This window comes from Vibrio parahaemolyticus, assembly GCF_900460535.1.
GTDB lineage: Bacteria > Pseudomonadota > Gammaproteobacteria > Enterobacterales > Vibrionaceae > Vibrio > Vibrio parahaemolyticus.
On the sequence record NZ_UHIL01000001.1, the window covers coordinates 692057 to 807399 of the forward strand.

At 45.5% G+C, this 115343-nt stretch carries 95 protein-coding genes, 4 tRNA genes, 3 rRNA genes and 2 other annotated features (1 of these 104 cut by a window edge); of the genes, 68 read left to right on the forward strand and 34 right to left on the reverse strand.

The genetic code is table 11. From position 1 onward, the window contains the following. The 4 genes from mnmL to DYB02_RS03580 form a co-directional block, all read left to right on the forward strand. Nucleotides 1-581, forward strand: the 3' portion of a protein-coding gene (mnmL, locus tag DYB02_RS03565) for a tRNA modification radical SAM protein MnmL/YtqA (RefSeq protein WP_005480839.1). It extends 379 nt beyond the left edge of the window; only the last 581 of its 960 coding nucleotides appear in the window; the start codon falls outside the window, past its left edge; it ends in the stop codon at nucleotides 579-581. Nucleotides 582-615: 34 nt separating this feature from the next. Further along, nucleotides 616-2361, forward strand: a complete 1746-nt coding sequence (locus tag DYB02_RS03570; protein WP_005455892.1) for a sensor domain-containing diguanylate cyclase — start codon at nucleotides 616-618, stop codon at nucleotides 2359-2361. 226 nt (nucleotides 2362-2587) lie between these two features. Continuing rightward, on the forward strand, nucleotides 2588-4939 hold the full coding sequence (gene arcB / locus DYB02_RS03575) for an aerobic respiration two-component sensor histidine kinase ArcB (protein WP_017449171.1): 2352 nt from the start codon (nucleotides 2588-2590) through the stop codon (nucleotides 4937-4939). A 1-nt stretch (nucleotide 4940) separates the two neighbouring features. Beyond that, the gene (locus tag DYB02_RS03580; protein WP_015296247.1) at nucleotides 4941-5405 is read left to right on the forward strand and encodes a hypothetical protein; all 465 of its coding nucleotides are present in this window, start codon (nucleotides 4941-4943) and stop codon (nucleotides 5403-5405) included. Nucleotides 5406-5472: 67 nt separating this feature from the next. Here DYB02_RS03580 and arcA read toward each other — a convergent pair whose 3' ends face one another. Beyond that, a complete protein-coding gene (gene arcA, locus DYB02_RS03585; protein WP_005479585.1) occupies nucleotides 5473-6189 on the reverse strand; it encodes a two-component system response regulator ArcA in 717 nt (238 codons plus the stop codon). Between the two features lie 360 nt (nucleotides 6190-6549). Between arcA and DYB02_RS03595 the strand changes: the two genes are divergently transcribed. Both DYB02_RS03595 and DYB02_RS03600 read left to right on the forward strand, forming a co-directional pair. Continuing rightward, on the forward strand, nucleotides 6550-6957 hold the full coding sequence (locus DYB02_RS03595) for a DUF3293 domain-containing protein (protein WP_025630098.1): 408 nt from the start codon (nucleotides 6550-6552) through the stop codon (nucleotides 6955-6957). A 53-nt stretch (nucleotides 6958-7010) separates the two neighbouring features. After that, entirely contained in the window at nucleotides 7011-7493 is a 483-nt protein-coding gene (locus DYB02_RS03600) for a putative 4-hydroxy-4-methyl-2-oxoglutarate aldolase (protein WP_005460676.1), read from the forward strand. Here DYB02_RS03600 and DYB02_RS03605 read toward each other — a convergent pair. Further along, nucleotides 7490-7960 (reverse strand): hypothetical protein, encoded by a 471-nt coding sequence (locus tag DYB02_RS03605; RefSeq protein ID WP_029806019.1) that lies wholly within the window; start codon nucleotides 7958-7960, stop codon nucleotides 7490-7492. The genes DYB02_RS03600 and DYB02_RS03605 overlap by 4 nt on opposite strands. A 439-nt stretch (nucleotides 7961-8399) precedes the next feature. Next, nucleotides 8400-8519, forward strand: a sequence feature (Thr leader region). Nucleotides 8520-8573: 54 nt separating this feature from the next. Here DYB02_RS03605 and thrA point away from each other — a divergent pair. Genes thrA through thrC form a run of 3 tightly spaced genes read left to right on the forward strand, consistent with a single transcriptional unit; the run spans nucleotide 8574 to nucleotide 13287 of the window. Next, nucleotides 8574-11033 carry a bifunctional aspartate kinase/homoserine dehydrogenase I gene (gene thrA, locus DYB02_RS03610; protein WP_029806017.1) on the forward strand — a complete coding sequence of 820 codons (2460 nt, stop codon included), beginning with the start codon at nucleotides 8574-8576 and terminating at the stop codon, nucleotides 11031-11033. A 20-nt stretch (nucleotides 11034-11053) separates the two neighbouring features. After that, nucleotides 11054-12010 carry a homoserine kinase gene (gene thrB / locus DYB02_RS03615; RefSeq protein ID WP_005479586.1) on the forward strand — a complete coding sequence of 319 codons (957 nt, stop codon included), beginning with the start codon at nucleotides 11054-11056 and terminating at the stop codon, nucleotides 12008-12010. Continuing rightward, nucleotides 12007-13287, forward strand: coding sequence for a threonine synthase (gene thrC, locus DYB02_RS03620; protein ID WP_029806016.1), 1281 nt, complete (start codon nucleotides 12007-12009; stop codon nucleotides 13285-13287). Before thrB ends, thrC begins: the two co-directional genes overlap by 4 nt. Nucleotides 13288-13425: 138 nt before the next feature. Here the strand turns inward: thrC and grcA are convergent, their stop codons facing one another. Next, on the reverse strand, nucleotides 13426-13803 hold the full coding sequence (grcA, locus tag DYB02_RS03625; protein ID WP_005459053.1) for an autonomous glycyl radical cofactor GrcA: 378 nt from the start codon (nucleotides 13801-13803) through the stop codon (nucleotides 13426-13428). A 326-nt stretch (nucleotides 13804-14129) separates the two neighbouring features. Here grcA and nfo point away from each other — a divergent pair, with 326 nt between their 5' ends. The 3 genes from nfo (at nucleotide 14130) to DYB02_RS03645 (ending at nucleotide 16661) form a co-directional block, all read left to right on the forward strand. Continuing rightward, the gene (nfo, locus tag DYB02_RS03630; protein WP_029846976.1) at nucleotides 14130-15017 is read left to right on the forward strand and encodes a deoxyribonuclease IV; all 888 of its coding nucleotides are present in this window, start codon (nucleotides 14130-14132) and stop codon (nucleotides 15015-15017) included. Nucleotides 15018-15316: 299 nt separating this feature from the next. Beyond that, nucleotides 15317-15997 (forward strand): uracil-DNA glycosylase, encoded by a 681-nt coding sequence (ung, locus tag DYB02_RS03640; RefSeq protein ID WP_025638635.1) that lies wholly within the window; start codon nucleotides 15317-15319, stop codon nucleotides 15995-15997. A 112-nt stretch (nucleotides 15998-16109) separates the two neighbouring features. Further along, nucleotides 16110-16661, forward strand: a complete 552-nt coding sequence (locus DYB02_RS03645) for a hemerythrin domain-containing protein (protein ID WP_005459058.1) — start codon at nucleotides 16110-16112, stop codon at nucleotides 16659-16661. A gap of 230 nt (nucleotides 16662-16891) precedes the next feature. Here DYB02_RS03645 and DYB02_RS03650 read toward each other — a convergent pair whose 3' ends face one another. Next, nucleotides 16892-17077 (reverse strand): DUF3545 family protein, encoded by a 186-nt coding sequence (locus tag DYB02_RS03650; protein ID WP_005459060.1) that lies wholly within the window; start codon nucleotides 17075-17077, stop codon nucleotides 16892-16894. A 721-nt stretch (nucleotides 17078-17798) separates the two neighbouring features. Between DYB02_RS03650 and DYB02_RS03655 the strand changes: the two genes are divergently transcribed. Together DYB02_RS03655 and yaaA are read left to right on the forward strand one after the other, a co-directional pair. Then, nucleotides 17799-19232 (forward strand): alanine/glycine:cation symporter family protein, encoded by a 1434-nt coding sequence (locus DYB02_RS03655; protein ID WP_005459389.1) that lies wholly within the window; start codon nucleotides 17799-17801, stop codon nucleotides 19230-19232. A gap of 107 nt (nucleotides 19233-19339) precedes the next feature. Beyond that, a complete protein-coding gene (gene yaaA / locus DYB02_RS03660; protein WP_025505368.1) occupies nucleotides 19340-20116 on the forward strand; it encodes a peroxide stress protein YaaA in 777 nt (258 codons plus the stop codon). 105 nt (nucleotides 20117-20221) lie between these two features. Here the strand turns inward: yaaA and srmB are convergent, their stop codons facing one another. Next, nucleotides 20222-21445: an ATP-dependent RNA helicase SrmB gene (srmB, locus tag DYB02_RS03665; protein WP_005479730.1), complete on the reverse strand. Its 1224-nt coding sequence runs from the start codon at nucleotides 21443-21445 to the stop codon at nucleotides 20222-20224. Nucleotides 21446-21552: 107 nt separating this feature from the next. Next, the gene (locus DYB02_RS03670; RefSeq protein WP_029805748.1) at nucleotides 21553-22272 is read right to left on the reverse strand and encodes a tRNA1(Val) (adenine(37)-N6)-methyltransferase; all 720 of its coding nucleotides are present in this window, start codon (nucleotides 22270-22272) and stop codon (nucleotides 21553-21555) included. Between the two features lie 331 nt (nucleotides 22273-22603). Here DYB02_RS03670 and brnQ point away from each other — a divergent pair, with 331 nt between their 5' ends. Continuing rightward, nucleotides 22604-23917, forward strand: coding sequence for a branched-chain amino acid transport system II carrier protein (brnQ, locus tag DYB02_RS03675; RefSeq protein ID WP_005459396.1), 1314 nt, complete (start codon nucleotides 22604-22606; stop codon nucleotides 23915-23917). A gap of 90 nt (nucleotides 23918-24007) precedes the next feature. Here the strand turns inward: brnQ and fldB are convergent, their stop codons facing one another. Beyond that, complete coding sequence (gene fldB, locus DYB02_RS03680) at nucleotides 24008-24526, reverse strand: flavodoxin FldB (RefSeq protein WP_005479739.1); 519 nt, start codon at nucleotides 24524-24526, stop codon at nucleotides 24008-24010. Nucleotides 24527-24693: 167 nt separating this feature from the next. On the opposite strand from fldB, the gene xerD reads away from it, so the two are divergent. The 7 genes from xerD to DYB02_RS03715 all read left to right on the forward strand — a co-directional run bounded on the left by xerD (nucleotide 24694) and on the right by DYB02_RS03715 (nucleotide 33413). Beyond that, the gene (gene xerD / locus DYB02_RS03685) at nucleotides 24694-25611 is read left to right on the forward strand and encodes a site-specific tyrosine recombinase XerD (RefSeq protein ID WP_029805707.1); all 918 of its coding nucleotides are present in this window, start codon (nucleotides 24694-24696) and stop codon (nucleotides 25609-25611) included. A gap of 59 nt (nucleotides 25612-25670) precedes the next feature. Further along, nucleotides 25671-26459, forward strand: a complete 789-nt coding sequence (gene dsbC, locus DYB02_RS03690; RefSeq protein ID WP_005497149.1) for a bifunctional protein-disulfide isomerase/oxidoreductase DsbC — start codon at nucleotides 25671-25673, stop codon at nucleotides 26457-26459. 45 nt (nucleotides 26460-26504) lie between these two features. Next, nucleotides 26505-28244, forward strand: a complete 1740-nt coding sequence (recJ, locus tag DYB02_RS03695; protein ID WP_025534797.1) for a single-stranded-DNA-specific exonuclease RecJ — start codon at nucleotides 26505-26507, stop codon at nucleotides 28242-28244. 173 nt (nucleotides 28245-28417) lie between these two features. After that, a protein-coding gene (gene prfB / locus DYB02_RS03700) for a peptide chain release factor 2 (protein ID WP_097371395.1) occupies nucleotides 28418-29516 on the forward strand; the annotation gives its coding sequence in 2 pieces (ribosomal slippage) (nucleotides 28418-28492 and nucleotides 28494-29516; 1098 coding nt in all). A 34-nt stretch (nucleotides 29517-29550) separates the two neighbouring features. After that, on the forward strand, nucleotides 29551-31068 hold the full coding sequence (gene lysS / locus DYB02_RS03705) for a lysine--tRNA ligase (protein ID WP_005459407.1): 1518 nt from the start codon (nucleotides 29551-29553) through the stop codon (nucleotides 31066-31068). 249 nt (nucleotides 31069-31317) lie between these two features. Beyond that, nucleotides 31318-32652 (forward strand): cyclic-di-GMP-binding transcriptional regulator VpsR, encoded by a 1335-nt coding sequence (vpsR, locus tag DYB02_RS03710; protein WP_005487664.1) that lies wholly within the window; start codon nucleotides 31318-31320, stop codon nucleotides 32650-32652. 509 nt (nucleotides 32653-33161) lie between these two features. Continuing rightward, nucleotides 33162-33413, forward strand: a complete 252-nt coding sequence (locus tag DYB02_RS03715) for a hypothetical protein (protein ID WP_005459410.1) — start codon at nucleotides 33162-33164, stop codon at nucleotides 33411-33413. Between the two features lie 133 nt (nucleotides 33414-33546). Here DYB02_RS03715 and DYB02_RS03720 read toward each other — a convergent pair whose 3' ends face one another. After that, nucleotides 33547-34581 carry an NADP(H)-dependent aldo-keto reductase gene (locus DYB02_RS03720; RefSeq protein WP_025516586.1) on the reverse strand — a complete coding sequence of 345 codons (1035 nt, stop codon included), beginning with the start codon at nucleotides 34579-34581 and terminating at the stop codon, nucleotides 33547-33549. Between the two features lie 156 nt (nucleotides 34582-34737). Here DYB02_RS03720 and DYB02_RS03725 point away from each other — a divergent pair, with 156 nt between their 5' ends. Next, complete coding sequence (locus DYB02_RS03725; protein WP_029806894.1) at nucleotides 34738-35049, forward strand: DUF6482 family protein; 312 nt, start codon at nucleotides 34738-34740, stop codon at nucleotides 35047-35049. A gap of 14 nt (nucleotides 35050-35063) precedes the next feature. Here the strand turns inward: DYB02_RS03725 and mutH are convergent, their stop codons facing one another. Beyond that, complete coding sequence (gene mutH, locus DYB02_RS03730; RefSeq protein WP_005481789.1) at nucleotides 35064-35744, reverse strand: DNA mismatch repair endonuclease MutH; 681 nt, start codon at nucleotides 35742-35744, stop codon at nucleotides 35064-35066. A 618-nt stretch (nucleotides 35745-36362) separates the two neighbouring features. On the opposite strand from mutH, the gene rppH reads away from it, so the two are divergent. From rppH to DYB02_RS03760, 5 genes are all read left to right on the forward strand, one after another. After that, complete coding sequence (gene rppH, locus DYB02_RS03740; RefSeq protein WP_005457789.1) at nucleotides 36363-36887, forward strand: RNA pyrophosphohydrolase; 525 nt, start codon at nucleotides 36363-36365, stop codon at nucleotides 36885-36887. Between the two features lie 2 nt (nucleotides 36888-36889). After that, a complete protein-coding gene (gene ptsP / locus DYB02_RS03745) occupies nucleotides 36890-39136 on the forward strand; it encodes a phosphoenolpyruvate--protein phosphotransferase (protein WP_029853117.1) in 2247 nt (748 codons plus the stop codon). 6 nt (nucleotides 39137-39142) lie between these two features. Beyond that, complete coding sequence (locus tag DYB02_RS03750; RefSeq protein ID WP_024702565.1) at nucleotides 39143-39934, forward strand: sulfite exporter TauE/SafE family protein; 792 nt, start codon at nucleotides 39143-39145, stop codon at nucleotides 39932-39934. An 88-nt stretch (nucleotides 39935-40022) separates the two neighbouring features. After that, complete coding sequence (lgt, locus tag DYB02_RS03755; protein ID WP_025441314.1) at nucleotides 40023-40844, forward strand: prolipoprotein diacylglyceryl transferase; 822 nt, start codon at nucleotides 40023-40025, stop codon at nucleotides 40842-40844. A 9-nt stretch (nucleotides 40845-40853) separates the two neighbouring features. Beyond that, nucleotides 40854-41705: a thymidylate synthase gene (locus DYB02_RS03760; RefSeq protein ID WP_029804729.1), complete on the forward strand. Its 852-nt coding sequence runs from the start codon at nucleotides 40854-40856 to the stop codon at nucleotides 41703-41705. Between the two features lie 72 nt (nucleotides 41706-41777). On the opposite strand, the gene DYB02_RS03765 is transcribed toward DYB02_RS03760, so the two are convergent. Both DYB02_RS03765 and DYB02_RS03770 read right to left on the reverse strand, forming a co-directional pair. After that, nucleotides 41778-42920, reverse strand: a complete 1143-nt coding sequence (locus tag DYB02_RS03765) for a flavohemoglobin expression-modulating QEGLA motif protein (RefSeq protein ID WP_021487239.1) — start codon at nucleotides 42918-42920, stop codon at nucleotides 41778-41780. Nucleotides 42921-43226: 306 nt separating this feature from the next. Then, a complete protein-coding gene (locus DYB02_RS03770; RefSeq protein WP_005497177.1) occupies nucleotides 43227-44375 on the reverse strand; it encodes a Na/Pi symporter in 1149 nt (382 codons plus the stop codon). 384 nt (nucleotides 44376-44759) lie between these two features. Between DYB02_RS03770 and nhaR the strand changes: the two genes are divergently transcribed. Beyond that, nucleotides 44760-45650: a transcriptional activator NhaR gene (nhaR, locus tag DYB02_RS03775; protein ID WP_005457134.1), complete on the forward strand. Its 891-nt coding sequence runs from the start codon at nucleotides 44760-44762 to the stop codon at nucleotides 45648-45650. Nucleotides 45651-45942: 292 nt separating this feature from the next. Next, complete coding sequence (locus DYB02_RS03785; protein ID WP_005461077.1) at nucleotides 45943-46239, forward strand: ArsR/SmtB family transcription factor; 297 nt, start codon at nucleotides 45943-45945, stop codon at nucleotides 46237-46239. A gap of 198 nt (nucleotides 46240-46437) precedes the next feature. Here the strand turns inward: DYB02_RS03785 and rpsT are convergent, their stop codons facing one another. Further along, nucleotides 46438-46698: a 30S ribosomal protein S20 gene (gene rpsT / locus DYB02_RS03795; protein WP_005381938.1), complete on the reverse strand. Its 261-nt coding sequence runs from the start codon at nucleotides 46696-46698 to the stop codon at nucleotides 46438-46440. 294 nt (nucleotides 46699-46992) lie between these two features. Between rpsT and murJ the strand changes: the two genes are divergently transcribed. The 6 genes from murJ (at nucleotide 46993) to ispH (ending at nucleotide 54615) form a co-directional block, all read left to right on the forward strand. Then, on the forward strand, nucleotides 46993-48555 hold the full coding sequence (murJ, locus tag DYB02_RS03800) for a murein biosynthesis integral membrane protein MurJ (RefSeq protein WP_025532833.1): 1563 nt from the start codon (nucleotides 46993-46995) through the stop codon (nucleotides 48553-48555). 70 nt (nucleotides 48556-48625) lie between these two features. Further along, entirely contained in the window at nucleotides 48626-49561 is a 936-nt protein-coding gene (ribF, locus tag DYB02_RS03805) for a bifunctional riboflavin kinase/FAD synthetase (RefSeq protein WP_005477935.1), read from the forward strand. A gap of 64 nt (nucleotides 49562-49625) precedes the next feature. Beyond that, nucleotides 49626-52454 (forward strand): isoleucine--tRNA ligase, encoded by a 2829-nt coding sequence (ileS, locus tag DYB02_RS03810; RefSeq protein WP_005488293.1) that lies wholly within the window; start codon nucleotides 49626-49628, stop codon nucleotides 52452-52454. A gap of 73 nt (nucleotides 52455-52527) precedes the next feature. After that, on the forward strand, nucleotides 52528-53037 hold the full coding sequence (gene lspA / locus DYB02_RS03815) for a signal peptidase II (protein WP_005460289.1): 510 nt from the start codon (nucleotides 52528-52530) through the stop codon (nucleotides 53035-53037). A gap of 156 nt (nucleotides 53038-53193) precedes the next feature. After that, nucleotides 53194-53625 (forward strand): FKBP-type peptidyl-prolyl cis-trans isomerase, encoded by a 432-nt coding sequence (gene fkpB / locus DYB02_RS03820; RefSeq protein ID WP_011105680.1) that lies wholly within the window; start codon nucleotides 53194-53196, stop codon nucleotides 53623-53625. Nucleotides 53626-53649: 24 nt separating this feature from the next. Further along, complete coding sequence (gene ispH, locus DYB02_RS03825) at nucleotides 53650-54615, forward strand: 4-hydroxy-3-methylbut-2-enyl diphosphate reductase (protein ID WP_005460282.1); 966 nt, start codon at nucleotides 53650-53652, stop codon at nucleotides 54613-54615. A gap of 76 nt (nucleotides 54616-54691) precedes the next feature. Here the strand turns inward: ispH and btsR are convergent, their stop codons facing one another. The 3 genes from btsR to DYB02_RS03840 form a co-directional block, all read right to left on the reverse strand. Next, nucleotides 54692-55420, reverse strand: a complete 729-nt coding sequence (gene btsR, locus DYB02_RS03830; protein WP_005460295.1) for a two-component system response regulator BtsR — start codon at nucleotides 55418-55420, stop codon at nucleotides 54692-54694. Nucleotides 55421-55451: 31 nt separating this feature from the next. Beyond that, on the reverse strand, nucleotides 55452-57122 hold the full coding sequence (locus tag DYB02_RS03835) for a sensor histidine kinase (protein WP_005460269.1): 1671 nt from the start codon (nucleotides 57120-57122) through the stop codon (nucleotides 55452-55454). A gap of 145 nt (nucleotides 57123-57267) precedes the next feature. Then, the gene (locus DYB02_RS03840; protein ID WP_005477897.1) at nucleotides 57268-58752 is read right to left on the reverse strand and encodes a carbon starvation CstA family protein; all 1485 of its coding nucleotides are present in this window, start codon (nucleotides 58750-58752) and stop codon (nucleotides 57268-57270) included. Between the two features lie 273 nt (nucleotides 58753-59025). Between DYB02_RS03840 and DYB02_RS03845 the strand changes: the two genes are divergently transcribed. Together DYB02_RS03845 and DYB02_RS03850 are read left to right on the forward strand one after the other, a co-directional pair. After that, entirely contained in the window at nucleotides 59026-59367 is a 342-nt protein-coding gene (locus DYB02_RS03845; protein WP_005460271.1) for a DUF2799 domain-containing protein, read from the forward strand. Between the two features lie 139 nt (nucleotides 59368-59506). After that, complete coding sequence (locus DYB02_RS03850; RefSeq protein WP_029805361.1) at nucleotides 59507-59839, forward strand: hypothetical protein; 333 nt, start codon at nucleotides 59507-59509, stop codon at nucleotides 59837-59839. A 79-nt stretch (nucleotides 59840-59918) separates the two neighbouring features. On the opposite strand, the gene murQ is transcribed toward DYB02_RS03850, so the two are convergent. Further along, entirely contained in the window at nucleotides 59919-60845 is a 927-nt protein-coding gene (gene murQ, locus DYB02_RS03855; RefSeq protein ID WP_029805359.1) for an N-acetylmuramic acid 6-phosphate etherase, read from the reverse strand. Nucleotides 60846-60881: 36 nt separating this feature from the next. Then, nucleotides 60882-61994, reverse strand: coding sequence for an anhydro-N-acetylmuramic acid kinase (locus tag DYB02_RS03860; RefSeq protein WP_029805358.1), 1113 nt, complete (start codon nucleotides 61992-61994; stop codon nucleotides 60882-60884). Nucleotides 61995-62093: 99 nt separating this feature from the next. On the opposite strand from DYB02_RS03860, the gene nagZ reads away from it, so the two are divergent. The 3 genes from nagZ (at nucleotide 62094) to tyrA (ending at nucleotide 65511) form a co-directional block, all read left to right on the forward strand. Beyond that, on the forward strand, nucleotides 62094-63077 hold the full coding sequence (nagZ, locus tag DYB02_RS03865; protein ID WP_005497202.1) for a beta-N-acetylhexosaminidase: 984 nt from the start codon (nucleotides 62094-62096) through the stop codon (nucleotides 63075-63077). A 207-nt stretch (nucleotides 63078-63284) separates the two neighbouring features. Beyond that, nucleotides 63285-64358, forward strand: coding sequence for a 3-deoxy-7-phosphoheptulonate synthase (locus tag DYB02_RS03870; protein ID WP_005488320.1), 1074 nt, complete (start codon nucleotides 63285-63287; stop codon nucleotides 64356-64358). Nucleotides 64359-64383: 25 nt separating this feature from the next. Beyond that, nucleotides 64384-65511 (forward strand): bifunctional chorismate mutase/prephenate dehydrogenase, encoded by a 1128-nt coding sequence (gene tyrA, locus DYB02_RS03875; protein ID WP_020904200.1) that lies wholly within the window; start codon nucleotides 64384-64386, stop codon nucleotides 65509-65511. A 61-nt stretch (nucleotides 65512-65572) separates the two neighbouring features. Here the strand turns inward: tyrA and DYB02_RS03880 are convergent, their stop codons facing one another. The 3 genes from DYB02_RS03880 to ettA all read right to left on the reverse strand — a co-directional run bounded on the left by DYB02_RS03880 (nucleotide 65573) and on the right by ettA (nucleotide 68942). Then, nucleotides 65573-66574 carry a M23 family metallopeptidase gene (locus tag DYB02_RS03880; protein WP_005460275.1) on the reverse strand — a complete coding sequence of 334 codons (1002 nt, stop codon included), beginning with the start codon at nucleotides 66572-66574 and terminating at the stop codon, nucleotides 65573-65575. A 28-nt stretch (nucleotides 66575-66602) separates the two neighbouring features. Then, nucleotides 66603-66971, reverse strand: a complete 369-nt coding sequence (locus DYB02_RS03885; RefSeq protein ID WP_029806411.1) for a PilZ domain-containing protein — start codon at nucleotides 66969-66971, stop codon at nucleotides 66603-66605. A gap of 303 nt (nucleotides 66972-67274) precedes the next feature. Further along, nucleotides 67275-68942, reverse strand: a complete 1668-nt coding sequence (ettA, locus tag DYB02_RS03895; protein ID WP_005460278.1) for an energy-dependent translational throttle protein EttA — start codon at nucleotides 68940-68942, stop codon at nucleotides 67275-67277. 363 nt (nucleotides 68943-69305) lie between these two features. Between ettA and sltY the strand changes: the two genes are divergently transcribed. Together sltY and trpR are read left to right on the forward strand one after the other, a co-directional pair. Further along, nucleotides 69306-71252, forward strand: coding sequence for a murein transglycosylase (gene sltY / locus DYB02_RS03900; RefSeq protein ID WP_029806413.1), 1947 nt, complete (start codon nucleotides 69306-69308; stop codon nucleotides 71250-71252). Between the two features lie 13 nt (nucleotides 71253-71265). Beyond that, entirely contained in the window at nucleotides 71266-71577 is a 312-nt protein-coding gene (trpR, locus tag DYB02_RS03905) for a trp operon repressor (protein ID WP_005497218.1), read from the forward strand. Nucleotides 71578-71625: 48 nt separating this feature from the next. On the opposite strand, the gene yjjX is transcribed toward trpR, so the two are convergent. From yjjX to DYB02_RS03930, 5 genes are all read right to left on the reverse strand, one after another. After that, nucleotides 71626-72159, reverse strand: coding sequence for an inosine/xanthosine triphosphatase (yjjX, locus tag DYB02_RS03910; RefSeq protein ID WP_021450232.1), 534 nt, complete (start codon nucleotides 72157-72159; stop codon nucleotides 71626-71628). A gap of 24 nt (nucleotides 72160-72183) precedes the next feature. Continuing rightward, nucleotides 72184-73362, reverse strand: a complete 1179-nt coding sequence (pheA, locus tag DYB02_RS03915; protein ID WP_005468591.1) for a prephenate dehydratase — start codon at nucleotides 73360-73362, stop codon at nucleotides 72184-72186. A gap of 13 nt (nucleotides 73363-73375) precedes the next feature. Next, nucleotides 73376-73497 (reverse strand) — a sequence feature (Phe leader region). A 108-nt stretch (nucleotides 73498-73605) separates the two neighbouring features. Beyond that, on the reverse strand, nucleotides 73606-73932 hold the full coding sequence (hpf, locus tag DYB02_RS03920) for a ribosome hibernation-promoting factor, HPF/YfiA family (RefSeq protein ID WP_005468590.1): 327 nt from the start codon (nucleotides 73930-73932) through the stop codon (nucleotides 73606-73608). Nucleotides 73933-74262: 330 nt separating this feature from the next. Continuing rightward, on the reverse strand, nucleotides 74263-75744 hold the full coding sequence (locus DYB02_RS03925; protein WP_029806541.1) for an MltF family protein: 1482 nt from the start codon (nucleotides 75742-75744) through the stop codon (nucleotides 74263-74265). A 134-nt stretch (nucleotides 75745-75878) separates the two neighbouring features. After that, nucleotides 75879-76607 (reverse strand): outer membrane protein assembly factor BamD, encoded by a 729-nt coding sequence (locus DYB02_RS03930; RefSeq protein ID WP_005460312.1) that lies wholly within the window; start codon nucleotides 76605-76607, stop codon nucleotides 75879-75881. A 136-nt stretch (nucleotides 76608-76743) separates the two neighbouring features. On the opposite strand from DYB02_RS03930, the gene rluD reads away from it, so the two are divergent. The 13 genes from rluD (at nucleotide 76744) to DYB02_RS04000 (ending at nucleotide 89256) form a co-directional block, all read left to right on the forward strand. Continuing rightward, complete coding sequence (rluD, locus tag DYB02_RS03935; RefSeq protein ID WP_005460300.1) at nucleotides 76744-77721, forward strand: 23S rRNA pseudouridine(1911/1915/1917) synthase RluD; 978 nt, start codon at nucleotides 76744-76746, stop codon at nucleotides 77719-77721. 1 nt (nucleotide 77722) lies between these two features. Further along, nucleotides 77723-78451, forward strand: a complete 729-nt coding sequence (pgeF, locus tag DYB02_RS03940) for a peptidoglycan editing factor PgeF (protein WP_029806341.1) — start codon at nucleotides 77723-77725, stop codon at nucleotides 78449-78451. A gap of 147 nt (nucleotides 78452-78598) precedes the next feature. Further along, entirely contained in the window at nucleotides 78599-81172 is a 2574-nt protein-coding gene (gene clpB, locus DYB02_RS03945; protein WP_029806340.1) for an ATP-dependent chaperone ClpB, read from the forward strand. A gap of 504 nt (nucleotides 81173-81676) precedes the next feature. Further along, nucleotides 81677-83229: ribosomal RNA gene (locus DYB02_RS03955) — 16S ribosomal RNA — on the forward strand. A gap of 97 nt (nucleotides 83230-83326) precedes the next feature. Beyond that, nucleotides 83327-83402, forward strand: a tRNA-Ala gene (locus DYB02_RS03960). A gap of 12 nt (nucleotides 83403-83414) precedes the next feature. Further along, nucleotides 83415-83490: transfer RNA gene (locus DYB02_RS03965), tRNA-Glu, on the forward strand. A gap of 280 nt (nucleotides 83491-83770) precedes the next feature. Then, nucleotides 83771-86661 (forward strand): 23S ribosomal RNA (locus DYB02_RS03970). 91 nt (nucleotides 86662-86752) lie between these two features. Then, nucleotides 86753-86868 (forward strand): 5S ribosomal RNA (gene rrf, locus DYB02_RS03975). Together the 16S, 23S and 5S rRNA genes with 4 tRNA genes alongside form the textbook arrangement of a ribosomal RNA operon. A 30-nt stretch (nucleotides 86869-86898) precedes the next feature. Further along, nucleotides 86899-86975: transfer RNA gene (locus DYB02_RS03980), tRNA-Asp, on the forward strand. A gap of 35 nt (nucleotides 86976-87010) precedes the next feature. Then, a tRNA-Trp gene (locus DYB02_RS03985) sits at nucleotides 87011-87087 on the forward strand. 358 nt (nucleotides 87088-87445) lie between these two features. Then, nucleotides 87446-87778, forward strand: a complete 333-nt coding sequence (locus DYB02_RS03990; protein WP_005483015.1) for a DUF1904 domain-containing protein — start codon at nucleotides 87446-87448, stop codon at nucleotides 87776-87778. A 12-nt stretch (nucleotides 87779-87790) separates the two neighbouring features. Further along, complete coding sequence (mepA, locus tag DYB02_RS03995; protein WP_029806919.1) at nucleotides 87791-88627, forward strand: penicillin-insensitive murein endopeptidase; 837 nt, start codon at nucleotides 87791-87793, stop codon at nucleotides 88625-88627. Between the two features lie 320 nt (nucleotides 88628-88947). Then, the gene (locus DYB02_RS04000) at nucleotides 88948-89256 is read left to right on the forward strand and encodes a hypothetical protein (RefSeq protein WP_005496359.1); all 309 of its coding nucleotides are present in this window, start codon (nucleotides 88948-88950) and stop codon (nucleotides 89254-89256) included. Nucleotides 89257-89298: 42 nt separating this feature from the next. Here the strand turns inward: DYB02_RS04000 and DYB02_RS04005 are convergent, their stop codons facing one another. The 3 genes from DYB02_RS04005 to rdgC form a co-directional block, all read right to left on the reverse strand. Next, entirely contained in the window at nucleotides 89299-89553 is a 255-nt protein-coding gene (locus tag DYB02_RS04005) for a YfhL family 4Fe-4S dicluster ferredoxin (RefSeq protein ID WP_005460170.1), read from the reverse strand. A 2-nt stretch (nucleotides 89554-89555) separates the two neighbouring features. After that, a complete protein-coding gene (gene trhP, locus DYB02_RS04010) occupies nucleotides 89556-90956 on the reverse strand; it encodes a prephenate-dependent tRNA uridine(34) hydroxylase TrhP (RefSeq protein ID WP_005496358.1) in 1401 nt (466 codons plus the stop codon). Between the two features lie 165 nt (nucleotides 90957-91121). Next, nucleotides 91122-92036: a recombination-associated protein RdgC gene (gene rdgC, locus DYB02_RS04015; RefSeq protein WP_029806295.1), complete on the reverse strand. Its 915-nt coding sequence runs from the start codon at nucleotides 92034-92036 to the stop codon at nucleotides 91122-91124. A 226-nt stretch (nucleotides 92037-92262) separates the two neighbouring features. Between rdgC and phoB the strand changes: the two genes are divergently transcribed. The 3 genes from phoB to DYB02_RS04035 are packed head-to-tail and all read left to right on the forward strand — an operon-like array spanning nucleotide 92263 to nucleotide 95250. Further along, nucleotides 92263-92952: a phosphate regulon transcriptional regulator PhoB gene (gene phoB / locus DYB02_RS04025; RefSeq protein ID WP_005460184.1), complete on the forward strand. Its 690-nt coding sequence runs from the start codon at nucleotides 92263-92265 to the stop codon at nucleotides 92950-92952. A gap of 40 nt (nucleotides 92953-92992) precedes the next feature. Beyond that, a complete protein-coding gene (gene phoR / locus DYB02_RS04030) occupies nucleotides 92993-94291 on the forward strand; it encodes a phosphate regulon sensor histidine kinase PhoR (protein WP_025542575.1) in 1299 nt (432 codons plus the stop codon). Beyond that, nucleotides 94291-95250, forward strand: coding sequence for a PstS family phosphate ABC transporter substrate-binding protein (locus DYB02_RS04035; RefSeq protein WP_015296276.1), 960 nt, complete (start codon nucleotides 94291-94293; stop codon nucleotides 95248-95250). The genes phoR and DYB02_RS04035 overlap by 1 nt, the downstream gene beginning before the upstream one ends. Nucleotides 95251-95276: 26 nt before the next feature. Here DYB02_RS04035 and ppx read toward each other — a convergent pair whose 3' ends face one another. Then, entirely contained in the window at nucleotides 95277-96782 is a 1506-nt protein-coding gene (ppx, locus tag DYB02_RS04040; RefSeq protein ID WP_020904189.1) for an exopolyphosphatase, read from the reverse strand. Further along, nucleotides 96766-98856 carry a polyphosphate kinase 1 gene (gene ppk1 / locus DYB02_RS04045; protein WP_005460183.1) on the reverse strand — a complete coding sequence of 697 codons (2091 nt, stop codon included), beginning with the start codon at nucleotides 98854-98856 and terminating at the stop codon, nucleotides 96766-96768. The genes ppx and ppk1 overlap by 17 nt, the downstream gene beginning before the upstream one ends. A 208-nt stretch (nucleotides 98857-99064) precedes the next feature. Here ppk1 and DYB02_RS04050 point away from each other — a divergent pair, with 208 nt between their 5' ends. Genes DYB02_RS04050 through phoU form a run of 4 tightly spaced genes read left to right on the forward strand, consistent with a single transcriptional unit; the run spans nucleotide 99065 to nucleotide 104523 of the window. Continuing rightward, nucleotides 99065-101269 (forward strand): ABC transporter permease subunit, encoded by a 2205-nt coding sequence (locus tag DYB02_RS04050; protein ID WP_029804680.1) that lies wholly within the window; start codon nucleotides 99065-99067, stop codon nucleotides 101267-101269. Nucleotides 101270-101299: 30 nt separating this feature from the next. Then, entirely contained in the window at nucleotides 101300-102973 is a 1674-nt protein-coding gene (pstA, locus tag DYB02_RS04055; protein WP_017448855.1) for a phosphate ABC transporter permease PstA, read from the forward strand. Nucleotides 102974-102975: 2 nt separating this feature from the next. Continuing rightward, nucleotides 102976-103794: a phosphate ABC transporter ATP-binding protein PstB gene (gene pstB, locus DYB02_RS04060; RefSeq protein ID WP_005460191.1), complete on the forward strand. Its 819-nt coding sequence runs from the start codon at nucleotides 102976-102978 to the stop codon at nucleotides 103792-103794. Nucleotides 103795-103824: 30 nt separating this feature from the next. Further along, nucleotides 103825-104523, forward strand: coding sequence for a phosphate signaling complex protein PhoU (phoU, locus tag DYB02_RS04065; RefSeq protein ID WP_005440349.1), 699 nt, complete (start codon nucleotides 103825-103827; stop codon nucleotides 104521-104523). Between the two features lie 60 nt (nucleotides 104524-104583). On the opposite strand, the gene ppk2 is transcribed toward phoU, so the two are convergent. The 3 genes from ppk2 to DYB02_RS04085 all read right to left on the reverse strand — a co-directional run bounded on the left by ppk2 (nucleotide 104584) and on the right by DYB02_RS04085 (nucleotide 107070). Beyond that, entirely contained in the window at nucleotides 104584-105360 is a 777-nt protein-coding gene (gene ppk2 / locus DYB02_RS04070) for a polyphosphate kinase 2 (protein ID WP_005460167.1), read from the reverse strand. A 69-nt stretch (nucleotides 105361-105429) separates the two neighbouring features. Further along, the gene (locus DYB02_RS04075) at nucleotides 105430-106173 is read right to left on the reverse strand and encodes a copper homeostasis protein CutC (RefSeq protein WP_029804681.1); all 744 of its coding nucleotides are present in this window, start codon (nucleotides 106171-106173) and stop codon (nucleotides 105430-105432) included. Nucleotides 106174-106458: 285 nt separating this feature from the next. Further along, nucleotides 106459-107070, reverse strand: a complete 612-nt coding sequence (locus DYB02_RS04085) for a peroxiredoxin C (RefSeq protein WP_005381738.1) — start codon at nucleotides 107068-107070, stop codon at nucleotides 106459-106461. Between the two features lie 199 nt (nucleotides 107071-107269). Here DYB02_RS04085 and DYB02_RS04090 point away from each other — a divergent pair, with 199 nt between their 5' ends. From DYB02_RS04090 to aceA, 3 genes are all read left to right on the forward strand, one after another. Further along, nucleotides 107270-108175, forward strand: coding sequence for a hydrogen peroxide-inducible genes activator (locus DYB02_RS04090; protein WP_005460156.1), 906 nt, complete (start codon nucleotides 107270-107272; stop codon nucleotides 108173-108175). Between the two features lie 606 nt (nucleotides 108176-108781). Further along, entirely contained in the window at nucleotides 108782-110410 is a 1629-nt protein-coding gene (gene aceB, locus DYB02_RS04100; protein WP_029804682.1) for a malate synthase A, read from the forward strand. Nucleotides 110411-110528: 118 nt separating this feature from the next. Continuing rightward, complete coding sequence (gene aceA / locus DYB02_RS04105) at nucleotides 110529-111839, forward strand: isocitrate lyase (protein ID WP_005460165.1); 1311 nt, start codon at nucleotides 110529-110531, stop codon at nucleotides 111837-111839. Between the two features lie 78 nt (nucleotides 111840-111917). On the opposite strand, the gene DYB02_RS04110 is transcribed toward aceA, so the two are convergent. Continuing rightward, nucleotides 111918-112376, reverse strand: a complete 459-nt coding sequence (locus DYB02_RS04110; protein WP_029804683.1) for a CBS domain-containing protein — start codon at nucleotides 112374-112376, stop codon at nucleotides 111918-111920. 317 nt (nucleotides 112377-112693) lie between these two features. Here DYB02_RS04110 and DYB02_RS04120 point away from each other — a divergent pair, with 317 nt between their 5' ends. After that, on the forward strand, nucleotides 112694-113842 hold the full coding sequence (locus tag DYB02_RS04120; protein ID WP_029804684.1) for a S1 family peptidase: 1149 nt from the start codon (nucleotides 112694-112696) through the stop codon (nucleotides 113840-113842). A 305-nt stretch (nucleotides 113843-114147) separates the two neighbouring features. Then, a complete protein-coding gene (gene queA / locus DYB02_RS04125; RefSeq protein ID WP_005460177.1) occupies nucleotides 114148-115200 on the forward strand; it encodes a tRNA preQ1(34) S-adenosylmethionine ribosyltransferase-isomerase QueA in 1053 nt (350 codons plus the stop codon). The last annotated feature ends 143 nt before the right edge of the window (nucleotides 115201-115343 follow it).

The following is a 115343-nucleotide window of genomic DNA, read 5'->3' on the forward strand; positions in this document are numbered from 1 at the left end:
TGGATTTGCTGTCAGATTATGTAAACCAAGGTTATGAAATTTGGCTCGAGCTAGGTCTTCAAACTGCAAATAACGATACGCTCAAACGCATCAACCGCGGACATGATTTTGAATGTTATGCGGAGATCACTCAGCGAGCTCGAGCCTTAGGGATCAAAGTTTGTACTCATTTGATTGTTGGATTACCGAAAGAAACCCGCGACGATAATATTGAAACGCTGCAAAAAGTGTTGGCCGTGGGCACTGATGGCATCAAGTTACATGGCCTGCATATTGTGGAAGGCAGTACGATGGCGAAAGCTTGGAGAGCTGGTAGATTAGAAGCTCCTGGATTGGAAGAATATGTTGCGATTGCCAGTGAAATGATTCGTATGACGCCCGCTGATGTTGTGTTTCATCGTGTCTCTTCCGCAGCTCGTCGTCCAACGTTGTTGTCCCCGCTTTGGTGTGAAAACCGTTGGTTAGCCATGACTGAAATTGGTCGCGCATTAAATAAAGATGGCGCTCAAGGCAGTTTAATAGGAAAGCCTTTTATCTACACGAAGCCGGAATTAAAAGCAGATTGCTCAATAAATAACTGATATATTTTTAGCAGTTTGCTTTATAGGTGGAAAAATGGATCAGTTACTTAATTGGCTTTGGAATGGGCAGGAGAGTTATGGATATATTGTCCTGCTATCGATAGTCAGTGCGATTGCGATAGCACTTATCTACTTTCGTTTCCAAAACGCACTTAAGCAGCTTATTACTGATTCGCCTTATCCAGTGCTGGTGCTAGATGCCAGCCATGGACAAATCCTACTTTCGAATCAAGCAGCGATGCAGTTGCTTGGCATTCGCTCACTGGGTACAGGCTTTTTGTACCCAGCTTTGTTTGAGCTTCACAAACTTTCTTCGTTGCTAGATAGTTTTTCCAGTCGCTATTTCCGTCACCAAGTCTTTGATTGGCGTTTATCTGAAAACGAATCTATTAAGGTTGAATTGTCCGGCCGAAAGAGTTTGCTACGTGGTCATCGTGTTTGGATCATGTACGCGCAACCTTATCAAGTCACTTTACAAGAGCAGCAGCAAGAGTTGGCGCAGTTAGAGATGGCTCGCTCAGCGCTAGATTCGCTGTCCGAGTTGATCTGCTTGCAAGATTGCCAAGGTAACTTATTGACGACGAATCGTGCCTTTGACCAGTTTTGGGAGGGGCGACGAGAAGAAGCCATCACTGCAACGGCGAGCCGAGTCGCTACCCGTAAAAGTGAACGAAAATGGACGACGGACACGCAAGGTCGCAGCTGCTTGCTTGAAGTGAATTTAAGCTCATTAGTATCGCCAAGTGGTGAGCTACTCGGAACGTTGTCTATTAGTCACGATGTGACGGAGTGGCATAAGATTCAGCAAAACTTACGTGATGAAATGGAACGTCGTAAAGACACTGAAGTCGCCTTGGCTCAACGTGACACCATTCTTCAAACAATCTTAGATGCAAGCCCTGACTCTATCGGTATTTTTAATGAGAATATGGTGTACCAAGCGTGCAATAAGCCATTTGTAAACGCTTTAGGTATATCTGAAGTTTCTGATTTGATTGGTAAGCGTCTTCAAGATGTCATTCCCGTTGAAATGTACACGCGGTTGGAAACGAGCGACCTACATGCTCTACGACAAGCGGAACCGGTAAGGTATATCGATAAGGTCGTGAGTAGTGATGGCCATATTACGTGGTTTGATGTGGTGAAATCGCCGTTTAAAGACAAGGCATCGGGTACGAATGGCGTTCTTATCATGGCGCGTGATATTTCAGAGCGTTATCTCGCCGAGCAAAAACTTGAACAAGCGAACCTTGAACTTGAGAAATTGAGTTTTATGGACAGCTTGACGCAAGTGGCGAATAGACGCCGATTTGATGAACGTCTTCATGTACTTTGGTATCACCACATTCGTGAAAAATTGCCTTTGACTATCATGTTGTGCGACATCGACTTCTTTAAAGATTACAACGACTGTTACGGACACCAACAAGGCGACGAGGCGTTGATTCGTGTCGCGGCGGTCTTCAAGCAAGTGGTCAACCGTTCTTCAGACTGCGTGGCTCGATACGGTGGTGAAGAATTTGGTTTTATCTTACCAAACACGACAACAGAAGGCGCAGAGCAAGTCGCTCAACGCATTCATCAACAAATTAGACAGCTTGATATGGAGCACGGTAGTTCGGAAGCTTCAGAGCACCTCAGTGTGAGTATCGGCTTTGTTTCTTACGTTCCTCAGCATGGTGATGAACCTGAAATGGGCATCGCTATGGCCGACAGTGCGCTATACCAGGCCAAAGCTGATGGCCGTAATCGCACCTGCATCCACCCTAGCTCCTTCTAGCGCTTTGTGACCGCTTGCTCTAAGTTGATAGCAAGCGGTTTAAATCACCGTATTAAACACGTTAAACTGCTTATACCTTGTGTTCTCGTCTGTGATCTCATGGTTCTCGCCAGTTCATCAAGGTGAATGCCTCAAAATCAAACAGACCTAAATTGCGTTAGGCCTTGTACATCTGCCCGTTTTCAATATGTCGGGTTGATAGTTTGCTTGTGCCATGGAGTAGTGAATGAAGCCCATGAAAAATCTCGCCCAGTACTATGTAGACTTACTGGTGAAACTAGGGATTGTCCGTTTTTCAATTTTGTTAGCCCTAGCGCTGGTGGCACTTGCTGTCGTCGTACAAGTTGGTATCACTTTGGCTCTCAAAGGGCGCGTCGATGATATCGACATCGTACGTTCCGTTTTCTTTGGTTTGTTAATCACGCCTTGGGCCGTTTACTTCCTATCTGTGGTGGTTGATCAGTTAGAAGAGTCTCGTCAACGATTGACTAAGCTGGTTTCTAAATTGAAAGACATGCGTTCACGCGACCAAGAACTGAACTTCCAACTACAGCAGAATATCGAAAAGCTCAATCTAGAGATTGAAGAGCGGATTAAAGCGGAAGAAGCGCGTGAAGAGGCGATGCAGGATCTAGAGAATGAGGTTTTCCAGCGTGAGCGAACGCAATTAGAGTTAGCAGAGCGTACCGCTTTGTTACGTTCATTCATCGATGCGTCACCTGATTTGATTTATTACCGTAATGCCGATGGCGTCTTCTCTGGTTGTAACCGAGCGATGGAAGAGTTAACGGGCAAGAAAGAGCATCAACTTGTCGGTTTGAGCCCGTGGGATGTCTACAGTAAAGAAATTGCGCAACCAATCGTAGATACCGACCAAAAAGTCTTTAGCGACAACCAAGCGATCACTTACGAGCAATGGTTGGAATACCCTGATGGGCGAAAACACTATTTTGAATTGCGCAAAGTACCATTTTATAGCAAAGACGGTCGCCACTTAGGATTGGTTGGTTTTGGGCGAGATATTACTGAGCGTAAGCGTCATGAAGAATCTCTAGAAAAAGCCAGCCGAGATAAAACGACGTTTATCTCCACAATTAGCCATGAACTTCGCACACCGTTAAACGGTATTGTTGGCCTGAGTCGAATGTTGCTTGATAGCCCGCTGACGGAAGAGCAGCGTAAGCACATGCAGACGATCAACGTGAGTGCGATTACGTTGGGGAATATCTTCAATGACATCATCGATATGGACAAATTCGACCGTCGCAAGCTTGAGCTGTTACCTGCGCCATTGAACTTTGAAGACTTTGTCGCCGAGATAGAGAGTATTTCGGCGCTCATGGCGGAACAAAAAGGACTGCGTTTCGACTTAGAACGTTTGAGTGACCTACCAAAAGCGATCGAGGTGGATGCGACCCGTTTACGTCAGGTGATTTGGAACCTAGTCAGCAACGCGATGAAGTTCACCAAAGAAGGTGGCGTTGTGATGACAGTCAGCGCTGATGTCGAAGAAGACTTCGCGACTATCATTATGGAAGTCGAAGACACTGGCATCGGTATTCCTGAAGCTGAACTGGATAAGATTTTTGCTATGTATTATCAAGTTAAGTCGGGCAAAGACAACTTGCATGCAGTAGGTACAGGTATTGGGTTAGCGGTTTCGAAACAGCTGATCAATATGATGGATGGGGACATTACGGTCACAAGTGAAGAAGGCTTTGGTAGTACTTTTACTGTGTCGATTCACGTTCCTATTGTTGAACTCGAAGAGCCGGTAATCGATGCGAAGCGCGACAATGTGCATCTCAACATCTTTATGGTTGAAGACATTGAACTTAACGTGACGGTGGCTAAGTCGCTGCTAGAAAGTTTGGGGCATTCCGTGACGGTCGCGATGACTGGGGAAGAAGCGTTAGTCAACTTTGTGCCGGATCAATACGACCTTGCGCTGTTGGACATTCAACTGCCAGACATGACAGGGTTTGATGTGGCGAAGTACTACCGTGAGCATTATGACCACTTGCCTCCGTTGGTGGCGTTAACGGCGAACGTGATGAAAGATCGTCGAGAGTACTTAGAAAATGGAATGGATGACGCAATCAGTAAACCATTAGCTGTGCATGCTATTCAGTCAGTGATAGATAAGTTCTTTGTTGATCGAGTCGATAAACCCGCGGTGATTGTTAAGCCTGAAGTCAAGGAAGAAGCGGCGCCTTCTCCTGTGATTGAGACACATCTACTGGATCTAGATATGCTAGAGTCTTATGTGGATATTGTCGGCGTTAAACCCGTGTACGACAGCATCAAGATGTTTGAAGACATGATGCCAGATTACATTGAGGTATTAGACTCAAACATGACCGCAAAAGATCAGGATGGCATTGTTTCTGAAGCGCATAAAATCAAAGGTGCGGCGGGCTCTATTGGTCTTAAACGTATCCAAAGCGTTGCTCAAAAAGCGCAATCCCCGGATATGCCGGCATGGTGGGAAAATATTTCTGACTGGGTCGAAGAGATAAAGAATGAATACCAAAACGATATTCAGGTACTCAAAAGTTGGTTAGATCAAAGGAAATAACATGAAGAAACTTGCACCCGTAGCCTTACTTATTGCATCGCTCGTAGGTTGTAGTTCTGTTCCTCAAGTGAACTGGCAACAAGGCAGCCAAATTACGATGAATCAGGTGAATGTTGAACTAAAGAGCAATCTTTGGGTGAACTTAATGCCTGCGATTGAGGAAGAACCTGTGCAAGACGTTCAAGAGTTGAGTATTCAAGGTGCTTTGTATCTGGAAGGCGACAAACAGCTGCCTGCGAATTTGACTGCTGAGGCTCTGATTATAAAGCAGGGTACTACCGAGTGGATGATTGATGGTGGGGACTTGGAAACTCGCACTCACAGCGAAAATCAGTGGGAAGTGACGTTTACTTGGCAAGTTGAAGCCGATACAGATAAATCCGTCGATTTGGCGTTGCTGCTTGATGATGCGGGTAAACAACGTTGGCTTGTTGAAAAGCACGTGAAGATAAACAAGGTTTATTAGTTTCTTTCCCGCATAGAAAAAGGGCTTGCTCCAATGAGCAAGCCCTTCGTATTTCTAGCAGACTGAATTAGTCTTCTAAGTCACCACAGAAGCGGTAGCCTTCACCGTGGATAGTCGCGATGATTTCTGGCGTACCAGATACTGATTCGAAGTGTTTACGAATACGGCGAATCGTTACGTCGACAGTACGGTCATGTGGTTTAAGCTCACGTCCAGTCATCTTCTTAAGAAGATCTGCACGTGTTTGGATCTTACCTGGGTTCTCACAGAAGTGCAGAAGTGCACGGAATTCAGAACGAGGCAGCTTGTAGCTATCGCCAGCTGGGCTCACTAGTGAGCGGCTGTTAATATCTAGCACCCAACCGTTGAATTCGTATTTTTCTACTGAGCGCTTTTCTTCTTGAACTGCGTTAGTGCTCATTGAGCGGCTTAGCAGGTTGCGCGCACGAATAGTCAATTCACGTGGGTTGAATGGTTTTGTGATGTAGTCATCAGCACCAATTTCAAGACCTAGGATCTTGTCTACTTCATTGTCGCGGCCTGTTAGGAACATCAGAGCGATGTTCGCTTGCTCACGTAGTTCACGTGCTAACAGTAAACCATTCTTGCCTGGAAGATTAATGTCCATAATGACCAAGTTGATAGAGTTGTCAGACAACACTTGGTGCATCTCTTCACCGTCACTGGCTTCAAAAACAGCGTATCCCTCTGCTTCAAAAATACTCTTAAGAGTGTTACGAGTTACTTGCTCATCTTCTACGATAAGAATCTGCGGGGTTTGCATTGGCGGTACCTAAATTTGTGACAAAATTGTGCTAATAGAATAAATTCTAGGCAAAAATATAACATACAGGTAATGTGATTTTGATAATAAATCAAGTTGATCAAAAAAACACTTCTTTCAGCTATCCGCCTTCCTTGGAATTTTGCCAACTCACCAGTATCCAATGGCGACGTTTATTCTATAGGGCTTGTTTACCTTTCAGTTCCTTGCTTTGCAGGGCGTGAAACGTAAACACCCTAAGATATGGAGCGGATTTTATATTGTTAACAGCATGCTAACAATGCTCAAATGTTAATTCCATTCAGTTTGTTGATTTACATCAATTGATGAAATGTAACTGTTATTAATCGTTTAAGAGTTATGATAGAAAAAAGTAATACGAACATAGATGTATCGTTATGGAATGCTTATTCAGAATCTTTTTTTCATTTTGAGGCTGAATGGCATACGTCAAATTATGCGGTGATAACTGCTTGGAACCCCTACAGTAATTTGCGGTCAAAGAAAGAGAACTGCATAAGTAATCAAGAGTTAGAAAAACAACTTAAACACGCGAATTACGTGCTCGTTAACGTAGGTGATCGCAGTTTTGAATGGTGTGAAGAGAGTTTTGCGGCGGATATATCATTAGAAGAGGCTGTGCGATTGGCAAAAGTGTTTCAACAAAATGCCATTTACTATGTGATAGATGGTGATCTTTACTTAGTTGCGTGCGCGGCACCGAGCAAAAAACATTGGCTAGGAAAAATTAACGACAGGCTCGTATAACAGGATATCTCTCGTTGGGGTTGTGCCCGAGCGAGCAAATTCACGGAGGAAATATGAGAGACATAACACCAGATATTTGTGACCAATTTGAAGACCAAGTGACGTTGCTAAATTTACCACTACAGAACTTTGGTCAACGTACCGCCTTTCATGGCGAAATTGTCACAGTGCGTTGCTATCACGATAATTCTAAAGTACGTGAAGTTCTAGAACAGGATGGCACTGGCAAAGTCTTGATTGTTGATGGACACGGTTCCTGCCAAAAAGCGCTGCTTGGTGATCAGCTGGCGATACTCGGTATCGAAAATGGTTGGGAAGGTATCATCGTGTACGGAGCGGTGCGTGATGTGGCACAAATGTCGCAAATGGACATAGGAGTGCAAGCGCTGGGTACATGTCCGTTTAAAACGGAAAAGCGTGGTGTGGGTGAAGTCAACGTGACGTTAACGATGCTGAACCAAATTGTTCAACCAAAGCATCATGTTTATGCCGATTGGAATGGGGTGTTGATTTCAAAAGAAGCACTCGATTTTTAGAATCGGAAACCTAAACCTACCTCAAAGCCTTGTTGCCAATCTTGGTAATCTAACGTCGCGTGAATGTCTAACTTATCGGTAATTTTCACGCGGCTAGAAAGTTCAGCAGCGAGGCTACTGTCTTCGGTTTGAATGCCGTTGCTATTCTCAGATTTGTAAGATCTTACGGTACTTTTTACGGTGACACGATCATTTAAGTGGTAGCTGATCCCGCTGAGAAAGCCGCTTTGGTTTTGAGTCGGAGAGTTATTGACTCGCGCACCTACATAAAGGTCAACAGAATCAAAAAGTTCATAGGCGTAGCCACCATCAATATTCCATACATCAAAGCTGTCGGTTTGGTAACTTTCGCTTGAGATAAACAGTTTGTGAGGAGACGCGCTTGTTTTCCCTGGAAGGGGAGGGAGATCGTTAGCAAAAGAAACGCCAGACACTAAAAACAGTAACAGAAAAAGCCATTTTTTCATGTCCACCACTCCTTGTGTCTAACTTTTTTATTAGTATTTGCTAAAAGCTTCTCACTATTAAAGCATAGAATATGAAAGCCAACACATCTATTTTCTAAATAATTCGATCCTAGGAACATTGATCACAGTTAAGTTGTTGTTAACTAGAAACAACACCGTCCAAATGTTTGATCTTGCGCTTTATGAGAAAGATCCGCTTACCTATAGCTCCTAATCACCCTTCGTTTAATGGCATTAACTCCTGAAGTTAGAAAACAAGGATGTTTTTCTTAAAATCAAGCGTAAGTAATTACACTTATATATCAATGACATTACGCAGAATAAACCTCTGGAAGACTGGAAAATAAACAATTTTTTGTTGACTCTGAATAGGAAACTCGGTAAACGTAGATATAAGCAAACACGATTAACGTTGAATATTTATTTATGCCATCTAACAGCCTAGTAGTAATGACCACGACCATTATTATTACCGACACGACAAATGTTGGGGCAGGCTGCTGAGCGAAAGAAATTCACAAAAAAGGCCTGTATCCAACAAGATACAGGCCTTTTTTTATGCGTTTTTAGACAGAATTTAGACAAAAATTAAGAAAATACATCGGAGGAAGGGATGCGAGTATTGAAGTTTGGCGGTTCATCACTAGCGGATGCAGATCGCTTTTTAAGAGCGGCAGATATCATTGCCAATAACGCTCAACAAGAAGAAGTGGCCGTTGTACTTTCGGCTCCGGGTAAAACGACGAACAAGTTAGTAGCAGTCATTGAAGGTGCACTTCGTAATGGTGAAGCTGAGCTGCAAATCAATGAGTTGGAAGAGTCGTTTAAAACGCTTTTTGCTGATATCCAAGCGGTATTGCCTAACCTAGAAGGTGCGGCGTTCGATAACCAAGTTAAAACCTCTCTTTCTCAACTGCGTCAGTTTGTGCACGGCATTAACTTACTTGGTATGTGTCCAAACAACGTCAATGCTCGCATCATCAGTAAAGGTGAGCGAGTTTCGATTCAATTGATGAAGGCGGTACTGGAAGCCAAAGGGCAAAAAGCGAACCTCATTGATCCTGTTGAATATCTGTATGCGAAAGGCGATCACCTAGAAGCCATGGTGGATGTTGATGTATCGACACAGAACATCCGTCAAAATCCTCTTCCTAAAGATCATGTGAACATCATGCCGGGCTTTACTGCGGGTAATGAAAAAGGCGAATTGGTGACGCTGGGTCGTAACGGTTCTGACTATTCAGCGGCAGTATTAGCGGCTTGTTTACGTGCTGATTGTTGTGAAATCTGGACGGACGTGGATGGCGTTTACAACTGCGATCCTCGATTGGTTGAAGATGCACGACTGCTTAAGTCACTCAGCTATCAAGAAGCAATGGAGCTTTCTTACTTCGGTGCATCCGTTCTGCATCCGAAGACCATTGCTCCTATCGCGCAATTCCACATTCCATGTCTGATCAAAAACAGCTTTAACCCTCAAGGCGCGGGTACGCTTATCGGCCAAGATACTGGAGAAGATAATCTTGCGATCAAAGGTATTACAACGCTTAACGACCTAACCATGGTTAACGTATCAGGCCCAGGTATGAAGGGGATGGTAGGCATGGCGAGCCGAGTATTTGGTGCGATGTCTTCTGCTGGTGTCTCTATTGTATTAATTACTCAATCATCGTCTGAGTACAGCATCAGCTTCTGTATCGAGGCCGATGATAAGCTGAAAGCTCAACAAGTTTTGGCGGATGCGTTTGAGCTTGAACTAAAAGACGGTCTATTGGAACCGGTTGATTTTATCGATGATGTTTCTATCGTTACCTTGGTTGGTGACGGCATGCGTACATCTCGTGGTGTTGCTTCACGTTTCTTCTCTTCTCTTGCGGAAGTGAACGTCAATATCGTCGCGATTGCGCAGGGTTCTTCAGAGCGTGCTATCTCTGCGGTAATTCCGGAAGACAAAATTTCTGAGGCGATCAAAGCGTGTCACGAAAACCTATTTAACTCGAAATACTTCCTCGATGTGTTTGTTGTTGGTGTTGGCGGTGTTGGCGGTGAGCTGGTGGATCAGATCCAACGTCAACAATCCAAACTGGCGGAAAAAGGTATCGTGATTCGAGTGTGTGGTTTAGCAAATAGCAAAGGCTTGCTACTCGACAGTGAAGGCTTACCACTAGAGCACTGGCGCGACCGCATGTCAGCGGCAACAGAAGAATTCAGTTTAGCTCGTTTAATCGCGTTGGTTCAGCGCAATCACATCATCAACCCTGTACTTGTGGATTGTACGTCTAGTGAAGACATTGCAAATCAATATGCAGACTTTCTAGCAGCAGGTTTTCACGTGGTCACACCAAACAAAAAAGCAAACACAGCAAGCATGGCGTACTACCATCAGCTTCGAGATGTCGCTCGTAGCTCGCGTCGCAAGTTGATGTACGAAACAACCGTAGGGGCAGGCCTACCGGTTATCGAAAACTTACAAAACCTGATTGCAGCAGGCGATGAACTTGAACGATTTAGTGGCATTTTGTCAGGTTCACTGTCTTACATCTTCGGTAAACTTGACGAGGGTATGAGCCTGAGCGAAGCGACGAATATTGCGAAAGAAAATGGCTTCACTGAGCCAGATCCTCGTGATGACCTTTCTGGTATGGATGTTGCGCGTAAGCTGCTCATCCTAGCTCGCGAAGCAGGTATGTCATTAGAGCTTGAAGATGTGGTCGTTGACCAAGCGCTACCACCAGGCTTTGATGATTCAGGCAGTGTTGATGAATTTATGGCTCGTTTGCCAGAAGCGGACGCGTACTTCAAAGAGTTATCTGCGAAAGCGGCAGAAGAAGGCAAAGTGCTACGTTATGTTGGTGAAATTAATGATGGCAAGTGCACAGTGAGCATGGCCGCTGTCGATGAAAATGATCCAATGTTCAAAATTAAAGACGGTGAAAACGCGTTGGCGTTTTATAGTCGCTACTACCAGCCAATTCCTTTGGTGCTGCGTGGTTACGGTGCCGGTACAGAAGTGACGGCAGCAGGCGTATTCTCGGATGTAATGCGTACTTTAGGTTGGAAACTAGGGGTATAACAAGAATGAGTTCAAGTGATATGGGCGTGGTGGTTTATGCCCCAGCTTCAATTGGTAATGTTAGCGTAGGTTTTGACGTGCTGGGGGCGGCAGTGTCCCCAGTTGACGGCACTTTGTTGGGTGACCGAGTTCAAGTAAAAGCAGGGACTGAGCCGTTCAGTCTAAACACTGCTGGGCACTTTGTTTCGAAGTTACCAACCGATCCAAAAGAGAACATCGTTTACGATTGTTGGGTGGTGTTTGCTCGTGAACTGGACAAAAAAGGCATTGAGCTAAAACCACTTGAAATGACGCTAGAGAAAAACATGCCTATTGGTTCTGGTTTGGGCTCAAGTGCTTGTTCTATTGTGGCAGCGTTAGACGCGCTAAACCGATTCCACGACCAGCCTTTGAATGAAACGGAATTGCTGGCTTTAATGGGTGAAATGGAAGGTAAAATTTCGGGTGGTATTCACTACGACAATGTTGCTCCATGTTACCTTGGTGGTGTCCAGTTGATGCTTGAAGAGCTAGGCATCATCAGCCAAGAAGTCCCTTGCTTTGACGAGTGGTATTGGGTGATGGCGTATCCGGGCATTAAAGTGTCGACGGCTGAAGCGCGTGAAATCCTACCATCTCAATATCGTCGACAAGATATCATTGCCCATGGCCGTCACCTTGCGGGCTTTATTCATGCATGTCACTCTGGTCAGCCAGAGCTTGCTGCAAAAATGATCAAAGACGTGATCGCAGAACCGTATCGTGAGAAACTGCTTCCGGGCTTTGCGAATGCGCGTCAGTACGCAGCATCAGCAGGCGCGTTAGCAACTGGTATTTCTGGCAGTGGTCCGACACTGTTCAGTATTTGCAAACAGAAAGATGTCGCTGAGCGAGTTGCTCGCTGGCTAGAACAAAATTACGTACAAAACGAAGAAGGATTCGTCCATGTTTGTCGTTTAGATAAGCAGGGTTCGAAAGTAACAGGAAGTGAGCTATGAAGCTTTACAATATAAAAGAAAATGATGAACAAGTTTCCTTTGGCCAAGCCGTTCGCCAAGGATTAGGTCGTAATCAAGGCCTATTTTTCCCATCGGAATTACCAAAACTTGAAGACGTTGATGCGTTGCTAGCAGAAGATTTTGTTTCTCGTAGCACCAAGATTCTATCAGCACTGATTGGTGATGAACTGGCGGAAGAGCAAGTTAACGCAATGGTTGATGCTGCATTCCAATTCCCAGCACCAATCAACCAAGTAAAAGAAGGCGTTTACGCGCTAGAACTTTTCCATGGCCCGACGTTAGCATTTAAAGATTTCGGTGGCCGCTTCATGGCGCAATCCCTTGCGGCAGTTTCTAATGGCGGCAAGATCACCATTTTGACCGCAACGTCAGGCGATACTGGCGCAGCTGTTGCGCATGCTTTCTACGGAATGGAAGACATTAATGTTGTGATTCTTTACCCGAAAGGCAAGATCAGCCCGCTCCAAGAGAAGCTGTTTTGTACACTAGGTAAAAACATCCACACTGTAGCAATCAATGGTGATTTCGATTCATGTCAAGCATTGGTGAAACAAGCGTTTGATGATGCGGAGCTGCGTGAAGAGATCGGTCTGAACTCTGCAAACTCAATCAACATCAGCCGCTTGATGGCACAAATCTGTTACTACTTTGAAGCTGCGGCGCAAATGAGTAAGCAAGAGCGTGAAAACCTCGTGGTTTCTGTACCAAGCGGTAACTTTGGTAACCTAACAGCAGGTCTATTAGCAAAAGCGCTAGGTTTACCTATCAAACGTTTTATTGCTGCTACCAACGCGAATGACACGGTGCCTCGTTACCTCGAAACGGGCAAATGGGAGCCAAAACCAACGGTTGCAACCACTTCAAATGCGATGGACGTGAGCCAACCGAACAACTGGCCGCGTATCGAAGAGCTGTGCCGTGTGAAAGAGTGGGGCCTAGAGATACTAGGTAAAGGCGCAGTTTCTGATGAACAAAGCGCACAATCAGTAAAAGACTTGTACGCATTAGGCTACCTATGTGAGCCACACGGTGCGATTGCTTACCGCGTATTGGAAGAGCAACTGCAAGAAGGTGAAACGGGTCTGTTCTTGTGTACTGCGCACCCAGCGAAGTTCAAAGAGGTTGTAGATGATATTCTTCAGACGGATATCGAATTGCCTGCACCACTAGCTAAACATGCTGCGATGGAGTTGTTGTCTGAAGATCTTGATGCGGATTTTGATGCACTAAAAACAGTATTACGCCGCGTTCAGTAACCAAAACTGAATATGCGATAAAAGGTGGGGCATTGTCTCCGCCTTTTTGTTTTTATAGGGCTGGTCTCGGGCAGAAATCGAATATAAAAAACGGCGCTCATTGAGCGCCGTTTTTAAAACTTACTTGAGCGTACTCTATTATAGAGTCTCAGTGAATGTACGAGCGATAACATCACGTTGTTGTTCTGGCGTTAGCGAGTTGAAGCGTACTGCGTAACCAGAAACACGGATTGTTAGCTGTGGGTATTTTTCTGGGTGAGCAACTGCATCTTCTAGCGTTTCACGTTTAAGAACGTTCACGTTTAGGTGTTGACCACCTTCGATGCGAGGTGCAGTTTCGATAGCTACTTCGCGGCTTTCGTATTCACCTAGGTCGCTGATTGCGATAACTTGGTCTGCTTCGTAACCAGTTGCTGCAGCAACACAACGTGCTTCATTCTTCTCGCTATCTAGTAGCCAGATTGAGTTTAGTAGTTCGTCGTTTGCTGCTTTAGTAATTTGGATACCTTGGATCATCACTATCTCCTAGACCACTTACGTGGTGATTATTGGTGTTAATTTTCGAATTTTTGTTGAGCTGAGTATTATATAGCTAATATCCACTATTTTAATATTGATTTAAGTCAAAAAACAACCAAAAACATTATTTTTATTAAGGTGATTTTGTTGAGATAAATCAATAAAACCTTTGAAAACATACTAATTACAATTTATTTGATAATATAAAAAATATTTAATAAATCAATTTGTTGTAAATTTACTACAAATTGAGGTTAAAATTTAAACTGATTAACGCAACTATCTGTATTTGGGTAGCGATACTGAAAGTCTAAAGTGATTAAATGACAAACATGAAAAACAAGTTTGGTAATAAACTCATTGGTGCACATGTCTCTGCTGCTGGTGGGGTCGATCAAGCGCCGTTGAGAGCTCGCGAAATTGGCGCGAATGCATTCGCACTATTTACAAAAAACCAACGGCAGTGGGTGGCGAAGCCTTTAGAAGTAAAAACCATCAGTGCATTTAAAGCGAACTGTAAAATGCTGGGTTTCAGCGCAGAACATATTCTCCCGCACGACTCATACCTGATTAACTTAGGTGCTCCAGAAGTGGACAAGTTGGATAAGTCACGCGCTGCGTTCATCGATGAAATGGAGCGTTGTAATCAGTTGGGACTGACTTTGCTTAACTTCCACCCGGGTAGTCACCTAAAGAAAGTCTCTGAACAGGAATGCTTGGCAACGATTGCTGAGTCGATCAACTTAGCACACAAAACTGTACCGGATGTGGTAGCGGTGATTGAGAATACTGCTGGACAGGGCACAAATCTTGGCTGGAAGTTTGAGCACTTAGCTGAAATCATCGAGCAAGTGGAAGATAAAGATCGTGTTGGTGTTTGTATTGATACCTGCCACACCTTTACGGCTGGTTATGACTTGCGTACAAAAGAAGATTGCGAACGCACTTTTGCTGAATTTGACCGTATTGTGGGTATGCACTATTTGCGAGCAATGCATCTAAATGATTCAAAAGTAGAGTTTGCTAGCAAAGTGGATCGTCACCATTCTTTAGGTAAAGGAGAGATCGGGTGGGATTGTTTCGAGTACATTGCGAAAGACTCTCGTTTTGATGGTATCCCTCTGATTTTAGAAACAATTGATCCGGACATCTGGCAGCAAGAGATCAACATACTGCGCCAGTTTCATTTAGCCGCTATTAACAACCAATAATGTAATCGCAAAGTTGGCACCTTTCTTTCTTAGTCGCTTAAGTCAATTTGAATTAAGAAAGAAGGATGCCACTATGTCTCGACCACTCTCTTTTGCTCCCTATGCTTACAGTCGCCGCGTACTGCGTCTGCCGATGCCTAATCGCCACATTACTGGGCAAGGTCATTTTAGAACGCCGCAGAAGCATTAGCCTTTTATTACTGTCCTCAAGTATTGCTGCTCTCAAGTTCGTGGTAAGTTTTTGTTTGTTTGGGTTTCGCTCGTTAGAATAGAAGCAAAATTTAGGACAGGAACTTTCCATGAATCAGTCACCCACTTGGCACGATGTGATCGGCGAAGAGAAAAAGCAGAGCTACTTTGTAGACACGTTGAATTTTGTTGAAGCAGAACGAGCAGCAGGCAAAGCGATTTATCCGCCAGCAAAAGATGTTTTTAACGCATTTCGTTTCACGGAGTTTAACGATGTGAAAGTGGTGATCTTAGGACAAGACCCATACCACGGTCCAAATCAGGCGCATGGTTTGTGCTTCTCAGTGCTTCCTGGAATCAAAACGCCACCGTCGCTCGTGAACATGTATAAAGAATTGGCTCAAGATATCGAAGGATTCCAGATCCCTCAGCACGGATTCTTGCAAAGCTGGGCAGAGCAAGGCGTATTGTTGCTCAATACGGTTTTGACGGTTGAGCAAGGCAAAGCGCACTCACACTCTAAAACAGGGTGGGAAGCATTCACAGACCGAGTGATTGAAGCGATAAACCAGCATCAGCATGGGGTCGTGTTCCTTTTATGGGGTTCTCACGCTCAGAAGAAAGGACGTTTCATCGACCGCTCGAAGCACCATGTATTAGCCGCGCCGCATCCATCGCCATTGTCTGCTCATCGAGGATTCTTGGGTTGTAAGCATTTCTCCCAAGCAAACCAATTACTTGCCTCGCAAGGAAAAGAGCCAATCAACTGGCATTTACCGTTAACGGTATAAAAGAAGAGACAGCGATCATGGTGCTATGATCGCTGTTTTTTTGAGCACGCTCGAAGCTGGTAGCGAATTTCTCATGTACACTTATTGAAAGTAGGTGTTAAGGAGAGACGCTATGATGATCGAAAGAATTCGACGCGAACACGGCTACATGGTTCGCCTGCTGGCTATATTGCGCCATAAACTCAACGAAATTAAAGAAGAAAACGCCATTAATTACTCGCTAGTAAGCGAGATTGTTGATTACCTCTCAAACCATTCGGAAAAAATTCATCATCCGAAAGAAGATATTCTCTACCATCATTTCCTCAAGCATTACGGTAAGCAACAAACCATGGAAAACTTGGAGAAAGAGCACCAAGAGCTTGCCGAGAAGACCAAAGAGTTTTCGATGCTCATTGAGATGATTTTGCAAGATGCGGTTGTTCCTCAAGATATCTTTATTGCTCAGCTAGAAGATTTCATTGAGTCGCAAAAGCGTCACCTTGAGCTCGAAGAGAGAAAAATCCTGCCATTAATTGAAGAGCTTTTTACTACTGAAGACTGGCAACACGTTGAAAGTCTGTGGACCGAGAGCGAAGACGACCCTGTATTTGGTGACACGATTGCGGATCGCTACAAACAGCTTGCCGAGCGCGTTCGTCAAAGCGATATGGAGTTTGTTTAACTCACTCAAAGCCCGAGTATCTATAAATCTTGCTCGGGTTTATTTGTGGTAATTCTTATTCTTTGAGAATTGAATGGAAATTCAACATAACCAATTCTCGATAAAAAGAACGGCTAATTCTCATTGACTAAGAATTCCGTCCACGTAAACATTTAGATGTAGAGAATCAGAACATGTAACCCTACTCTATACAAAAACAAAAGGCACCGTTAGGGTGCCTTTTGTTCAAATTAGAGTTTGATGTCGTCTAAGCTGTAGTCGTTGCAAACATCAAGTTCACGTAGTTCTTTAAGTAAGTTACGTCTGTCGTTCATCTCTTCTATTTCACGCCACTTTCTTTTTACTGGTTTAGCGCGAGATCTTGTTGTTGAGGTAGTATCCAGATTGAAAATCTCATCTAGTTGAAAGCCTTCCATAAGCCACCTTTACCCTTCTTTATCTAAACTGTTGTAACCAGTCCTTGTGGAGTTTTTTAAGTACCACAATAGGTGTGAGAATAACCATGATATATTTCGCATTTGTGTCGGTAACATGACAGTTTCGTGCAAAAGTTCTCTCAAAATCACATTTTGCTTCGTGAATAATTGAATAAAAAGTGTACAAACGAGAAAGGGGAAACGATTAAATGAAGAGATTTTCAATGTTAATTTGATGCGTTCAATTAGAGTACTAAGCAAAGGTTGAAGTTGCATAAAATGTGTTTGATGAAATAGTGTTCGATTACCTCTCTGGCGGCAAAGATAAATTTATGTAACACCTTGTGAATACTAGCTTGGTTCGTTTTTTATGGAGTGCTGTTCTATTAATTTCGGTGTAATTATTTATGTTGGATGTTGGTAATTGAAATGTTGCGCATTTGGGGTGTTAAGTCCTCTTTTTATGTTATTTTTTGGTGACTTTATAGTGAAAAATAACAATATTATTGTAATGGTTGCATATTGATTTTTGCGTTCCTAGGTTGCATTATCCGCCCGTCAAAAAATACGCTGGTACGTAAAATGGATGCATGAAGCGACGTTTACGATTCTAGATTGCGCATAAACATTACTCAAAAAGCTAAGCACACTTTGACACTTAGCAGGCAATCTGGTGGATGGCTCGGACGCACAGACTGGCGCAACTCACTTTGAGGTACACATGACAGACTTAATCAATTTGATGAACGACCTCCTTTGGGGTTCGATTCTGGTTTATCTTCTTGTAGGTGTAGGAATCTACTTCACCGTTCGATTGGGATTCATCCAATTCCGCCACTTCGGCCACATGTTCTCTGTTCTTAAGAACAGCCGTAAAGCAGACAAAGCTGGTATTTCTTCTTTCCAAGCGCTTTGTACTAGTCTTGCTGCACGTGTAGGTACTGGTAACATGGCGGGTGTTGCAGTTGCATTGACTGCGGGTGGCCCTGGCGCGATCTTCTGGATGTGGCTGATCGCAATGCTTGGTATGGCAACGTCGTTTGCAGAGAGTACTCTGGCGCAGCTATACAAAACCAAAGATGATGATGGCAACTACCGTGGTGGTCCTGCTTACTACATGGAAAAAGGCTTGGGCATGCGTTGGATGGGCGTGTTGTTCTCTGTTTTCCTAATTATCGCTTTTGGTTTGGTATTCAACGCCGTACAAGCGAACTCAATTGCAAACGCAATGAGCAACGCATTTGGTTGGAATGACCTATACGTTGGTATTGCTGTTGTTGCACTTTCAGCTGTAGTTATCTTCGGTGGTATCAAGCGTATCGCGAAAGTAGCTGAGCTGATCGTTCCTATCATGGCACTGCTATACCTAGTACTAGCATTGTTCGTTGTATTCTCAAACCTAGAGAAACTACCAGATGTATTGATGCTGATCTTCAAGAGCGCATTCGGTCTGCAAGAAGCTGCAGCGGGTGGTCTTGGTTATGCGATTGCACAAGCAATGATCAACGGTATCAAACGTGGTCTATTCTCGAACGAAGCGGGTATGGGTTCTGCGCCTAACGCGGCAGCGTCGGCAACGCCTTACCCACCGCACCCAGCATCTCAAGGTTACGTTCAGATGCTAGGCGTGTTCATGGATACGATTGTTATCTGTTCTGCAACAGTAGCGATTATCCTGATGTCGGGCGAGTATGTAGGTCAAGCAACGGAAGTTACTGGTATTGAGCTAACTCAGCGTGCATTGAGCTCGCAAGTGGGTGATTGGGGCGGCATCTTTGTTGCGGTTGCAATCTTCTTCTTCGCGTTTACTTCAATCATCGCGAACTACTCTTACGCAGAAACGAACCTGATCTTCTTGGAGCACAACCATAAAGCTGGTCTAAGCATCTTCCGCGTTGTGGTTCTGGGCATGGTAATGTTTGGTGCGCTAGCGTCTCTTCCTGTGGTTTGGTCGTTGGCTGACGTTTCGATGGGTCTGATGGCGATTGTTAACTTGGTAGCGATTCTGTTGCTATCGGGCATCGTGATCAAACTGGCGAAAGACTACAACCGCCAGCTAGGCGAAGGTAAAGTACCAACGTTCGATGCGAACGATTTCCCTGAGCTTAAGTCTCAGCTAGAAGACGGTATTTGGGACAACACTAAGAAAGACTAAGTGTTCTCCTATCGTTAAAAGCTATTAAGACGATTCGTAAAGCCATGCAGACAATGCATGGCTTTTTTTGTACCCTAATAAAAAACAAAATTAGGGAAGTGAAAGTCATGCTTATCGTAGTTTCTCCAGCGAAGACCCTCGATTACGAGTCTCCGCTCGCGACAGAAAAATTTACTCAACCAGAGTTAATTGAATATTCAAAAGAATTGATCGACGTTTGCCGCAAACTGACGCCTGCTGATGTTGCCTCTTTAATGAAAGTGAGTGACAAAATAGCCGATCTGAACGTCGGGCGATTCCAAGAGTGGAGCGAAACGTTCACAACGGAAAACTCGCGTCAGGCCATTTTTGCGTTTAAAGGTGATGTGTACACGGGCTTGGAAGCTGAAACACTATCAGATGCGGACTTCGAATACGCGCAAAAACACTTACGCATGCTATCTGGTCTGTACGGTCTGCTCAAACCGCTCGACTTAATGCAACCATACCGTCTGGAGATGGGGACAAAACTGGCGAACGAGAAAGGTAGCAACCTGTACCAGTTCTGGGGCAATGTGATTACCGACAAGCTCAATGAAGCGATTGCTGAGCAAGGCGACAATGTTTTGATCAATCTTGCGTCGAATGAGTATTTTAAAGCGGTGAAGCCAAAGAACTTGGATGCACAAGTGATTACGCCAATTTTCAAAGACTGTAAGAATGGCCAATACAAGGTGATCAGTTTTTATGCGAAGAAAGCGCGTGGCATGATGGCGCGTTACATCATCGAAAATCGCATTGAGAGCGTGGCGGATTTAACGAAGTTTGATACCGCTGGCTACTACTTTGTTGAGGAAGAGTCGACACCAACAGACTTGGTATTTAAACGTGAAGAGCAAAACTGATTGAAGCGCAATACGCGTTATTAATTGAAAGCTACACAAACGAAAAAGGGTTGGCACTGCCAACCCTTTGTTATTTCTATTTGGGCTTTGTAAGCCTCAACAAGATTACTTCTTCTTAGCGGTTTTCTTTTTCGCTGTTTTCTTCTTGTCTTCTTTTTTCTTTTTCTTCTTAAACACAGGTTTCTTGTGCTTAGGGCGCATCTCTTTAATGAAACGCTCTTTGATGTCTTCTTTCACGTAACGTGCTACGCGATCCATCATTGGCTGGTCGTGCGCTTCTACGATTGAGATTGCGTTACCTTTCTTACCTGCACGAGCTGTACGGCCGATACGGTGAAGGTATACGTCAGCCGTGCGCGGCATGTCGTAGTTGATAACGTGAGAAACATCAGGAAGGTCGATACCACGCGCCGCAACGTCAGTTGCTAGTAGCACGTTCACAGTGCCGTCACGGAAACGTGCAATGGCATTATTACGACGATCTTGAGGCATTTCACCTTGAATCCACGAACACGGGATTTGTGCGCTCTCAAGTTGTGCACGTAGCTCTGCCAAGCGTTCACGAGTTTTTAAGAACACGATAGTGCGCTCAGCTTGCTCTGTGATGATATGTTTCAGCAGAGCCAGTTTGTGTTCTGCGCTATCAGCACGGTGATACCATTGAGCAATCTTCTTACGCTCACGCAGTGGCGATTTTGCGTCGATCTCTGCTGGCTCGTTCAGTAGGTCAGCTGTGAAGCCTTCTACGCCTTTACCTTCCAATGTTGCTGAGAACAGAAGGGTTTGCTTACGCCAGCGACATTCATTCGACAGGCGGTCAACCGTTGGAGCAAAGCCCATGTCCAGCATGCGGTCTGCTTCATCGAGAACCAGCCATTCGATAGCACGACAATCAAAACGTTCTGCATCAATGTACTCACGTAGACGGCCTGGTGTTGCAACTACGATGTCTTGCGTAGTTGCTAGGATGTCTGCGTGTTCTTGGTATTGAACGCCGCCTGTGATCGTGAAGATGTTCAGCTTAGTGTTCTTTGCCAAAGCACGAGCTTGGTCGGCAACCTGCATAGCTAGTTCGCGAGTTGGCGTAAGGATCAAAATACGCGCTGGCCCAGGTTTACGACGAGGGAAATCTTGCAAGTATTGCAATGCTGGCAGAACGAAGGCTGCCGTTTTACCAGTACCCGTTGGCGCTGACGCTAGAATGTCACGACCATCCAACGCTTGTGGAATCGCTTCTGCCTGAATTTTAGTTGGGCGTTCGTAGCCCATCTCTTCAATGGCTTCAAGTAGGTTTTGGTCTAGATCAAGTTCAGCAAAGGTTCTGATCACAATGAGTTCTCCACAAGCAAAGCTTGGTTAATGGTTCGCCAAAGCAGCATAGAATATAAAAAGGTCGCACATTATAAAGTGATTGGTGATAAGGATCACATGTTATTTCACATCTTAAGATAAAACTCGTGGGTTAAGCGGACAAAATCATCGCTGTAACCGTCTGATGAGTGAATGATCAAATGTGACTCTTGAGTATCGCAAGGTTGCTTTGCCAGTTCAAACAGCAAACGGTGCACGGGTTTCTTTTCCGATGGTTGCACGCGGCACAGTCGAGATAGAGCCCAACCCTGGGTTAATGCTAGTTCAATAAATAGCTCCCCTTCGGTGATTGGCAGCGCAAAGCTGGCTTTTCCTTCTGTATCTAGCAACTGATAACAACACTTAAGCAACGCATCATGGCGTAGGGAGTCGGTATGCCTTGCGGTTGCTCGCTGGCTTTGTTTAGCTTGCTCACCAGTGTTGAAATAGGGTGGGTTGCAAACAATGCGTTGAAAGCGTTGCGGCGGCGAAAAACTCAAAACATCGGTATGCTGAACTGAGAGTCGGTCGTGCCACGGCGAGTGCGAAAAATTGTGGCTTGCGGCTTCAACCGCTGTGGTTTCGATGTCAACGGCGGTAATTTTTGCGTCAGGAAAGCGTTGAGCACACATCAAAGCGAGTAACCCTGTTCCTGTCCCGATATCCAAGATATGGGCAGGGCTCGGACTTTCCATCCACGCGCCAAGCATCACGCCGTCGGTACTCACCGGCATGCCACTTTCGCCTCCTTCGATACAAAACTGCTTAAACTTGAAGCCTTTAGTTTGAAATTTTCCGCTCTTCATGATTGTTTTTTATCTGCTCAATATTTAAGTGAAATTCTCTATTGTTTCTTATTTGTATAGATTGTTGTTTTGTTGGTTATTAAATTGTATGGTTAATTGATCGAGATAAAGAACTGTACGGTTCTTTTGATCTAGTTAGATACACTGCTTTTAAGTTTAAAAACTAAATTAATATGGTGTTTTTTTCTTAAAGGTTGCCAAATGATGAGTCTTTCGTCATTATGCGGCGAAAATTTTATAGATTGAACCACAGATACTCATTAACTTTTGGGTATACAAAAAAGTGGTCGATGCATACACAACATTCATTAAATAAAGAAAAGGGTTATCTGTGAAGCAGACGTTAAAACTAACAGATATTGTCGCAGTAGGCTTTATGCTATTTGCGTTCTTTTTAGGTGCAGGCAACATCATCTTTCCACCTCTAGCGGGTCAGCTCGCGGGTGAAAACCTATTGCCAGCGATGTTCGGTTTCTTGCTAACAGCGGTAGGTCTACCTCTTATTACTATCGTTGCTATTGCTGTAGCAGGTGGATCATGGGATCACTTGACTCAAGATCTTCCGAAAAAAGCAGCAGTATTGATGGCAGCACTTATCTTCATCATTATTGGTCCTGCGTTTGCAGCGCCTCGTACAGGTCTAGTAGCTTACGAGATGGCCGTGAAGCCATTCTTTGTTGAAGCTTCTCAAGCGCACCTTACCGCGTTCTCTGTGATCTTTTTTGCGGTTGCAATGTTGTTCTCTTGGTTCCAAGGCCGTCTTATCGACTTGATCGGTAAAGTGCTGACTCCAGCGCTGTTTGTCGGTTTGATCATTCTTGCTGTTGCAGTATTCCTAGATCCTCAAGGCGATATGATTGGTGCACGCGGTGAGTACCTAACTCAGCCACTAACCAAAGGCTTCCTTGAAGGCTACAACACCATGGATACTTTCGCATCGCTGATGTTTGGTATGTTGATGGTGGATGCACTGCGCGGCAAAGGTATTACGGAGCGTTCTGCGACGACTAAGTACCTGATTTTTGCAGGTTGTATCGCTGCGGCTGGTCTAGCATTTGTTTACATTTCGCTATTCTACCTAGGCGCTACCAGTGCAACAGTTGCTGCGGGCGCAGACAACGGTGGTCTGATTCTAAGCCAGTACGTTCAAGCATTGTTTGGCCCTTACGGTCAAATCGTTCTTTCTGTGATTGTATTGTTAGCGTGTCTGACAACGGCTATCGGTCTGATTTCAGCATGTTCTGATTTCTTCAGCTCGAAGACATCACTGTCATACAAGCAGTGGGTTCTAATCAACGGTGCCGTATGTGCGCTAGTTGCTAACGTTGGTCTAGCGCAATTGATTTCGCTCTCTGTACCTGTACTGTTTGCCCTTTACCCAGTGGCGATTGCTTTGGTTGCTCTTACCTTTGTTCGTAGCAAGCTGCCAAATCCTCGCTTTGCATACCGTGCGGTACTGCTAGTATCACTATTATTCGCACTTGTTGATGCAGCGAAAGTTGCTGGTTTGGATGTATCTGCGTTCAACGTACTACCGCTGTTTGAAGTGGGCATGGGTTGGGTTCTTCCTACTCTGGCAGCTATCATCTGCATGTTCTTCATCTCTAAATCTGTTCAACCAGAACTACGAGAAGAAGCGGCGTAAAGACGCTAGAAATTGAATAATGAAAAAGCCCGATGAAGTGATTCATCGGGCTTTTTTGTATCTGGTTCGCATCAACGTAAGCGTCGGTGCTTAAAGCGTATCGTGGAACTCCACAAGTACTTGTTCACACCACTTTTCAATTCGCTCGTCACTCAAATCGTATTGAGAGTCTTCATCTAGTGCTAGGCCAACAAATTGGCTGCCATCTTCCGTTAGCGCTTTAGAGGCTTCAAACTCATAGCCTTCGTTTGGCCAATAACCGATAAACTGGGCGCCGGTTGCTTTTAACTCGTCGTGCAGTAGGCCCATGGCATCAAGGTACCATTCACCGTAGCCTTCTTGGTCGCCAAGACCAAATAGTGCCACAACTTTGCCTTTCAACGGCGTAGACGCGATGTCTTGCCAAATAGCGCTCCAATCTTCTTGGATCTCACCAAAGTCCCAAGTCGAGATGCCTAGAAGCAATAAATCATACTCAGCCATCAGCGATAGCGGCGTCTCTTTCACATTGTGAATATCGACAAGGTCTGCACCAATAATGTTGCGAATTTTCTCTGCTGCCATCTCGGTGTAGCAGGTTGTTGAGCCGTAAAAGAGTCCGATTTTCATTATATTCGTCGTTTTTTGTGTTGCTGTTGCAGAGGATTTTAACCTTAAACTGCCTAGGAATGCAGCGAATATCGTGAGATTCCCCACCTGAGCCAATTTTTTATAGCATTCACACTGGCGCTGTCTTACTCTCACAGGGTATAGATGAACAATAAAAGGAAGCGTGAATGACGGCACAACAGCCTGTCAATCAACAAGATTTTGCGCTTGTTGAGCAATTCTTAGATGCAATGTGGATGGAGCGCGGTCTGTCAGAGAATACGCTGGCTTCGTACCGAAATGACTTAATGAAGCTTCTCACTTGGATGGAGCATCATCGTTACCGCCTCGATTTCATCAGTTTGTCTGGACTTCAAGAATACCAAACGTATCTGGTGGATTTGGATTACAAGCAGACGTCACGTGCTCGTATGCTGTCAGCCATTCGCCGTTTGTTTCAGTATCTTCACCGCGAAAAAGTGCGTGCCGATGACCCAAGTGCCTTGTTGGTCAGCCCGAAATTGCCACAACGCTTACCGAAAGACATCAGCGAAGAGCAAGTGGACGCACTTTTGGACGCGCCAGATCCGAATGATCCGGTAGAACTGCGCGATAAAGCCATGCTTGAGTTGTTGTACGCGACTGGGTTGCGTGTGACAGAACTCGTCAGCCTGACGATGGAAAACATCAGTTTACGTCAGGGCGTCGTGCGTGTGACGGGTAAAGGTGGCAAGGAACGTTTAGTGCCGATGGGGGAAAATGCGGTCGATTGGATTGAAACATTCATCCAGCAAGGTCGCCCTGCATTATTGGGAGAAACGTCTTCCGATGTGGTATTCCCAAGTAAACGAGCACGCCAAATGACTCGTCAGACGTTTTGGCATCGTATCAAATACTATGCTGTCATTGCTGGCATCGATACCGACCTGCTGTCGCCGCACGTTTTACGCCACGCGTTTGCAACGCATTTATTGAACTATGGCGCAGATCTCAGGGTCGTACAGATGCTGCTAGGGCATAGTGACTTATCGACCACGCAAATTTATACTCACGTGGCGACTGAACGATTGAAGCAGATCCACAGTCAACACCACCCAAGAGCATAATGATGGCTTGCTTCATCCTTCTTGATTGGATGAAAAGAATTTATTTAAAGGTGACTTTAATGAGCGTATTACGCCGACTAACTCTGCTGACTTTACCATTCTTTATTACCGCGTGTGGTGCGGAAGAAAGTCAGGCAAAAACCGAAACTCCTGCACAACAGGCTGCGCCAACTGCGCAACAACACTTTGATGAAGCGGCGCTAAAAGCGAAGTTCTCGAAACTAGGTCTGTCTATTATTGATATTCAACCTTCAGATGTGGCGGGCCTGCTAGAAATTCAAACCAACGGCGGCATATTGTTTGCGTCAAACAATGGCGATCACTTTATTGCAGGTACGCTATACGCGATTGATGACAACGGCGGTTACAAAGACGTACTTGCAGAACGCCAAGCGCCTTTGAATGCTGAGAAAATTGCTAAGTTTGCAGACAGCATGATCGAATACAAAGCGGACAACGAAAAGTACGTGGTGACGGTATTTACTGACATCACTTGTGGCTACTGTGTTCGTCTGCATAACCAAATGCAGGGCTACAATGATCTAGGTATTACTGTGCGTTACATGGCCTACCCTCGCCAAGGTGCGACAGGGCCTGTTGCTGAGCAAATGGCAACGATTTGGTGTGCAGAAGATCCAAAAGCGGCGATGCATAACGCGAAAGTGAGCCGCACTTTCGACAATCCAGCGAAAGATCTTGAACAATGTAAAGAGACCATCCAAGCGCACTACAACGTTGGTCGTCAGTTAGGTATTTCAGGTACACCTGCAATCTTCCTTCCAAACGGTGAGATGGTTGGTGGTTACTTACCGCCAGCTGAACTACTGAAACGTTTAGAGCAACTGTAATCCTTTAAGGAGCAGAGCCGACGCAATAGTCGGCTCTTTTCAAGCATGATAGAAATTCAACGACGTCCCGAACCGGATCTTTCCCTTCTCCCAGATTCCATTCCTCCGATCTTAAAACGCATTTACATCAATCGCGGTATTACTGACATCGCGCAGCTAGAAACCTCTGCTCGTGGATTGCATTCGTACCAAAAGCTTGGCGGCATTGAGCAGGCGGTTGAGTTATTGTTCCAAGCGATTCAAGAGCAAAAACGCATCATCGTGGTGGGTGATTTTGACGCAGATGGCGCAACGAGTTCTGCTCTTTCTGTATTGGCATTGCGTATGCTTGGCAGCAATAACGTCGATTACTTGGTGCCGAACCGCTTTGAAGATGGCTACGGTTTGAGCCCAGAGGTGGTCGATCAAGCATTGGAACTTGGCGCAGAAATGATCATGACGGTCGACAATGGCGTATCGTCGATTGAAGGTGTGCGCTACGCCAAAGAAAATGGCATTACCGTATTGGTGACAGACCACCATTTGCCAGGACAAGTTCTGCCAGAAGTGGATGCGATGGTGAACCCAAACCTCGACAGTTGTGCGTTTCCTTCTAAAGCGTTGGCTGGCGTTGGTGTGGCGTTCTATCTGATGATGGCGTTGTGTGTCCACATGCGCAAACACAACTGGTTTACTCAGCAAGGCATGCAAGAGCCGAAACTGATGGAGCTGATCGACCTTGTCGCACTGGGCACTGTCGCTGATGTTGTGCCGCTTGATGAGAACAACCGAATTCTGGTGCATCAAGGTTTGCAGCGTATTCGTGCGGGGAAAGCGCGCCCAGGTATTCAGGCTTTGATTGAAGTGGCGAAACGCGATGCGCGACGTTTGGTGGCATCGGACTTCGGTTTTGCATTGGGGCCGCGTATTAATGCCGCTGGCCGTTTAGACGACATGTCTTTTGGTGTTGAGCTACTGATGTGTAACAACATCCACGCCGCACGTCGCATGGCCAGTGAGCTTGATGGGCTCAATCAGACTCGTAAAGAGATTGAAGAAGGCATGAAGCAAGAAGCGATGGCGTTTTGTGAACGTTTGCAGTTTGGCGAAAACAGCGAGCTGCCATACGGCTTATCGCTGTTCCAACGCGATTGGCACCAAGGTGTGATTGGTATTCTCGCTTCGCGTATCAAAGAGAAATTCCATCGTCCAGTCATTGCCTTTGCTGACGGTGGTGAAGGGACGATCAAGGGTTCCTGTCGTTCGATTCCCGGATTACACATGCGTGATGCGTTGGACTTCATCGATACGCAAAATCCAGGTTTGATCATCAAGTTTGGCGGTCACGCGATGGCGGCAGGATTAACCATCAAAGAGCAAGATTTTGAGCGTTTCAGTCGTTTATTCGATGAAGTGGTGAAAAAAGAGCTCGACGAAGCGGCTCTAAAAGGCGTGATTCTTACTGATGGCGAGTTAAAACCGGAAGAGTTTTCTATGCACATTGCGGAGCAGTTGCGCGCTGGTGGGCCATTCGGACAAGCTTTTCCTGAGCCAATCTTTGATGGTGAGTTTAAGGTGTTGCACCAAAAATTGGTGGGAGAAAAACATCTTAAACTGATGTTGGAGCCTTTATACAAAGGGCATCCGACCAATGTGATGATTGATGGAATTGCATTTAACGTCGATTTACGCCGTTGGCCTGACGCATCGGTCAAAACTGTACGTTTGGCTTACAAGCTGGATGTGAATGAATTTCGTGGTAACCAATCATTGCAACTGATGATTGATCACATCGAAGCCAAGTAATACCTAAGCTTTTCTTAAATATAGAGTACGGTTGCCCTTAAGCGGGTGTAAAATTTTATGACCGTGCTCTCTCTAATCGTAATCTGATTTCTCAGCCGAAATTTTCCTGTATCTCCGTCACATTTTTCAGTAGAATTTCTCGGTTAAATTCTATTCTAAAATGTTGAGCAAACATGTTTGAAATCAATCCCATTAAAAACCGTCTTCAGGACGTGTCTGAGCGCACGAATGTCCTGAGGGGGTATCTTTGACTATGACGCGAAGAAAGAGCGTCTAGAAGAAGTCAACGCAGAACTTGAACAGCCAGATGTATGGAACGAGCCTGAACGTGCACAAGCACTAGGTAAAGAACGTGCATCACTTGAAGCCGTAGTTGAAACTATTGATCAACTAGAGCAAGGTGTAGAAGATGTTGATGGTCTTCTTGAACTGGCTGTTGAAGAACAAGACCAAGAAACGTTTGATGAAATCGAACCAGAACTTGCAGAGTTGGAAGAGAAGCTTGCGCAGCTAGAATTCCGCCGCATGTTCTCTGGTGACCACGATAGCTCTGATTGCTACATTGACTTGCAAGCAGGTTCAGGTGGTACTGAGGCGCAAGACTGGACCAACATGATGTTACGCATGTACTTACGCTGGGCAGAAGCGAAAGGCTTCAAGGCGGAAGTAATCGAAGTATCTGAAGGTGAGGTTGCGGGTCTTAAATCTGCAACGGTTCGTATCTCTGGTGATTACGCTTACGGTTGGCTACGTACAGAAACTGGTGTTCACCGTTTAGTACGTAAATCGCCATTCGATTCAGGCGGCCGTCGTCATACGTCTTTTGCGTCTGCGTTCATCTACCCAGAGATTGATGAAAACATTGCTATCGACATTAACCCTGCTGATCTACGTATCGACGTTTACCGTGCGTCAGGTGCGGGTGGCCAGCACGTCAACACCACTGAATCTGCGGTACGTATTACGCACGTACCAACGAATACTGTGGTGCAGTGTCAAAACGACCGTTCTCAACATAAGAACAAAGATCAGGCAATGAAACAGCTTCGAGCGAAGCTATTTGAGCTTGAATTGCAAAAGCAAAACGCGGAAAAACAAGCTAATGAAGACGCTAAGTCTGACATTGGCTGGGGTAGCCAGATCCGTTCTTACGTATTGGATGATTCACGCATTAAAGACCTCCGTACGGGCGTTGAAAACCGTAACACTCAAGCGGTTCTTGATGGCGATCTGGACAAATTTATTGAAGCTAGCCTGAAATCAGGCCTATAAAGCTTTTCACCGACAAAAACAGGATACATCGAAAATGACTGATGCTGTTCAAAACGAAACTGTACAAGAAGAAAACAAGCTGATTGCTGAGCGCCGCGCTAAACTGGACGAAATCCGAAAGAGCTGCAAAGCAAACGGCCACCCAAACGACTTCCGTCGTGACGCACTAGCGGGCGACCTTCAAAAAGAGTTCGGTGAAAAGACTAAGGAAGAGCTAGAAGAGCTTAACCACGTAGTAGCGATCGCTGGTCGTATTATGGCAAAACGTGGTCCATTCCTAGTAATTCAAGAAACATCTGGCCGTATCCAAGCTTACGCAGACAAAGAAGTTCAAAAAGAACTGAAAGAGAAATACCAAGGTCTTGATATCGGCGACATCATCGGTGTTAAAGGTGCGCTACACAAATCTGGTAAAGGCGACCTATACGTGAACATGGAAGAGTACGAGTTGCTAACAAAAGCACTTCGTCCACTTCCTGAGAAGTTCCACGGTCTAACTGACCAAGAAATGCGTTACCGTCAGCGTTACGTAGACCTAATCGTTAACGAAGATTCTCGTAATGCATTCGTTGTACGTTCTAAAGTTATGTCTGCAATTCGTAACTTCATGATCTCTAAACAGTTCATGGAAGTTGAAACGCCAATGATGCACGTGATCCCTGGTGGTGCAAGTGCTCGCCCATTCATCACGCATCACAACGCGCTAGACATGCCAATGTACCTGCGTATTGCGCCTGAGCTATACCTGAAGCGTCTAGTTGTTGGTGGCTTTGATCGCGTATTCGAAATCAACCGTAACTTCCGTAACGAAGGTCTTTCTCCACGTCACAACCCAGAATTCACAATGATGGAATTCTACATGGCGTACGCGGATTACAAAGATCTAATGGACTTCACTGAGGAACTACTAAGCTCTGTAGCACTAGAAGTTCTAGGTTCAACATCAATGCCTTACGGTGAAGATACTGTTGAGTTTGGCGGTAAGTACGCTCGCATGAGCATGTTTGAAGCAATCAAACACTACAACCCAGACCACGCTCAAATCCAAGCGCTAACGGAAGAAGATCTACAAAACCGCGAACTAATGGTTTCTATCGCGAAATCTGTTCACGTTGAAGTAGAACCTTTCTGGACTTGTGGTCAGCTTCTTGAAGAGATCTTCGGTGAAACTGCAGAACCTAAACTAATGCAGCCTACGTTCATCACTGGCTACCCAGCGGATATTTCTCCACTGGCACGTCGTAGCGATGACAACCCATTCTTCACAGACCGCTTTGAGTTCTTCATCGGTGGCCGTGAAGTAGCAAACGGCTTCTCAGAGCTTAACGATGCAGAAGACCAAGACGCGCGCTTTAAAGCACAGGTTGAAGCAAAAGAATCTGGTGATGACGAAGCGATGTTCTACGATGCAGACTACATCACTGCACTAGAGCACGGTCTACCACCAACAGCAGGTCAAGGTATCGGTATCGACCGCCTAGTTATGCTGCTAACTAACACGCACACTATCCGTGACGTGATCTTGTTCCCTGCAATGCGCCCACAAGCGTAATTCTTTGCTGAACAATGACAAAAAAACCACCTTCGGGTGGTTTTTTTGTATCTTTAATTTCCTAAAATTCAATAGGTTGCATTTTGATTTTGATGGCATATGCAAATAAGTATTCGCCAAATCTCAATCTATTGCATAGTCTTAATATTGAGACAGACTTCGAGCGTCGTAGTCTCGATAATGTTACCCGTTCGCAAAGATGGGTTTGTGGCGCGAAATTTCTATCAACAAAAGAATAAGGGTTAGAGAATGGCTGGGCAGTTTAAGATGGATTCCATCCCGGGATCGCTTGTGGTAGTTGGCGGTACTTATGAGCCTTGGTTATCAGTACTGGAACAAGTTGGCTGGAAGTGTCACCAAGTAGGCGACTTACGCAAAGCTAACACGTTATTGGAAGATATTGGGCCTTGTATCGGTATCGTTGACCTGAGCCATGACGAGTTTAGCTTGAATGGTCTGGCAAACTTAGTGAGTTCTCATAAGCACGTGCGTTGGCTGGCGTTTATTCGTGAGTCTCAGCTCGGCACAGACACCATCTGCCAGTTCATCGTTAACTTCTGTATCGACTTTTTTACTGCCCCAATCCCAGATGCCCAACTGTTGAGTACCATCGGCCACCAACTTGGTATGCTCAAGCTAGAGAAAAAAGTTTGGCCAAGCTTTGGCAATAGCCTCGATATGGGGCTGATTGGCGAATCTATCCCGATGAAGCGCCTACGCGATCAAGTTAAGCGAATTGGTCCTACGGACGTGAGTATTCTGATCTCTGGCGAGAGCGGTACTGGTAAAGAAGCGGTTGCTCGTGCAATTCACAAAGTATCTTCCCGTTCTCATAAGCCCTTTATGTCGATTAACTGCCGCGCTTTGAATGAGCAACGTTTCCAAGCGGAAGTCTTTGGTATTGCTGCGGATGCTGAGATGGGCCCAAGTCTGTTGGAACAAGCAGATGGCGGTACTGTGTTGTTTAATGACATTCTGACCATTTCGAAAGACCAGCAAATGAACCTGTTAAGGTTTTTGCAAGAGGGCACGATTGAAACGCGCGAAGGTGTGAAGAATGTGAATGTGCGTATTCTTGCTGCTAACTCGTCAGACGTAGAAAAAGCTTTGATTGATGGCGACTTCAACGAAGAGTTGTACCATTACATCAATGTACTTCGTATCAACGTACCAAGCTTGAAAGAGCGCGCGAGTGACATTGCACTACTAGCTCGCTTCTATCTGCAAGAGTTCTCTAAAGAGTACAACTCTCAAGCAAAAAGTTTCTCTGAGGACGCTTTGAAAGCTCTGACTCGTTACTTCTGGCCTGGTAATGTTCGCGAGTTGATGAACCAAGTTAAGCGTGCGGTGTTGATGTCTGACAGCGTGATGATTGAAGAACATCATCTCGATTTGCCGCAACGTAATGATTCAAAACGCAGTTTGAAATCAATTCGAGAAAAGAGTGAGCGTGATGCGTTATTGGTCGTGTTGGAATCGCACTCTGGTCAAGTTTCCAATGCGGCGAAAGAACTTGGTGTGTCGCGTGCAACCATGTATCGACTACTGAACAAGCACAACTTGATTTCCGATCAAGCGATATAAGTCAATGAGTGAATCGAATTGAAAGAGCGACCTTGCTGGTCGCTCTTTTTCGTTGTATACGTTCTGATTTATAAAACTCGAAGTTTTATATATTCCCTAGATGAATATGTTATATGAAAAAACATATGCAACTTATCTTCAGGGTATTGATTTGTTTTTTATCGAAAGCATAGAAATTGTTTGATATATATTCATCAACGCTTACAATTTAGCCATAACTCGTTGAGTTATATCACTTCACACACGGATTATTTTTTTAGCTAGGAGGCGCAAGATGAAACATTACGTTGTTAACACCACTGCTTGCGCTGATCGTATGTCTAAATCTCCGATAGCTTTTAAATCGGATATTAACGATACCACTGGCTCACAAGATAAAAATTAATCCGTAACCTAATTTATGTTTACTAGGCTGCGGAAAAGTAGCGGCTTAGTCTCAACAGATCTCTCTGTGTCTCTGCGTACTATTTTTCCCAGTCGATCATTTATCGTTTAATTGGAGAAAAATTATGCGTCACTCAATTTACTTAACATTGGCGACTTTGCTTATTAAAGCGGATTTAAAACGTGAAGAGAGAGAATGGCAACGTACCGTGCGCCGCAGTTCTCATGATGTTCCATGGACCAATGTTCATTTATTAAGGGATATTGGTTTAGATCGTGAAGGGCGAGTTACTCAAACCAGCGTGCCTGAAGCGGTTAAAGTTGAACGTCGAGTTCGTCATCTTCGTCGAGTGCTAACTGCGCGAATACCGACGTAATCTATAGCGTGTTGAGCTTCCAACATTACGCTTTAGTTAACCCTAAAAGCTCAACACGCTGTAAACGCATATCGAAATAGATTTGTTCTAAGTGCTATTAACAGGCTGACCTATGTGGTCAGCCTGTTTGCTTTTATGGACATGGGTTAGAGTAGGTAGTACCGATCGCTTGAATGTCTGTTAACAGCTCATCACTAAGCTTGATATCGATGCTGTCAATGTTGGCTTTAAGTTGATCAAGGTTGGTCGCACCGATGATATTGGAAGCGACAAATGGACGTTGATTGACGAACGCCAATGCCATTTGCGCAGGATCTAGGCCATGCTCACGTGCCAAGTTCACGTATGCTTCTGTCGCTTTGACGCCTTGAGGTGTGAAGTAACGAGCGAAACGCTCCCACTTAGTACAGCGTGCACCTTCTGGTTTTGCGCCATTTAAGTATTTACCACTCAAACAACCAAACGCCAGAGGTGAATACGCTAACAGTTGGACACCTTCATAATGGCTGATTTCAGACAAACCCACTTCGAAGCTGCGGTTGAGTAGATTGTATGGATTTTGAATTGAAACGATACGCGGTAAATCATGCTTCTCCGCTAAACGAAGCAAAGACATCACCCCCCAAGGTGTTTCGTTAGATACGCCGATGTAACGCACTTTACCCATCTTAACCAGTTCAGTTAATGCTTCTAGGGTTTCAATTAACGTCACTTCTTCTTGCTTGTCTGGGTAAGGGTAGTTGAGTTGGCCAAAGCAGTTAGTTTGACGCTGTGGCCAGTGAAGTTGGTACAAATCTACGTAATCGGTTTGGAGTCGTTGAAGGCTAGAGTCGATGGCATCATGGATATTGCGACGATTTAAACTCATGTTTTCACGGATGTGAGGCACATTGCGCGGCCCTGCCACTTTTGTCGCTAGAACGACTTTTTCTCGCTTGCCGGATTTTGTCAGCCAGTTGCCGATGTATTGTTCTGTTAGGCCTTGTGTTTCTGCTTTTGGCGGAACAGGGTACATCTCTGCGGTATCAATGAAGTTCACCCCATGATCGACAGCAAAGTCGAGCTGCTCAAAAGCTTCCTGTTCGATATTTTGCTCACCAAAAGTCATAGTGCCGAGGCAGATTTTACTGATCTCGAGTGATGAGTGCGGTAGTTTGGTGTATTGCATTTCACTTCCTTGAAAAATAGCCAACTGAATAGGTTATCCATCAATATATGGGATTTTTGGTCGCTATCGCAAATCATTTACGTATAAGCGCAAGTGTGGCTCGAAAGGTATTCATCCCCCAACTACACTAAAAAGATCTTGTGAAGGAGGTGCACTATGCAGAAGCATCAACTGGACATGTGGCTACATGGTCAACATAAAGACACCTATACGTTACCCAAAGTATTTGTCATTGGGTGTTCCGATGTCTCTGACTATTTGCTAGCTGTGGAATATAAGCACCAGCTAGAGCCGATTAAAGATGGAGAGGAACCGATTCATTTTGGTTCCTTAGATTTGGTGAAAGAAGAGCTGCTCAGGTTAGGTATCGACAAAGCTTATTTGCGGTTACACAACGCTTACGATGAGTGCGGTAGTGAGGGTACTGCCTCTTACTGCGATATCGAATTATCGTTGGTTACCCATTAGAGTGAAAAGATGAATTACTCAGATTGCACATTGATATAGTGCTTCAGTAAGATCTGTTCGGTGAATTGTGTTCGCAGGTAAAAGCCTCGTGGTAGCGTCTTCATTGGTTTCCCGTTGGAGCTATAGGCTTCAGTTAGTGCTTTGGCATTAGCGGCCTTTGGGCGCAAGTGAAGCGCTTCGCCATGTCTGGCTGAAATTTGATCAAATTTGCCAAAGACGATCATTTCCATCAGTTCTTCCCAGTCATTTCGTAAGATCTGCTCTTCTTCTTTATCTGGCGACCAAATAAGAGGTGTCCCTACACGACGCTCGGCAAGGGGGATTTCTCGTTCACCTTCTACAGGAACCCACAATACACGCGAGAGCTTATTGCGCACATGGCTGGTTTCCCATGTCAGTCCTTGAACACCAGTTAAGGGTGCAACGCATACAAATGTGGTTTCTAACGGTCGTCCGTTGTAGCCAATTGGAATGCTCTTTAACTCGATACCAAGTTTGGAAAAGTCTTGTTGAGGTTTGCTACCCGCAGGAGCGCCCAAATGCCATTCCAGCAATTGTCCCACCCAGCCTTTATCGCGTTTGAGGTTTTCTGGAACGGTCATCCCTGCTTCGTCCGCTAATTCCGCAAAACTGAGTCCGGCAATATCGTGAGCGCGTTCCATTAACTCCGCTTCTGATTGTGGTTCTGGTTTCATAATAACTGCATGACAATGGAAAAATCCTAGTCTAACAAATTTCAACAAAATCTACTGTCCAAGATTTCATCGAGATGGATTAAGAATGATCAATTCATAACTTATCCACAGATATAGGTGCATATAAGTGGATCTACTGATGGGCTGGATGAATAAACAGGGGTTTTGAAACGTTTTTAGGCTTGATTTTATGTAGATGTCATGAAGTTAGAGGATGAATGTGTGGATAAATAACCGATCGGTTGATCTTTGACCGATCTAGGTTTGGTGAAAAGATCATCAGAATTGACAAGATCGTTTTATCACCAGGTTTGTTTTTAAGTTTATATTTATCATTGAGTTATGGTGGTTCGTTATTTTTATTGATGAGTAAGAGAATAATGCTTTTGATTGAAAATCGGAGTTGATATGGAATTCTTCACAAAGTTATTCACAGAAAAGGTGAATAAATGTGGGCAATGTCTCACTCTTGTGTTGATAAACTTTAATTTGATTAAAAGATATCCAATAACGGTGAAAAGGTAATAAATCTTGCTCATATCACATCAGTAAGTTTGCTAGTAATGGGGATATGTGGAAAAATCACGGTAATAAAAAATTATTCATAGAGGTTAGCCAGTGATAGATGGCGATGGTTACCGACTGAATGTTGGTATTGTGATATGTAATAACCATGGTCAGGTCTTCTGGGCTAAACGATACGGGCAACACTCATGGCAATTTCCACAAGGTGGGATTGACGAAGGTGAAACACCTGAACAGGCGATGTTCAGGGAGTTGTATGAAGAAGTCGGATTAACGAAAAAAGACGTTAAGATCATTGCAACAAGTCGTCATTGGTTAAGATATAAACTACCAAAGCGATTGGTGCGTTGGGACTCCAAGCCTGTTTGTATCGGCCAAAAACAGAAATGGTTTCTGCTGCGATTGGAATGCGATGAATCGCGCATCAATATGCAGCGCGGGAAATCCCCTGAATTTGATGGTTGGCGCTGGGTGAGCTATTGGTATCCAGTTAGGCAAGTTGTTTCTTTCAAGCGTGATGTTTATCGTCGAGCGATGAAAGAGTTTGCATCTTTAGCCATGCCTTTTCGAGAGAGAAAAGCGAAAGGGAAAAGAAAAAAGCAACAACGTAGAGGATAGTCATGCTCAGCCAGCTAAGGGAAATAGTTGAGAAAGTCTCCAGAGTCGATGATGTGCATCTGGCTCTCGATATATTGGTAAAAGAGACTTGTGCCGCCCTTCGCACTGAGTGTTGTACTATCTATCTCGCCAATGAAGAAATGCAGCGCCTTGAGTTGATGGCAACTCAAGGCCTTATTTTTGAAGGCGATAGCATCCACATTAATTTCAATGAAGGTTTAGTTGGTCTCGTTAAACGCAGCGCAGAACCTCTTAATCTCGCAGAAGCTTCAAAACACCCTGAATTTAAATTTTTCCCGCAGCTTGGTGAACAGGTTTATCACTCTTTCCTCGCCACTCCAATCATCCATCGCAAACAAGTATTAGGTGTATTAGTCATTCAGCAAAAGACGCCACGATTGTTTAGTGAGATGGAAGAATCTTTCTTAGTGACCTTATCTGCGCAGTTAGCCGTGATCATCGCTCACGCGCAAAGTTTCGGTCATTGGCAATTAGCCTCAAAACCGACGGTTCTTAAAGGCTTGCCTGCATCAACGGGTGTCGCCATCGGAGAGTTTTGGTTTGACAACACGCAGCCGAGTTTGTCGGACGTATTCCCGTCTTCCACGCTGGATAAAGAGCGAGAGCAAGAGCTGCTGCTGGTAGCGATTGAGCGTGCGCTGAATGATTTCCGCCGGATGCGGAAAAAGTTCGACAGCGAAATCAATAAAGATGCGTTAGCGATATTCGATTTGTTTACCCACTTGCTCAATGATCCAATGTTGCGCGGCGATCTTAAGAAACAGATTGAAAAAGGCGATCGAGCGGATTGGGCGCTGCGTCAGGTAGTCGAAACTTATTCAAACCGCTTTGCTCGTATGTCAGATGTCTATTTGCGTGAACGAGCACAAGATATCCGAGAGTTGGGGCAAAGGTTGCTGTATTTTCTGCACAACAGTGAGCAAGAGAATGCGGCCATCGATCGTCCTATCATCTTAGTGGCCAATGAGCTTACTGCGACTTTGTTAGCATCGGTGCCGAAAGAACATTTATTAGCGGTCGTTTCGCTTGAAGGGGGCGCAAACTCACACGCTGCAATTCTTTCGCGCGCATTGGGTGTGCCGGCCGTTATGGGCGCTAACATCAATACGGATGTGGTTAACGGCAAATTAGGCATCGTTGATGGCTATACGGGCGAGATTTTTCTAGAGCCCAACCGTCAGCTGTTGCGTGAGTATCGCAGTTTGGTTAGTGAAGAGTCAGAGCTCTTCGCGATGGTCAATAAAGATCTCGCGTTACCTGCCGTAACGTTAGATAACCAGCACATTGAAGTGATGCTGAATGCGGGTCTCAGTGCCGATAGCAACATTGCCATTAATACGGGCGTCGATGGTGTCGGTTTATATCGAACTGAAATTGCATTTTTACTTCAACATCACTTTCCATCGGAAGATGAGCAGTATCATCAATATCGAGCAATATTAAACAGCTACTCGAACCAACGCGTGGTGATGCGTACTCTGGACATCGGTGGTGATAAACCATTGCCATACCTGCCAATCGAAGAGGACAATCCGTTTTTAGGTTGGCGCGGGATTCGCTTTACGTTAGATCATCCTGATATCTTTTTGATTCAATTGCGTGCGATGCTAAGAGCCAGTGCTGAAAGTGGTAATTTAAGTATCTTGTTACCCATGGTATCTGGTATTAAAGAGCTGGATGATGCGATGACGCTGATCAACCAAGCCTACAGCGAAGTTGTCTTGCTTGATGAGTGTATCCAGGCTCCAAAGGTCGGGGTGATGATCGAAGTACCATCGATGGTATATCTGCTTCCTGCCATCGCGCATCGAGTGGATTTTGTCTCTGTTGGTACTAACGACTTAACTCAGTATTTACTGGCGGTGGATCGGAACAATTCCCGCGTCGCTGATGTCTATGAATCCATGCATCCGGCAGTGCTGTTAGCACTCAAACAGATTCATGACGTGTGCGATAAATATCATGTGCCAGTGTGCATCTGCGGTGAATTAGCCGGTGATCCATTTGGTGCGCTCTTATTACTTGGGTTGGGATACACCAGCTTAAGTATGAACACATCTAACGTGGCTAAGGTGAAGTATTTGATTCGTCATAGCCAACAACAGGAACTAGAAAAACTAGCAGAACAGGCGATGACAAAATCGTACGGAGAGGAGATTCATCAAATGATGCATGATTTCTTTATCCAACAAGGTTTTGCAGGCTTCGTTCGTGCAGGGAAAAAGTAGGTAATCGTGACCGTCTCTTTATTTTTGTTATTGCTGGCGCTGGGCGCTTTTGTTGGTGTGATGGCGGGGCTACTCGGCATTGGGGGCGGATTAATCGTCGTACCTGCGTTGTTATTTTTGCTGCCTTGGGCGGGCATTTCTCCAGAAATGAGCATGCACATGGCGCTTGCGACATCTCTGGCAAGCATCATCGTTACATCAGGTTCTTCTGCTCTCAACCATCTTAAACTTGGCAACGTAGATATGTTTGTTGTGAAGTGGCTAATGCCCGGAGTGGTGATTGGCGGCTTTGTTGGTGCCAACATTGCCGAATGGATCCCAACTCATTACTTGCCGAAAGTATTTGGTGTCATTGTACTGTGTCTAGCTGTACAGATGTTCCGATCCATTAAAGTAAAAAGTGAGAAGCCAATGCCGAGTAGTCCGGTCACTATGATGTACGGAACGGGAATTGGTGTGGTTTCGAGCTTAGCTGGTATTGGTGGTGGTTCTTTATCTGTGCCTTTTCTCAACAAGCACGGCGTAGAAATGCGTAAAGCGGTCGGCTCATCGTCAGTTTGTGGCTGCATCATCGCCATCTCTGGCATGATCGGCTTTATTTTGCACGGCTATAAGGTTGAAGGTTTACCTGCGTACAGTGTTGGTTATGTTTACCTTCCTGCGTTACTTGCGATTGCGATGACTTCGATGTTGACCACGAAAGTGGGGGCGAAGCTCGCGACCAATCTTCCTACTGCGGTATTAAAGAAAATATTCGCAATATTCTTAATGTTTGTTGCAGCAACAATGCTGCTGTAAGTTTATTCCCAAGTTATTCACGCTGAACCGAGCATTTGAGGTGACTTGGGTATATTGGTTTTATTTGTAAATAAGAAGAGAATGATTTATGTCTCAGGGATACCTTCAATTTCCCAATATTGATCCGGTTTTAGTCTCTATTGGTCCTGTTTCAATTCGTTGGTACGGTTTGATGTACCTCGTCGGTTTCATGTTTGCATTGTGGTTGGCGAACCGTCGTGCTGACAAACCTGGCAGCGGCTGGACTCGAGAGCAAGTCTCTGATCTACTTTTCGCGGGCTTCTTAGGGGTCGTCATCGGTGGTCGCGTCGGTTACGTTATCTTCTATAACTTTGAACTGTTTTTAGATGATCCTTTGTATCTCTTCAAAGTTTGGACTGGCGGTATGTCGTTCCACGGTGGTTTGTTGGGTGTGATTACGGCAATGTTCTGGTATGCACACAAGAACGGTCGAACTTTCTTTGGTGTAGCGGACTTTGTTGCGCCTCTTGTGCCATTTGGCTTGGGTATGGGCCGTATGGGTAACTTCATGAACAGCGAGCTTTGGGGGCGTGTAACAGATGTGCCTTGGGCTATCATTTTCCCAAATGGCGGGCCTTTACCACGTCACCCATCGCAACTGTATGAAATGCTGTTAGAAGGCGTAGTGCTGTTTTTCATCTTGAACTGGTTCATCAAAAAGCCTCGCCCATTGGGTTCGGTATCAGGGCTATTTTTAGCTGGATATGGTACATTCCGCTTCTTAGTCGAGTTCGTTCGCGAACCGGATGCTCAGCTTGGTCTATTTGGTGGTTATATTTCGATGGGACAAATTCTATCAACGCCAATGATCGTGTTGGGTATTCTGATGATGGTTTGGGCTTACAAACGTGGTCTTTACCAAGACAAAGCTCAAGTTAAAACGAAGTAAGGTATTGGTGTGAAACAGTATTTAGATTTGTGTCAACGCATCGTTGATCAAGGTGTTTGGGTTGAAAATGAACGTACAGGTAAGCGTTGCCTGACGGTAATCAACGCGGATTTAACCTACGATGTTGCGAACAATCAATTCCCATTGGTAACGACGCGTAAAAGTTTTTGGAAAGCAGCAGTGGCTGAGCTACTTGGCTACATTCGTGGTTATGATAATGCTGAAGATTTCCGTAAATTAGGCACCAAAACGTGGGATGCGAACGCCAACCTAAACGACGCTTGGTTGAATAACCCATACCGTAAGGGTGAAGACGACATGGGCCGTGTGTACGGCGTTCAAGGTCGTGCATGGGCAAAGCCTGATGGTGGTCATATCGACCAGCTACGCAAGATTGTGGATGATTTGACTCGCGGTGTTGATGACCGTGGTGAAATCTTGAACTTCTACAACCCTGGTGAGTTCCATATGGGGTGCTTGCGACCTTGTATGTACAGTCATCATTTCTCGCTACTGGATGACACTTTGTATCTCAACAGTACACAGCGTTCGTGCGATGTGCCGCTTGGATTGAACTTCAACATGGTTCAAGTTTATGTGTTCTTAGCGATCATGGCGCAAATTACGGGCAAGAAGCCAGGCCAGGCATTCCATAAAATCGTTAACGCGCACATTTATGAAGATCAGCTTGAGTTGATGCGTGATGTTCAGTTGAAGCGTGAACCGTTACAAGCCCCAATATTCCATATCAATCCGGAGATTAAATCTCTAGAAGATTTGGAAACTTGGGTGACACTGGATGACTTTTGGGTAGAAGGGTACGAACACCACGATCCAATTCGTTATCCATTCTCAGTGTAATCACGCTGGTTCTTGATACTACAAAAAGCTCCGAATGGAGCTTTTTTGCTTTTGCGATGCGTTTGAGTTTCGTTACTTCAATGCGCTAACGATATAGCGATGAATCGGGTTAGTTTGCTTAGGAGTCGATAGCGCAGGGCTAATGAACTTCGGTTGAGTGAAAATCCCTTTATTAACGAGAGAACGGATCAGATCGAAATACTTCAATTCCGTTTTACCACATAGCAGCAGTGAAAAATCATCCCCTAGCTTATCGTACGCGTTGAGCACTTCTCTAAATCCTCTCAGGTACAAATAATCTTTAGTTAAGCCACCTCCGCGGTATACGCGCGAAGTAATAGTAAAGGCTTGAACGTCAGACGCTTTGTACTGCTCCTTCAGCAACATAAAGGTATGGCGGAAATCGCGCTCTTTAATCATAGATTCTACAGCTAGCACGCGAAGAGCTAAGGTTCTTAAACGTTTGATACTGAAGTGTCCAGAGAGGTACTCACACAAAATTGCCAACCCTTCCTGCGTATTGGTATTGGCAGGACAACCTAAACTAAGCACTTTAAGTGGCTGTTGACGGCCATTAAGCGTAGTTAGCAAATGCACGCCCATCTCGTGGTGTGCGAGTGCTTCAAGCTCGTCAGTTGTGATGTGCGCAGCACTGTTAATCTTCACTCGAGAGCCTGACACCAAAGCGTTTGCTAGCATGCCATCTAAGATTTGAATTTCACATTCATAACCATTTTTATCGGCGAAGCTTTGCATGAAATGAGCTATGGAGCGGCTATCATGCTCTGGTTTGCTCTCTTCTTCTGTCGGCAGATGCAAAATGAAATGTGCGTTAGCAATGTCTTTCGCACTTGGCTCACCGTAATAGCGCAGAGAGTTGTATAGGAACTCTTGCGTACCTATGGTGTTGACTTGATCAAGTTTGTCGGCGTAAGACTGAATGACATCCTCATAAAGCTTTTGTAACTGAGCATCTTCGATGTGTTCCAAAGGCAATTCGTACAAACGGCGTTTTGACTGATGAGTGTCAAGAGGCGCTTTCTGGTACTGAAAGTTAGGTTCTTGCGAGTACTTATTACTGATGAACCTTTCTCGCTCTTGGGCGTAATTAAGCGGGTTTACGCTGCTAAGAATATCAATATCAGTGACTAATTGAGTGAGGTTTTCATCTATTGCCAATAGCTGGCTAGAAATTGGTTCATTAAACTGAGCCATGTCGTTCAACTCCATGTGAAGGTAAGACCTTTTCAACTAAGCGCAGAGTACCTGTCAGTCATCGAAGACAACTATGGGAGGCAAGAGCCGTTATCCACTGTGTATATGACCGTCTCTGTACTTTTGGCTAACGGTGATTGTATTGAAAGAGGTGGAGTCAAATTATCATTGAGTGTTTGGTTTGAACAACAAATATTTCTCAGTCTCAATCGGAGTTACATCAGCTCTCATTTTTGCATCATGATTACAGATACAAAAAAGGCCCCACAGCGTGGAGCCTTAAACAATAAGCGATGGTTGGTATTATCAGGTTGTCAGAGCAAGGATTGCGCCTGGCAGAATGATGAATACAGACATCAGGTAGCCACCCACAACGGCTTTGTTCTTGATAGCAAGCTCTGAAATCATTTCAGCACCTTTTACTGGGATTTCACGTAAGAACGGAATACCAAAGATAAACAGTGTCGCCAAAATATTAAAGGTTAAGTGTACTAGCGCAATCTGAAGAGCAAACACAGCAAACTCACCAGATACTGCGGTAGCTGCAAGTAGCGCAGTGATACATGTACCGATGTTCGCACCTAGAGTGAATGGGTAAATGTCACGAACTTTAAGAACACCAGTACCTACAAGTGGAACCATCAAGCTTGTTGTTGTTGATGAAGATTGTACCAACACCGTCACGATCGAGCCTGATACGATACCGTGGATAGGACCACGACCAATTGCATTCTTCAGAATATCGCGAGCACGGCCAACCATTAGGCTCTTCATTAGCTTACCCATTACTGTGATAGCAACGAAGATTGTAGCGATACCTAAAGCAATTAGAGCCACGCCACCCATGGTGTCACCAAATGTTGATAGCGGTTCTTTGATAGCAGAAACAACAGGCTTAGTGATTGGCTTGATGAAGTCAAAACCCTTCATGCTCATGTCGCCAGTGTTCAATAGTGGCGAAACCAACCAGTGAGAAATTTTCTCTAGAATGCCGAACATCATTTCCAAAGGAAGGAAGATCAGAACAGCAAGAAGGTTAAAGAAGTCGTGGATCGTCGCACTAGCAAATGCGCGCTTGAATTCTTCCTTACAACGTACGTGACCTAGTGAAACCAAAGTATTGGTCACTGTGGTACCAATATTGGCACCCATTACCATTGGAATCGCTGTCTCTACAGGTAGACCACCTGCAACTAAGCCCACAATAATAGAAGTTACAGTACTTGAGGATTGGATTAGGGCTGTTGCTACTAGGCCGATCATAAGACCAGCGATAGGGTGAGATGCAAACTCAAACAATACTTTTGCTTGGTCGCCAGTTGCCCATTTGAAACCGCTACCAACCATAGATACTGCTAGAAGAAGCAGATACAGCATGAATGCCAAGTTAGCCCAGCGTAACCAACGAGTCGTGCTCGAGATAGGCGCTGCTGTTGAAGTAGCTTGGTTCATCATAATTTTCTCCGTTGACCTTTAAGTTCGTTTTTCGGTCTTAAGTTGAAACTTCGGGCGATGTTAGAGAACAAATATTTCAGTAATATTACAGATTGATTTCTGTGGGCACTTTTTATTGTGCTTTTTAATAGTTCAAAAAAGATAGCGGATTATCCTGTTTTAATTTATTGAAAAATATAGGCTTTATTGGTTTTATAAACTGAGTTTTTTTTGATGAGAATTCGATAAAAAGTGCGTTTTACTTCAAGTTTTATGACAATATTGAGATTGAGTTTTCGGTAAAACTTAATTTTAGTTGGTTAAAGTGATGGTTTTGCCGAGTATCTTGTCTGTCTCTGTCACATTTGGTATAAAAAGCATCACCTTCTTTTCTGGAATTGGCCGATGTCACATCTAAATTACAACCATCTTTATTACTTCTGGATGGTGTGCAAGCAAGGCTCTGTTACCAAGGCCGCGGATGCGCTTTTTCTCACTCCTCAAACGGTGACCGGGCAAATCAAAGCGCTTGAAGAGCGGATGAAAGGCAAGCTAACCAAGCGAAACGGCCGTACTGTCGAACCAACAGAACTCGGACAATTGGTCTTCAAATATGCGGATCGTATGTTTGGTTTAAGCTATGAGATGCTTGATATTGTGAACTACAGTCAGCACTCCAACATTTTGTTTGAAGTTGGTGTGGCCGATGCGCTGTCAAAACGGCTAGTTAGTAAAGTGCTGATGACAACCGTGCCTGAAGACAACAGTATCCACTTACGTTGTTACGAGTCGACGCACGAACTGTTATTAGAACGGCTATCGCAGCACAAGTTGGATATGATTCTTTCTGATTGCCCGGTGGACTCGACGCAAAGTCCAGGCCTTTATAGTAAGAAGCTTGGCGAGAGTAGCATGAGTTTCTTTGCTTCTTCTGACATTCCAGACGTGAAGTTCCCTGAAATTTTGGAAAAGAAAAAGCTGTTGATCCCAGCAAGTCGAACGGCGATGGGGCGAAAAGTCATTCAATGGTTTGATCGCCAAGGATTACAACCTGATGTCTTGGGAGAGTTTGATGACGTCGCGTTGATGAAAGCCTTTGCGAGATACCGTGATGATGTAATCTTTTTGGCGCCGACGGTTTACATGTCAGAAATCGAAGATGACCGCAGCTTACAGTTGATCGGTCATGTTGAGGATTTGAAAGAAGAGTATTACGTTATTTTCGCCGAGCGAATGATTCAGCATCCTGCGGTAAAAAACGTATGTGATGCTGATTTCAGTCAAATGTTTGAGTAAACCCGTATCGTTGCTCAAATAAATAGATTACTATCGATAAAAATATAAATCTAAATGATACCTAAGTAATTCAAGATACTTGGTTTAGTGAGCAAAATTATTTCTCGTCGATAAAGCCCCAGTGAACACTGCTGGTGGGTTAAATTGATGTATCGCTTTAAAGCCAAATTTAGAGGTTCTAATAAAGAAGGCTCTGGAGAAGAATCTTGATGTCCTTAGAGATATTAAATCAGTGCAACACAACAAGCTGGCCAGGGTTGGAATAAGTAAGTTGTAGCTAGAGGTCCAACACATGAATCTACAAGAAATGGAGAAAAACTCCGCAAAAGCCGTCGTGTTGCTCAAAGCGATGGCAAACGAAAGACGCCTACAAATTCTTTGTATGCTGCATAACCAAGAGTTGTCCGTTGGGGAGCTGTGTACCAAACTGGAATTAAGCCAGTCGGCGTTATCGCAACATTTAGCTTGGCTTCGTCGTGACGAATTGGTCGCGACGAGAAAAGAAGCGCAAACGGTGTATTACACGTTAAAAAGTGATGAGGTGAAGACATTGATTCAAACCCTTCACGGTCTTTATTGCGCAAACTGATCGCACAGACTGAAATGCGTTAGGGTTATCTGTGTTGTTTAGGCAACGGTAGGTAACTGGCAGATTTGAGTCGTTCTAAATAACAAAAGCTGGCAGTGCCAGCTTTTTTCTTATCTTGGATTCGTGATTTGACGAATTTTAGATATAAAAAAACCGACATAAAGCCGGTTTTTTCTTCACTGTAAAATCAAGTGTCTATTAAAGAGCTTTGATTTGTGCAGCGAAACGAGACTTATGGCGAGCTGCTTTATTCTTGTGAATAAGGCCTTTAGTTGCCATGCGGTCTAGGATAGGTGTAACTACAGCGAATGCAGCAGTTGCAGCTTCTTTGTCGCCTGCTTCGATAGCAGCAACAGTTTTCTTCATGTAAGTACGCATCATTGAGCGACGGCTAGCATTGTGCTGACGACGTTTCTCAGCTTGGATAGCGCGCTTCTTAGCAGATTTACTATTTGCCAAGGGTCTAACTCCCAAAAACTTAGTTCTGTGACAATTTAAGGGCGAGGAATATCCCTCATTTGCGCCTAAATGTCAAATGATTTGTGCAAAAACCCATCTAAACCAAAACAAATTTTGGTATGAAAGGTTATCGCGGTTAAGATGGCGGGGATTCTAACAGCATTTTTATACCAATGCTAATAATTATCCGCTTAGAACTAACAATAAACGGATATATTTTTGACGTCTATTTAGAGCCTCCACGAGCTTAACAGTATAGGGTTGGCTGTCTTATAGTGATATTCCGAGGTTACAGTGAGTAAACGACTACTCAAGTCAGGCATGATCGTCAGTGCTATGACATTAATTTCCCGCGTTCTGGGTTTAGTTCGCGATGTTGTAGTGGCAAATTTAATGGGGGCAGGAGCAAGCGCTGACGTCTTTTTCTTCGCCAACAAAATTCCGAATTTCTTACGACGTTTGTTTGCTGAAGGGGCTTTTTCTCAAGCGTTTGTCCCTGTTTTAACGGAGAATCACGCTCAAGGTGATATGGACAAAACACGCGAGTTGATTGCTCGTGCTGCCGGTACGTTAGGGGTTATTGTCTCTATTGTTACCGTGCTGGGCGTGCTGGGCTCTGGTGTGGTAACCGCGCTGTTTGGTTTTGGCTGGTTTTTAGATTGGATGCATGGTGGGCCGGCCGCAGAGAAATTTGAGCTAGCCAGTCTGATGCTCAAAATTACCTTCCCTTATTTATGGTTCATCACCTTTGTTGCGCTTTCCGGAGCCATTCTTAACACACTCGGCAAGTTTGCCGTCTCCTCATTCACTCCGGTCTTTTTGAATGTCATGATCATTCTGGCGGCTTGGTTTATCTCGCCACAGATGTCTCAACCGGAAATCGGTCTGGCTATCGGTGTGTTTTTAGGTGGTTTGGTTCAGTTCTTATTCCAAATTCCTTTCCTTATTAAAGCGGGCGTGATGGTTAAGCCTAAGTGGGGGTGGCGCGATCCTGGGGTGGTAAAAATCCGCACGTTGATGATTCCCGCTTTGTTTGGCGTCTCTGTCAGTCAAATCAACCTGCTATTTGATACTTTTATTGCCAGCTTTCTACAAACTGGCTCAATCAGCTGGTTGTATTATTCCGATCGTTTGTTGGAGTTCCCGCTGGGGCTGTTTGGTATTGCGATTGCGACGGTGATTTTGCCTGCGCTGTCTCGTAAACATGTGGACTCGCAGAGCGAAGGTTTTGCACATACCATGGATTGGGGCGTTCGCATGGTAACGCTGCTCGGGATTCCGGCGATGTTGGGTTTGATGGCGTTGGCGAAGCCGATGTTGATGGTGCTATTTATGCGCGGTGAGTTCTCTCCACAAGATGTGCACCAAGCGTCTCTGTCGTTGCTCGCTTACGCATCTGGCCTATTGAATTTCATGTTAATTAAAGTGTTAGCGCCAGGCTATTACTCACGTCAAGACACAAAAACGCCAGTGAAATACGGCATTATCGCGATGGTGACTAACATGGTGTTCAACGCAATTTTTGCCTATTTCTACGGTTACGTCGGCTTGGCTATTGCTACGGCATTGTCAGCGTTCGTCAACATGGCGCTGTTGTACCGAGGTCTGCACATTGCAGGTGTCTATCAAATCACTAAGCGTACCGTCTTCTTTATTATACGTTTGGTTGTTGCTGGCGCTGCGATGGTCGCTGCGATCTTATGGCAATTGGAAGATATGTCGGTTTGGCTAGAGTGGAGCTTTGCTCACCGTAGCGGCATGTTAGGAATGTTAATTGGTCTAGGCGCCGCAGTTTACCTGGCGGTTCTATTTTTGACAGGCGTACGTTTAAAAGACCTAAAAGCTGGGACAGATTGAGGTTGATTAGTATATAATCCGTCAGTTTCACACAGTGCAAAGTAAAAACAGAGGCAGAACGCAGTATCCAATGGAACTGATTAGAGGCATTCATAATATCGCACCACACCATTATGGTTGTGTGTTGACGATCGGCAATTTCGATGGCGTACACAAAGGCCATCAACAAGTATTGCAGCAAGTGTCTGAGCAAGCGGAGAAACTTTCGTTACCGTCGGTTGTGATGACCTTTGAACCTCAGCCAATGGAGCTGTTTGCCAAAGACAAAGCGCCCGCAAGGTTGACGCGACTGCGCGACAAGTTCGTTCAATTAAGCAAGCTCGACATCGATCGTTTGCTTTGCGTCAACTTTAATCGCCATTTTGCCAGCCTGACAGCGGAAGAGTTTATCCGCGACTTGTTGGTCGAGCGTTTGGGTGTTAAGTTTCTTGTCGTTGGTGATGATTTCTGCTTTGGCAAAGGCCGTTTAGGTAACTTTGCTATGTTGCAGGAAGCAGGGGAAAAATACGGCTTTGAAGTCGTCAGTACCCAAAGCTTTTGTTTACAACAGTTACGAGTGAGTAGCACCGCGATTCGCGAAGCCTTAGCTCGTGACGATTTGCATGCCGCACAAGAGATGCTGGGAAGAGATTACAGCATCAGCGGTCGCGTTTCACACGGAAGAAAGTTAGGAAGAACCATTGGGTTCCCGACGGCCAATATTCCACTGAAACGTTGTGTTTCTCCGGTTTCCGGAGTCTATGTTGTTCAAGCGCTAGGCTTGGGTGATAAGCCAGTCGGTGGCGTGGCTAATATTGGCCAACGACCTACAGTAAATGGCGTTCGCCAACAGTTAGAAGTACACTTATTTGACTTTCATGCCAATTTATATGGCAAGCAACTAGAAGTGGAACTTTTGCACAAACTTCGAGATGAGCAAAAGTTTGAGTCGTTTGAAGCACTTAAACAACAAATCGAATTGGATGCTGAAGCAGCAAGGGTGTGGCTGCGTCAGCTTAAGAGTTGAACGGTTTATTCCACCGTTCGACATAATGTCTAATTTTCGCCCAATATAACGGAATTAAGAATCGATGAGTGAGTATAAAGATACCCTGAACTTACCTGAAACAGGGTTTCCAATGCGCGGCAACCTGGCTAATCGTGAGCCAGAAATGCTTGAGCGTTGGTACAAAGAAGATCTTTACGGTGAAATCCGTAAAGCTAAAAAAGGCAAAAAGTCATTCGTATTGCACGATGGCCCTCCTTACGCAAATGGTGACATTCACATTGGTCACGCACTAAACAAGATTCTTAAAGACATTATTATTAAATCCAAAACACTTTCAGGTTTTGACGCACCTTACATCCCAGGCTGGGACTGCCACGGTCTGCCAATCGAATTGATGGTAGAAAAGAAAGTAGGCAAACCAGGCCAAAAAGTAACGGCAGCGGAATTCCGCGAAAAATGTCGCGAATACGCAGCAGGTCAGGTTGAAGGTCAGAAAGAGAGCTTCAAGCGTCTTGGCATCATGGGTGAGTGGGATAAGCCATACCGCACTATGGATTTCGCAACTGAAGCGAACATCATTCGTGCGCTTGGTAAAATCGCAAGTAATGGCCACCTATTAAAAGGTTTCAAACCTGTTCACTGGTGTACGGATTGTGGTTCTGCACTTGCAGAAGCAGAAGTAGAATACAAAGATAAAGTATCGCCATCTATCGACGTACGTTTTAAAACAGCGGACGAAGCTGCGCTGCTATCTAAATTTGAATTGACGGAAGGTCACGAAGGTAAGGGTGACGTTTCAATCGTTATCTGGACAACCACTCCTTGGACTCTGCCGGCAAACCGCGCAGTATGTCTACGTGATGATCTTGAGTACGTGCTAATCCAAGTTGAGGGTGACAACCCTGAGCGTATTATCGTTGCTGCTGAGTTGGCAAAAGATGTGATGGATCGCGCGGGTATCGAGCACTTCCATAACCTTGGTTTTGCGAAAGGTGCGGATCTAGAGCTTTCTCAGTTCCAACACCCATTCTACGATTTCACAGTTCCGGCGATCCTTGGTGATCACGTGACGACTGACTCAGGTACTGGTGTTGTTCACACGGCACCTGGCCATGGTCAGGAAGACTTTGCGGTTGGTCAAAAGTACAACCTAGAAGTGGCAAACCCAGTGGGCTCAAACGGTGTTTACCTACCAGACACTGAGCTTTTTGCTGGCCAGCACGTATTCAAAGCGAATGACGCTGTAGTAGAAACGCTAAAAGAAAAAGGTGCGCTACTACATCATCACGCTTACGAGCATAGCTACCCTCACTGTTGGCGTCATAAGACTCCAATCATCTTCCGAGCAACACCTCAATGGTTCGTATCAATGGACCAAGCTGGCCTACGAGCAAAAGCACTAGAGTCAATCAAAGGTGTTCAGTGGATGCCTGAGTGGGGTCAAAGCCGTATCGAAGGTATGATCGAAGGTCGTCCTGAGTGGTGTATCTCTCGTCAACGTACTTGGGGTGTGCCAATCGCTCTGTTTGTTCATAAAGAAACAGCAGAACTTCATCCAAACACGTTAGAGCTAATTGAAAAAGTAGCGAAGCTTGTTGAAGAAAAAGGCATCCAAGCATGGTGGGATGTAGACGCAGCTGAACTACTAGGCGACGAAGCAGAGCAGTACGAAAAAGTACTCGATACGCTAGACGTATGGTTCGATTCAGGTGTTACGCACTTCTCTGTTGTTGATGCTCGTGAAGAGTACAACGGCAACAGTGCAGACCTATACCTAGAAGGTTCTGACCAACACCGTGGTTGGTTCCAGTCTTCGCTAATCTCATCTATCGCGATGAAAGGTGTAGCGCCATACAAGCAAGTTCTGACGCACGGTTTCGTGGTTGATGGTCACGGCCGTAAGATGTCTAAATCTATTGGTAACGTGGTTGCGCCAAAAGACGTAACGAACAAACTCGGTGCAGACATTTTGCGTCTATGGGTTGCTTCTACAGACTACACTGGTGAAGTTGCGGTTTCTGATGAAATCCTAAAACGTTCTGCAGATGCGTATCGTCGTATCCGTAACACAGCGCGTTTCTTCCTAGCGAACCTAAATGGCTTCAACCCAGCAACAGACATCGTTCCTGCTGAAGAAATGGTGGCGCTAGACCGTTGGGCAGTTGGTCGTGCACTTGCTGCGCAAGAAGAGATCATCAAAGCGTACGATGAATACAACATCCACGCCGTAACTCAGCGTCTAATGCAGTTCTGTTCTATCGAGATGGGCTCATTCTACCTAGACGTAATCAAAGACCGTCAGTACACAGCGAAGCAGGGCGGCCACGCTCAACGTAGCTGTCAGACTGCACTTTACTACATCGTAGAAGCACTAGTTCGTTGGATGGCGCCAATCATGTCATTCACCGCAGATGAGATCTGGAACGAGATGCCAGGCGAGCGCGAAAAATTCGTGTTCACAGGTGAGTGGTTCGATGGTCTATTTGGTCTAGCGGAAGGTGAAGAGCTGAACAACGAATTCTGGACTGAAATTCAGAAAGTTCGTGGGGCGGTGAACAAACTTCTTGAAGCGGCGCGTGCAGAGAAAACCATCGGTGGTGCACTACAAGCTGAGCTAACTCTATTTGCTGATGACGCACTAGCGGCGAAAATCAACAAGCTAGAAGACGAGTTACGCTTCGTGCTACTGACGTCTGCAGCAGCAGTTAAGCCTTTAAGCGAGAAATCTGACGCGGCACAAGCAACAGACATCGAAGGTCTGTTTGTTGAAGTGAAAGCGACAGAAGCTGAGAAGTGTGATCGTTGTTGGCACCACACGCCAGACGTAGGCACAATTGCGGGTCACGAGAAGATTTGTGGTCGCTGTGTATCTAACGTTGATGGCGAAGGTGAAGTACGTAAATTCGCGTAATTGCCTAGAACGACTGAACTTTTTTTAAAATTAACAGCCCCAGTATTTACTGGGGCTGTTTGTAGGTAAAGTAATGAGTGAAAAAGCACTGACGTTAAAGCAATCAGGTGTACGTTGGCTGTGGCTAGCGATTGTGATTTTTTTGGCCGATATAGGCATTAAATACGTTGTCATGAACAACATGGGATATGGCTGGGCAAACCGAATTGAAATTTTGCCTTTCTTCAATCTTCTCTATGTTCACAACTATGGCGCAGCTTTCAGCTTTTTGAGCGATCAAGCGGGTTGGCAACGTTGGTTGTTTACCGGTATCGCGTTTGTAGTCACAGGTCTTTTGACTTATTGGATGAGTAAGCTTCCTGCAAAAGAAAAGTGGAACAACATTGCTTACGCCATGATTATTGGCGGTGCAGTTGGTAACGTATTTGACCGCGTGATCCATGGTTTTGTGGTCGATTACTTAGACTTCTACTGGGGCAATTATCACTGGCCGGCATTTAACCTTGCTGATATGGCGATTTGTCTTGGTGCGGCGATGATTATCCTAGACGGCTTTCGCAAGAAAGACACAGCAAAAGCCTAAATCGTGGCCATGTATATTGGAAAAGTCGAATAACCCTAAGCGTCGTCCGTTGATTCGTACGACGCTTTTTATTATGTTGGAGCGCAAATCCGCACATCAGTGTATAAAAAGACAAAGCGGATAGACGTAATGACCCAAGAACAAGGAAGCAGTAACGTGACAACAATAACGAATGATTCGGTAGTAACCCTGCACTTTACGATCAAAATGAAAGATGGTTCGGTGGCTGACAGCACTCATAATATGGGCAAACCAGCGAAGTTTGTGATGGGTGACGGTAGCCTAAGTGAGAACTTCGAGCAGTGCTTGGTGGGTCTCCAATCTGGTGAGAACAAAGCGATTGAACTCAAAGCGCAAGATGCTTTTGGTATGCCTAATCCAGATCATATTCATCATATGGATCGCACCAAATTTGTTGGTGAAGCGGAAGTTGAAGTCGGTACTATCATGGCTTTCAGTGGCCCTGATGGTATGGAAATTCCGGGCATCATTACTGAGATTGCAGGCGATTCGGTAACGGTAGACTTTAATCACCCTTTAGCGGGACAAGACGTGACTTTCGAAGTCGAAATTTTGTCAGTAGAATAGCCAACCCAATAAAAGATAATTTCCATGAGCAATGAAATGAAAATCCTATTAGCTAACCCACGCGGTTTTTGTGCTGGTGTTGACCGTGCGATTAGCATCGTAGAGCGTGCGCTAGAGCTGTATCAGCCACCGATTTATGTTCGCCATGAAGTGGTACATAACCGTTTTGTGGTTGAGGGGCTAAAGCAACGAGGCGCTATCTTCGTTGAAGAGCTACATGAAGTGCCTGACAACAACATCGTGATTTTCTCTGCTCATGGTGTATCGCAAGCGGTTCGCCAAGAAGCAAAACAGCGTGATCTGACGGTATTTGATGCAACCTGCCCATTGGTAACGAAAGTTCATATGGAAGTTGCGCGTGCAAGCCGCCGCAATATGGAAGTGGTTCTGATTGGTCATGCTGGTCACCCAGAAGTCGAAGGTACCATGGGTCAGTACTCAAGCGAAACTGGCGGCATGTACTTAGTGGAAACCCCTGCGGACGTTGAGAAACTAAAAGCGATCGTGAAAGATCCATCGGATCTGCACTATGTAAGCCAAACCACATTGTCTGTCGATGAAACCGCTGATGTGATTGAAGAGCTACGCCGCGTATTTCCTGACATCCAAGGCCCACGTAAAGACGATATTTGTTACGCAACACAAAACCGCCAAGATGCCGTGCGAGAGCTGGCTGGTGATGTGGATGTAATGGTGGTTGTGGGTTCTAAGAATTCTTCAAACTCTACTCGTCTTAAAGAGTTGGCTGAGAAACTTGGCACGCCTGGTTACTTGACGGATTGTCCTGAAGATATCAAGCCTGAGTGGTTTGAAGGCAAGACAAAAGTAGGTGTGACAGCGGGTGCTTCTGCGCCAGAAGAGTTGGTGAATCAGATTCTTGAGCGTATCAAAGAGCTAGTGGGTGCACGTTCAGTCGATGAAGTCTTAGGTCGAGAAGAAAACATGTTCTTTGAAGTACCAAAAGAGCTGCAAATCAAGCAAGTGGACTGATATCCATTTATCGAATATTCAAAAGGCGACCTCAAGGTCGCCTTTTTTGAACGCATGTTTCGCTCATATTCGGCACTTAATGGCTGATACCTAGCATCTCTTTGAGTACTTTGAGGTAACGACGGCTTACTGGGATCTCAAAGCCTGTTTTAGTGATGATTTCGGCTAGACCATTTTCCAGCAGCTTGATTTCACTGATGGCCTTAATGCTCACTAAATATTGGCGATGACAACGCACTAAGGGCGTTTTTTCTTCCAGTGTTTTTAACGTGAGCTGAGTGCTTGCTGTTTGGCTGGTGGAACGTACATGCACACCGCTAATATCGCTATAAGCACATTCCACCGTCTCGGTTGCCATGATCACAATCCGATTGTGTCCAATACAAGGAATTTGATCCAAAGTATCGGGTGTAATCGCAGACAGTTGTTGAGTTAACGCTGATTGACTGATCACCTTGTTTAGGCGCTTAACGGTTTTGTTCAAGCGGCATGGGTCGACAGGTTTGAGGAGATAATCAAACGCGTTGTCTTCAAAAGCTTGGATTGCGTATTGGTCATAAGCGGTAACAAAAACCACATACGGCATGGTTTCAGGATCGAGCATGCCAAGCAGCTCGATCCCGGTTACTTGAGGCATTTGGATATCTAAGAACACCACATCAGGTTTGAGCTCGTTGATTTTTTTGAGGCCCAAGATGGCATTGGACGCATCACCGACCACCTCCACTTGACCTGTTTCATCCAAGAGCTCTGCCAGCTCTTCTCGAGCAAACTGTTCATCATCAATGACGAGTGCGGTTAACATCCAACATTACCTTTATTGCTGCTGATTGGGTTTATGATTTCGGGGGAATGATAAAGCTCATTTTAGTAAATTGATGCGTCACACACGCAATTTTTAGCGCTGAATCACGCCCAAATTGATTTGTGAGACGTTTGTCTACAATTTCCAAGCCTAAACCGGAGTGGTTGTCTTTTGGTGGCTGGAAACTGCCTGCGTTGTCCTCGACCGTAATCAGGTGTCCTTGAGGGTGCACTTCGCTGTAAATTTTTACTTTTCCACCTTCAAGCATATTGGAGATGCCGTGTTTGATGGCATTTTCCACCAAGGGTTGAAGTGTGAAACTTGGCAGCTTGATATCGAGCAACTCTGGGTCGATATCTATTTCTACTTCCAAGCGATCCGTGAAGCGTGCTTTTTCGATACTGAGGTAAGAATTGACGTGTGCAAGCTCTTCTTTCAGCGTCACCGTATTAATGTTCTGTTTTAAGTTGCTGCGGAAAAAGTGCGATAAATTTTGAATTAATTCGCGGGCTTTATCTGGATCGCGGCGCGTAATCGCACTGATGGTATTGAGCGCGTTAAACAAAAAGTGAGGGTTTACCTGCGCGTGCAACAGTTTGATTTCTGCCTGCGCTAACAGCGCTTGTTGTTGTTGATAATCGCCATACAAAATTTGGCTGGAGAGCAACTGAGCTATCCCTTCTGCCATTGACATGTTGGCGGTTGAGAACAGCTTACGCTTAGGTTCATAGAGTTTGATTGTTCCGATGACCGCCTTACCCGCTCGCAATGGAATGATCAACGCCGAACCGAGTTTGCAATCTTTCGCCAAAGAACACTGATACGGACGCTCTGTACCATCAAGGTAGATGATGTCATTTTTTTCCATCGAATCTAATGTGCTTTGCGATGAAATAGGCGTATTCGGTCTATGGTGGTCATCGCCAATACCGACAAACGCCAAAATCTTCTCTTGGTCAGTAATTGCAACTGCGCCAACCTTGGTTTCTTCGTAAATGATACGAGCGATTTTTTCTGCATTCTCGGTGTTAAAACCGTTGCTCAAAATGCCTACGGATCGATCGGCGATGGTAAGCGCGCGGCGTGAAAAGGTTGCGGAGTACTTTTCAAAAATGGTTTTTCTATCTTGTAGGATGCTCATGAAAAGTGCGGCACCGAACGAGTTGGCAATGATCATCGGAGCGGCAATCGCTGACACCAGTTCGTAGGCTTGGTCGAAGGGTTTGGCTACCGCCAACAACAAAATCATCTGCACAACTTCGGCAACAAATGTCACGCTGAACACCACGCTTGGGTTGAACAGCAATGCGCCCTTGTTGCGTTTGATAAGGTAGACATGTAACAAGCCACCAATCACGCCTTCAGCAGTGGTTGAAATAGCACAGGCTAGGTCGGTAAAGCCGCCAAGGGAATAACGATGGATCCCGCCAGTTAAGCCGACAGCAAAACCAACTACTGGCCCGCCGAACAACCCGCCCATGACAGCGCCAATGGCACGGGTGTTGGCGATAGCATCATTGATGTGTAGACCAAAGTACGTCCCGAGGATACAAAAGCCAGAAAAGAGCACGTAGCAAATCAAACGATGGCTAAGGCGAGACGAAATACTCAGTAGCGGTAAGATGATGGGTGTTTTACTCAGCATGTAAGCCAAGACTAAGTAAACACACATTTGCTGCAAGAGAGAGATAACCAGTTCCATAGCGAACCTAACCTGAAATTAATGTTGTTATTGTATACCTAAACAACCTCAAGGTTTTATCGGCCTTTAAAGTCATTTAGGTATAAAACAAAAAGAGCCTGCAAACGGCAGGCTCCTTGTCTTAACCAGTCAATATGAGGTTGGCTTACGCAGTTTCTGTTACTGCTTGTGGTTTCTCTTCATCCGCCAGTTCAGATTCGCCTTTACCTTTAGAGGTTTTGATAACGTAACCTGTAACGACTAGGGAGAAGATGACACCCGCGATAGTCGACACTTGCATTGGTAGGCCGAAACCTAGTGAGCTGTTGTTTAGGATGAAAGTCACACATACCGTGGTCATGAACATTGCAGGGATAGTTGTAATCCAGTGCAGTTTGTTGTGACGCAGTAGGTAAGCTGACGCAGTCCACAACATCATTACTGCGGTTGTTTGGTTTGCGAAGCCGAAGTAACGCCAGATGATGCCAAAGTCTACTTGAGTCAACACACCACCGATAACGAATAGCGGCACAGCCATTAGTAGACGGTTACGTAGTGTTTTCTGTTCCATGTTGAAGTATTCAGCAAGGATTAGACGGCTTGAACGGAATGCTGTGTCACCTGATGTGATTGGTAGGATAACCACACCTAGGAAAGCAATGATACCGCCGAATACACCTAGTAGACCAAATGACGCGCTGTATACCACGTTACCAGGACCACCGTTTTTCACTGCTTCAGAAAGCGCTTCTAGAGAGCCGAAGAATGATAAGGCGATAGCACACCAGATTAGAGCGATAACACCTTCACCAATCATTGCACCGTAGAATACGAAGCGACCGTTTTTCTCGTTTTCCATACAACGCGCCATTAGTGGCGACTGAGTTGCGTGGAAGCCAGAGATTGCACCACAAGCGATAGTGATGAACAGTGCAGGCCATAAAGGCATGTCATTTGGGTTTAGGTTAGAGAACATGTCTGTTACTTGGAAATCACCCATCACTGTGTGCTCGCTAGATAGAGCAACCGCAGTCATTAGACCAACCGACATGAAGATAAGTAGTGCGCCAAATAGAGGGTAGAAACGACCGATGATCTTATCTACTGGAACGATTGTCGCGATGATGTAGTAAGCAAAAATAACCACAACCATTGTTGTCATGCTTACGTTTAGGCTGGTTTGATCATTGATTAGGTTTGTGATCATGCCCGCTGGCGCTGATACGAATACCACACCAACAAGAAGCAACAGGACAATGGCAAAGATATTCATAAAGTGTTTTGCGCCATTACCTAAGTAGCGACCAGTAATCGTTGGCACTGATGCACCGCCGTTACGCACTGAAAGCATACCTGAGAAGTAATCGTGTACGGCACCTGCAAAGATACAACCTACAACAATCCAAAGCATTGCGGCTGGGCCGTAAAGTGCACCCATGATTGGGCCAAAGATAGGACCTACACCAGCGATGTTAAGTAGCTGAACTAGGTAAACCTTCTTTGTTGACATTGGAACAAAGTCAACACCATCCGTTTTGGTGTGTGCAGGGGTTTGGCGTTTCTCATTGATGCCGAAAATTTTCTCAACGAAAGCGCCGTAGATGAAGTATCCGCCGATGAGGGCAGCGACACAAGTTAGAAACCACATCATAGCAATTGTCCTTGGTTGGGTAGGGTAATTTTTTAATCTCAGGGTGCATGTTATGCGGCACTTGTGTTAAATGCATTCGCTTAGTAGATGAGTGGTCGAATAGAGTAGCGAGTGGTCGATATACCGATTGAGTGGTTTGTGATGCTCGTGAGTGGCGCGTTTCATCATTAAGTGGTTTTGCGGTTGCGTGAGCGGCGAAATCTGAGTGTTGAGCGGCAGATTCTGAGAATTAGTGATAAGCTTGTTTTGAAAACAATCAGTTAAGGAAGAGTTATGAAAAAAGCGACGTTGGGGTTGGCTCTGGTATTATTGGCTGGGTGTGCTGCAACCACGGAAGATCTCGCCAAATCGGGTGATTGGTATCAGATTGGTTATCAAGATGGCATCGCAGGGCACACTTCTCGTAGTGTAAAAGAGCTGAAAACGTTGGGCACTGCTAACCCTGGTGATTATGACCGTGGCTATTTGGAAGGTGTCGCTGAATATTGCAATCCAGACTTTGCTTATCAAATGGGTCTATCTGGCCAATATTATGAGGGTGTCTGTGAGGGCACTGAGCAAGCTCAAAAATTCCGTATGGAATGGCAACGAGGCTGGAACGAATACAGTAATTAATAAATACAGTAATTAACGCCAAAACTCACTGTGTTTCATAATCAAGACGATAGTTTGGCTTGTTGAACTTCTGACAATTCTATCGGATCGCTTTGGTCTACTTGGCTCATTGAGATTGAGTAATAAGTGATATTGAAATATGAAAAAGTACTTTTTAGTTACGTTAGTATTACTGCCGCTAACCGCAAGTGCCAGCAATATGCTGAAAGATACGATCAAAGCGAAACGCAAATACGACCATAACAAACATCAGATTACGAATACGCTCAATAATACCAAGCGGGATATTGAAGATCTCACCAACGGGACTTACGTGCAAAACAAAATGAAACGGGAAGTAAACGAGGCGACAAGCCAGTACACGAATAAAGTGGAACGCGTTAAAAATGCCACTGACCCAGACCAGATCAAGCGTAAGGTGAATAACGAGTTAAATCGCGAATTTGATGAGTGGTTGTATGATGAGGATTGATGCTTGATGTGTCAGCACCGGCGAAAAGATAAGGTGGCCCATGAGCCACCTTTTTACTATCCAACCTTCTTACATTCGGTCAGTTTGCTTTGTGGCTTTCTACCGCTTTACGCAAGAAGCCCTCTTGATGATGAAGGTGCTGACGTGCGGACTCGATATCAAGATCGGTCAAGATCATTAAGATCGCCAGTTTCACCTCATAATTGGTCTGCTTAAGTACCTCGGTTGCCTCTTCTTTAGTGCACTCCGTCGCCTGCATAACAATGCGAGCAGCACGCGCGACCAATTTGTTGTTGGTCGCTTTCACGTCCACCATCAAGTTTTGGTAGCTCTTACCTAAACGGATCATACTTGCTGTAGTGAGCATGTTGAGCACCAACTTTTGCGCGGTGCCTGATTTTAAGCGAGTGGACCCCGTCAAGGCTTCTGGGCCAACAACGGGGCTTATTGCGATATCGGCAATATCTGCGATAGGAGAATCCGGATTGCACGACAACGCAACGGTAGTTGCACCAATCGTATTCGCGTACTCCAAACCGCCAATCACATAAGGTGTTCGACCACTGGCAGCTATTCCTACCAGTACATCATTGCTGCTGAAGTCGATATCCGTTAAATCTTGCTCACCAAGTTGAGGTGAGTCCTCTGCACCTTCTTTGGCTTTTAGTATCGCTTCTGGGCCACCAGCGATAAGGCCGATCACCATTTTGTCCGATACGCCAAACGTTGGTGGGCATTCCGAGGCATCCAGTACACCTAAACGGCCGCTCGTGCCTGCACCCATATAAATTAAGCGTCCACCCACTTTAAAGGCGTCGGTGATCTTATCGACCGCTTGAGCAATTTCAGGCAGCACTTTTTCAACGGCAAGCGGAACGAGTTTGTCCTGTTGGTTGATGCGTTGAACAATATCGAGAGAAGGCAGCAAGTCGATGTCCATGGTATCTGGATTTCGCCCTTCAGAGACCAAATGGGATAAAGCTGCGATAAGTGCATCGTTCGTCATAATGAATTAAGCCTTTTTGTTTAGGGTCTATTGCCCTTAATTTTTTGAATAGAGCACACCAAGTGAAGCGAGGCGACTTGCCCCTGTGACTTCCGGTAAATTGCTAGGGAGGCCATGAATATGGCGCTGCGCAAGCCAAGCAAACGCCATAGCTTCCATGTAGTCGCCATCAACGCCTTTATCGGTAGTGGTTGTCACATGCCATTGGGGGAGAAGTTCCGCTAAACGTTGCATCAAAAGTGGGTTGCGTGCCCCCCCGCCGCAAACCAACAGCTGAGGAGTCTCGCCATACGTGAACTTTGTTACGTCATGCGCAATAGTGATCGCGGTGTATTCGCACAAGGTGCGTTGGACGTCTTCGACGGATACATTGTAATTGGCTAACTGGTGATGTAGCCAATCCATGTTGAACAGTTCACGTCCAGTACTCTTCGGGGCTGACATTGCGAGATAAGGCTCTTTAAGTAAATGAGCCAGCAATGCTTCGTTGACGCTGCCTCGCTGGGCAAGTTGCGCGTCTTTGTCGAAACCGTGGCCAGTATGTCGCTCACACCATGCGTCCATCAACATATTGCCCAGCCCTGTATCGTAGCCGTGCACGGGTTGCTGCGGATGCAAAACCGAAATGTTGGCAATGCCGCCGATGTTTAGCACGACCGTTGTGGAATCTTGCATGGCAAAGATGCTTTTGTGAAAAGCGGGAACCAGTGGAGCACCTTGTCCACCCAGCGCCATGTCTTTACGACGAAAATCCGCTACCGTATCAATGCCTGTTTTGACCGCGATAATGTTGGCATCGCCCAATTGAGTGGTAAACGGCAAGTCTCCGGTAGGCTGATGGAACACTGTTTGACCGTGATTACCAATCGCACGAATTTGTTCTGCGACGTAACCAGACTTATTGAGTAGCTGCAACACGGCATCTGCAAATAGGTGGCCGAGCTGGTGGTCAAGTTCACCGATGGCTTTTAAGTTTGTCGCTTGACCGGTACAAACCGATAACAGCATTTCTTTCATCGCCGCAGGCATTGGATAGTCGTCGTGCGCAATTAAGCGAACGTGATTATCTGTAATCTCAACCAGAGCGGTATCAACGCCGTCCATACTGGTTCCAGACATCACACCAATGTACAGTTCGTTAAATTTCATAGCCGATCTCGTCAATTCTTCATTCACTTATTGTAAAGCAAATCTGAAGCGAATAACCTCATCGAATACGAGATATTCAGCCGATTTTGAGGAGAAAAAATGGGACCGTTATGGGTTGACGTTGCGGGTTATGAACTGACCGCAGAAGACAAAGAAATTCTGGAACATCCTACGGTTGGTGGCTTGATCCTATTTACTCGTAACTATCATGATAGTGAACAGCTTCAAGCACTTACTCAATCTATCCGCAAAGCTGTGAAACGCCCATTCCTGATTGGTGTGGATCAAGAGGGCGGGCGAGTACAACGCTTTCGTGAAGGTTTCTCGTTAATCCCTGCCGCCGACGAATACGCCAAACATCACAATGGCGAAGAGCTAGCACGTATGGGCGGTTGGCTAATGGCAGCCGAGTTGATTGCTCACGACATCGATTTAAGCTTTGCACCTGTGCTCGACAAAGGTCATCAATGCAAAGCGATCGGTAACCGTTCATTTGGTGAAGATGCCGATACCATCCTTCGTTATAGCACCGCTTATATGCAGGGTATGAAGAGCGTAGGAATGGCGACGACCGGAAAACATTTCCCAGGTCATGGTGGTGTGATTGCTGACTCACATTTAGAAACGCCATACGACGAGCGCAGCGACATTTTTGAACAAGACATGGCTATCTTCAAAGCGCAAATTGATGCCGGTATTTTAGATGCCATGATGCCTGCTCACGTGATTTTCCCGAACTACGATTCTCAGCCCGCAAGTGGTTCTGAATACTGGTTGAAACACGTTTTACGTCAACAGCTTGGTTTTAAAGGCTTAATTTTCTCTGATGATTTGACGATGGAAGGCGCAGCGATCATGGGCAGCCCAGCTGAGCGTGGGGCTCAAGCCATGAAAGCCGGTTGCGATATGCTATTGATGTGTAATAAGCGTGAAGCACAAGTTGAAGTGTTGGATAACTTGCCTGTTTCAACCGTGCCATTGGCGGATGCGCTACTCAAAAAACAGTCGTTTTCTTTAAGCGATCTCAAATTGTCTCATGAGTGGAAAGCGGCGAGTGAAGCGATGAAACGCTTGACCAGCTAAACCTCTTGTAAACTGTTAAAAACACCAATTAGAAGCCAAAGCTCATTAGACTTTGGCTTTTTCTTTGTGTGTAAATTAATATTTACAGTAAATGTTTTTTATTGTGTACGCTTGTTTTTCTTTTTTAGCCTGTTATCTTGTCGTTAAAGCTTAGTTGTCTCACCAAGGATTTGGTTGGGTGTAAAAATAAATATACAGGTTTGAATTATGCAAAAAAGTGAATTGAGCAATATTAACATCAGCGATGAACAGGTTCTTATTACGCCAGATGAGCTAAAAGTGAAGCTTCCTCTTAGTGAAAAGGCACGCCGTTTTATTCAAGAATCTCGCCAAACCATCGCCAACATCATTCACAAAAAAGACCATCGCCTACTTGTCGTATGTGGACCATGCTCTATCCATGACATTGAAGCCGCAAAGGATTACGCGAAGCGTCTAAAAGCTCTTTCTGAACAACTAAGCGACCAACTGTATATTGTAATGCGTGTTTACTTTGAGAAGCCGCGCACTACGGTCGGCTGGAAAGGCCTGATCAATGACCCACACCTAGACGGCAGCTTCGACATTGAACACGGTCTGCACGTAGGACGTGAACTGCTGGTGGAACTGGCGGAAATGGAAATCCCACTTGCAACCGAAGCTCTTGACCCAATTAGCCCACAATACTTAGCCGATACTTTTAGTTGGGCAGCGATCGGCGCACGCACAACAGAATCACAAACACACCGTGAGATGGCTAGTGGTCTTTCGATGCCGATTGGCTTTAAGAACGGCACAGATGGCAGTTTGGCAACCGCAATCAATGCGATGCAGGCCGCCTCTTCTAGCCACCGCTTTATGGGTATCAACCGTGAAGGTCAAGTTGCGTTGCTCACAACCCAAGGTAACCCGAATGGCCACGTGATCTTACGTGGTGGTAAACAGACGAACTACGATTCAGTATCCGTTACGGAATGCGAACAAGAAATGGCGAAATCAGGTCTTGAAGCGTCATTGATGGTGGATTGCAGCCATGCAAACTCACGCAAAGATTACCGTCGTCAGCCATTGGTCGCAGAAGATGTGATTCACCAAATCCGTGAAGGGAACAAGTCGATCATCGGTTTGATGATCGAGAGCCACATCAATGAAGGTAATCAATCTTCTGATCTGGCGTTGGATGAGATGAAATACGGCGTATCTATCACTGACGCTTGTATTAATTGGGAGTCAACTGAGGCACTATTACGTCATGCACACGAAGAGCTGGTGCCTTTCTTAGAAAACCGCCTTAAAGGCTAAAACGGAACTTATTTAAGGAACATCAATGGCAGTTGAACTTAACGCATTGCGCGATCAGATTGATGCAGTCGACAAACAAATGCTTGAGCTTTTGGCTCAGCGTTTAGCGCTGGTAGAAAAAGTTGGGGAAGTAAAAAGCGAACACGGTTTGCCTATTTATGCCCCTGACCGTGAAGCGGCGATGCTGGCGTCTCGCCGAGCAGAAGCTGAAAAAATGGGTGTCCCACCTCAGCTTATCGAAGACATTCTTCGTCGTACCATGCGTGAGTCTTATGCCAGCGAGAAAGATTCCGGCTTTAAGTGTTTGAACCCAGAATTACGCTCAGTGGTCATTATTGGTGGTAATGGCCAGTTAGGCGGTCTGTTTGGCCGCATGTTCAAGCTATCAGGTTACCAAGTGAAAGTTTTGGGTAGCAAAGATTGGGATCGTGCGGATGAGATTCTCAAAGACGCAGGCCTAGTGGTTGTCACCGTACCGATTCACCTGACGGAAGGGGTGATTGAAAAACTGGGCAACTTGCCTCAAGACTGCATTCTGTGTGACCTGACGTCTATCAAGTCAAAGCCGCTGCAAGCAATGTTGAATGTGCACGCTGGACCTGTGGTTGGTTTACACCCGATGTTCGGCCCTGATGTTCCTAGTCTTGCCAAGCAGGTGATTGTGTACTGTGATGGGCGTGGTAACGAGCAATACCAATGGTTGTTGCAACAGTTTGGTATTTGGGGCGCGAGCTTGTGTCAGATTGATGCGCAAGAGCACGACCATGGCATGACGTTAATCCAAGCGCTGCGCCACTTCACGTCATTTGCTTACGGAATGCACCTTAGCAAAGAGAACCCGAATATTGAGCAACTGTTGAAACTGAGCTCGCCAATTTACCGTCTTGAATTAGCAATGGTGGGGCGTCTGTTTGGTCAGGATCCGAATCTCTACGGTGACATCATTCTCGCATCGCAAGAGAACATCGATATGATCAAGCGTTTCCATCAACGCTTTGGGGAAGCGCTTGCGATTTTAGACAGCAAAGACAAAGCCAAATTTGTAGAAAGTTTTGAGCAGGTGAGTGATTGGTTTGGTCAATACTCTCAGCAATTTATGAACGAGAGCCAAAACTTACTCAAACAGGCGAATGACAATATCCATCGTGGATAATGTTATCCTCTTAAAAGAAAAGAGCAGCTCTAGGCTGCTCTTTCTATTTCAAGGAATGACATCAGTTAATAATCGTTTCGTTGTTGTCTTCACTAGAAACAGTATTAATCGTTGTGTCGCGGTAGGGTGAGTTAGTTAAGTTGATTTGTAGACGCACTACATTATCAATCAACTGAACTAATGGACCCCATTTCACCATCTTCTCTTTCTCAAACACGTAGTTGAAGTTTTCTGGCGTCCACTCCATTAGTGATTGAGGGTTTAGTGTGCGACCTAGAAATCTCACTTCATAGTGCAAATGTGGGCCGGTTGAATTTCCTGAGTTACCACATTGCGCAATGACATCACCTTTACTAACAAACTGGCCGCTTTTGACATTGAACTTGTTCAAGTGAGCGAAAGAGCTAGAGAAACCAAAAGAGTGACGCAGGGTGAGGTAGTTACCATAACCTTTGTTTCCTGGACGTACGGTTTCAACCACACCGTCTGCAGGTGCGAGGATTTCTTCACCGCGCTTACAGGTCAAATCGATACCGGTATGCACGTGTCTTCTGCCTGAGATAGGATTGATCCGACTGCCGTAAGAAGAAGAGATTCGTTGATACGTCACTGGGCTATCATTCGGAATCAAACGGAACATGGTCGCACGAACCGCAGAATCTATAGCTGCCGCATCAATTCGCTCTTCTAAGGCGAGGTTGTTCTCATCGATAGACAGCTCTTCATCAGCAAGGCCGAGTACCGATTCCACATCAAATACGCGCTTTCCAAGCAGTTGAATCTGGTTGTTCTTGTCCGTCAAAGCTTGAGAGAGTGAGTGGTTGGTATCCAATTGCTCTTCATAGAGCGCTGTGATTTCTGCTTTCTCGCTTTCTAGTTTGGTAATGGTTTGCGCCAGCGTTGTCTGATTATGAATCTGTTGCTGGTTCAAATACCAAGCCCCGCCGACAACGGCAGGTAAGGCGATGATCGAAGTTACTATGGTTAGGACCGAACCGCGGCCCAAATAAAATTGCTGATCACCGTTTTTAGTGGGGATCTGCATGATGATTTTTTTAGACATAATTATTGTTACTTAAATAGGCGTTGATTTATTTTTCCCCTAAATCAGAAAGATGGTCTAACTCTCGATTCAGAAGTTCGTTATTGCCTACATTCAATTCGATAAATCGTTTTAATTGGCTAATGCTTTCAATGCCGATGTTGGTGATCTTGAGCCGTATTTGGTCTTGAGTGACGTCTACGATCTGTGCCGTTAACGTAATCTCTTGTTCAGACTGGTGGAACGAGAAACCGACATCAACCAAAAGTGCAGGATTCAATGTATCCAAGCCTTGGGCTTGTAAGAGTAAGCCATGCAAGGAAAGATCTTGAATCGTAGCGTTAAGTCTCAAATCACGTTGTTCTAACTGAGCTGGAGCTTGGTAGATGATGCGTGAAAAGCGTCTTTTCTCCGTCATATTGCGCTCTCTAAGGCATTTAAACAGATTGAATAGTATATCAAGAAGAACAAAAAGTGTTCGAATGTTGTTTAAAAACTGTCGAGAACGCTACAGAGTTACGTAAGTGCACGGTCATGTTTTTCACTGACCCAATGACTCTCAAATCATCAAATACCTTAATAACGCCAATCAAAATGGCCCAGAAAGGCGCTTTTAACTGGCTGGGGTATACGACAAAGGCCGCTATGATAGCGGCCTTTGTATAAATTACCAACAGACTTTCCAGAAAGCGTAAGTTTCGGTGTCAGTCTGTCGTAATCATTATTTCGCAATACGTTTGTATTTGATACGGTGCGGCTCTGCAGCTTCAGGGCCCAACGTTTTCTTCAACCAATCCATGTACTCAGTGTAGTTACCTTCGTAGAAGTTAACTTGGCCTTCGTCACGGTAGTCGATGATGTGCGTTGCGATACGGTCTAGGAACCAACGGTCGTGCGAGATAACCATTGCACAGCCCGGGAACTCTAGTAGTGCTTCTTCTAAAGCACGTAGCGTTTCAACGTCAAGGTCGTTGGTTGGTTCGTCGAGTAGTAGTACGTTACCGCCCGCTTTAAGCAGTTTTGCTAGGTGTACACGGTTACGCTCACCACCAGATAGCTCGCCAATCACTTTCTGTTGGTCTGAGCCTTTGAAGTTGAAACGTGAACAGTACGCACGCGCAGGGATTTCAAAGTTGTTGATCTTGATGATGTCAGCGCCTTCAGAAATCTCTTGGAATACCGTGTTCTTATCGTTCATTGAATCACGGAACTGCTCAACAGATGCGAGTTTCACTGTGTCACCCATCTCAATGGTACCTGAGTCAGGTTGTTCAGTGCCGCTTAGCATCTTGAATAGCGTTGATTTACCCGCGCCGTTGGCACCGATGATACCCACGATCGCACCTTTAGGCATGTTGAACGATAGGTCATCAATCAGAACGCGACCGTCAAACGACTTAGTCAGGTTCTTCACTTCAATCACTTTGTCACCTAGACGCTCACCTGGTGGGATGAACAGCTCGTTGGTTTCGTTACGTTTTTGGTGCTCAGTGTTTTGTAGCTCTTCAAAGCGCGCCATACGTGCTTTAGATTTTGCTTGGCGACCTTTAGGGTTTTTACGTACCCATTCAAGTTCTTTCTCGATGGTCTTTTGGCGAGCGCTTTCTTGTGATGCTTCTTGTTGTAGACGTGCATCTTTCTGCTCTAGCCAAGAGGTGTAGTTACCTTCCCATGGAATACCTTCACCACGGTCAAGTTCAAGAATCCAACCGGCTGCGTTGTCTAGGAAGTAACGGTCGTGGGTGATCGCCACAACAGTGCCAGAGTAATCCACTAGGAAGCGTTCTAGCCATGCAACCGACTCTGCATCCAAGTGGTTGGTTGGTTCGTCGAGTAGTAGCATGTCTGGTTTCGATAAAAGCAGACGACAAATTGCTACACGGCGACGTTCACCACCAGATAGGTGAGCGATTTTTTGGTCCCATTCAGGTAGACGAAGTGCATCTGCCGCACGCTCTAGCGTGTTTTCTAGGTTGTGGCCGTCTTTTGCTTGGATCAGAGCTTCTAGTTCACCTTGCTCTTTCGCTAGGGCATCAAAGTCTGCATCTGGTTCTGCGTATGCAGCGTACACAGCGTCAAGACGTTTCAGTGCGTCAGCAACGTCAGCAACTGCTTCTTCAACGACTTCACGAACGGTTTTCGATTCATCGAGTACTGGTTCTTGCGGTAGGTAGCCAACGTTTAGGCCCGGTTGTGGACGTGCTTCACCGTCGATATCCGTGTCGATACCAGCCATGATACGTAGCAGGGTAGATTTACCTGCACCGTTCAGACCTAAAACACCGATTTTCGCACCAGGGAAGAAGCTCAGAGAGATGTCTTTAAGAATTTGACGCTTAGGTGGCACAATTTTGCTCACCCGCGACATGGTATATACGTATTCAGCCATTGCCGATCGTTCCTAAATTAACTGTCATTCAAACCCACTATTTTATACCAACTCCCTTTGTTTTGTTACCGGATTGCAAGAATTTCCCTATGGATGAGATTTCTTATTTTCAGCTGACCGGAAACTTACACGGTTAGGGTATACACTTTTGTTATTCGCTTTGATTTTAGGAGCGTCTGCATTGCTTATTGGGAACATCATGCCTCTATTGTCTTAAAAGTTTCACGAGTACAAATTTTAATACACCAAGTTGTTTTACAGTGATAGCCGCATTCCAAACGAATGAATGCATGGATTCAAAGCGCCTTCAAAACACTGAACTCTAAGAAAACTAGGCTTTGGGGCAGTAAATGTCTGGGGAAAATGACACAAATGAGATTCAACGTATCTGAATTGGCTAAAAACGTGTGTTATGCCGCTGCGTTATGTGCAGTGAGCATGACGGCAAACGCGTCGCTCAGCTTAGAAAAGCAGCGCGAAGTATATGAACAAGCTCAAGATTTATTAGATAAGAATGACATTGACGGATACTTATCTATTCGTCCAAAAATTGCTGATTATCCACTGACTCCTTATGTGGATTACCGAACGTTCATCAGGCAGCTATCCATGAAATCACCACAACAAGTGGATGCTTTCATTAATGAGCATGAGGCGTTCCCTTTCTCACGTCGCATTCGTGCGCCTTATCTCGATAACTTGTACAAACAGAAAGATTGGAAAACCATCACTGAGTTTCAAAAAGTCATTCCAAGTGGTGAGCGTTATCAGTGTATTTTTTACGTTGCTCAGTTAAAACAAGGCAAACAAATTGCTGCGTTTAAAGGCGCAGAAGATATGTGGCTAAGCGGTTCTAGCATCGCGAGTGAGTGTGACCCGTTATTTAATGCTTGGGATAAAGCGGGTGGACGTACAGACGATTTGATTCTGCAACGCATGTTGTTGGCGTTTGATGCTCGTAACGGTAGTTTGATGGCTTATTTGCAAAAGCTGCCAAGCTCTGCAAAAGCGAAACAACAAGCGCAAGAAATGAAAGCGCTGTTTGATAAACCTGCAACGGTGGCTGAGTTTGCTAAGAAAAAGCCAGCCAACGACTTTTATCGTGCTCAAAGTGAGTATGCGTTAGAAAAGCTAGCCCGCATGGATGTCAATCAAGCTCAAAAAGCGTATACGCAAGTCGTGAAAGGACAAAAATTCTCAGCAGAAAAAGCCCAAGCACTTGCGGACTACATTGCGATTCGTCTGATTCGTACTGAATCCGATGCACTAGCCAAATGGCGAGATGATAAGACGAAAACCAGTAAAAATGTCGCTTTGATCGAAAATCGTATCCGTCTAGCAATTCAAAATGCAGATTGGAAAGGTGTTCAACAGTGGATTGCCGTACTCAACAAAGATGAGCAAGCCTCGCTTCGCTGGCAATATTGGTTAGGTCGAAGTGAGATTGCGCTGGGTGATGATATTGCTGGCAAACAGCGATTGGCGACCTTAGTTGGTCAGCGCAATTTCTACAGCGTGGCTGCGGCGAATGCGATTGGTCAGTCAATCAAATATCCATCTCATCGTATTAAGCTCGATACTAAGGTTATTCACCCGTATCAAAACTCTCTCACTCGTATTGAAGAGTTGATTGCGACAGATAAAATTGCGGCAGCGAAAAGTGAGTGGGCACATTTGCTGAGTCGCGTAGGTAAAGATGAAAAGGCGATGTTGGCGGCGTATGCCTCATCCAAGAATTGGCATCACCTAACCGTCACCGCCAGTATCCAAGCGCAAATGTGGGACAACATTGAACTGCGATTCCCAATTGCGCACCGCTGGTGGTTCAACTTTTATGCGAAGAAGCATGACATCGACCCGATTACGATGATGTCGTTAGCCAGACAAGAAAGTGCATTGGATTCAGAGGCGCGTTCTCCGGTAGGGGCTCGCGGTATCATGCAAATCATGCCAGCGACTGCGAAGTACACGGCACGTAAATACAAGCTGACTTATCAAGGTAGCGATGATTTATACAACGTCGGCAAAAACATCGAGATCGGTAGCCATTATCTGCAAGGTTTGCTAGAGGATTACGATAATAATCGTATTTTTGCGCTCGCCGCTTATAATGCTGGCCCTAACCGAGTAAAAACGTGGCGAGAGCGAACCCAAGGCAAAGTGGACGCATACGCTTTTATTGAGGCGATTCCATTTAACGAAACTCGTGGGTATGTGCAAAACATTTTGATGTTTGAAACCTACTATCGTGATCTTTTGGGTATCGACGGCGCGTTCTTGAATCAACACGAGATCAATACCAAGTATTGAGTGAGGTAACTTGATGTCACACGAACCCGAGTACAGAGACTGGCAACAGATTGTCGAGCTAATCCGATCCAGCGTGGATAGTCAGCAACATGAGATGCTGTTAACCATGCTGATGACACCTGATGAGAGGGAATCATTAACTGCACGCGTTAACATTCTTAATGAGCTTCTCAAAGGGGAATTATCTCAACGTCAGATCAGTCAGATGCTTGGTGTTGGCATTGCCACGATCACTCGTGGCTCAAATGAGTTGAAGTCGAAATCCGAGGCGGAAAAAGACAAGCTGAAACTCTTACTAGAGCAAGTGGCTCAAGTCGCGAAGTAACAGAAAAGGGCGGAAATATCCGCCCTTTTTCGTATCTGGTAATTCGAATTAAAGATTGGCAGGGAAGTGGTCTGGATTCGTAAATGGAATCAGCGCCAGAATTAATGCTTGATGATACACCGAGCTACGAGTTAATTGGTTTTGGGTCAGCAAGCTGATTGCGCCGCCCTTTTGTTTGATGTTTTCGGTGCCAAATACTTTGTCCATCACATCACCAAGTTCATTAGCATCTGCAAGTTGAGCTAATACTTCTGGCGGTAGCATCAAACTGGCTGAGCGAGATTCTCCACGATGGGTATCTGATTCAATCACCATCCACGCAAACGTCACATTGCCTTCAATTCCAGCTTCTAAGCCAACATAAAAGTCTGCAGTTGGCATTTCCACTTTGGCATTTTTAACTCGATTGACTGCGCCGCGATGGGTCTCTTCGTTAGTCATCGGCTGATCGGCGACTTCACTCGGAACGCTGATGCCGACAAACTCAAAAGCTTGTTGAGGGAATGCGCTTTGAAATGCACTCTTTACCGCATTGATTTTTGCAGGGTTTAGAGAGGCGATAACGACTTTTTGGGTTGCCATGATCTTTTTACTCATCGATGTCTATTAGCTCAATTTCACTTGCGTTGGTTTGATGTTTTCGCTTGGATAACAACCCAGTACTTTCAAGTGTTTAGTGATTTTTGTTAGCTCTTGCAATGCTTGCTGCATTTCGGTTGAGCCTAGGTGCGCTTCTAGATCAACGTAGAACATTTCTTCCCACGGATTACCCATGATTGGACGCGATTCTAACTTAGTCATATTGATGCCGTAGCGTTGCAGTACCAGTAGAGTTTCAACTAATGAGCCCGCCTCTTGGGAGGTCGACATAATCAACGTCGTTTTGGCTGGAATTTGTGTTGAGACTTCAACTGGTTTACGCGCGACGACAATAAAGCGTGTGTGGTTTTCGGTTTGGTTTGCGATGTTGCCTTGGATCGCTTGCAGGCCGTACAACTTACCACTTGAAGCATTACCAATTGCGGCCACATCATCACGATTCATCTCTTGGACTTTTTGCATCGCGTCTGCTGTGCTTGCGCAAGACTCAAGTTTCACGCCTTTCATACGGCTTAAGAATTCGCTGCACTGTTGGTGCGGTTGCGGATGCGAGTACAGTGTTTTGATGTCTTCGAGGCGAATGTCTTTCGTTGCAACTAAGCAGTGCTCGATAGGTTGAGTCAGCTCACCAACAATATACAGCGTGGTGTGTTGTAGTAGGTCATATACTTCATTGATCGAGCCCGAGCTTGTGTTTTCGATGGGCAGCACACCGTAATCAGCATGGCCTGATTCCACCGTTCGAGTCACTTCTTTGAAATGCTCACAATTTAGCTCGATAAGCTCGGTATTTTTACGACTGAAATATTCGCGGCTTGCCAAGTGCGAGTAAGAACCTTTGGCTCCCAAGAAAGCGACGCGTGCAAGTGGCTTGCGGCTTTGTTGCGGGTTAACAAGGTTTTGCAGATAACCTTGTTGAAGTAAGACCGAATCTTCAATGATGGTGTGGAAAAGTTTGGTGATGTACTGAGCGTCGAGTTCGTATTTGTCTCGGCCGTTAGAAATCAGCTTAACCAACAGTTGTTGCTCTCGAACGGCATCACGAACTGGTTTTGAGGTTTGTACTTTGCTTTTGGCTACTTCAATGCTGAGTTTACGGCGTTCAGACAGCAAGCTAAGGAGCTGGTCATCAAGCTCATTCAAGCGTAAACGAATTTCTTCAAGGGAAATAGGTTGGTCAGTCATCAATTCTTTCCTTATAAAAAAAGCCTCCCGAGTGGGGAGGCTTTCTGTTTGTTTTTGACTTTTCTTTCACAAACGAGTTAGCCCCTCCAACTATGGAAGGAAAAAGAAGTCAAAAATAAACAGTGAGGTTAAGTGCATAAATAGTGCTTAATTTATGAGTGTTTAAACACAATAAGCAAGCAGGCGGGGAGCGTCAAGCAAAAAAATAGCGCCTTTCGGCGCTACTTCCTCAATCTGGTCGGTTTACTCTTCTTCTTCCACTAGCTCAGGCTTATTGGCACGACGAGCTTCAGGTTTGTGGGTCAGCTTATTCAGTTGTCGTTCTAGTTTTTGCTCCACTTCATTGATAGCTGCGTAAAGATCTTCGTGAGTTGCTGAGGCGACAAGTTGGCCTTTAGGAACTTTAATTACCGCTTCGAATTTCTTCTGTTTATTCGGTTCCTCACTGAAAGTTGCTTGGCATCCAATAATGTCGACTTGCCATTTCTCCAGTTTTTTAAACTTGCTCTCAATATGAGCACGGATTGCAGAGGTGATTTCGATGTTTTTGCCAGTGATATTCATTGTCATAAGTGTTTTTCCTCTGTTGCATCCCTCATGGGTTGAGTTCAGATTACCGCTTTAAGGATAAAAGAATGTGATTTAGATCACTTTTTAAGTCGTGTTTTTGATGATGAAAAATGAATGTGATCTCACTCAAGATCTGTTGAGATTTATCGCAAAATTGCTTGTTATCGGTTAGCAAATCATTAGATTGGATAGAGTACTCAGCTGAAAACGCCTTCGTTTTTAGGGACGTTGTTCAGCCTGTTTTTTAGAGTGGTTAAATTTTAACTAGAATGAAAATGTGACATTAATCAATCTGCAATTTCAAAGTACACTGAATAATAAAAATGCCGCTTAATTAACAAGCGGCATTTTTGTATCTGGCGTTTGAGTGATTTTCCTTATTGGTGTCATAAAGATCGGGTCATCAGGAATCAGCAGCACATTTTCTAGTGTTTTGGCGAGGTCTAAGCTCTCTAGTTGCTTATAGATGACGTAGTAACGGTTCACGCTGGTCACATAACTGACCGTTGAGCTGAGGCTTTTTCGCATGACCACTTCGACATTATTAAACCAAACGTTGGGGTCGTAACCTTGCTGTGCGGCTCGCTTGCGCATTTTCTCGACATTACCTGGGCCAGCATTGTAAGCCGCCAAGGTAAAGTAAATTTTGTTCTCAGCCGTTATGGCCTTATCGCCAAAGTACTGCCGACGTAAAAACGCTAGGTATTTCGCTCCTGCGTGGATGTTGTTTTCGAGTTGTCGAACATTTTTGATGTTGATGTTTGGATCGCGCGCTGTGCTCGGTAAGACTTGCATTATGCCCACTGCGCCTCTTGTGCCGACTAAGTTGTTATTAAATCCGGACTCTTTATACGCAACCGCCGCAATCAGCAAATAATCCAAGTCATATTTCTCCCCGTAGCGCGAAAACAGCGCCGACAGTTTTTCTAGCTGGGCAATTTTCTTAGGGTTAAGTGCCTTATTGAGCCAATTGGTATTGTCGATGTATTTGCTATATATGACGTTTCCAAGGAGTGTGCCTGAGCGAGATTTTTGGATGAATTTGTTCACCACTGCTTTGAGTTGAGGACTGTTTTGTCGCATTACCCAAGCGATGTTGCCGTTTTTGCGAAGAGGGACTTTCTTATGCGCTTTGATGTCATCCATCGCATTGAGCCAAAGTGTGGCTTTGTGGCTATCTAAAACGATGGCTTTGATATAGCCATTGTTGAGCATGCCGACGAGTTCGTAGTCTTGCAGAGTCTCTTCGATGAAGTGCACGATAATTGGCGGTAAGCCTTTCTTGTTCAGTGTTTTGTTGACGGCTTGAATGCTTTCAAAGTAGCTGGAACTGGCACGTACCCAAACCTCCTTACCGCTCAACTGCTCGAGTTTGGTGATGGTTGGAGTACTTTTGTTGGTGATCACCCACTCTTCAATGCCGGATAAGATTGGGGTACTGAAGTCGACTTTTTGTTTTCGGGCATCGGTGATCGTCAAGTTTGCCACCACTAAATCACCAGAGCCGTTTTCGAGAGAAGGGAGTAATTGGTCTCGCGCTAGAGGGATGATTTGTACGTTCAGTTTGGGTTTGATTTTGCGTAAATCTTTTTCAAAGTGAGCCAGCAGCTCTGCGCCAATCCCTTTTGGTGTTCCTCCTTCGATATAGTAGAAGCCTAAATCGGCAGAGACTAAAACGCGCAATACGTTTTTCTCTTTGATGACATCTAAGTCACCCGTGTACGGAGGCTGTTTTAATGGTGAGATTTCCAAAGCGTAAACGGACGCCGACAACAGAAAGAACAGCATTGCCCAAAACTTAGATATGGTCACGTTCACGTCCAGTTTAATGGTGGAGTAGAACTCTAAGCATAAGTTGTGCTCAAAAAATCATCAAGATTGTTCAAAGAGGAGGAATTGGTGGTAGAAAACAAAACCGCCACAGTTTGAGCTGTGGCGGTAGGCGTTTATTTGACAGGATTTAGCTTAATGAGCGCTTCTGTTCTTGCAACGGCATCTTCTAGTTGCAGCTGCTTGTAGGCTTCCAGCTGAATTTCTAACGATTTACGAGCTGCTTCTGTATCAGGGAATGATTTTTGAAGCTCTTGGCTACGGTTAATGGCAGCAATCCATGCTTCACGGCGAAGGTAAAAATCAGCGGTAGCTAAATCGTAATTCGCCAAGCGGTTTTTCAAGGCCACCATGCGTTTTTGTGCATCTTCCGCATATGGGCTGTTTGGATAACGTTGAAGCAGCTTCTTAAAGTCATCAAATGCTTTTTTCACGGGCTCTGGGTCGCGGTCGCTACGATCGATGCTAAACAGGTCGTGCATAAAGTTACGATCTTGAGCCATGTGGCTCAGGCCACGCATGTAAAGCACCCAGTCCATTTTTTCATGGGTAGGGTTTAGGCGCATAAAGCGAGAGATGGTTGCTAAGCCTAACGCTAGGTCGTCGTTTTTGTAGTATGCGTAAATAAGGTCAAGTTGCACCTGTTCAGAGTAGGCACCAAATGGGTAACGTGAGTCTAACGCTTCCAGTTTCTCAATCGCAGAAAGCCAGTTGCCACTTTGAAGTGAGACTTGTGCGTCTGCATACAGTTCCGAAGGTGGCACATCAGGAACGATTTCTTCTTTGCTTGCACATCCAAACAGAAGAGATACCGCTAAAAGGCCTGTTAAAGTCTGACGTTTCATATCAGGAGTCTGTTCCTTGAATCTAAATATTTCTTAAGCTGCCGTTACTTTCTTTCCAGTAACAGATACAATGACGTAATAGTCTATTTTTCCACAGTCGTGAGCATTAGTCTCACAGTTTTTAAAAAAGTTCGATATGGCTCAGCAGATTGTATTAACAAATACCGTAAAAGATAGCCAGTTAGGTCAACGTTTAGACCAAGCTATCGCCGAATTGTTCGCTGACTTCTCTCGTTCGCGCCTGAAAGAATGGTTGCTGGACGGGAAAGTTCAAGTGAATGGTGAAGTTGTCACTAAACCTCGCACCAAAGTTATGGGTGGCGAGGAAATTACTTTGCAAGCCGAGCTGGAAGATGAAGAACGCTGGGAAGCGCAAGATATCCCACTAGATATCGTCTACGAAGATGATGACATCATCGTAATCAATAAGCCTCGTGACTTCGTCGTTCACCCTGGTGCTGGTACACCAGATGGTACCGTGCTGAATGCATTGCTACATCATTACCCAGACATCGCAGAAGTACCGCGAGCGGGCATCGTACATCGTCTCGACAAAGACACCACTGGTCTGATGGTTGTGGCGAAAACCGTTCCTGCGCAAACGCGTTTGGTTCGTGCCCTGCAAAAACGCAACATCACGCGTGAGTACGAAGCGATTGCAATCGGTCGTATGACAGCGGGTGGTAAAGTGGATCAACCAATTGGTCGCCACTCGACTAAACGCACACTCATGGCTGTAGCTCCTTTGGGTAAACCTGCGGTAACGCACTACCGTGTAGCAGAACACTTCCGTGAGCATACGCGTATCCGTCTGCGTTTGGAAACGGGTCGTACTCACCAAATCCGTGTTCATATGTCTTACCTACAGCATCCTCTGTTAGGTGATACTGCCTACGGTGGTCGTGCACGTATTCCTACTGGTGCATCGCAGGAACTGACGGACATGATTCGTGGTTTCGATCGTCAGGCGCTACACGCTGTAATGCTTCGTTTTGAACACCCGATAACTGGTGAAGAACTGGAATTCCATGCTCCAGTGCCAGACGATATGGTGGCAATGACTGAAGCGCTGCGTAAAGACACTGAAGAATACGGTCTACCGGACGAGTTTTAAGATGAAGGCAATCATTCCTAACTGGTCTGCACCTAAAAATGTCAAAGCCTTTGCTTCTACGCGAGTTGGTGGCTTTTCGACAGGCTCTTATCAAGGGTTAAATCTCGGTGCACACGTTGGGGATGATGCTTCTATCGTAGCGAAGAATCGTCATTGGTTGGCGCAGCAAGCGAATATGCCAAGTGCGCCAATTTGGTTAAACCAAACTCATTCTACTGTCGTTGCCCATGCGAATGCTCCTACGTCAATAGTGCTTGATGCTGATGGCGTCTTCACATCGGCGAGTAATGTTGTGTGTTCTGCCATGACCGCTGATTGTTTGCCTATACTGCTGACGAATACTCAAGGTACTCAAGTAGCAGCTGTTCATGCTGGTTGGCGTGGTTTGGCAAATGGTATCGTTGAAAATGCTCTCGCATTATTTTCGGGTGATATGATGGCATGGTTAGGGCCTGCTATTGGTCCACAGGCGTTTGAAGTGGGCGAAGATGTTCTACAAGCGTTTGTCGATTTTGACTCAAAAGCTCAGCGCGCATTTACCCCTCGTAATGTGGAAGGTAAATGGCTTGCCAACATGTCGCAATTAGCGACGCAGCGTCTCAACAGGGCTGGCGTCTCGCAAGTTTTCGATTCCGGTTTGTGTACTTACCAAGATAAAGAGTCCTTTTATTCTTACCGCCGAGATGGTGTGACAGGAAGGCAAGCTACGTTTATCTGGATTGAAGAGTAAGCCCCATAAAGCTCAAAAGAGCTGAGATGCATAGTTCTATTTTTGCAAAGCTATCTTTATTTATTCACTCCCTTGAAATTCCCCCACTGAGTATCCATCTTTCTACTGTCAAAAGAATTCTCTTTAATCGAGGTTAGGAAGGTCGATATGCGTCTTGATAGATTTACCAGTAAGTTTCAAATCGCTATCTCTGATGCTCAATCACTAGCGTTAGGGCGCGATCATCAGTACATCGAGCCAGTTCACTTAATGGTGGCTTTGCTTGATCAAAATGGCAGTCCAATTCGTCCATTGCTGACAATGCTGGACGTGGATGTAACTCATCTCCGCTCAAAGCTGGGCGAAATGCTTGATCGATTACCAAAGGTGAGTGGCATCGGTGGTGATGTGCAGCTTTCTAGCTCGATGGGGACTTTGTTCAATCTGTGTGACAAAGTGGCTCAAAAGCGTCAAGACTCCTACATCTCGTCCGAAGTCTTCTTGCTTGCGGCATTAGAAGATCGCGGTCCTTTAGGGCAACTACTTAAAGAAGTGGGGCTCACCGAGCAAAAAGTGAGTCAAGCGATTGAAAAGATCAGAGGTGGTCAAAAGGTCAATGATCCAAATGCTGAAGAGCTACGTCAGGCTCTTGAAAAATTCACCATCGATTTAACTGAGCGAGCTGAGCAAGGCAAATTGGATCCTGTAATTGGTCGAGATGATGAAATTCGTCGCACGATTCAAGTATTGCAACGTCGCACCAAAAACAACCCAGTGATCATCGGTGAGCCTGGTGTGGGTAAAACCGCAATTGTGGAAGGCTTGGCGCAGCGAATTGTTAATAACGAAGTGCCAGAAGGTCTACGCGGTCGCCGTGTTCTATCACTGGATATGGGCGCACTTGTTGCTGGCGCGAAATACCGTGGTGAATTTGAAGAGCGTTTAAAATCAGTATTGAATGAACTTGCTAAAGAAGAAGGCAACGTCATCCTCTTCATTGATGAACTACACACTATGGTCGGCGCTGGTAAAGGTGAAGGCTCAATGGATGCGGGCAACATGCTCAAACCAGCATTGGCTCGCGGCGAACTTCATTGTGTTGGTGCAACAACATTGGATGAGTACCGTCAATACATCGAAAAGGATGCTGCATTAGAACGTCGTTTCCAAAAAGTGCTGGTGGATGAGCCGACAGTAGAAGATACGGTGGCTATTCTTCGTGGTTTGAAAGAGCGTTATGAACTTCATCACCATGTAGAAATTACTGACCCAGCGATTGTTGCAGCGGCAAGTTTGTCGCACCGTTATATTTCGGACCGTCAGTTGCCAGATAAAGCCATTGACTTGATCGATGAAGCGGCTTCAAGCATTCGTCTACAAATCGATTCAAAACCAGAATCATTGGATAAGCTTGAGCGTAAAATCATCCAACTAAAAATTGAGCAACAAGCACTAAGTAACGAACACGATGAAGCGAGTGAAAAGCGTCTGCAAGCATTGAATGATGAGTTGAATGAGAAAGAACGCGAATACGCAGAGTTAGAAGAGGTTTGGAATACAGAAAAAGCCGCACTTTCTGGTACTCAGCATATTAAATCTGAACTAGAGCAAGCTCGCATGGACATGGAGTTTGCGCGTCGTGCTGGTGATCTGAACCGAATGTCTGAGCTTCAATACGGCCGTATTCCGGAATTAGAGAAGCAACTAGACTTGGCGACTCAGGCTGAAATGCAAGAAATGACGCTGCTTCGCAATAAGGTAACAGATAACGAAATCGCAGAAGTGCTTTCTAAACAAACCGGTATTCCAGTATCTAAGATGCTAGACGCGGAGAAAGAGAAACTACTTCGCATGGAAGATGTGCTTCACAATCGTGTTGTAGGGCAAAGCGAAGCAGTTGCAGTGGTATCGAACGCGATTCGTCGTAGCCGAGCTGGGCTTTCTGATCCAAACCGACCAATTGGTTCCTTCTTATTCTTAGGCCCAACTGGTGTCGGTAAAACGGAATTATGTAAGACACTCGCGAGCTTCATGTTCGACAGTGAAGATGCAATGGTACGTATCGACATGTCGGAGTTCATGGAGAAACACTCAGTGGCAAGATTAGTGGGTGCGCCTCCAGGTTACGTTGGTTACGAAGAGGGTGGTTATCTAACTGAAGCGGTTCGTCGTAAACCATACTCAGTGATCTTGTTGGATGAAGTAGAAAAAGCACATCCAGATGTGTTCAATATTCTTCTGCAGGTGCTTGATGATGGCCGACTCACTGATGGACAAGGTCGTACGGTTGATTTTCGTAACACTGTCGTGATCATGACATCAAACTTGGGTTCCTCTCGAATCCAAGAGAACTTCGCCACATTGGACTATCAAGGTATCAAGAGTGAAGTGATGGATGTGGTTAGCAAACACTTCCGCCCAGAGTTCTTGAACCGTGTTGACGAAATAGTGGTATTCCACCCACTTGGTCAAGAGCACATTAAGTCCATTGCTTCTATTCAATTAGAACGCTTGGCAAAACGACTAGAAGAAAAAGGGTATCAATTAGAGGTTTCTGATAAAGCACTCGACTTGATCGCCCAAGTCGGTTTCGACCCAGTATACGGTGCTCGTCCTTTAAAACGTGCAATTCAACAGAATGTCGAGAACCCATTAGCTAAATCCATTCTTGCTGGTGAAATAGTTCCAGACAAGAAAGTGCAGCTAATCGTTACTAATGACCAAATTCTCGCTCATCAGTAATTGCACTGACACAAAAAGTGAGATTAAAATCACATTTAAGGGGCTTTCGGGCCCCTTTTCTATGCGCTTTTAGTCCGTTTTGGATGTTTTCTATACGAATGAACTAAAAGGGAGAGTTTTTTTGAAAAATAGGCTTGTGTTCCTCAATGAACTCCCTATAATGCGCCTCCGTTGCCAAGGGAAAGCAAGTTAAGCGAAGCCTAGTCAACAAGGTCAGTGAGTTAAGAATTAACTCGCAGATAAATAACTTAAAAAAGTGTTTGACACGATAAGTTATCTAGCTAAAATGGCCGTCCACTTTGAAGAGAACTTCAAAGTGTGCTCTTTAAAAATAAGAACCTATCAATCTGTGTGGGCACTCGTTGATGATAATCCAATTAGATACTTCGGTATCAAATTAGGTTTCAATGATACGAAGTGACCATTGAATCTTCGGATTCAGCACAGTCAATTCAAACATTACTTTATGTAATGTTCAGTATTCATTGAGCCGAACAAAATCTTAAATTGAAGAGTTTGATCATGGCTCAGATTGAACGCTGGCGGCAGGCCTAACACATGCAAGTCGAGCGGAAACGAGTTATCTGAACCTTCGGGGAACGATAACGGCGTCGAGCGGCGGACGGGTGAGTAATGCCTAGGAAATTGCCCTGATGTGGGGGATAACCATTGGAAACGATGGCTAATACCGCATGATGCCTACGGGCCAAAGAGGGGGACCTTCGGGCCTCTCGCGTCAGGATATGCCTAGGTGGGATTAGCTAGTTGGTGAGGTAAGGGCTCACCAAGGCGACGATCCCTAGCTGGTCTGAGAGGATGATCAGCCACACTGGAACTGAGACACGGTCCAGACTCCTACGGGAGGCAGCAGTGGGGAATATTGCACAATGGGCGCAAGCCTGATGCAGCCATGCCGCGTGTGTGAAGAAGGCCTTCGGGTTGTAAAGCACTTTCAGTCGTGAGGAAGGTGGTAGTGTTAATAGCACTATCATTTGACGTTAGCGACAGAAGAAGCACCGGCTAACTCCGTGCCAGCAGCCGCGGTAATACGGAGGGTGCGAGCGTTAATCGGAATTACTGGGCGTAAAGCGCATGCAGGTGGTTTGTTAAGTCAGATGTGAAAGCCCGGGGCTCAACCTCGGAATTGCATTTGAAACTGGCAGACTAGAGTACTGTAGAGGGGGGTAGAATTTCAGGTGTAGCGGTGAAATGCGTAGAGATCTGAAGGAATACCGGTGGCGAAGGCGGCCCCCTGGACAGATACTGACACTCAGATGCGAAAGCGTGGGGAGCAAACAGGATTAGATACCCTGGTAGTCCACGCCGTAAACGATGTCTACTTGGAGGTTGTGGCCTTGAGCCGTGGCTTTCGGAGCTAACGCGTTAAGTAGACCGCCTGGGGAGTACGGTCGCAAGATTAAAACTCAAATGAATTGACGGGGGCCCGCACAAGCGGTGGAGCATGTGGTTTAATTCGATGCAACGCGAAGAACCTTACCTACTCTTGACATCCAGAGAACTTTCCAGAGATGGATTGGTGCCTTCGGGAACTCTGAGACAGGTGCTGCATGGCTGTCGTCAGCTCGTGTTGTGAAATGTTGGGTTAAGTCCCGCAACGAGCGCAACCCTTATCCTTGTTTGCCAGCGAGTAATGTCGGGAACTCCAGGGAGACTGCCGGTGATAAACCGGAGGAAGGTGGGGACGACGTCAAGTCATCATGGCCCTTACGAGTAGGGCTACACACGTGCTACAATGGCGCATACAGAGGGCAGCCAACTTGCGAAAGTGAGCGAATCCCAAAAAGTGCGTCGTAGTCCGGATTGGAGTCTGCAACTCGACTCCATGAAGTCGGAATCGCTAGTAATCGTGGATCAGAATGCCACGGTGAATACGTTCCCGGGCCTTGTACACACCGCCCGTCACACCATGGGAGTGGGCTGCAAAAGAAGTAGGTAGTTTAACCTTCGGGGGGACGCTTACCACTTTGTGGTTCATGACTGGGGTGAAGTCGTAACAAGGTAGCGCTAGGGGAACCTGGCGCTGGATCACCTCCTTAAACGATGATTACTCACGATGAGTGTCCACACAGATTGATATGGTTTAAATTCAGAGCAAAAAGTTGGTTCTGCATAAAGTGCTGAAGCAATTTATGTGGGGCTATAGCTCAGCTGGGAGAGCGCTTCGCTGGCAGCGAAGAGGTCATCGGTTCGATCCCGATTAGCTCCACCACTGACTTCCTATGTCCCGTTCGTCTAGAGGCCTAGGACACCGCCCTTTCACGGCGGTAACAGGGGTTCGACTCCCCTACGGGATACCATCTTTAAGCACATTTTTTTTGATAAGAAAGTATTAAGTGTTCTTAAAAATGGTTACTTCATTAGAAGTGATTAGCTCTTTAACAATTTGGAAAGCTGACAAAACAACAATTTATTGTTGTTTGTAAAGTTCTCAATGTTTGTCTTTAAGACAAACACCAAAATAACACATTCAAGTGTTCTTGGAATTTGAGTCCGGCAAAATCGAGTCTGCATCATGTATAAAAATTGCAGACAACTTTGGTGACTTGTTCATCAACTCGAAACTCCTTCGGGTTGTATGGTTAAGTGACTAAGCGTACACGGTGGATGCCTTGGCAGTCAGAGGCGATGAAAGACGTAGTAACTTGCGATAAGCCCAGATTAGGTAGTAACAACCATTTGAGTCTGGGATTTCTGAATGGGGAAACCCACGTGCATAAGCACGTATCCTTACCTGAATACATAGGGTAAGGAGGCGAACCGGGGGAACTGAAACATCTAAGTACCCCGAGGAAAAGAAATCAACCGAGATTCCGAAAGTAGCGGCGAGCGAAATTGGACTAGCCCTTAAGCTTTACACGCGTTAGACGAACGGTCTGGAAAGTCCGACGATACAGGGTGATAGTCCCGTAGTTGACGACGTGTGTTCAGTGAAATCGAGTAGGGCGGGACACGTGATATCCTGTCTGAATATGGGGGGACCATCCTCCAAGGCTAAATACTACTGACTGACCGATAGTGAACCAGTACCGTGAGGGAAAGGCGAAAAGAACCCCTGTGAGGGGAGTGAAATAGAACCTGAAACCGTGTACGTACAAGCAGTAGGAGCAGGCTTTGTCCTGTGACTGCGTACCTTTTGTATAATGGGTCAGCGACTTATATTCAGTGGCAAGGTTAACCATCTAGGGGAGCCGTAGGGAAACCGAGTCTTAACTGGGCGTTCAGTCTCTGGATATAGACCCGAAACCAGGTGATCTAGCCATGGGCAGGTTGAAGGTTGAGTAACATCAACTGGAGGACCGAACCGACTAATGTTGAAAAATTAGCGGATGACTTGTGGCTAGGGGTGAAAGGCCAATCAAACCTGGAGATAGCTGGTTCTCCCCGAAAGCTATTTAGGTAGCGCCTCGGACGAATACTACTGGGGGTAGAGCACTGTTAAGGCTAGGGGGTCATCCCGACTTACCAACCCTTTGCAAACTCCGAATACCAGTAAGTACTATCCGGGAGACACACGGCGGGTGCTAACGTCCGTCGTGGAGAGGGAAACAACCCAGACCGCCAGCTAAGGTCCCAAATTACTACTAAGTGGGAAACGATGTGGGAAGGCTCAGACAGCCAGGATGTTGGCTTAGAAGCAGCCATCATTTAAAGAAAGCGTAATAGCTCACTGGTCGAGTCGGCCTGCGCGGAAGATGTAACGGGGCTAAGTAGTAAACCGAAGCTGCGGCAATATACTTTTGTATATTGGGTAGGGGAGCGTTCTGTAAGCGGTTGAAGGTGTGTGGTAACGCATGCTGGACGTATCAGAAGTGCGAATGCTGACATGAGTAACGATAAAGGGGGTGAAAAACCTCCTCGCCGGAAGACCAAGGGTTCCTGTCCAACGTTAATCGGGGCAGGGTAAGTCGACCCCTAAGGCGAGGCCGAAAGGCGTAGTCGATGGGAAACGGGTTAATATTCCCGTACTTCTTACAATTGCGATGGGGGGACGGAGAAGGCTAGGTGGGCCTGGCGACGGTTGTCCAGGTTCAAGTGCGTAGGCTTGAGAGTTAGGTAAATCCGGCTCTCTTTAAGGCTGAGACACGACGTCGAGCATCTACGGATGTGAAGTCATTGATGCCATGCTTCCAGGAAAAGCCTCTAAGCTTCAGATTGTAAGGAATCGTACCCCAAACCGACACAGGTGGTCGGGTAGAGAATACCAAGGCGCTTGAGAGAACTCGGGTGAAGGAACTAGGCAAAATGGTACCGTAACTTCGGGAGAAGGTACGCTCTCGACGGTGAAGTCCCTTGCGGATGGAGCTATTGAGAGTCGCAGATACCAGGTGGCTGCAACTGTTTATTAAAAACACAGCACTGTGCAAAATCGTAAGATGACGTATACGGTGTGACGCCTGCCCGGTGCCGGAAGGTTAATTGATGGGGTTAGACTTCGGTCGAAGCTCTTGATCGAAGCCCCGGTAAACGGCGGCCGTAACTATAACGGTCCTAAGGTAGCGAAATTCCTTGTCGGGTAAGTTCCGACCTGCACGAATGGCGTAATGATGGCCACGCTGTCTCCACCCGAGACTCAGTGAAATTGAAATCGCTGTGAAGATGCAGTGTACCCGCGGCTAGACGGAAAGACCCCGTGAACCTTTACTACAGCTTGGCACTGAACATTGACCCTACATGTGTAGGATAGGTGGGAGGCTTTGAAGCACGTACGCCAGTATGTGTGGAGCCGTCCTTGAAATACCACCCTTGTAGTGTTGATGTTCTAACGTCGACCCCTAATCGGGGTTGCGGACAGTGCCTGGTGGGTAGTTTGACTGGGGCGGTCTCCTCCCAAAGAGTAACGGAGGAGCACGAAGGTGGGCTAATCACGGTTGGACATCGTGAGGTTAGTGCAATGGCATAAGCCCGCTTGACTGCGAGAATGACAATTCGAGCAGGTGCGAAAGCAGGTCATAGTGATCCGGTGGTTCTGAATGGAAGGGCCATCGCTCAACGGATAAAAGGTACTCCGGGGATAACAGGCTGATACCGCCCAAGAGTTCATATCGACGGCGGTGTTTGGCACCTCGATGTCGGCTCATCACATCCTGGGGCTGAAGTCGGTCCCAAGGGTATGGCTGTTCGCCATTTAAAGTGGTACGCGAGCTGGGTTTAGAACGTCGTGAGACAGTTCGGTCCCTATCTGCCGTGGGCGTTGGAAGATTGAAGGGGGCTGCTCCTAGTACGAGAGGACCGGAGTGGACGAACCTCTGGTGTTCGGGTTGTGTCGCCAGACGCATTGCCCGGTAGCTAAGTTCGGAATCGATAACCGCTGAAAGCATCTAAGCGGGAAGCGAGCCCTGAGATGAGTCTTCCCTGATACTTTAAGTATCCTAAAGGGTTGTCGGAGACTACGACGTTGATAGGTCAGGTGTGTAAGTGCTGTGAGGCATTGAGCTAACTGATACTAATTGCCCGTGAGGCTTAACCATACAACACCCAAGGGGTTTTGATGGACTCGAAGCAAGAACAGAATTGAATGTGTAGAGAACACAAAAACAGCTTTCCGAATTAAAGAATTTGCTTGGCGACCATAGCGTTTTGGACCCACCTGACTCCATTCCGAACTCAGAAGTGAAACGAAATAGCGCCGATGGTAGTGTGGGGTTTCCCCATGTGAGAGTAGGACATCGCCAGGCTTTAAATTTAGACTTAGGTCTAACCAGTGCGGAGCGGTAGTTCAGTTGGTTAGAATACCGGCCTGTCACGCCGGGGGTCGCGGGTTCGAGTCCCGTCCGCTCCGCCACTTATTCGAGAGTCGTCTCATTAAACACGAACTACAGGGGTGTAGCTCCAATTGGCAGAGCAGCGGATTCCAAATCCGCGTGTTGGGAGTTCGAATCTCTCCACCCCTGCCATATTTAAAGCCTCAGTCGAAAGACTGGGGCTTTTTTACGTTTGTAAAATGGCAAAATTTATTCTTTGTGAACTCAAGTTCCCAAATAGGCGATTATAGGCGCGTAGCTAATGGTAGCTAAGTCTGAACTGCCCTATCTACTTTCCCTATATAAAGAACAGCAGATTTCCAGCGGGATTGATATCTAGCCGCTAGTGATCCCTTGTCGTTGAATGTCACTGATTGGAATCTCAAGCTCTTGTTGATATTTATTAGCGTTTTTCTGGGTATTTTTAAGAACGCGTCTAGTTGTTGTTGGGATGATTAGCGTTGTTGTTCCTGTTATCATCTTAGGACAATACAAATATAGGATTAACCTTATGCCACATCTACGATTTCGCGCTGTAGAACCTCAAGCCGTACAAGCTTTGTCAAAGCCACTGACTGACGAGCTCCAGCCACTAATGAATAGTCCACGAGAAGATTTTACTTTTGAGTACATCTACACAACTTTCTTTAGTGAGGGCGAGGTAAGTCCTGCTTATCCTTTTGTTGAAGTTTTGTGGTTTGATCGAGGACAAGAGACCCAAGACAAGGTGGCGAAAGTAATTACACAACAAGTTCGTGGTGTAGTCGGTGAAGATATTGATGTCGCAGTCATTTTTTCTGCACTATCGCCAAATGCCTACTATGATAATGGTGAACATTACTAAAGGGGATGTATGATGCGGCTGAGTCTTTCTTTTTATTTCAGTTTATTTGTCTCAGCTCCTCTTTATGCTACGCCATGGGAGCAAGTTAGTGCTCCCACTCATAATATGTCCTCTTCTATTGGTAGTTACGCGAACGGCTGCTTAGATGGGGCCTCCCCCCTGCCTTTAGAAGGTACAGGTTATCAAGTGTTACGTAGTCGAACGAATCGCTACTATGGGCACCCTAACACTATAGATTTTGTTGAAAGCCTAGCTTTAAAGGCGAATCAAAAGTTAAAAACTACTTTACTAATTGGCGACCTTTCTTTACCTCGTGGCGGCCGTTTTTCATCTGGTCATTCAAGCCATCAAACGGGGCTGGATATTGATATCTGGTTGCGTTTAGCTGATTCTCCTCTCTCCTATAACGAACTTCAATTGCCGAAACCGATGAGTGTGGTTGATCTGCAAGATTACTCGATATTAAATCATCGATGGGATAAGAGGCATTTTGAACTCATCCGTTATGCTGCTAAGAGCGATGAGGTGGCTCGTATCTTTGTTCACCCTGTTATCAAGGAGCAACTGTGTGCTCAGGAAGGGGGAAAAGATCGTTCTTGGCTACGTAAAGTTCGTCCTTGGTGGGGGCATCATTATCATTTTCATGTGCGCTTATCATGCCCTGACTCAAGCTCTAATTGTGTCGATCAAGCACCTCCTCCTTCTGGTGATGGGTGTGGTTCGGAGTTAGCGAGTTGGAAGCCAAAAGCAGTTGTCCCTGTGAAGCTCCAGCCAGCAAAAGTAGCGGCTAAACCTAAAAAGAAAAAAGCGATTCCACCGCAATGTCAGCCACTTATCGTCAGTAAATAACGTCTCATCTTTGTTTTTGTTTCGGCTCAGGTATCTCTTTTATGAAACTGGAGAAACATCATACTTTTGTCTACAGTGAATAATACCAATACAAAAACTAACCCAACTCGTTTGGGTGACATATTATAGAAATCTTAAATAAACAATGGGTTGTATGTATTGTTGAGTGGTAACGACTCTGTTTTGAAAGATCTTTCGTCACGATACTCTGATTTCTGAACAATATGTCTGTCGGTTGGTAAGCAAAATTGGCAACGCAGACAAGGTATTGAGGCGGGGTTGTGGAGTGACCTGCCGTAGAATGAATCAAGGACAAAACCATGACTATGATTTGTGCAAAAGAATTTGCAGAGTGGTTAAGACACAGATTTAGCAGTGATCCCAAGGGAGTCTTATTGACTCGTGAAGATGTTAATCACCTGACGGGACGTCAGCGTCTCGATCCGGGATTTGTTAATGATGTGCATTACGAGCTAATGCAATATGGAATGGCTTTCGTTACAGATACGAGCAGGGAAAACTTCTATTTAATTCCTGTATCTCAAGCTGAAAATTGGCGTGAAAGGCTCGAGTATCACTTTGAGAAAGAGTTGTTTTGCAATATCTATCCAATCGAAAAATCAGGATAAAAAAAGGTTCAACTTTGTTCGCAAAGTTGAACCTCATTTTATTTAGGCGAGTCCCTGAATTACCACAAACTTTTCAAGCAATTGCTCTTCTGTCTCAATGTGGTTTGGATCAGTAATAATACATTTTGTTATTGGACAAACTGACTGACAGGTAGGCTTTTCGTAATGACCTTTGCACTCAGTACATAAGTTAGGGTCGATTTCGAAGATGCTGTCTCCCATGCTGATCGCGCCATTCGGGCATTCCGGATCACACATGTCGCAGTTAATGCATTTGTCAGTGATGAGTAACGCCATGATTACTTACCAGTAGGGTTACGAGTGTCCTGGCCTGCGTTTAGATTGCGCATCAACAGACCGTATTCTAGGTCCATGTCTTCAGGAACAGGAATGAATACGAAGTGACCGTTACCTTTTGCGTCTTCAATTGACTCTGATTTGCGGTTTTCCATCGCTTCTAGAGTGAAAACAACGTTACCTTTTGGTGTCATTAACTCCAGGCTGTCACCTACAACGAATTTGTTTTTCACTTCAACTTCTGCCATGTCGCCACGACGTTTACCTGTGAACTCACCAACAAATTGTTGTGCGTCAGAGACTGAGTAACCGTAGTCGTAGTTTTGGTAAGTATCGTGTGTATGACGACGTAGGAAACCTTCGGTGTAACCACGATGAGCTAGGCTTTCTAGTGTACCCATTAGGCTTTCATCGAATGGTTTACCTGCAACTGCGTCGTCGATCGCTTTACGGTAAACTTGCGCTGTACGTGCGCAGTAGTAGAACGACTTAGTGCGGCCTTCGATTTTTAGTGAGTGAACACCCATCTTAGTTAGACGCTCTACGTGCTGAACCGCGCGTAGGTCTTTTGAGTTCATGATGTAAGTGCCGTGTTCATCTTCGTAGGCAGCCATTTTTTCTTCTGGACGATGCGCTTCAGAAAGCAGAACCACTTCATCCGTTGGTTTACCACGACCGATAGTGGTTTCAGGGCGCTCATCTTGAACTTCAACAGGCTGCGCTTCAGTTGGGTCAAACTTCTCAACGATGTCGCCAGCGTCGTTTTCTTTGCCTTCTTCAACTTTGTATTCCCAACGGCATGCGTTAGTACATGTACCTTGGTTAGGATCACGCTTGTTAATGTAACCAGAAAGTAGGCAACGACCAGAGTAAGCCATACATAGTGCACCGTGAACGAATACTTCTAGTTCAGTTTCAGGGCAATGCTCACGAATTTCTTCGATTTCTTCTAGAGAAAGCTCGCGAGAAACGATTACACGTTCAACGCCATTCGCTGCCCAGAACTTAACGGTTGCCCAGTTTACAGCGTTTGCTTGTACAGAAAGGTGAATTGGCATTTCTGGGAAAGCTTCACGAACCATCATGATTAGACCAGGATCTGACATGATCAACGCGTCAGGGCCCATCTCAACGACTGGTTTAAGGTCACGAATGAAGGTTTTTAGCTTTGAGTTATGTGGTTGGATGTTGCATACCACGTAAAGCTTTTTGCCTAGGGCATGTGCTTCATCGATACCGATTTTTAGGTTCTCGTGGTTAAACTCGTTGTTACGTACGCGAAGGCTGTAGCGAGGTTGGCCAGCGTAAACTGCATCTGCGCCGTAGGCGAATGCGTAACGCATATTTTTCAGGCTGCCCGCTGGAGACAGTAGCTCAGGTACGAATGCTTTCTCAGTTGTCATTGCTCAATTCTCTTTTATCTGATCACAAGTCAGGCCAATTCCACCTTATGGAAATGGGGCGCAAATTTTACGTCAAAATGTGAACTGTGACTAGGAGAATTGTGCTTTAGATGAACAAACGCCCTACAAAAAGTGAGGGCGTATTTATTAAAAAGTAGGGTTATCTTATGCGTTAGGGTTAGGCAGGCCGCCTAGCGCTTCATATAGATTTGGTAGGAAAGAGCTGAATTCACCGCACATTAGTGAGAAGTCAGCATCAAAGCGAGCCGCTTGATCTTCACGTGGGATATCGTCGTTTTGATCTTTCAACTCATCTGAGAATTTTAGACGTTTGATGCCGGAATCTTCAGCCATGATGAACTCGATTCGGTCTTGCCAGTTAAGTGCAAGTTTCGTCACGACTTTGTCAGCTGCGATGTGATTGCGGATTTCATCTGTGGTCAGCTCTTGCTTCTTACAGCGAATCACGCCACCTTCTTCAAGTACCGATTTTAACTCAGCTTCGTCCATCATGGTGATGCCTTGCGGCGTGTTACCTGTTTTAACCCACTCAGTTAGCGTTGTTTCAATTGCTACTTCTGGAATCGCAGGAACAACAGGTAAGCTACCCATGGTTTTACGCAGTAGCGCTAATACGTCTTCTGCTTTTTTGTAGCTGCTTGCATCGACAAGGATGAAGCCTTCTTTTGGCATAATCAACACGTGAGTGTGGCTGCTGCGGCTAAAGGCACGAGGCAGTAAGTCCATCACGATGTCATCTTTTAAGTTGTCTTTCTCTTTCTTCTTCAGAGGGCGACCTTCTTGCGCTTCCATAGCGTCTACTTTTGCATTCAGAGACTCTTTAATCACAGAAGCAGGCAGCATTTTCTCTTCTTTTTTTGCACAGATCAGAATGCGGTTTTCTGACACGTGCGTCATCATGTCGCCATGTCGACCCATAGCACTAATCCAACCAAACTTTTGTTTATCTTGGCTACCACAAGGGGTGAATCGAAACTCAGCGAGTTGAGTTTCTAGTTGATCGGCGTTGAAGTTAACCTCGCGGTTAACGCGATATACCAGACAGTTTTTAAACCACATAAATCTTCTCTAGGCTTGATGACAAGGGAGTAATCATAGGGAATTTTTGAGCTGATGTCTTAATAGAAATGAAAAATATCAGGATGAACCCCAAAAGAAAGTTATATGAAAATTTGTTTTCAAAGGTCACAAAAGTGTCATAATTGGTAGTGATAATGCTTATGCATCGAGGGGCGCGCTTTGTCTCTTAAATTCATTAGCTCAACAAACATAAGGTTACTCAATTATGTCTAGAAGGATTCTGGTTGTTGAAGACGAAGCTCCAATTCGTGAAATGCTTTGCTTCGTGCTTGAACAAAAAGGTTACCAGGCGGTAGAGGCGGAAGATTACGATACTGCTGTAACCAAACTGGCTGAACCCTTCCCTGATTTAGTATTACTGGATTGGATGTTACCTGGCGGTAGTGGCATTAACTTTATCAAACACATGAAACGTGAAGAGCTTACACGCAACATTCCTGTTGTGATGCTGACTGCTCGCGGTGAAGAAGAAGATAAAGTTCGCGGTTTAGAGGTTGGTGCAGATGACTACATTACCAAACCGTTTTCTCCTAAAGAGTTAGTTGCTCGCCTTAAAGCGGTTATTCGCCGTGTTACGCCGACCGCATTAGAAGATGTGATTGATGTTCAAGGTCTCAAACTCGATCCTGTTTCTCACCGTGTTACTGCGAATGATGAAGCGGTTGATATGGGGCCTACCGAGTTCAAGATGCTGCACTTCTTTATGACCCATCAAGAGCGTGTTTACAGCCGTGAGCAGCTGCTAAATAACGTGTGGGGCACCAATGTTTATGTTGAAGACCGTACTGTTGACGTTCATATCCGTCGTCTTCGTAAAGCACTGGAAGCTGCCGGTCACGACAAACTGATTCAAACCGTTCGTGGCGCTGGTTACCGCTTCTCAACAAAGGCTTAGATTTTTACGCAGCTTATCAATGCCATTTCTGGAGTAATGAGTGGTTGAAAGATTAACGTGGAAAAAGCTGGCCTGGGAGCTGGCTTTTTTTTACACCCCTTGGGTGATAGTGGGGTGGATATTCGGTTATATGCCGTGGTTGCTTTTGGCTGCCACGGCTTTGCAGCTTGTGTGGCATTTGCATAACCAAGTGCGCTTGTCTTCTTGGTTATGGGATGAAAAACGCCTGACTCCGCCGTCTGGCAGTGGTAACTGGGAGTCTCTCTTTAACGGTCTCTATCGTTTGCAACAGCGTCAACGTCGTAAACGCAAAGAGCTCACCAATCTGATCCGTCGCTTTAGAAACGGTGCCGAATCACTGCCCGATGCCGTCGTAGTATTTCGCGCGGAAGGCAACATTGTTTGGTGTAACCGATTAGCTCAACACCTGTTAGGCTTCCATTGGCCAGAAGATTCCGGTCAACCTATCTCGAACCTGATTCGAACTCCAGATTTCATCAAGTACCTCAATAAAAAAGATTTCTCTGAACCGCTAGAAATGCGCTCGCCGTTGAATGTCGAACGTATGTTAGAACTGCGTATCGTGCCTTACACTGAAGGTGAACACCTGATGGTGGTGCGTGACGTGAGCCAACTTAAGCAACTTGAAGGAATGCGTCGTAACTTCTTCGCCAACGTTTCTCATGAGCTACGCACTCCGATGACCGTACTACAAGGTTATCTGGAGATGACGGAAGACCCAGATATGATCGTCGGCCCGATGTGGACTAAAGCGCATGGGGTGATGACGGAGCAGCTTAACCGCATGAACAGCTTAGTGAATCAACTTCTTACCTTATCTAAGATTGAAGCCGCGCCGATGCATGAGTTGGAAGATGTCGTTAATGTGCCAGCAATGCTTGAAGTATTAGAGAAAGAAGCGATCAGCTTAAGTGGTGATGACCAACATAAACTCACGTTTGATGTCGATACTAGCCTTCGCGTGCTTGGAGATGATGACCAATTGCGCAGCGCGATCTCCAACCTTGTTTACAACGCAGTGAAGTACACTCCTCCGGGAGCCAATATTCATGTTCGTTGGTACCAAACCGCACAAGGTGCGTGCCTTGAAGTTGAAGACAGTGGTGATGGCATTGAGCCACAGCACTTGCATCGACTGACTGAGCGTTTCTACCGAGTTGATAAAGCACGTTCACGCGATACGGGTGGCAGTGGTTTAGGGTTGGCAATTGTGAAACATGCGTTGAGCCATCATGACTCACACCTGGAAATTCAAAGTGAAGTCGGTGTAGGAAGCAAGTTCTCGTTCGTACTTCCAAGTCGTTTGGTGGTGAAATAATGGGACGTCGAGTCAGTAAAGCCATCGCTTGTATCGCGCTTATTTGTTCGAGTATGGCGGTTGCTCAAGATAAGCCTTTACCGAACTACCATAAAACCACTGGCATTGTTGGTAACTTGCTTTCGGTAGGCTCAGACACTTTGGCGGGGATGACCACACTTTGGGTGGAAGAGTTTAAATCCATTTACCCCAACATCAACGCGCAAGTTCAAGCTTCAGGCTCGTCAACGGCGCCACCTGCTTTAACAGAGCAAACGGCGCAGTTTGGTCCAATGAGCCGCCCGATGCGTTTGAAAGAAATCGAGGCGTTCGAGCGACAGCATGGCTACAAACCTACAGCATTGCGCGTTGCTATTGATGCTATTGGTATTTTTGTGCATCAAGACAATCCCATTCAAGGTTTGAACTTTAATCAATTGGACGCCATGTTTTCCGCTACGTTGCGTTGTGGAGAAAGTCAGTTCATCACTAACTGGCAGCAACTAGGTTTAAAAGCCGAATGGGCGAAGCGCAACTTGCAGTTGTTTGGTCGTAACTCTGTGTCCGGGACGTATGGTTACTTCAAAAGCAATGCGCTGTGTGGCGGTGACTTCAAAACTCGAGTGAATGAACAACCGGGCTCGGCTTCTGTGGTGCAATCTGTGGCATCGACTATCAGCGGAGTTGGTTATTCTGGCGTTGGTTATCGAGTGGCTGGCGTAAGGTTGGTTCCCATCGCCAAACGCGGGGTTAACTATGTTAGCCCGACTCGCACGAATATTGTCTCAGGTAAGTACCCACTATCACGCTACCTTTATGTATACGTGAACAAGCATCCTGATTACCCGTTGTCTCCAATAGAAGCTGAGTTTATTCGTTTTATGTTCTCTGCTCAGGGACAAGCATTAGTCGAAAAAGATGGCTATGTACCGATCACTGCAGATTTCGCTGCGGAAGAGTTAAAAAAAGTCGGCCTTTAAGCCGACTTTTTTCATTGTACCGAAAACTAAAAAGTGAGTGTCCACTTCGCACTTGCCCATCTATCTTGTTCTTCCAGTAAATCTGCATGCAGCAACTTATTATTATCTAACCATGCTTCATCGGTACAAGCGAGCATCCATTCATCGCCTTTGATCGATAAAGTGATGTCAGGTAGTGGGTCGTCGTTGCGTTGCCCATTAAGAACTATGGACAGACGAAGAATCTTAATCAGGCTTAACACATCACTTTGTTTGTAGAGGTTGAACTCTGGCAACTCATTGAGCCTTAGCGCTTTGCGTTGAAAGCGTGCAAGCGTCGCCAAGACGAGTTGTTGCTCACGGTTAAAACCTTGCAGGGTTGAATGCAGAAGAATATAAAACGAGTGACGATGGAAGCTGCGTAGGTTGATGCTTAGCCCAACTTCATGCAGCAGAGCGGCCCATTCTAATAAATCAAACAGTTCGCTTTTCTTTTTAATCCCAAGCTCAGAATGTACTTGTTCAAGCATCTCGCGTGCGTGACCTTTTACGCGTGCAGCGTGCTCGAGATCCACACGATGTTTTTGTGCTAGGTTTTCCGTGGTACGCATGCGAATGTCAGAGCGAGCAAACCGCTCTTCCATTTCATATAACAAGCCTTCTCTCAATGCTCCATCAGAGAAAAACATCTGGTCGATTTTTAGTGCCTGAAAAATCGCAGCTAAAATCGCTACACCAGCGGCAAATACCGGTTTACGTTCATCAGTCAAGCCAGTCAACTGAATATCATCAATTGACGCGAACTCGTTTAAAGTATCAATGAGCTTACTCAGACGCTTTGCTGTGATTAAACCGTCTTCAAAGCCCAGCCCAATCAATACCTCTTGAATCGCTTTGATGGTACCTGATGAGCCGAGTGCAATATCCCAACCTTTCTTGCGGTATTTGGTCGCGATGGACTCTAACTTTTGTTCGGCAGCGAGCATGGCTTTGCTGAAGTTTTTGCTCGATAACTTGCCATTTTTGAAGTACTGCTGTGTAAAGCTGACGCAGCCCATCTGTTTGCTATTAAGCAGTTCTGGTTCGAACTCTTGTCCGATGATCATCTCGGTGCTGCCACCGCCAATATCGACCACCAGTTTAGAATTAGATTCCACTTGAGTGTGTGCGACACCCAAGTAAATTAGGCGCGCTTCTTCCTCTCCCGGAATAATCTCTATCGGGAATGGCATGACTGCTTTTGCACGTTGGATAAACAAATGCGCGTTTTTCGCTCTTCTTAGCGTGTGTGTAGCAGCGATGCGCACATTGGATTCCTCAAAGCCTTGCAGCCTCTCTGCGAACATCGCAAGACACTCCAACGCTCGCTCCATGGAGGCGTGACTTAAATTCAATTCATTGTCTAGGCCAGAGGCTAAACGAACCCTCTGTTTATGGCGACTGATGAGCTGTAGGTCGCTGCCGACCACCTTCGCCACCACCATGTGGAAGCTATTAGAGCCGAGATCGATCGCGGCAATGTAGCGTTCATCTTGTTCAAGTATCTGAGACATCTGACTTTTGTCTTCTTGTTTGCTTTTCTATATTTTTAAGATAGTCGTAGATGGCAACTTGTGAGCGAACTTTTTTACGGTTTCCGCGCGGTACATAGCTATTGCTCATCTCTTTGTCTATCAAACGTGCCTTTACTGTATCGGTAAAGTGGATGTTAGTTATATCAATAATTCTCTGTTTCAAACGTGGATCACGAACAGGAGCGGCAACTTCGATACGATGATCGATGTTTCGTGTCATCCAATCGGCAGATGAAATGTAGACTTGAGGATCCCCATCATTGTGCGTGATCACTACGCGTGGGTGTTCCAAAAAGCGATCAACGATACTGATGATTCGAATGTTTTCGCTGACGCCTTCAATTCCCGGAACCAAAGCGCACATGCCGCGGATTATCATGTTGATCTTTACTCCCGCGTTGCTTGCTGCGTAAAGACGGGTGACGATGCCTTTATCGACGAGGTTGTTGACCTTTATGGTTAATCCTGCCTTTTTGCCCGCCTTTGCATTGGCGATTTCATTGTCAATCAGGCGGTAAATTTGGGTGCGCGAATTACGCGGAGAAACCATCAAGTGATTGAACTTCACTGGGCGATAAGGGTTCTCAATGTATCCAAACACGTTGCGCACTTCATTGGTGATTTCTTGGTCTGCGGTGAGCAGCGAAAAGTCGGTATAGATTCGAGCGGTTTTTTCGTGGAAGTTGCCCGTGCCAATGTGCGCGTAGCGAATAATATCGTCACCTTCACGGCGACTGATCATCAATAACTTTGAGTGAATCTTTAAACCGGGCGCACCAAAGATGACGTGCACGCCAGCTTCAGTCAGAACTTTTGACCATTCAATATTTGCTTCTTCATCAAATCGCGCCTGCAACTCAACGACTACAGTAACGTTTTTGCCGTTATGCACTGCATCAATCAAAGAGTTCATCAAGCGAGAGTCTTTGGCTACGCGGTAGATATTAATTTTGATGCTGAGCACTTTCGGGTCAAAGGATGCCTGGCGAACCAATTCACCAATATGGTCAAAGGTGTGATAAGGGTAGTAGAGCAGAATGTCTTTGGCTTTGATGGCTTCGAAACTGTTGGCGTAACCTTCAAAGTCTGCACACTTCATTGGTGGCATAGGTTTGTTTTCGAGGTATTCTCGCCCGACGTTTGGAAAAGCGATGAAATCTTTGAAGTTGTGGTAGCGTCCACCTGGAATTAGGTTGTCGTAATTGGAAATTCTTAGTTTGCTGCACAAGAAGTCGAGCATCTCTTGCGGCATTTCACGCTCATACACAAAGCGTACTGGCATGGCGGTTAAACGTTGGTTTACGCCTGCTGACATTTGCTCTAGCAAGCTGTATTCGATTTCATTACGCAAGTCGTATTCTGCATCACGCGTCATTTTCATCGCGTAGCCTGCGAGCTCATCATAGTCGAAAAAGCCTTTAAAAAGCTCGTCTAAACAGTATCGGATGATGTTATCAAGCAGGATGATGGTCTTACGGCGTTTGCCTTTTTGCTCTGGCACCATCACGAAGCGTGGCAGGTGGTCGGTTGGAATTTCGATGAGAGCGTATTGAGAGTGGTCTTCTTTGCGCAGTTCGACGGCGATGTAAGCGTATTCGTCTTTGAGGAATTGCAGCACGTCGATTTCATCTTTCATCAATAAAGGCGTGATATGTGGCATGACTTCTTTGCGGAAGTATTTGGTGATCCACTTTTCCTGCGCTTCATCGAGTTGATGCTCATTGACCAAGAAAATGCGACGCCGTGCCATTTCTCTAATTAATTCACTGTAAAGTTCGTCGAATTGTTCGTTAAGCTTAAGGGCTTTGGCTTGCATCTTACTCAACAGACGCTTGGAGTTGTCACTCCCTCCTCGCTCTTGGTTGATCAAAATACGACGTTTCACATCAGCGAAGCGCACTTTGTAGAATTCGTCGAGGTTGTTGGAAAAGATCCCAAGAAAACGAATACGCTCGATCAACGGAACGGTTTTGTCGGCCGCTTCTTGTAACACTCGTTCATTGAAAGATAACCAACTAAGCTCTTTTTCTATATATAGTTTTTCTGCGCTCATAACCTTACCTAGCCTAAAGTGAAGTAATCGTACTGATCATGGGGATAAACAGACGAGTGAAAACATTATGAGATTTTTGTTACAGATATATTTCATACCACGCATTGCATAAGAGTTGTATTCTTTTCAGGTGTTTAATGTGATCTGTAATATAATTGTCATCTTAACGACATATTCTAGTACTAAGTCAAAAAAGGTAGAGAGATACATGGCCCAAGCCGAGTTTTCATTGCAGGAAAAAGATAAGAAACGGCTGATTAAAGATCGTTTAGTTCGACTTGCAGTGACATCTGGTGGAGTGGGTGTGCTCGCTGCCCTTATTCTGATCTTCGTCTACCTTGCGATGGTGATCATTCCTCTGTTTTCTGATGCAGAGATCAAACCTAATCACGCGACTCGAACCACGCAAGTGGGCATGCCTCTGGCCATTTCTGTCGATGACTATTCACAACTTGCTTTCGTTTTAACGCAAAGTGGTGAGATTCAATATTTATCGATGGACGCACCTGACAAGCCCGCCATTTATACTCAACAGTTAGCGACTAATCCGGTATCTTTTTCTCAATCGGCTCCTGGCCTTGGTTGGTATGGATTATTGGATGATCAAGGTCTAGCACATATCTTCAAGCCAGAATTCAACGCGACGTTGAGAGAAAATACTCGCCCGCCAGAAGTGGTGGCGTTGTCGACGGATATGAATTTGACGCTTACCGACGCGCGAGATCCTGTGACTCAATTTGTCTTCAGTGCATCAACGCAAACTCCAACTATTGTTTGGCAAACTCGCAGCGGGAAAGTCAAAGCGCGTTGGCAAGAGAAGTCTGCGCTAGGCGTCGCTCCAACCACGATTGATTTCTCCTTTTCTGCGGGCTTTGACGCTCCCCAACAGATGCTCTTAACACCGGATGGTGAAACGCTTTATTTGCGTGATGGTTCGGAGTTAATTGTTCTGACCAAAGCTGCTCAAAAGTTTACGGTGCGCGAAGTTATCGATCTTACTCAAGGGGATAAAAAGCATTCTGTAAGAACGATTGATTTGCTTGCGGGCGCATATTCCCTGTTGGTGACGCACAATGATGGTCGCGTTTCGCAATGGTTTGATACTTTGCAAAATGATAAGCGAACCTTAACTCATATTCGTGACTTCAAATTAGCGTCTGAACTTAAATACTTATTGCCAGATTCACACCGCAAAGGATTCTACAGTTTCTACACCAATGGTACGCTTCAGAGTCATTACACGACCAGTGAAAAACTGGTGTTGTTTAAGCGAGCTTATAAACAAGCGCCTGCGATGGCGGCAATGTCGAACAATGAACGCTATCTGATTACTTGGAATGATGGCTCGTTAAAGGTGGCGGAGGTCGATAACTCTTACCCTGAAGTCTCGCTTTCTTCACTGTGGCAGAAAGTGTGGTACGAAGGCTATCCAGAGCCTGAATTTGTATGGCAATCTACATCGGCCAGCGATAACTTTGAAGCCAAATTTAGCTTGGTGCCGATTGCGTTCGGCACGATAAAAGCGGCTATGTTTGCGATGCTGTTTTCAGTGCCTTTGGCGGTGCTAGGCGCTATTTATACGGCGTATTTTATGTCGCCACGCATGCGTCGAGTGGTTAAGCCGTCCATTGAATTGATGGAAGCACTGCCGACCGTCATCATCGGTTTCCTTGCCGGGTTATGGTTTGCTCCGATAGTCGAAGACCATCTGATTACGGTCGTGGTGATGTTGTTTGTGTTGCCATTGAGCACCATGGTCATGGGGGGCTTGTGGGCTCTGATACCTCAATCTCTGCGTAATCGTCTACCTAATGGATGGCATGCGCTGGTTCTTATGCCAGTGATTTTACTGTTGATTGGTATCGGAGTTTGGATTTCTCCAAGTATTGAACAAACCTTCTTTGGTGGCGACATGCGTTTGTTTTTGACCAATCACGGGATTGGTTTTGATCAGCGTAATTCTTTGGTGGTTGGCCTTGCGATGGGCTTTGCCGTGATTCCTACCATTTTTACCATTGCGGAAGATGCCATTTTCTCTGTACCAAAGCACTTGTCTGATGGATCGTTAGCGCTTGGGGCCACTCCTTGGCAAACCTTGATTTACGTCGTGCTCCTTACGGCCAGCCCAGGTATTTTCTCCGCCATCATGATGGGGCTTGGACGTGCAGTTGGTGAGACGATGATTGTCTTGATGGCGACTGGCAACACGCCGTTGATGGACTGGAACATTTTAGAAGGACTTCGCAGCTTATCGGCAACCATTGCGGTGGAGTTGCCAGAGTCAGAGGTTGGCAGTTCGCATTATCGTTTGTTGTTCCTCGCTGCGTTGATTTTGTTTGTCTTCACCTTTGCGGTGAACGCGCTGGCAGAGTTGGTACGTCAAAGATTGAGAGATAAATACCGTGCGTTGTAGTTTAGATCAGGAAAAAGAGCGAGTTACTGAATGTTAAATTGGATTCGTTCTGGCGCACCGTGGATATGGCTAACAGGCGGTGCGGTCAGCATTAGTCTGTTATCGGTGTTAGGGTTATTGCTCCTCATTGGTTGGAAAGGATTAACCTATTTCTGGCCTGCGCCATTGTATCAATGGAACGTAACGTCGTTGACGCCGGTGCAAGGTGAAGTGCTGCATGAAAACACCATTTTGATTGGCCAGATTTACGAGCGCAGCTTTGTTCCGAGAAGCTATCTTCCAGTGGATGCCGTCAAGAAGTTAGACGAAGATGAGGATTTCGCGACTCGATTGAACATCAAAATTGCGAATCGCGAGTTATATCCGGCCGATTTTATTTCCGTATTGCAGATGCAACTGGATGAGCCAACCACACCCAAAGAGTGGGCGGTGATTGAGCGCAGCAGCGGTGGATACTTTTTTGGTAAGCTGGTGGCGTTTCAAGATGGCGACAAGCTCTATCAAACTGATATCCAAACGGTGTTGAACAAAAAACTTGATGACGCAGAAACGCTGCGCCACGAGATTGATTCTTTGGTCGTCGACCAACTGAAAGACCTGGGTTGGAAGCTTGAGCAATTGCGTTTAGACAAGCGTAAACATGAGCTCAATAACGCCCTAACGAAGGATTTTTTAGCGCAGAACTTGCAACAAAAAGAGCAAGTGGAACAAGAGCTGGCGAAGTTGGACTTACAACTGGATGGCTTGCGTTTACAGCTTTCTGGCTACGCACTAATTGTTGAGGACATGACGGGTTCTCATGTTTCGATTCCCCTTGAAGACATTTTGGACTACTGGTACCCAAACCAAATGTCGTTACCTGACAAAGTGATGCATTGGGGTAAACAGGTCTGGAAATTCTTATCCGAAGATCCAAGAGAATCGAACTCTGAGGGCGGCGTATTTCCTGCAATATTCGGAACCGTTTTCTTGGTGCTTATCATGTCGATTATCGTGATGCCGCTTGGGGTGGTTGCTGCGATTTACTTGCATGAATACGCGAAGAACAACGCACTTACGCGAATTATTCGAATTGCGGTCATCAATTTGGCGGGGGTTCCTTCGATCGTGTATGGCGTGTTCGGGTTGGGTTTCTTTGTCTATACCATCGGAGCCTCCATCGATAACGTGTTTTATGCCGAGCGATTGCCAGCGCCAACTTTTGGTACGCCGGGTTTGTTGTGGTCAGCTTTAACGCTAGCAGTATTAACATTGCCCGTGGTTATTGTTACGACAGAGGAAGGCTTAACACGTATTCCGAGCTCAGTACGCCACGGCTCTTTGGCGCTTGGCGCGACGCAATTTGAAACGTTGTGGCGCGTGGTATTACCAATGGCAACGCCTGCGATTATCACCGGTTTGATTCTGGCGATTGCGCGTGCCGCAGGGGAAGTCGCGCCACTAATGCTAGTGGGGGTTGTGAAATTGGCGTCCAGTTTGCCTGTTGATGGGCAGTTCCCTTACGTGCATTTGGACAGAAAGTTCATGCACTTAGGTTTTCATATTTACGACGTTGGATTTCAAACCTCCAACATTGAAGCGGCGCGCCCGCTGGTGTATGCCACTTCCTTCTTACTCGTTACCGTGATTGTCGGACTAAACTTAACAGCAATCAGCATTCGCAATAATTTACGAGAAAAATACAGAACGTTAGGACAAGATTAAGTATGTTTAATTTCGATAATACATTAGGTTATGAGCCACCACTGGACGTCCATAACTTAACGGATGAACAAACGGCGATCTCGATAGAGAACCTTAATCTTTTCTACGGTCAAGCGCAGGCATTACACGATATTTCGATGCGTATCCCAAAAGGGCGAGTGACAGCATTTATCGGCCCGTCTGGTTGTGGTAAATCGACATTATTGCGCTGTATCAATCGTATGAACGACTTGGTGGAAGGATGTAAAGTCACCGGAAAAGTTCGTTTGCACGGTAAGAACGTCTATCACCCGAATGTCGATGTAGCAACGCTTAGGCGTCGCGTTGGAATGGTTTTTCAGCGTCCTAACCCATTTCCTAAGTCGATTTATGAGAATGTGGTTTATGGCTTACGCTTACAAGGTGTCAAGAACAGTCGCACATTAGATGATGCGGTTGAACGTTCGCTTCGCTCTGCTGCGTTGTGGGATGAAGTGAAAGATAGATTGCACGAAAACGCATTTGGACTTTCGGGTGGTCAGCAGCAACGTTTAGTTATTGCGCGTGCTGTAGCAATTGAACCAGAAGTGCTGTTATTGGATGAGCCAACATCGGCACTGGATCCAATATCAACTTTAACTATTGAAGAGCTTATCAACGAGCTTAAGACTCAATATACTGTCGTGATCGTTACCCACAACATGCAGCAAGCCGCGCGAGTGAGTGACCACACCGCATTCATTCACATGGGTAAGTTGATTGAATACTCCGACGCAGACTCAATCTTCACATCGCCAATGAAGAAACAGACAGAAGACTACATTACTGGTCGATACGGCTAAGGCTCGACCAAACACGGAATAAGGAAAATCATGCACTTTGGACGTCATATTTCAGGACAATTTAACGTAGAGCTAGAATCGATTCGTACTCATGTGTTGACCATGGGTGGCTTGGTGGAACAGCAGCTTTCGTATGCTATTCAAGCCTTGCATAAAGAAGACATTGAGCTCGCGCGAAAGGTTGTGCGTGACGATCATAAAGTGAATGCAATGGAAGTATCGATTGATGACGCGTGTACTCGAATCATCGCCAAACGTCAGCCGACTGCGAAAGATTTGCGCCTGATTATGGCGATCATCAAGACCATTACTGATCTTGAACGCATTGGGGATGTCGCGACACGCATTGCTTATGTCGCTATCGAAAGCCCGTCATCGAAAGAACGCCAATTCCAAGTTTCATTAGAACCTCTCTGCCGTCAGGCGATTCAAATGTTGCATCAGGTTTTGGATGCATTCGCTCGTATGGATGTTGAAGCCGCAGCAGAGGTTCACAAACTCGATGACAAGCTGGATGCCGAATACGAAGCGGTGATCCGTCAGCTCATGACTTACATGATGGAAGACCCAAAAAATATTCCGCATATTCTTCAGGTGATGTGGTCTGCTCGCGCTATTGAACGAGTAGGGGATCGTTGCCAAAACATTTGTGAATACATTATTTACTTTGTGAAAGGTAAGGACGTTCGTCACCTTGGTGATCAAAGCATTGATGATGTGTTGAAGTAACGCTTCATATAAATGAAAAAGACCAGCGAACGATGGTCTTTTAGATCTTAGAATCCGAGATCAGTACTTATCCGGTACAAACGTTTGATCGTCTATTGGCGCTCTGACGTAGCCCTCTTTATTGATCTCTGGTAACTCAATTGGTGGGTACTCTAGCGCTTTGTATTCAATTTGACTGAGTAGATGACTAATGCAATTTAAGCGCGCTTTTTGTTTTGAATCTGAAGGTACAACCCACCAAGGACAGTTTTTGGTGTCGGTGTAAGCGAACATCTTGTCTTTTGCTTCAGAATACTCAGCCCAGCGGTGTCGAGATTCTAGATCCATCGGGCTGAACTTCCAGCGCTTTATCGGCGTGTTGATTCGCCCTAAGAAGCGTTTTTCCTGCTCCTCGTCGGATACCGAAAACCAGTACTTGAGCAAAATAATGCCTGAGCGTTGCAGCATTCTCTCGAATTCAGGGCAAGAGCGCAGAAATTCTTCATATTCATCTGGCGTACAAAAGCCCATGACTTTTTCGACGCCTGCGCGGTTATACCAACTGCGGTCAAACAAGACGATTTCACCGGCGGATGGCAGGTGCGCGACATAACGTTGAAAGTACCATTGTGTCTTTTCTTTTTCAGTCGGGGCGGGCAATGCCACTACGCGGCAAACTCGGTGATTTAACTTTTCCGTAATTCTCTTAATTACGCCGCCTTTGCCTGCGGCATCACGGCCTTCAAACAGAACGACGACTTTTAGTCCTTTGTGTTTAACCCATTCCTGCAGCTTTACCAATTCGACCTGCAGCTTTTTAAGCTCTTGTTCGTATTCCTTTTTCTTTAGCTTAGACATTATTCGTTCCTCACTCCTTGATGCTCAATATGTTAGCACTCAAAGTAGAAAGTGGGGGTTTCGAATGTGTTATTTGAGAGCTGCTGCGACGTTGGCGATGGCTTGAGTACTGGTAATAGGAATCGCAAAATCATCGACATCTGAAGCGCCCATTTTGCTTTGTTCAGCAATAAAGGTCATTTGGCTAGGGCGTGTGGTCTTGCCTGAAAGATGGACTTCTTGCACGTTCGTGTTTTTGACTAAATGACGGACGTTGTCTGCATTCACTCCCGCCCCGGCCATGATCGCAATGCGCCCTTGGGCTTGTTCCACAAGAGATTTAAGTACGCTCTCGCCTGCTGGTGCAGATGGAGCGAGGCCTGAAGTCAGAATACGTTCGCAACCTAAATGGATGATATCTTCCAACGCTTGTTCTGAATTGCGACATTGATCAAACGCACGATGAAACGTGATGCCAAGACCCAGTGCTTGTGCAAACTCGCACAATGCGGTGGCAAACGGCATGTGGATATCACCTTCTTGGGTCAGTACGCCTAGCACCACTCCATCTAAACCAGATTGATGGGCGGCTTCGATGTCCCAACGCATCATGTCTAGCTCCTCTTCGTTATAGAAAAAGTCGCCTTGGCGTGGACGAATCATGGCATACACTGGAACAGAAGATTGTTTGGCCGCTTGCTGCATAAAACCGTAGCTTGGCGTTAAGCCACCCAATGCGAGAGATGAGCAAAGCTCAATACGAGTTGCGCCACCAGCAATGGCGTAATGAAGAGATTCAATATTATCAATACAGACTTCTAGATGAGTAACCACTTTGATTCATCCTACTAACGTTACAGTAAGTGTTATGGCTAAGATATTAGCAGGGCCAACAGGCAGAATCTGTATGATGTCGATGGGAAATAGAGGTAAAGTTTTCGCCTAGGTGTTACCTCATTTGAGCACATTTATTGAAGATAAAAGAAAGCCCAGAGCATATACTCTGGGCTTCGATAGGACTTTACTTAGACTGATTGGCGTTTGCGGTTTTCCCGCTATAGCTTTTTGCTTTATATATACATCCAACCATCACACCCGTTGAGCTTGGGTGAAGGTCTATTATTTTTTGCCTAGGTCAGCTGCGTGCTCAGATAGGAACGCTGCAACACCTTTTGGAGATGCGTCCATACCTGCTTTGCCTTCTTCCCATTGTGCAGGACATACTTCGCCGTGCTTCTGGTGGAAGTTTAGAGCATCAACCATACGTAGCATTTCGTCGATGTTACGGCCTAGAGGTAGGTCGTTAACTACTTGGTGACGTACAACGCCTTCTTCGTCGATTAGGAAAGAACCACGGAAAGCAACACCTGCTTCTGGGTGCTCAACGTCGTAAGCTTTACAGATTTCATGCTTAACGTCAGCAACTAGTGGGTACTTAACTTGACCGATACCGCCATCTTCGATAGCAGTGTTACGCCATGCGTTGTGAGAGAACTGAGAGTCGATAGAAACACCGATAACTTCAACACCTTTAGCTTGGAAATCAGCTAGACGGTTGTCGAATGCAATTAGCTCAGATGGGCAAACGAAAGTGAAATCTAGTGGGTAGAAGAAAACTACTGCTTTCTTACCTTTAGTGAACTCTGCAAAGTTGAAGTTTTCAACGATTTCACCGTTACCTAGAACAGCTGCTGCAGTAAAATCAGGGGCTTGACGACCTACTAGTACCATTTTTTTGCTCCTAAAAAGTATGGTTAGTTCCAAACCGAATACAGTAATGTCGGTTTGGTCCGTGTTTGTTCGAGACAAACTATAGTACAGATTGTAGTATTGAAAAAAGCGAAATAAATAGATTGAGTTAATCGAAAAAAGCGATAACAACAAAACTATTAACTCGATCACTGGAACAGCGGTAGATACAAATACAATTATGAATAAATGGCCCAGTCTGAAGCAGTTACATTATTTAGTGACACTGCATGAAACTCGACATTTTAGCGAGGCAGCAGAACGCTGCTTTGTCAGTCAATCAACGTTAAGTAAAGGGATTCAGAATCTTGAAGAGTTGATCGGTTGTCCGCTTTACGAAAAGAAAGACAAGAAAAGCCCGTTGGTTTTTACCCAGACCGGAGAAATGGTCGTAAAGCAAGGTCGAGAGCTATTGGCCAAAGGACAAGATTTAGTAGAACTTGGCCGATTATGTCAGGGCGATGATATGAAAGGCCAGTTGAAGGTTGGGTGTATTCCGACGATTGCACCGTTCTTATTGTGTGACCTCGTCCAAGAGGTGAATTATCGATTCCCTCAGCTAAACCTTCTATTAAGAGAAGACACCACCACCAATTTGTTGCAAGCGCTGCGTCATGGTGAGTTAGATGTACTGATCTTAGCGTTGCCAGTTGAAATCGATGGTATGGAGAGTCGCGTCGTCGGCAAAGATCCGTTCCGTATGGTGATCAGTGCAAACCAAGTCGATTCGATTCCTGTACCGATCCGTTATGACGATCTGCCGGATGAGTCGGTGTTCCTATTAGAGAAAGAGCATTGTTTAACTGAACATGCAGTTTCAGCTTGTAAGCTGACCGATAAAGAGAAAATTAACCCGTTTACGGCAACCAGCTTACATACCTTGGTGCAGATGGTCGCGAACGGCTTAGGTACCACTTTTATTCCTCAAATGGCAATCGAACACGGCTTGTTACACAACCAAAATTTGGTGGTGATCGACCCTCCTGGCCAGCAGGCGTATCGCGAAATTGGTTTGGTTTGGCGCCCTAGTTCATCAAGAACAAACACTTTTAACCAACTTGCAGATGTGGTTTCCGAACTGCTTTAGCTATTAGTATTAGCCTTTACTTCCTCACTATTTATCTAAAAGCGCACTGGAAACGGTGCGCTTTCTAGTATTTTATTCTGTCGGTGAACTTTGACTTGTAAAATTTCACAGCTTTATTTTCGTGAAGCTTTCATAAAATTGTGAAATTTCACAATGTTAATTTTACACAATTGGCTGCGCATTGTGTTTAACCTCCGTTTAAATTCCTTACGCTAGACCTTATGAATACAAGGTTTTCTCGCTTGCCTCTATATTCATACACCTGTTTTAAATCATATTTCATTGCAAAATTTGATGTAATTAAATTACGTAATAACTTACAAATTGGCATCCAAAATCAGTGCTTTGTTTGGTGCCGAATAAAACTTCGAATTTTGTGTTTTGTTTGTCTAGGGGGTTTCGTTAAACCCTTTGTTGATATAGCTTATTTAAAGGCTGCTAAGACTTATGTCTAGATTGAAAAAGCACTCAGGCTTAAGCAATCTATGAACACGGCCACACAGATTGAACACAAAGTTAAAGGATGTATTTTGTTGTTCATAACTTACAAATGTAGCTTTACGCTGACTGCCCAAGATAGATAAAGCACGTTAAGGATGAATGATTATGCTTGCTCAGACAGAACAAAAAACACAACCATCACAGCAAACCCAAGGCATGCTTGAGGTGACTGGAGCACTTGCTCCGGAGCATCAAGCTATTTTCCCTGTTGAAGCCCAAACCTTTTTATCTCTGCTGTGTGAAAAATTTGCTGGGCGTGTTGAAGAGTTGTTGGAAGCGAGAGAAGAAAAGCAAGCACTCATCGACGCTGGGGAGTTGCCAGACTTCCTGCCTGACACACAAGATATTCGTGAAGGTAGCTGGAAGATCTTAGGTATTCCTCAGGATCTACAAGATCGCCGTGTTGAGATTACAGGCCCAACGGATCGCAAAATGGTGATCAACGCTTTGAATGCAAATGTAAAAGTATTCATGGCGGATTTCGAAGACTCTATGTCGCCAGCTTGGGACAAGGTTCTCGATGGTCAAGTTAACTTGCGAGATGCCGTTAATGGCAACATTAGCTACACCAACCCTAGCAATGGCAAGCATTATCAGCTGGTGGACGACCCAGCGGTGTTGATCTGCCGTGTTCGCGGCCTTCACTTAAAAGAAAAACACGTGACGTGGCACGGTCAGATCATTCCAGGCGCGCTTTTTGATTTCGCACTGTATTTCTACAACAACCATAAAGCATTGCTTCAAAAAGGCAGCGGTCCATATTTCTATCTTCCTAAACTGCAGTCTCATCATGAGGCGAAGTGGTGGAGTGAAGTGTTCCATTTCACAGAAGAATATTTTGGTTTAGAGACTGGCACGATCAAAGCGACCGTGCTGATCGAAACGTTACCAGCTGTGTTTGAGATGGATGAGATTTTGTTCTCACTTAAAGAGCATATCGTAGGGCTGAATTGTGGTCGTTGGGATTACATTTTCAGTTACATCAAAACACTGAAGAAACACCCAGATCGTGTTCTGCCGGATCGCCAAGTCGTCACCATGGACAAACCATTTTTGAACGCCTATTCGCGTTTGTTGGTTCGTACTTGTCACAAGCGTGGTGCTTTCGCGATGGGAGGAATGGCCGCCTTTATTCCCGCGAAAGACCCGCAAGCAAACCAGAAAGTGTTGGATAAAATTCACAACGATAAATCACTTGAGGCGAATAACGGTCACGACGGTACGTGGGTTGCTCACCCGGGTCTCGCTGATACTGCTATGGAAGTATTCAGTGCGGCACTTGGAGAGCGAACAAATCAACTAGATGTTAGTCGCTCCGAAGATGCGCCAATTACCGCAGCCGAGTTGCTAGAACCGTGTGACGGTGAACGTACAGAAGAAGGCATGCGCCACAACATTCGCGTTGCGCTGCAATACATCGAAGCTTGGATTTCTGGAAACGGCTGTGTACCAATCTACGGATTAATGGAAGACGCTGCGACTGCTGAGATTTCTCGCGCTTCAATCTGGCAATGGATTCAGCACGGTAAGTCACTCGACAATGGTCAGCAGGTGACAAAAGCACTGTTCGAAACCTACTTGCACGAAGAAGTGGAAGTAGTGAAACAAGAAGTGGGCGAAGAGCGTTATCAAGCCGGGCGTTTTGAAGAAGCCGCACAATTGATGGCGAAGCTAACAACTAGCGATGAGCTAACCAACTTCTTAACCGTTCCTGGTTATGACTACCTGGACTAAGAATTCTTAACTGTAATACCAATAACGTGAAAACTTTCGAGGCAGATAGGGATGTACTGCCTGAGAACGGAAACTCAACGCACAAACAAAAGTGCAAATAATAAAGAGGGATAGACCAATGACATTGACTCGCCGCCAACAAATTGAAGCTCTGGAAAAAGACTGGGCAACGAATCCACGCTGGAAAAACGTAAAGCGTACGTATACTGCAGAAGAAGTCGTAGAACTGCGTGGCTCGATGGTACCAGCAAATACAATCGCACAACGTGGTGCTGATAAGCTGTGGTCACTGGTCAACGGCAGTGCGAAAAAAGGTTATGTAAACTGTCTTGGTGCACTGACAGGTGGTCAAGCCGTACAACAAGCGAAAGCGGGTATCGAAGCGATTTACCTATCAGGCTGGCAGGTAGCGGCAGATAATAACACTGCATCGACTATGTACCCGGATCAGTCGCTATACCCAGTGGACTCAGTGCCTTCAGTGGTTAAACGCATTAACAACTCTTTCCGTCGTGCTGACCAAATTCAGTGGGCGAATGGCAAGTCTCCTGAAGATGAAGGTGGTATTGATTACTTCCTACCAATCGTAGCGGACGCAGAGGCGGGCTTTGGTGGTGTGTTAAACGCATACGAACTGATGAAGTCGATGATCGAAGCTGGTGCCGCTGGTGTTCACTTTGAAGACCAACTCGCTTCGGTTAAAAAATGTGGTCACATGGGCGGTAAAGTACTGGTTCCGACGCAAGAAGCGGTACAAAAACTGGTAGCTGCGCGTCTTGCTGCAGACGTTTCTGGTACAACAACGCTAGTTATTGCACGTACTGATGCGAACGCGGCAGACCTGCTAACTTCAGATTGCGACCCATACGATAAAGACTTTATTGAAGGTGAGCGTACTCAAGAAGGCTTCTACCGTGTACGTGCAGGTATCGACCAAGCGATTTCTCGTGGTTTGGCTTACGCACCATATGCAGACTTGATTTGGTGTGAAACTGCGACGCCGTGTCTAGAAGAGGCGCGTAAGTTCGCAGAAGCGATTCACGCTGAGTACCCAGATCAACTGCTAGCATACAACTGTTCACCATCGTTCAACTGGGAGAAAAATCTCGATGCAGAAACCATTGCGAAGTTCCAGCAAGAGCTTTCAGACATGGGCTACAAGTACCAGTTCATCACGCTAGCGGGTATCCACAACATGTGGTTTAACATGTTTGAATTGGCACACGCTTATGCGCAAGGTGAAGGTATGCGTCATTACGTTGAGAAAGTTCAACGTCCTGAATTCCAAGCAGCAGAGAAAGGCTACACCTTCGTGGCTCACCAACAAGAAGTGGGTACAGGTTACTTCGATAGAATGACGAACACCATCCAAGGTGGTAACTCATCTGTCACTGCGCTTACCGGTTCGACCGAAGAAGACCAATTCTAATTGGCACTGCAACACTTCCTTAATCAGCGTCAGTAATGGCATATTTTGAGCGGCATCTCGGCCGCTCTTTTTTCGCCTTTATAACGCTTCTTCATCCGGTTCAATTTCTTCCGGCTCAACCTCTTCTTGCAGTTCAAGCAAGTTGATCGCGATCGTAACGAAGTCCGTGTCAGTAATAATTCCAACCAGATGCCCTTTATGCACGATAGGCAAGCAGCCCACTTTGTGCTTTTGCATGTAAATGGCGCTCTCTTTTAGACCTGCTCTTGGCTCTGCAGTCATGATGTTAGTGTGCATCATTTCGTAGAGAGGCGTATCGAGGGTAAAAGATTGCTCAGCGTCATCTGGGTGCAAACAGGATTCTTGAGCAGCAAGAATATCACGTTGAGTCACCAAGCCTTGTAAGTGATGATTGGCGTCAACAACCGGAATATGTCGAATATCCAACGCGTTCATCATGCTCTTTGCATCGCGCAAGGTATGCGTGCGTAGCAAGGTATGAGGGTTGCGAGTCATCATGTCTTCAACCTTGATCATAGAGACCTCCAGCGGCATTGTCCTTTCTTTAAATATAGAGAATATTTTGCCGTATATCTGGGAGCCAACTCGTTTTTCATCAATTAAATAGCACAATGTTCTTGCGCCTCTTTTTTACTGCGTAATCTGTGTGTTATCGATGTTTTTATTAGTTTGAATAAGTCGGTTTGCGTGCGAGTCAGTTGGCATTTTTGATTGATATTGAATGTGTACCCAAGGTAATCCAATGAATTGAATCGCACATTTTTATTCGTTGGATTTTCCAAGATTCGTCTCTCGAAGAAGATACGCTCAGGCTTACCAAATTGAAGACGATTATGTACAAAAAATTATTTGCACTGATGGCTGCTGCAATGAGTGTCCAATCCGCTCAGGCCATCGTTTTGGGCAGTGTGGAGTCAAACCCTGCAGATCGCGTTGCGATTCGAGCCAGTAACATGGCGGAATTTCAAAACTGTGGCGGCACTATGGTCACTGACCAGTGGGTAATGACTGCGGCCCACTGTGTCGTAATGGGGCAAGGTTCGAACGAAGCGAGCTATTACGTTACCCAACCGGGTGAACTGTCTATCACCGCTCGTGTACATAATCTTCACGATACGAGTATCGACAACTACTACACCGTTTCGCATGTCGTCGTGCATCCAAACTACACTCGTATCTCGAAAGCGGATGTTGACAGCAAGGGGAATGTGAAGCCTATTCAAACGGCGCTCGATAATGACATTGCGCTGCTTTACCTTACTCGCCCAGTTACTGGGGTGAATGTGGCTGACCTCGCCACAAAAGAAGACATGATCAGCATTGAGGCACGATTAGCTGCGGATTGGAACGATAACTACGACACCAACCAGCGAACTGAAAATGTTCAGGTTTATGGATGGGGAACAACAACGCCAATGGCATCGGAGGCTTCTCCTTTGTTACAAACCACTCAGATCGGTTTTCTTCCTATAGACAAGTGTTATGATCGTCTGGAAATTGGCAACAGCTATCCGGGGTTGATTAACTCTAGAACCAACGAGACTAAGATCTGTACAGTGCCTACATTCAATAGGATTTTAGAGCCAAGCAGCAGCACTCAATATGGTAACTCTGCTTGTAAAGGGGACAGCGGTGGCCCGCTGCTGGACATTGCGACAGGAAAGCAAATTGGGGTCGTGAGTGGTGGTCCTTTGGTATTGCCGACTTGTGGCTCGCTGACCATTCCAAGTTTTTATACGAAGGTCAGTAACTACTACGATTGGGTTCAGTCTTACATTACTGCCGACACACCACCAAACCGTTACATCACTGAACCAAATTTTATCATCAATGCTAGAGAAGAAGCGGGCAAAGAGTGTCACGATGGTATTGCAACCAATAATTGTGATTTCAAAGGTTCCGATGACGATGGCGGCAGTCTAAATCTCTGGTTGTTGGCTCTGCTCGCTCCTTTAGCATGGTGGCGCAGACGCGAAGCTTAATCACGTTAACGATGTTGAAAGAAACGAGCAGCGCACGTCGCTGCTCGTTTTATTGTTAGGTTGGCGCTGTATAAATGACGATGAGTGCGTCGTCAAAATGAATGTCCTTACGCCGTGTAAGAATATTGCCAAGTGATCGCGGATTTTCACGTTTTATTACACTCTTCACCATGGCTTTTACAGCGATATTCTGGGGATTTGCTTGCTATTGCAGCATGTAAACATATACTAGTCTGCTGCGAAAAACTCGTCGCAATTTAATCGTCTTCTTTGACGTGATTTGACCAATATATAAGACAAGTAACATGCAAGTATCAGATTTCCATTTCGACCTTCCAGATGAACTCATCGCTCGTTACCCTCAACCAGAGCGTACCGCAAGCCGACTACTACAAATGGACGGCAATACTGGCGAGCTTATAGATGGCACATTTACTGATGTGTTAAACCAAGTTCAAGCTGGTGACTTAGTGGTTTTCAATAATACCCGTGTTATTCCAGCGCGTATGTTTGGTCGTAAAGAATCTGGCGGTAAGTTAGAGGTGCTAGTGGAGCGCATGCTAGATGAGAAAAGCATTCTTGCGCACGTTCGCTGCTCTAAATCACCAAAACCAGGTACTACCATTATTGTGGGTGAGAATGACGAATACTCAGCGGAAATGGTGGCTCGTCACGACGCTCTATTCGAACTGAAATTTAACTCTGATAAGACGGTATTAGAAATCCTTGAAGAAATTGGCCACATGCCACTTCCTCCATACATTGACCGCCCAGATGAAGACGCAGATAAAGAGCGTTACCAAACCGTATATAACCAAAAACCAGGCGCAGTAGCAGCACCTACGGCTGGCCTGCACTTTGATGACGTTCTTTTAGATAAGATCAAAGCCAAAGGCGCTGAGTTCGCTTACGTTACACTACACGTCGGTGCAGGTACGTTCCAACCAGTAAAAGTGGATAACATCAACGATCACCACATGCATGCAGAGTATGTAGAAGTACCGCAAGAAGTGGTGGATGCAATCAATGCAACTAAAGCTCGCGGTGGTCGCATCATAGCAGTGGGTACAACATCAGTACGTTCACTCGAAAGTGCAGCGCAAGATGCATTGAAGAAAGGCACTGAATTGGTTCCATTCTTCGGCGATACTGAAATTTTTATCTATCCTGGTTACGAATACCAGCTGGTGGATTGCTTGATCACTAACTTCCACTTACCAGAATCAACATTGATCATGTTGGTGAGTGCGTTTGCTGGTTACGAGAACACCATGAATGCTTACAAGCATGCGGTGGAAAACAAATACCGTTTCTTCTCGTACGGTGATTCAATGTTCATCAAAAAGAAAACGATTTAGTAAAAATAAGATTTACGAGTGCTAGCAGTAAGCTAGGAAATAAAGCATTCATTGCTTTGTCTCTCGCAAGGAAAAGCGACCGCTCCTTAAAGTAGGGCAGAGCCCTAAACACTCAGTCAGACTGTTTCTCTGACATTCGGAGG

Coding starts and splice junctions, on each gene's coding strand:
- ribF (WP_005477935.1), top strand. CDS start 48,626: ATGGAACTGATTAGAGGCATTCATAATATCGCACCACACCATTATGGT.
- phoU (WP_005440349.1), top strand. CDS start 103,825: ATGCACTTTGGACGTCATATTTCAGGACAATTTAACGTAGAGCTAGAA.
- DYB02_RS03770 (WP_005497177.1), bottom strand. CDS start 44,375: ATGATGAACCAAGCTACTTCAACAGCAGCGCCTATCTCGAGCACGACT.
- DYB02_RS03990 (WP_005483015.1), top strand. CDS start 87,446: ATGCCACATCTACGATTTCGCGCTGTAGAACCTCAAGCCGTACAAGCT.
- ppk2 (WP_005460167.1), bottom strand. CDS start 105,360: ATGTCTAAGCTAAAGAAAAAGGAATACGAACAAGAGCTTAAAAAGCTG.
- lgt (WP_025441314.1), top strand. CDS start 40,023: ATGTCTCAGGGATACCTTCAATTTCCCAATATTGATCCGGTTTTAGTC.
- thrB (WP_005479586.1), top strand. CDS start 11,054: ATGGGCGTGGTGGTTTATGCCCCAGCTTCAATTGGTAATGTTAGCGTA.
- DYB02_RS03880 (WP_005460275.1), bottom strand. CDS start 66,574: ATGTCTAAAAAAATCATCATGCAGATCCCCACTAAAAACGGTGATCAG.
- DYB02_RS03765 (WP_021487239.1), bottom strand. CDS start 42,920: ATGGCTCAGTTTAATGAACCAATTTCTAGCCAGCTATTGGCAATAGAT.
- pstB (WP_005460191.1), top strand. CDS start 102,976: ATGTTTAATTTCGATAATACATTAGGTTATGAGCCACCACTGGACGTC.
- ettA (WP_005460278.1), bottom strand. CDS start 68,942: ATGGCTGAATACGTATATACCATGTCGCGGGTGAGCAAAATTGTGCCA.
- DYB02_RS03715 (WP_005459410.1), top strand. CDS start 33,162: ATGCGTCACTCAATTTACTTAACATTGGCGACTTTGCTTATTAAAGCG.
- DYB02_RS04005 (WP_005460170.1), bottom strand. CDS start 89,553: ATGGCGTTACTCATCACTGACAAATGCATTAACTGCGACATGTGTGAT.
- aceB (WP_029804682.1), top strand. CDS start 108,782: ATGCTTGCTCAGACAGAACAAAAAACACAACCATCACAGCAAACCCAA.
- DYB02_RS03570 (WP_005455892.1), top strand. CDS start 616: ATGGATCAGTTACTTAATTGGCTTTGGAATGGGCAGGAGAGTTATGGA.
- pheA (WP_005468591.1), bottom strand. CDS start 73,362: ATGACTGACCAACCTATTTCCCTTGAAGAAATTCGTTTACGCTTGAAT.
- DYB02_RS03840 (WP_005477897.1), bottom strand. CDS start 58,752: ATGATGTGGTTTCTAACTTGTGTCGCTGCCCTCATCGGCGGATACTTC.
- DYB02_RS03600 (WP_005460676.1), top strand. CDS start 7,011: ATGAGAGACATAACACCAGATATTTGTGACCAATTTGAAGACCAAGTG.
- yaaA (WP_025505368.1), top strand. CDS start 19,340: ATGCTTATCGTAGTTTCTCCAGCGAAGACCCTCGATTACGAGTCTCCG.
- murQ (WP_029805359.1), bottom strand. CDS start 60,845: ATGACGAACGATGCACTTATCGCAGCTTTATCCCATTTGGTCTCTGAA.
- ispH (WP_005460282.1), top strand. CDS start 53,650: ATGAGCAATGAAATGAAAATCCTATTAGCTAACCCACGCGGTTTTTGT.
- lspA (WP_005460289.1), top strand. CDS start 52,528: ATGAGTGAAAAAGCACTGACGTTAAAGCAATCAGGTGTACGTTGGCTG.
- DYB02_RS03835 (WP_005460269.1), bottom strand. CDS start 57,122: ATGGAACTGGTTATCTCTCTCTTGCAGCAAATGTGTGTTTACTTAGTC.
- DYB02_RS03725 (WP_029806894.1), top strand. CDS start 34,738: ATGCAGAAGCATCAACTGGACATGTGGCTACATGGTCAACATAAAGAC.
- recJ (WP_025534797.1), top strand. CDS start 26,505: ATGATAGAAATTCAACGACGTCCCGAACCGGATCTTTCCCTTCTCCCA.
- ung (WP_025638635.1), top strand. CDS start 15,317: ATGAATCAGTCACCCACTTGGCACGATGTGATCGGCGAAGAGAAAAAG.
- ptsP (WP_029853117.1), top strand. CDS start 36,890: ATGCTCAGCCAGCTAAGGGAAATAGTTGAGAAAGTCTCCAGAGTCGAT.
- lysS (WP_005459407.1), top strand. CDS start 29,551: ATGACTGATGCTGTTCAAAACGAAACTGTACAAGAAGAAAACAAGCTG.
- DYB02_RS03595 (WP_025630098.1), top strand. CDS start 6,550: ATGATAGAAAAAAGTAATACGAACATAGATGTATCGTTATGGAATGCT.
- DYB02_RS03885 (WP_029806411.1), bottom strand. CDS start 66,971: ATGACGGAGAAAAGACGCTTTTCACGCATCATCTACCAAGCTCCAGCT.
- DYB02_RS03605 (WP_029806019.1), bottom strand. CDS start 7,960: ATGAAAAAATGGCTTTTTCTGTTACTGTTTTTAGTGTCTGGCGTTTCT.
- DYB02_RS03650 (WP_005459060.1), bottom strand. CDS start 17,077: ATGGAAGGCTTTCAACTAGATGAGATTTTCAATCTGGATACTACCTCA.
- pgeF (WP_029806341.1), top strand. CDS start 77,723: ATGAAGGCAATCATTCCTAACTGGTCTGCACCTAAAAATGTCAAAGCC.
- trhP (WP_005496358.1), bottom strand. CDS start 90,956: ATGACAACTGAGAAAGCATTCGTACCTGAGCTACTGTCTCCAGCGGGC.
- ppx (WP_020904189.1), bottom strand. CDS start 96,782: ATGTCTCAGATACTTGAACAAGATGAACGCTACATTGCCGCGATCGAT.
- thrA (WP_029806017.1), top strand. CDS start 8,574: ATGCGAGTATTGAAGTTTGGCGGTTCATCACTAGCGGATGCAGATCGC.
- thrC (WP_029806016.1), top strand. CDS start 12,007: ATGAAGCTTTACAATATAAAAGAAAATGATGAACAAGTTTCCTTTGGC.
- DYB02_RS03720 (WP_025516586.1), bottom strand. CDS start 34,581: ATGCAATACACCAAACTACCGCACTCATCACTCGAGATCAGTAAAATC.
- vpsR (WP_005487664.1), top strand. CDS start 31,318: ATGGCTGGGCAGTTTAAGATGGATTCCATCCCGGGATCGCTTGTGGTA.
- DYB02_RS03785 (WP_005461077.1), top strand. CDS start 45,943: ATGAATCTACAAGAAATGGAGAAAAACTCCGCAAAAGCCGTCGTGTTG.
- hpf (WP_005468590.1), bottom strand. CDS start 73,932: ATGACAATGAATATCACTGGCAAAAACATCGAAATCACCTCTGCAATC.
- mutH (WP_005481789.1), bottom strand. CDS start 35,744: ATGAAACCAGAACCACAATCAGAAGCGGAGTTAATGGAACGCGCTCAC.
- nagZ (WP_005497202.1), top strand. CDS start 62,094: ATGGGACCGTTATGGGTTGACGTTGCGGGTTATGAACTGACCGCAGAA.
- arcA (WP_005479585.1), bottom strand. CDS start 6,189: ATGCAAACCCCGCAGATTCTTATCGTAGAAGATGAGCAAGTAACTCGT.
- tyrA (WP_020904200.1), top strand. CDS start 64,384: ATGGCAGTTGAACTTAACGCATTGCGCGATCAGATTGATGCAGTCGAC.
- btsR (WP_005460295.1), bottom strand. CDS start 55,420: ATGTTAACCGCACTCGTCATTGATGATGAACAGTTTGCTCGAGAAGAG.
- DYB02_RS03860 (WP_029805358.1), bottom strand. CDS start 61,994: ATGAAATTTAACGAACTGTACATTGGTGTGATGTCTGGAACCAGTATG.
- queA (WP_005460177.1), top strand. CDS start 114,148: ATGCAAGTATCAGATTTCCATTTCGACCTTCCAGATGAACTCATCGCT.
- DYB02_RS03580 (WP_015296247.1), top strand. CDS start 4,941: ATGAAGAAACTTGCACCCGTAGCCTTACTTATTGCATCGCTCGTAGGT.
- mepA (WP_029806919.1), top strand. CDS start 87,791: ATGCGGCTGAGTCTTTCTTTTTATTTCAGTTTATTTGTCTCAGCTCCT.
- rluD (WP_005460300.1), top strand. CDS start 76,744: ATGGCTCAGCAGATTGTATTAACAAATACCGTAAAAGATAGCCAGTTA.
- phoB (WP_005460184.1), top strand. CDS start 92,263: ATGTCTAGAAGGATTCTGGTTGTTGAAGACGAAGCTCCAATTCGTGAA.
- DYB02_RS04035 (WP_015296276.1), top strand. CDS start 94,291: ATGGGACGTCGAGTCAGTAAAGCCATCGCTTGTATCGCGCTTATTTGT.
- clpB (WP_029806340.1), top strand. CDS start 78,599: ATGCGTCTTGATAGATTTACCAGTAAGTTTCAAATCGCTATCTCTGAT.
- fldB (WP_005479739.1), bottom strand. CDS start 24,526: ATGAAAATCGGACTCTTTTACGGCTCAACAACCTGCTACACCGAGATG.
- DYB02_RS03870 (WP_005488320.1), top strand. CDS start 63,285: ATGCAAAAAAGTGAATTGAGCAATATTAACATCAGCGATGAACAGGTT.
- trpR (WP_005497218.1), top strand. CDS start 71,266: ATGTCACACGAACCCGAGTACAGAGACTGGCAACAGATTGTCGAGCTA.
- ppk1 (WP_005460183.1), bottom strand. CDS start 98,856: ATGAGCGCAGAAAAACTATATATAGAAAAAGAGCTTAGTTGGTTATCT.
- DYB02_RS03930 (WP_005460312.1), bottom strand. CDS start 76,607: ATGAAACGTCAGACTTTAACAGGCCTTTTAGCGGTATCTCTTCTGTTT.
- DYB02_RS04085 (WP_005381738.1), bottom strand. CDS start 107,070: ATGGTACTAGTAGGTCGTCAAGCCCCTGATTTTACTGCAGCAGCTGTT.
- nhaR (WP_005457134.1), top strand. CDS start 44,760: ATGTCACATCTAAATTACAACCATCTTTATTACTTCTGGATGGTGTGC.
- DYB02_RS03845 (WP_005460271.1), top strand. CDS start 59,026: ATGAAAAAAGCGACGTTGGGGTTGGCTCTGGTATTATTGGCTGGGTGT.
- sltY (WP_029806413.1), top strand. CDS start 69,306: ATGACACAAATGAGATTCAACGTATCTGAATTGGCTAAAAACGTGTGT.
- DYB02_RS04000 (WP_005496359.1), top strand. CDS start 88,948: ATGACTATGATTTGTGCAAAAGAATTTGCAGAGTGGTTAAGACACAGA.
- arcB (WP_017449171.1), top strand. CDS start 2,588: ATGAAGCCCATGAAAAATCTCGCCCAGTACTATGTAGACTTACTGGTG.
- DYB02_RS04090 (WP_005460156.1), top strand. CDS start 107,270: ATGAATAAATGGCCCAGTCTGAAGCAGTTACATTATTTAGTGACACTG.
- ileS (WP_005488293.1), top strand. CDS start 49,626: ATGAGTGAGTATAAAGATACCCTGAACTTACCTGAAACAGGGTTTCCA.
- dsbC (WP_005497149.1), top strand. CDS start 25,671: ATGAGCGTATTACGCCGACTAACTCTGCTGACTTTACCATTCTTTATT.
- DYB02_RS03645 (WP_005459058.1), top strand. CDS start 16,110: ATGATGATCGAAAGAATTCGACGCGAACACGGCTACATGGTTCGCCTG.
- grcA (WP_005459053.1), bottom strand. CDS start 13,803: ATGATCCAAGGTATCCAAATTACTAAAGCAGCAAACGACGAACTACTA.
- DYB02_RS03670 (WP_029805748.1), bottom strand. CDS start 22,272: ATGAAGAGCGGAAAATTTCAAACTAAAGGCTTCAAGTTTAAGCAGTTT.
- nfo (WP_029846976.1), top strand. CDS start 14,130: ATGACAAACATGAAAAACAAGTTTGGTAATAAACTCATTGGTGCACAT.
- pstA (WP_017448855.1), top strand. CDS start 101,300: ATGTTAAATTGGATTCGTTCTGGCGCACCGTGGATATGGCTAACAGGC.
- DYB02_RS04110 (WP_029804683.1), bottom strand. CDS start 112,376: ATGATCAAGGTTGAAGACATGATGACTCGCAACCCTCATACCTTGCTA.
- rdgC (WP_029806295.1), bottom strand. CDS start 92,036: ATGTGGTTTAAAAACTGTCTGGTATATCGCGTTAACCGCGAGGTTAAC.
- DYB02_RS04050 (WP_029804680.1), top strand. CDS start 99,065: ATGGCCCAAGCCGAGTTTTCATTGCAGGAAAAAGATAAGAAACGGCTG.
- DYB02_RS04120 (WP_029804684.1), top strand. CDS start 112,694: ATGTACAAAAAATTATTTGCACTGATGGCTGCTGCAATGAGTGTCCAA.
- xerD (WP_029805707.1), top strand. CDS start 24,694: ATGACGGCACAACAGCCTGTCAATCAACAAGATTTTGCGCTTGTTGAG.
- DYB02_RS03850 (WP_029805361.1), top strand. CDS start 59,507: ATGAAAAAGTACTTTTTAGTTACGTTAGTATTACTGCCGCTAACCGCA.
- yjjX (WP_021450232.1), bottom strand. CDS start 72,159: ATGGCAACCCAAAAAGTCGTTATCGCCTCTCTAAACCCTGCAAAAATC.
- aceA (WP_005460165.1), top strand. CDS start 110,529: ATGACATTGACTCGCCGCCAACAAATTGAAGCTCTGGAAAAAGACTGG.
- DYB02_RS03655 (WP_005459389.1), top strand. CDS start 17,799: ATGACAGACTTAATCAATTTGATGAACGACCTCCTTTGGGGTTCGATT.